This is a genomic window from Streptomyces sp. NBC_00846 (assembly GCF_045207325.1).
Lineage (GTDB): Bacteria > Actinomycetota > Actinomycetes > Streptomycetales > Streptomycetaceae > Streptomyces.
In genome coordinates, this window is the sequence record NZ_CP108846.1 from 6,489,940 (window position 1) to 6,605,282 (window position 115,343).

Annotated in this window: 90 protein-coding genes and 7 pseudogenes (2 of these 97 only partly in view); 53 read left to right on the plus strand and 44 right to left on the minus strand. The window is 69.9% G+C overall.

From position 1 onward, the window contains the following. From OG936_RS29885 to OG936_RS29900, 4 genes are all read right to left on the minus strand, one after another. Positions 1-518, minus strand: partial view of a LuxR C-terminal-related transcriptional regulator gene (locus OG936_RS29885; RefSeq protein ID WP_406498908.1) — the 5' portion only. Its footprint begins 175 nt before the window's first position; only the first 518 of its 693 coding nucleotides appear in the window; it begins with the start codon at positions 516-518; its stop codon lies off the left edge, out of view. Between the two features lie 22 nt (positions 519-540). Continuing rightward, entirely contained in the window at positions 541-3,675 is a 3,135-nt protein-coding gene (locus OG936_RS29890; protein WP_406498910.1) for an amino acid adenylation domain-containing protein, read from the minus strand. 115 nt (positions 3,676-3,790) lie between these two features. Next, positions 3,791-4,054: a hypothetical protein gene (locus OG936_RS29895; RefSeq protein ID WP_406498912.1), complete on the minus strand. Its 264-nt coding sequence runs from the start codon at positions 4,052-4,054 to the stop codon at positions 3,791-3,793. A 38-nt stretch (positions 4,055-4,092) separates the two neighbouring features. Continuing rightward, positions 4,093-4,248, minus strand: coding sequence for a hypothetical protein (locus tag OG936_RS29900; protein ID WP_406498914.1), 156 nt, complete (start codon positions 4,246-4,248; stop codon positions 4,093-4,095). Between the two features lie 928 nt (positions 4,249-5,176). Between OG936_RS29900 and OG936_RS29905 the strand changes: the two genes are divergently transcribed. From OG936_RS29905 to OG936_RS29915, 3 genes and pseudogenes are all read left to right on the plus strand, one after another. Then, entirely contained in the window at positions 5,177-6,151 is a 975-nt protein-coding gene (locus OG936_RS29905; RefSeq protein ID WP_406498915.1) for a LuxR C-terminal-related transcriptional regulator, read from the plus strand. 186 nt (positions 6,152-6,337) lie between these two features. Beyond that, positions 6,338-6,934: a hypothetical protein gene (locus OG936_RS29910; protein ID WP_406498917.1), complete on the plus strand. Its 597-nt coding sequence runs from the start codon at positions 6,338-6,340 to the stop codon at positions 6,932-6,934. A gap of 172 nt (positions 6,935-7,106) precedes the next feature. Beyond that, a pseudogene (locus OG936_RS29915) lies at positions 7,107-7,223 on the plus strand (3-oxoadipate enol-lactone hydrolase); the annotation flags it as partial. Between the two features lie 257 nt (positions 7,224-7,480). Here OG936_RS29915 and OG936_RS29920 read toward each other — a convergent pair. After that, positions 7,481-8,881, minus strand: a complete 1,401-nt coding sequence (locus OG936_RS29920) for a hypothetical protein (RefSeq protein WP_406498919.1) — start codon at positions 8,879-8,881, stop codon at positions 7,481-7,483. A gap of 327 nt (positions 8,882-9,208) precedes the next feature. On the opposite strand from OG936_RS29920, the gene OG936_RS29925 reads away from it, so the two are divergent. The 9 genes and pseudogenes from OG936_RS29925 (at position 9,209) to OG936_RS29965 (ending at position 25,215) form a co-directional block, all read left to right on the plus strand. Continuing rightward, positions 9,209-10,069 carry a DUF4132 domain-containing protein gene (locus tag OG936_RS29925; protein WP_406498921.1) on the plus strand — a complete coding sequence of 287 codons (861 nt, stop codon included), beginning with the start codon at positions 9,209-9,211 and terminating at the stop codon, positions 10,067-10,069. After that, positions 10,066-15,255, plus strand: coding sequence for a hypothetical protein (locus tag OG936_RS29930; protein ID WP_406498922.1), 5,190 nt, complete (start codon positions 10,066-10,068; stop codon positions 15,253-15,255). The genes OG936_RS29925 and OG936_RS29930 overlap by 4 nt, the downstream gene beginning before the upstream one ends. After that, positions 15,252-16,475 carry an AAA family ATPase gene (locus OG936_RS29935; RefSeq protein ID WP_406498924.1) on the plus strand — a complete coding sequence of 408 codons (1,224 nt, stop codon included), beginning with the start codon at positions 15,252-15,254 and terminating at the stop codon, positions 16,473-16,475. Before OG936_RS29930 ends, OG936_RS29935 begins: the two co-directional genes overlap by 4 nt. A 3-nt stretch (positions 16,476-16,478) precedes the next feature. Beyond that, positions 16,479-20,267, plus strand: a complete 3,789-nt coding sequence (locus OG936_RS29940; protein ID WP_406498925.1) for a vWA domain-containing protein — start codon at positions 16,479-16,481, stop codon at positions 20,265-20,267. Beyond that, complete coding sequence (locus OG936_RS29945; RefSeq protein WP_406498927.1) at positions 20,264-22,090, plus strand: hypothetical protein; 1,827 nt, start codon at positions 20,264-20,266, stop codon at positions 22,088-22,090. The genes OG936_RS29940 and OG936_RS29945 overlap by 4 nt, the downstream gene beginning before the upstream one ends. Before the next feature lie 104 nt (positions 22,091-22,194). Further along, a pseudogene (locus OG936_RS29950) lies at positions 22,195-22,398 on the plus strand (IS110 family transposase); the annotation flags it as partial. Between the two features lie 24 nt (positions 22,399-22,422). Continuing rightward, the gene (pcaC, locus tag OG936_RS29955) at positions 22,423-23,718 is read left to right on the plus strand and encodes a 4-carboxymuconolactone decarboxylase (protein WP_406498929.1); all 1,296 of its coding nucleotides are present in this window, start codon (positions 22,423-22,425) and stop codon (positions 23,716-23,718) included. Between the two features lie 12 nt (positions 23,719-23,730). After that, positions 23,731-24,387, plus strand: coding sequence for an MBL fold metallo-hydrolase (locus tag OG936_RS29960; protein WP_406498931.1), 657 nt, complete (start codon positions 23,731-23,733; stop codon positions 24,385-24,387). Positions 24,388-24,435: 48 nt separating this feature from the next. Further along, entirely contained in the window at positions 24,436-25,215 is a 780-nt protein-coding gene (locus tag OG936_RS29965) for an exodeoxyribonuclease III (RefSeq protein WP_406498932.1), read from the plus strand. A gap of 119 nt (positions 25,216-25,334) precedes the next feature. On the opposite strand, the gene OG936_RS29970 is transcribed toward OG936_RS29965, so the two are convergent. Beyond that, on the minus strand, positions 25,335-26,531 hold the full coding sequence (locus OG936_RS29970) for a Cmx/CmrA family chloramphenicol efflux MFS transporter (RefSeq protein ID WP_406498934.1): 1,197 nt from the start codon (positions 26,529-26,531) through the stop codon (positions 25,335-25,337). Positions 26,532-27,006: 475 nt separating this feature from the next. Between OG936_RS29970 and OG936_RS29975 the strand changes: the two genes are divergently transcribed. The 5 genes from OG936_RS29975 to OG936_RS29995 all read left to right on the plus strand — a co-directional run bounded on the left by OG936_RS29975 (position 27,007) and on the right by OG936_RS29995 (position 30,770). Continuing rightward, positions 27,007-27,447 carry a DUF6278 family protein gene (locus tag OG936_RS29975; RefSeq protein ID WP_406498936.1) on the plus strand — a complete coding sequence of 147 codons (441 nt, stop codon included), beginning with the start codon at positions 27,007-27,009 and terminating at the stop codon, positions 27,445-27,447. 123 nt (positions 27,448-27,570) lie between these two features. Further along, complete coding sequence (locus OG936_RS29980) at positions 27,571-28,314, plus strand: amino acid ABC transporter ATP-binding protein (protein WP_383761939.1); 744 nt, start codon at positions 27,571-27,573, stop codon at positions 28,312-28,314. 13 nt (positions 28,315-28,327) lie between these two features. Next, the gene (locus tag OG936_RS29985) at positions 28,328-29,239 is read left to right on the plus strand and encodes a glutamate ABC transporter substrate-binding protein (protein WP_406500662.1); all 912 of its coding nucleotides are present in this window, start codon (positions 28,328-28,330) and stop codon (positions 29,237-29,239) included. 17 nt (positions 29,240-29,256) lie between these two features. After that, positions 29,257-29,901 (plus strand): amino acid ABC transporter permease, encoded by a 645-nt coding sequence (locus tag OG936_RS29990; RefSeq protein WP_383761941.1) that lies wholly within the window; start codon positions 29,257-29,259, stop codon positions 29,899-29,901. Further along, positions 29,898-30,770: an amino acid ABC transporter permease gene (locus OG936_RS29995; RefSeq protein WP_406498938.1), complete on the plus strand. Its 873-nt coding sequence runs from the start codon at positions 29,898-29,900 to the stop codon at positions 30,768-30,770. Before OG936_RS29990 ends, OG936_RS29995 begins: the two co-directional genes overlap by 4 nt. Positions 30,771-30,829: 59 nt before the next feature. Here OG936_RS29995 and OG936_RS30000 read toward each other — a convergent pair. Together OG936_RS30000 and OG936_RS30005 are read right to left on the minus strand one after the other, a co-directional pair. Beyond that, positions 30,830-31,066: pseudogene (locus OG936_RS30000) on the minus strand (acyl esterase); the annotation flags it as partial. Positions 31,067-31,147: 81 nt separating this feature from the next. Continuing rightward, entirely contained in the window at positions 31,148-32,362 is a 1,215-nt protein-coding gene (locus OG936_RS30005; RefSeq protein WP_406498940.1) for an Ig-like domain-containing protein, read from the minus strand. Between the two features lie 224 nt (positions 32,363-32,586). On the opposite strand from OG936_RS30005, the gene OG936_RS30010 reads away from it, so the two are divergent. Both OG936_RS30010 and murJ read left to right on the plus strand, forming a co-directional pair. Beyond that, positions 32,587-33,753 carry a lipid II:glycine glycyltransferase FemX gene (locus OG936_RS30010; RefSeq protein ID WP_406498942.1) on the plus strand — a complete coding sequence of 389 codons (1,167 nt, stop codon included), beginning with the start codon at positions 32,587-32,589 and terminating at the stop codon, positions 33,751-33,753. After that, positions 33,750-35,414, plus strand: a complete 1,665-nt coding sequence (gene murJ, locus OG936_RS30015; RefSeq protein WP_406498943.1) for a murein biosynthesis integral membrane protein MurJ — start codon at positions 33,750-33,752, stop codon at positions 35,412-35,414. Before OG936_RS30010 ends, murJ begins: the two co-directional genes overlap by 4 nt. Positions 35,415-35,436: 22 nt before the next feature. Here the strand turns inward: murJ and OG936_RS30020 are convergent, their stop codons facing one another. The 8 genes from OG936_RS30020 to OG936_RS30055 all read right to left on the minus strand — a co-directional run bounded on the left by OG936_RS30020 (position 35,437) and on the right by OG936_RS30055 (position 45,857). After that, entirely contained in the window at positions 35,437-35,820 is a 384-nt protein-coding gene (locus OG936_RS30020) for a hypothetical protein (protein WP_406498945.1), read from the minus strand. Positions 35,821-36,047: 227 nt separating this feature from the next. After that, positions 36,048-36,914 (minus strand): NAD-dependent epimerase/dehydratase family protein, encoded by an 867-nt coding sequence (locus OG936_RS30025; protein WP_406498947.1) that lies wholly within the window; start codon positions 36,912-36,914, stop codon positions 36,048-36,050. A gap of 26 nt (positions 36,915-36,940) precedes the next feature. Next, positions 36,941-39,163 carry an FAD-dependent oxidoreductase gene (locus OG936_RS30030; protein WP_406498948.1) on the minus strand — a complete coding sequence of 741 codons (2,223 nt, stop codon included), beginning with the start codon at positions 39,161-39,163 and terminating at the stop codon, positions 36,941-36,943. 12 nt (positions 39,164-39,175) lie between these two features. Beyond that, positions 39,176-41,467 (minus strand): hypothetical protein, encoded by a 2,292-nt coding sequence (locus OG936_RS30035; protein ID WP_406498950.1) that lies wholly within the window; start codon positions 41,465-41,467, stop codon positions 39,176-39,178. Positions 41,468-41,562: 95 nt separating this feature from the next. Further along, positions 41,563-42,441: a carbohydrate ABC transporter permease gene (locus OG936_RS30040; RefSeq protein ID WP_406498951.1), complete on the minus strand. Its 879-nt coding sequence runs from the start codon at positions 42,439-42,441 to the stop codon at positions 41,563-41,565. Continuing rightward, the gene (locus tag OG936_RS30045; protein ID WP_406498953.1) at positions 42,438-43,388 is read right to left on the minus strand and encodes a carbohydrate ABC transporter permease; all 951 of its coding nucleotides are present in this window, start codon (positions 43,386-43,388) and stop codon (positions 42,438-42,440) included. The genes OG936_RS30040 and OG936_RS30045 overlap by 4 nt, the downstream gene beginning before the upstream one ends. Positions 43,389-43,395: 7 nt before the next feature. Further along, a complete protein-coding gene (locus OG936_RS30050; protein ID WP_406498955.1) occupies positions 43,396-44,736 on the minus strand; it encodes an ABC transporter substrate-binding protein in 1,341 nt (446 codons plus the stop codon). A 119-nt stretch (positions 44,737-44,855) separates the two neighbouring features. Further along, complete coding sequence (locus OG936_RS30055; protein ID WP_383755265.1) at positions 44,856-45,857, minus strand: LacI family DNA-binding transcriptional regulator; 1,002 nt, start codon at positions 45,855-45,857, stop codon at positions 44,856-44,858. A gap of 235 nt (positions 45,858-46,092) precedes the next feature. Between OG936_RS30055 and OG936_RS30060 the strand changes: the two genes are divergently transcribed. The 6 genes and pseudogenes from OG936_RS30060 to OG936_RS30085 all read left to right on the plus strand — a co-directional run bounded on the left by OG936_RS30060 (position 46,093) and on the right by OG936_RS30085 (position 53,815). Further along, entirely contained in the window at positions 46,093-47,235 is a 1,143-nt protein-coding gene (locus tag OG936_RS30060) for a mandelate racemase/muconate lactonizing enzyme family protein (RefSeq protein ID WP_406498957.1), read from the plus strand. A gap of 242 nt (positions 47,236-47,477) precedes the next feature. Further along, the gene (locus OG936_RS30065) at positions 47,478-49,628 is read left to right on the plus strand and encodes a DUF6351 family protein (RefSeq protein ID WP_406498959.1); all 2,151 of its coding nucleotides are present in this window, start codon (positions 47,478-47,480) and stop codon (positions 49,626-49,628) included. 170 nt (positions 49,629-49,798) lie between these two features. Then, positions 49,799-50,689: a hypothetical protein gene (locus tag OG936_RS30070; RefSeq protein WP_406498961.1), complete on the plus strand. Its 891-nt coding sequence runs from the start codon at positions 49,799-49,801 to the stop codon at positions 50,687-50,689. A gap of 42 nt (positions 50,690-50,731) precedes the next feature. Further along, a pseudogene (locus tag OG936_RS30075) lies at positions 50,732-51,092 on the plus strand (transposase family protein); the annotation flags it as partial. A 66-nt stretch (positions 51,093-51,158) separates the two neighbouring features. Continuing rightward, on the plus strand, positions 51,159-52,967 hold the full coding sequence (ggt, locus tag OG936_RS30080; RefSeq protein ID WP_406500663.1) for a gamma-glutamyltransferase: 1,809 nt from the start codon (positions 51,159-51,161) through the stop codon (positions 52,965-52,967). A gap of 146 nt (positions 52,968-53,113) precedes the next feature. Beyond that, positions 53,114-53,815, plus strand: a complete 702-nt coding sequence (locus tag OG936_RS30085; RefSeq protein ID WP_406498962.1) for a glycoside hydrolase family 75 protein — start codon at positions 53,114-53,116, stop codon at positions 53,813-53,815. Between the two features lie 9 nt (positions 53,816-53,824). Here OG936_RS30085 and map read toward each other — a convergent pair whose 3' ends face one another. After that, the gene (gene map, locus OG936_RS30090; protein WP_406498964.1) at positions 53,825-54,592 is read right to left on the minus strand and encodes a type I methionyl aminopeptidase; all 768 of its coding nucleotides are present in this window, start codon (positions 54,590-54,592) and stop codon (positions 53,825-53,827) included. Positions 54,593-54,633: 41 nt separating this feature from the next. On the opposite strand from map, the gene OG936_RS30095 reads away from it, so the two are divergent. Continuing rightward, positions 54,634-54,903: a helix-turn-helix domain-containing protein gene (locus OG936_RS30095; RefSeq protein WP_266749864.1), complete on the plus strand. Its 270-nt coding sequence runs from the start codon at positions 54,634-54,636 to the stop codon at positions 54,901-54,903. Positions 54,904-54,990: 87 nt separating this feature from the next. Here OG936_RS30095 and OG936_RS30100 read toward each other — a convergent pair whose 3' ends face one another. Continuing rightward, positions 54,991-55,635 (minus strand): NAD(P)-dependent oxidoreductase, encoded by a 645-nt coding sequence (locus tag OG936_RS30100; protein ID WP_406498966.1) that lies wholly within the window; start codon positions 55,633-55,635, stop codon positions 54,991-54,993. Positions 55,636-55,728: 93 nt separating this feature from the next. On the opposite strand from OG936_RS30100, the gene OG936_RS30105 reads away from it, so the two are divergent. Then, positions 55,729-56,124, plus strand: a complete 396-nt coding sequence (locus tag OG936_RS30105) for a winged helix-turn-helix transcriptional regulator (RefSeq protein ID WP_406498967.1) — start codon at positions 55,729-55,731, stop codon at positions 56,122-56,124. Between the two features lie 45 nt (positions 56,125-56,169). On the opposite strand, the pseudogene OG936_RS30110 reads toward OG936_RS30105, so the two are convergent. After that, positions 56,170-56,466: pseudogene (locus tag OG936_RS30110) on the minus strand ((2Fe-2S)-binding protein); the annotation flags it as partial. A gap of 147 nt (positions 56,467-56,613) precedes the next feature. Next, a complete protein-coding gene (locus OG936_RS30115) occupies positions 56,614-57,882 on the minus strand; it encodes an aminotransferase class I/II-fold pyridoxal phosphate-dependent enzyme (protein WP_406498969.1) in 1,269 nt (422 codons plus the stop codon). Between the two features lie 270 nt (positions 57,883-58,152). On the opposite strand from OG936_RS30115, the gene OG936_RS30120 reads away from it, so the two are divergent. The 5 genes from OG936_RS30120 (at position 58,153) to OG936_RS30140 (ending at position 64,656) form a co-directional block, all read left to right on the plus strand. Then, positions 58,153-58,995 carry a nitrilase-related carbon-nitrogen hydrolase gene (locus OG936_RS30120; protein WP_406498971.1) on the plus strand — a complete coding sequence of 281 codons (843 nt, stop codon included), beginning with the start codon at positions 58,153-58,155 and terminating at the stop codon, positions 58,993-58,995. Beyond that, positions 58,992-60,275, plus strand: coding sequence for an aspartate aminotransferase family protein (locus tag OG936_RS30125; protein WP_406498972.1), 1,284 nt, complete (start codon positions 58,992-58,994; stop codon positions 60,273-60,275). The genes OG936_RS30120 and OG936_RS30125 overlap by 4 nt, the downstream gene beginning before the upstream one ends. A gap of 270 nt (positions 60,276-60,545) precedes the next feature. Then, positions 60,546-61,946, plus strand: coding sequence for a dihydropyrimidinase (gene hydA / locus OG936_RS30130; protein ID WP_383761988.1), 1,401 nt, complete (start codon positions 60,546-60,548; stop codon positions 61,944-61,946). A 10-nt stretch (positions 61,947-61,956) separates the two neighbouring features. Next, a complete protein-coding gene (locus tag OG936_RS30135) occupies positions 61,957-62,958 on the plus strand; it encodes a TIGR03842 family LLM class F420-dependent oxidoreductase (protein ID WP_406498974.1) in 1,002 nt (333 codons plus the stop codon). Between the two features lie 123 nt (positions 62,959-63,081). Further along, on the plus strand, positions 63,082-64,656 hold the full coding sequence (locus tag OG936_RS30140; protein ID WP_406498976.1) for an NCS1 family nucleobase:cation symporter-1: 1,575 nt from the start codon (positions 63,082-63,084) through the stop codon (positions 64,654-64,656). Here the strand turns inward: OG936_RS30140 and OG936_RS30145 are convergent. Next, positions 64,619-65,395 carry a hypothetical protein gene (locus OG936_RS30145; protein ID WP_406498978.1) on the minus strand — a complete coding sequence of 259 codons (777 nt, stop codon included), beginning with the start codon at positions 65,393-65,395 and terminating at the stop codon, positions 64,619-64,621. The two genes, OG936_RS30140 and OG936_RS30145, sit on opposite strands and share 38 nt — an antisense overlap. Before the next feature lie 237 nt (positions 65,396-65,632). Between OG936_RS30145 and OG936_RS30150 the strand changes: the two genes are divergently transcribed. From OG936_RS30150 to OG936_RS30165, 4 genes are all read left to right on the plus strand, one after another. Next, positions 65,633-65,986 (plus strand): hypothetical protein, encoded by a 354-nt coding sequence (locus tag OG936_RS30150; protein WP_406498979.1) that lies wholly within the window; start codon positions 65,633-65,635, stop codon positions 65,984-65,986. Between the two features lie 173 nt (positions 65,987-66,159). Further along, positions 66,160-67,635 carry an amidase gene (locus tag OG936_RS30155; RefSeq protein ID WP_406498981.1) on the plus strand — a complete coding sequence of 492 codons (1,476 nt, stop codon included), beginning with the start codon at positions 66,160-66,162 and terminating at the stop codon, positions 67,633-67,635. A gap of 231 nt (positions 67,636-67,866) precedes the next feature. Beyond that, positions 67,867-68,700, plus strand: a complete 834-nt coding sequence (locus tag OG936_RS30160) for a response regulator (RefSeq protein WP_406498982.1) — start codon at positions 67,867-67,869, stop codon at positions 68,698-68,700. Between the two features lie 43 nt (positions 68,701-68,743). After that, a complete protein-coding gene (locus tag OG936_RS30165; RefSeq protein ID WP_406500664.1) occupies positions 68,744-71,254 on the plus strand; it encodes a SpoIIE family protein phosphatase in 2,511 nt (836 codons plus the stop codon). 42 nt (positions 71,255-71,296) lie between these two features. Here the strand turns inward: OG936_RS30165 and OG936_RS30170 are convergent, their stop codons facing one another. After that, positions 71,297-72,361 (minus strand): biotin/lipoate A/B protein ligase family protein, encoded by a 1,065-nt coding sequence (locus OG936_RS30170; protein WP_406500665.1) that lies wholly within the window; start codon positions 72,359-72,361, stop codon positions 71,297-71,299. Between the two features lie 450 nt (positions 72,362-72,811). Here OG936_RS30170 and OG936_RS30175 point away from each other — a divergent pair, with 450 nt between their 5' ends. The 6 genes from OG936_RS30175 (at position 72,812) to OG936_RS30200 (ending at position 78,605) form a co-directional block, all read left to right on the plus strand. After that, the gene (locus OG936_RS30175; RefSeq protein WP_406498983.1) at positions 72,812-73,144 is read left to right on the plus strand and encodes a hypothetical protein; all 333 of its coding nucleotides are present in this window, start codon (positions 72,812-72,814) and stop codon (positions 73,142-73,144) included. 8 nt (positions 73,145-73,152) lie between these two features. Then, complete coding sequence (locus tag OG936_RS30180; protein WP_406498985.1) at positions 73,153-73,338, plus strand: hypothetical protein; 186 nt, start codon at positions 73,153-73,155, stop codon at positions 73,336-73,338. 63 nt (positions 73,339-73,401) lie between these two features. Beyond that, positions 73,402-73,944, plus strand: a complete 543-nt coding sequence (locus OG936_RS30185; RefSeq protein WP_406498987.1) for a hypothetical protein — start codon at positions 73,402-73,404, stop codon at positions 73,942-73,944. A gap of 214 nt (positions 73,945-74,158) precedes the next feature. Then, positions 74,159-74,983, plus strand: a complete 825-nt coding sequence (locus tag OG936_RS30190) for an NACHT domain-containing protein (RefSeq protein ID WP_406498988.1) — start codon at positions 74,159-74,161, stop codon at positions 74,981-74,983. A 489-nt stretch (positions 74,984-75,472) separates the two neighbouring features. Further along, positions 75,473-77,257: a reverse transcriptase domain-containing protein gene (locus OG936_RS30195; RefSeq protein WP_406498867.1), complete on the plus strand. Its 1,785-nt coding sequence runs from the start codon at positions 75,473-75,475 to the stop codon at positions 77,255-77,257. 157 nt (positions 77,258-77,414) lie between these two features. Next, complete coding sequence (locus tag OG936_RS30200; protein WP_406498989.1) at positions 77,415-78,605, plus strand: hypothetical protein; 1,191 nt, start codon at positions 77,415-77,417, stop codon at positions 78,603-78,605. Between the two features lie 771 nt (positions 78,606-79,376). Here the strand turns inward: OG936_RS30200 and OG936_RS30205 are convergent. Both OG936_RS30205 and OG936_RS30210 read right to left on the minus strand, forming a co-directional pair. Further along, positions 79,377-79,607 carry a hypothetical protein gene (locus tag OG936_RS30205; protein ID WP_406498991.1) on the minus strand — a complete coding sequence of 77 codons (231 nt, stop codon included), beginning with the start codon at positions 79,605-79,607 and terminating at the stop codon, positions 79,377-79,379. A 97-nt stretch (positions 79,608-79,704) separates the two neighbouring features. Further along, complete coding sequence (locus tag OG936_RS30210) at positions 79,705-80,352, minus strand: trypsin-like serine peptidase (RefSeq protein ID WP_406498993.1); 648 nt, start codon at positions 80,350-80,352, stop codon at positions 79,705-79,707. Between the two features lie 517 nt (positions 80,353-80,869). Here OG936_RS30210 and OG936_RS30215 point away from each other — a divergent pair. Then, on the plus strand, positions 80,870-81,940 hold the full coding sequence (locus OG936_RS30215) for an IS110 family transposase (protein WP_406491652.1): 1,071 nt from the start codon (positions 80,870-80,872) through the stop codon (positions 81,938-81,940). A 170-nt stretch (positions 81,941-82,110) separates the two neighbouring features. Here the strand turns inward: OG936_RS30215 and OG936_RS30220 are convergent, their stop codons facing one another. From OG936_RS30220 to OG936_RS30230, 3 genes are all read right to left on the minus strand, one after another. Then, positions 82,111-82,776, minus strand: a complete 666-nt coding sequence (locus tag OG936_RS30220) for a ParA family protein (RefSeq protein WP_406498995.1) — start codon at positions 82,774-82,776, stop codon at positions 82,111-82,113. Between the two features lie 80 nt (positions 82,777-82,856). Continuing rightward, positions 82,857-83,819, minus strand: a complete 963-nt coding sequence (locus tag OG936_RS30225) for an electron transfer flavoprotein subunit alpha/FixB family protein (RefSeq protein WP_266744697.1) — start codon at positions 83,817-83,819, stop codon at positions 82,857-82,859. A gap of 175 nt (positions 83,820-83,994) precedes the next feature. After that, complete coding sequence (locus tag OG936_RS30230) at positions 83,995-84,780, minus strand: electron transfer flavoprotein subunit beta/FixA family protein (protein WP_266744698.1); 786 nt, start codon at positions 84,778-84,780, stop codon at positions 83,995-83,997. 145 nt (positions 84,781-84,925) lie between these two features. On the opposite strand from OG936_RS30230, the gene OG936_RS30235 reads away from it, so the two are divergent. Continuing rightward, the gene (locus OG936_RS30235; protein WP_406500666.1) at positions 84,926-85,591 is read left to right on the plus strand and encodes a TetR family transcriptional regulator; all 666 of its coding nucleotides are present in this window, start codon (positions 84,926-84,928) and stop codon (positions 85,589-85,591) included. 121 nt (positions 85,592-85,712) lie between these two features. Beyond that, entirely contained in the window at positions 85,713-86,096 is a 384-nt protein-coding gene (locus OG936_RS30240; protein ID WP_406498997.1) for a Zn-ribbon domain-containing OB-fold protein, read from the plus strand. A 161-nt stretch (positions 86,097-86,257) separates the two neighbouring features. Here the strand turns inward: OG936_RS30240 and OG936_RS30245 are convergent. Together OG936_RS30245 and OG936_RS30250 are read right to left on the minus strand one after the other, a co-directional pair. Then, positions 86,258-87,472, minus strand: a pseudogene (locus OG936_RS30245) (amidohydrolase); the annotation flags it as partial. A 245-nt stretch (positions 87,473-87,717) separates the two neighbouring features. Beyond that, positions 87,718-88,488: pseudogene (locus OG936_RS30250) on the minus strand (BTAD domain-containing putative transcriptional regulator); the annotation flags it as partial. Between the two features lie 539 nt (positions 88,489-89,027). On the opposite strand from OG936_RS30250, the gene OG936_RS30255 reads away from it, so the two are divergent. Further along, entirely contained in the window at positions 89,028-89,855 is an 828-nt protein-coding gene (locus OG936_RS30255; RefSeq protein WP_406498999.1) for an inositol monophosphatase family protein, read from the plus strand. Positions 89,856-89,897: 42 nt separating this feature from the next. Here the strand turns inward: OG936_RS30255 and OG936_RS30260 are convergent, their stop codons facing one another. Next, complete coding sequence (locus OG936_RS30260; RefSeq protein WP_406500667.1) at positions 89,898-90,701, minus strand: nucleotidyltransferase domain-containing protein; 804 nt, start codon at positions 90,699-90,701, stop codon at positions 89,898-89,900. Positions 90,702-90,856: 155 nt separating this feature from the next. Between OG936_RS30260 and OG936_RS30265 the strand changes: the two genes are divergently transcribed. Both OG936_RS30265 and OG936_RS30270 read left to right on the plus strand, forming a co-directional pair. Then, positions 90,857-92,272, plus strand: a complete 1,416-nt coding sequence (locus tag OG936_RS30265) for a phytoene desaturase family protein (RefSeq protein WP_383760043.1) — start codon at positions 90,857-90,859, stop codon at positions 92,270-92,272. Positions 92,273-92,376: 104 nt separating this feature from the next. After that, positions 92,377-92,901, plus strand: coding sequence for an O-acetyl-ADP-ribose deacetylase (locus OG936_RS30270; protein ID WP_406499001.1), 525 nt, complete (start codon positions 92,377-92,379; stop codon positions 92,899-92,901). A gap of 145 nt (positions 92,902-93,046) precedes the next feature. On the opposite strand, the gene OG936_RS30275 is transcribed toward OG936_RS30270, so the two are convergent. The 7 genes from OG936_RS30275 to OG936_RS30305 form a co-directional block, all read right to left on the minus strand. After that, positions 93,047-93,835 (minus strand): GPP34 family phosphoprotein, encoded by a 789-nt coding sequence (locus OG936_RS30275; protein ID WP_406499003.1) that lies wholly within the window; start codon positions 93,833-93,835, stop codon positions 93,047-93,049. A gap of 250 nt (positions 93,836-94,085) precedes the next feature. After that, positions 94,086-94,544 carry a CBS domain-containing protein gene (locus tag OG936_RS30280; RefSeq protein WP_383760139.1) on the minus strand — a complete coding sequence of 153 codons (459 nt, stop codon included), beginning with the start codon at positions 94,542-94,544 and terminating at the stop codon, positions 94,086-94,088. 338 nt (positions 94,545-94,882) lie between these two features. Further along, positions 94,883-95,956 (minus strand): 2,3-diaminopropionate biosynthesis protein SbnA, encoded by a 1,074-nt coding sequence (sbnA, locus tag OG936_RS30285; RefSeq protein WP_406499006.1) that lies wholly within the window; start codon positions 95,954-95,956, stop codon positions 94,883-94,885. Between the two features lie 213 nt (positions 95,957-96,169). Then, positions 96,170-97,240 (minus strand): 2,3-diaminopropionate biosynthesis protein SbnB, encoded by a 1,071-nt coding sequence (gene sbnB, locus OG936_RS30290; protein WP_406499008.1) that lies wholly within the window; start codon positions 97,238-97,240, stop codon positions 96,170-96,172. Further along, complete coding sequence (locus tag OG936_RS30295; protein WP_406499009.1) at positions 97,237-98,241, minus strand: TauD/TfdA family dioxygenase; 1,005 nt, start codon at positions 98,239-98,241, stop codon at positions 97,237-97,239. Before OG936_RS30295 ends, sbnB begins: the two co-directional genes overlap by 4 nt. Positions 98,242-98,264: 23 nt before the next feature. Continuing rightward, positions 98,265-101,519 (minus strand): non-ribosomal peptide synthetase, encoded by a 3,255-nt coding sequence (locus tag OG936_RS30300; RefSeq protein ID WP_406499011.1) that lies wholly within the window; start codon positions 101,517-101,519, stop codon positions 98,265-98,267. 63 nt (positions 101,520-101,582) lie between these two features. Then, a complete protein-coding gene (locus tag OG936_RS30305; protein ID WP_406499012.1) occupies positions 101,583-104,111 on the minus strand; it encodes a Pls/PosA family non-ribosomal peptide synthetase in 2,529 nt (842 codons plus the stop codon). 711 nt (positions 104,112-104,822) lie between these two features. On the opposite strand from OG936_RS30305, the gene OG936_RS30310 reads away from it, so the two are divergent. Both OG936_RS30310 and OG936_RS30315 read left to right on the plus strand, forming a co-directional pair. Continuing rightward, positions 104,823-106,295: an AlkA N-terminal domain-containing protein gene (locus OG936_RS30310; RefSeq protein ID WP_406499014.1), complete on the plus strand. Its 1,473-nt coding sequence runs from the start codon at positions 104,823-104,825 to the stop codon at positions 106,293-106,295. Between the two features lie 21 nt (positions 106,296-106,316). Next, entirely contained in the window at positions 106,317-106,841 is a 525-nt protein-coding gene (locus OG936_RS30315) for a methylated-DNA--[protein]-cysteine S-methyltransferase (RefSeq protein WP_383760070.1), read from the plus strand. A gap of 118 nt (positions 106,842-106,959) precedes the next feature. Here OG936_RS30315 and OG936_RS30320 read toward each other — a convergent pair whose 3' ends face one another. Beyond that, positions 106,960-107,541 carry a TMEM165/GDT1 family protein gene (locus OG936_RS30320; RefSeq protein WP_266749944.1) on the minus strand — a complete coding sequence of 194 codons (582 nt, stop codon included), beginning with the start codon at positions 107,539-107,541 and terminating at the stop codon, positions 106,960-106,962. 338 nt (positions 107,542-107,879) lie between these two features. Here OG936_RS30320 and OG936_RS30325 point away from each other — a divergent pair, with 338 nt between their 5' ends. Then, positions 107,880-108,284 (plus strand): (2Fe-2S) ferredoxin domain-containing protein, encoded by a 405-nt coding sequence (locus tag OG936_RS30325; protein WP_406499016.1) that lies wholly within the window; start codon positions 107,880-107,882, stop codon positions 108,282-108,284. 25 nt (positions 108,285-108,309) lie between these two features. On the opposite strand, the gene OG936_RS30330 is transcribed toward OG936_RS30325, so the two are convergent. Together OG936_RS30330 and OG936_RS30335 are read right to left on the minus strand one after the other, a co-directional pair. Then, entirely contained in the window at positions 108,310-109,047 is a 738-nt protein-coding gene (locus tag OG936_RS30330; RefSeq protein ID WP_406499017.1) for an SIR2 family NAD-dependent protein deacylase, read from the minus strand. A 211-nt stretch (positions 109,048-109,258) separates the two neighbouring features. Next, positions 109,259-109,753, minus strand: a complete 495-nt coding sequence (locus OG936_RS30335) for an NUDIX domain-containing protein (RefSeq protein WP_406499019.1) — start codon at positions 109,751-109,753, stop codon at positions 109,259-109,261. 130 nt (positions 109,754-109,883) lie between these two features. Between OG936_RS30335 and OG936_RS30340 the strand changes: the two genes are divergently transcribed. Continuing rightward, positions 109,884-110,999, plus strand: coding sequence for a glycerate kinase (locus OG936_RS30340; protein WP_406499021.1), 1,116 nt, complete (start codon positions 109,884-109,886; stop codon positions 110,997-110,999). Positions 111,000-111,160: 161 nt separating this feature from the next. Here the strand turns inward: OG936_RS30340 and OG936_RS30345 are convergent, their stop codons facing one another. From OG936_RS30345 to OG936_RS30355, 3 genes are all read right to left on the minus strand, one after another. Further along, a complete protein-coding gene (locus tag OG936_RS30345) occupies positions 111,161-111,655 on the minus strand; it encodes an SRPBCC family protein (protein WP_406499023.1) in 495 nt (164 codons plus the stop codon). Positions 111,656-111,785: 130 nt separating this feature from the next. Next, the gene (locus tag OG936_RS30350; RefSeq protein ID WP_406499025.1) at positions 111,786-112,724 is read right to left on the minus strand and encodes an MASE1 domain-containing protein; all 939 of its coding nucleotides are present in this window, start codon (positions 112,722-112,724) and stop codon (positions 111,786-111,788) included. Positions 112,725-112,826: 102 nt separating this feature from the next. Then, positions 112,827-113,654, minus strand: coding sequence for a PP2C family protein-serine/threonine phosphatase (locus OG936_RS30355; RefSeq protein WP_406499027.1), 828 nt, complete (start codon positions 113,652-113,654; stop codon positions 112,827-112,829). Positions 113,655-113,813: 159 nt separating this feature from the next. Here OG936_RS30355 and OG936_RS30360 point away from each other — a divergent pair, with 159 nt between their 5' ends. Next, positions 113,814-114,845 carry a zinc-binding alcohol dehydrogenase family protein gene (locus tag OG936_RS30360; RefSeq protein WP_406499028.1) on the plus strand — a complete coding sequence of 344 codons (1,032 nt, stop codon included), beginning with the start codon at positions 113,814-113,816 and terminating at the stop codon, positions 114,843-114,845. A gap of 120 nt (positions 114,846-114,965) precedes the next feature. Here OG936_RS30360 and pssA read toward each other — a convergent pair whose 3' ends face one another. Continuing rightward, on the minus strand, positions 114,966-115,343 hold the 3' portion of the coding sequence (gene pssA / locus OG936_RS30365; RefSeq protein WP_406500669.1) for a CDP-diacylglycerol--serine O-phosphatidyltransferase. The gene runs 444 nt beyond the window's last position; the window shows 378 of its 822 coding nt (coding positions 445-822); the start codon falls outside the window, past its right edge; the stop codon is at positions 114,966-114,968.

Consider the following 115,343-nt stretch of genomic DNA (forward strand, 5'->3'; position numbering starts at 1 on the left):
ATCTCCATGTTGGACTTACCGCGGGCGAGAAGGTGGAAGACTTCCCGCTCCCGCGGCGTCAGGAGACGTATGTGCGCCGCCACACCCGCCCTTTCCTCCAGCGCACGGTGGGCGAGTTGTTGCGCCAGGTGCCGCTCCACGGGGAGATAGCCGGCGGCAAGCAGTCTGACCGAGGAGACCAGATCGGCAGAGCTCATGCGTGATCGTTGGAGGACGCATACCCCCAATCTGAGCACTTCCATATCGGACTGGACACCTTCTTCGGCGAGCAGGACCAGGGGACGGTCCGCCATGTCGACGAGCGATCGGATCTGCCGTGCGTGGGCTTCGCTGCCGGCCCGGAGTCCGGAGGCGTCGATGATGAACAGATCCGGATCCACCCGTCGTCGTACCTGCGGTATATCGGCGAAATTCGCCGTTTCACCCACCACCTTGACCGTGCAGTCAGCCGACAGCATGGACCGGATCCCGTCTCGGACGAGCGCTTCGGCGGCAATGATGGCTGCCTTGGTGTGCATCAACCGACGTCCTTTCTTAGCGTCACAGGCCGCCCAGCGGGGACGACTGCCATTCCGCCATGGCTGCGTCTGGCCCGCCGCCATTTACCAGGAACCAAAGGAGGGACTGAAGATCACGGGAGAACCGCTCGACGGAAGCTGCGTCAAAAAGGTCGGTGGCGTAGGTGAGCGAGCAGGAGATCTGCTCCTTGGACTCAATGCAGGTCAGATCAAGGTCGAACTTCGATGAAGACATCGGCCAGTGCCGACGCGTCGCCTTGGCGCGCGGTAGCTTCCAGTGCGGCATGTCGTTCTGCGTCTCGTAGGAGAAGAACACCTGGAAGACAGGGTTACGGTCCAGGTGCCGTTCGGGCTGCAACTCCTCGACGACTTGGCTGTAGGACACCAGGTTGTGCTTCATCGCACCGAGGGTGGCCGCCCGTACGTCCACCAGGACGTCGCGGAAGGTCCGCTCACCGGAAACCGCACAGCGCAGCACCATGGTGTCAGTCAGGAAGCCGACCAGCTGCTCGAGCTCGGGAAGTGAGCGACCGGTCATCGCCGCCCCCACCGCGATGTCGCCTTGCCCACTCCAGCGGGCCAGCACGACCTTGAAGGCTGCCAGCAGGACCATAAACGCGCTCGAGTTCTCCTGACCTCCGAGGCTCCGCACTCCGAGGGCCACCTTCGACGGCAGCGCGAACTCCACAGACGCGCCGTGCCCGGACCAGTAGGGGGGCCTTGGCCGGTCGACTGGTAGCTCCAGGGTGGCCAGATCCTTCAGTTGTTCGCGCCAGTACGCCAGATGAACGCCTGCCTCCTTGGCTGACTGTTGCTGCGCCCACACGGCGAAGTCGAGGAACTGGAGACCGGGCTCTGCGCGCCTGTCCTGAGGCTCGCCGACCGCCTGCCGATACAGGGACTCCAGATCGCGCAGCACCGTGGCGAGCGAGCTGCCGTCGATGGCGATGTGGTGGAAGAGCAGCAGGAACAGCGACTCGTCGGCGTGGCGGTGGTCCGTGAAGAGCCGGGCCCGTACGAGCGGCGCCGTGCTGAGGTCGAACGGCTCCTCGGCGAAGGCACGCACCTCCTTGGGGATACCGTCCGCGGTGAACTCGATGTGCTCCCGCGACAGCCGGAACCGGACGGCATCGGTGGGCTGGACGACCTGACGGGGGCCGTCCTCCCCAGCAACGAACAGCGTACGCAGGATCTCGTGACGCCGGACCAATGCATCGAGCGCCTCTTCGAGCGCCGCGGCGTCCACCTGACCCGAAAGATGCCAGAGAGAGGGCACATTGTATTGGTAACCTGCGGGATCGAGGCTCTGGATGATCCACAGCCTCTCCTGCCCGGCCGAAAGCGGGCCCTCGGTCCGCCCTTCGCATCGCGTCGGCGCCGGGGGGCTGTCCACGACCTCCCGGAGGTCACCGGTCACGGCTGCCATACCGGCGACTGTCGGGTGCTCGAAGACTACTCTGAGCGGTATGTCCTTCCCCGTTGCAGCGCTCGCCCGGGAAGCGAGCTGGAAGGCCAGCAAGGAATGTCCACCGAGATCGAAGAAGTTGTCGTGCACGCCCACGCTGTCGACCTGCAGGACTTCGGCCCAGATTGCTGCCAACAGGGCTTCGGCCGGGCTCGCCGGCTCGGTGGCAGCTTCCGGGGTTGCGCGCACCCGGGCCGGTTCGGGCAGGGCGTTCCGGTCGATCTTGCCGTTCGGCGTCATGGGGAAGGTATCCAGTTCCACGATGGCCGCAGGCACCATGTGAGCCGGCAGCACAACCTGGAGCGCCTTGCGCGGTTCGACGGCCCTCTCGGCCTTGGCGGTCGTCGTCACATACCCGATCAACCGGGCCTCTCCCGTGGCATCAGGGCGAGCCACGACTACCGCACCGGCCACCCCGGGCAGCGAGGCCAGCGCAGACTCGACTTCACCCAGCGCGATCCGGAATCCGCGAATCTTCACCTGGTCGTCGGAGCGGCCGAGGAACTCCAGCGAGCCGCCGGGCAGCCGCCGGGCAAGGTCTCCGGTTCGGTAGACGCGTCCACCGGGCGGGCCGAAGCGGTCCGGCACAAACTGCTTCTCGGTCAGCGTCGGCTGGTTGAGATACCCGCGGGCGACCCTGTCCCCGCCTATGACGATCTCCCCTACCTCGCCCGGTCCGACCTCTGCTCCATCCTCGCCCACCAGATGGACACGGGTGCGGGGCACCGGCCGGCCGATGGGAACGGGATCGCCCTCGGCGACCTCACTCACCTCCTGAACCATGGCAGTGATGGTCGTCTCGGTCGGGCCGTAGACGTTGAGGACACGCTTTCCGGTGAGACTGGTGCGGGCTGCCTGCACGATGCCGGACCGGATCACGTCGCCGCCCGAGATGACCAGCCGGACGGTGTCCAGGCCGGTGCCCTCACGCAACACCGCATCTAGGTAGACCGGCGTCATGTTGAGGATGGTGATGGAATGCTCGTGCACGTACCGGATCACGTCTTTGGGCGCGACGACATCATCGGGCTGGATAACTGCGGTGGCCCCGCAGACGAGCGGTGTGAGCATCTGCTCGATGGACACGTCGAACGCGGCGCTCACAGAGACGAGGGTCCGATCATTCTCGGTGTAGCCGAAGGCTTCCGCGATCGCATCGAGGTGGCTGGTCAGGCTGGCGTGTTCGACCATCACGCCCTTCGGTTTCCCGGTTGAGCCCGACGTGTAGATGATGTACGCGAGATCCTGCGGGCCAGCCGTCGGCGGGGTGTCTGTACGGGCTGCGTCCGGACCCAGCTCATCGAGGAGAACGATCCGGGCCCGGCCGTTCGTCAGCCCATGGGCGAGCTTCCGCGTGGTCAGCACCACTGGTGCTCCCGTGTCCTGCAGGACGAACTTGTTCCGCTTCGCGGGATACTTCGGGTCGAGGGGCACGTAGACGCCCCCAGCCTTCAGCACCCCAAGCAGCGCCACCACCATGTGCGGCGAACGCTCGACGCGGACGACAACGGAAACACCTGGGCCGACGCCGGAGTCCTTCAACAGCCAGGCCACTCCGTTGGCTCGCGCCTCCAGCTCGGCATAGGTCAGCGCCTGCGCACCGGAGATCACCGCAGGGGCATCCGGCCGGGTCTGGGCCTGGGAGGCAAACAGCTCGTGGACGAGGCCCTGGTCAGGTATTGAGGTATTCAACGCTCATTGCTCCAGACGTCATTGAGGTACTGGCAGGGGGTTCCCATGACTCCGGCCCGACCCGCCCCGGCCCAGGTGACGGCGCTCGTTGACGAGCATCCGTGCCAAGGTGGGTTTAGCTGTCCGGCAACTGCCAGCGCGTGAGTTGGGGCGTGCGATCGATTGCCCGCTGGCATGCCGCACGGGCGGCGAGCAGGGCCTCGGCCTCGTTGTCCGCAAGGAGGAAGAACGCCAGGTAGACGCTGCCCATAGCGGAATGGGCCCAGAGGTGTTCGATGCGGTCGTGGGGTGTGAAGTGAGCTCGGAACAGCTCAGCGATTTCGGTCGCGGCGGCTTGCTCTCCGGGGGGGATGACCAGCCGCAATGTGATCATGTGCATGGTGGCCTCCGTTGTGGCTACCACGCCTGTACGAGGGATCAGGCCGGGCTACCGTCTGCGGGCGTGCCCCATCCGAACCCATCGCCGGCGACGATGTGCTGGGTGACCGGCTTTTCCGCAGTAGGGGTGATGCCCGCACCGACGGCGGCAAGCAGGGCAGCGGGAACAAGCAGCAGTACGGCGATCCGAGACATGGCAGACTCCACCCATCGAGGGAATTCTGGGGTTCACGGTTTCTTGCAGCATTTACGCCTTGTATTGCGTTGCGCTCGATGGGTAAAGCTTGCCCAACCATCGCCGTGATGTCACGAGCATGCTGCCGACACCAAGGTGTCTGGCACCTTCGGGACACGTCGGAGTATTGCTGCCGCGACTCCCGATTTTCAGAAGCGGGTTCACCACATTCCCGACGGGCCGGGGCCCCGTGACGGCGGTCTCCGTAAGCTCCCCGTAGGCGGTCACTGACCGCGCAATTTATGGCCACCGGTTTCCCCGGGTGCGGCCATGTTTTCTCCCCGCTCGCCCCGAGTAGTCCCGCTCGGCGATGCTTGAGAGGGTGAAGAACAGCAGGGAGATCATGGAGATCCTTGAGCCCGGATCCACCGGCTTGATGCCTGTGGATGACTCTCGCGGAAACGAGAAAGTGCCTTGTGACCTGCGATGATGGAGTTTCTCTAGGACCACATCAGGCACGATCGACAAGGCATTTCCGAGATGCAGGTGCGACAGGAGGCCGCGTTGTTCGAGTGGACGTCATCGAGAGGGGGTCGGCGATGCCGACGCGATGATCTCGGTCAGCGTCCGACGACCTGTCCCCGCTCTGACGTGCGTCGCTGGTAACGGCCGGGTGCGAAGCTCGGAGAAGAAGCCCAAGAGCACCCGTTCCACTGGGGTGTTACAGGCAAGGGGAAGACCGGACGGGTGAACGCGAGTGAACCCTTGATGACGCCGCGTGATGGAAAGCCCCGCTGGTGGGATGCGGCTGTGGGGTGTAGGGAAGGCCGTGCGTCATTCGGCCAACCGGCGGCAGCATCCAGCCATGGTCAGCAGTCCCTCTTAGAAAGGTTGTTGAACTCGATAAAAATCGTTGTTTGGTCAGTGATGATCACGAGGAGGTTGTTCATGCTGCAGGTTCTGGGGTTGTCTCAGCGATCGGAGACTGTGTACAGGGCCATGCTGCGCCGACCCGATCGCGGCGTGGCCGCCCTGGCCTCGGACACCGGCCTGTCTGAAGACAAGGTGCGAGAGGCCCTGGATGAGCTGGCGTCCCTGGAACTCCTCAAGCCGTCCGCCCAGGAGGCGGGTGTCCTGCGGCCGGTCAGCCCCACGGTCGGCCTGACCGCACTCCTGGCCAACGCCGAGGCTCAGGCAGCCACGCAGCAGGCACGGGTCGAGTCCACCCGAGCTGCGATCGCCTCGATCGCCGCAGAACACGACCACCCCTACGACCATGACCGCGCTCTGAGACTCGAGGGCCTGGACGCAGTGCGGGCCCGGCTGGAAGTACTGCAGCGGGCCACCGAATTCGAATGCCTCTCCCTCAACCCGGGCGGCGCCCACCGTCCCGATGCCCGGCAGGCCGCGACCCCTCTCAACGAGGAGGCGCTCAGGCGCGGTGTCACGATCCGGGCTGTGTGCCGTGAGAGCTTCCGCAACGACGCCGACACCCTCGAGTACGCACGGTGGCTGACGGGACACGGCGGCCATATGCGTACCGTTCCCACGGTGCCGATCCAGATGATTGTCGTCGACCGCAAAGCCGCCATCGTGCCGCTGGATCCTGCTGCCCCCCGAGCTGGCGCGCTAGAGATCCACACGCCCGGCACCGTGAGCGCCCTGTGCGCGCTGTTCGAGCAGGTCTGGGAGCACGGAATCCCCTTCGGTGAAGAATCGCCCACGGACCTCAACGGCTGCACCCCCACCGAGCGATCTCTCCTGCAGATCATCGCTGCGGGAGACACGGACGAGACTGCGGCCCGCCAGCTCGGCGTCTCCCTGCGCACCGTCCGCCGTATGATGTCCAGCCTGATGGAGCGCCTGGAAGCGGGCAGCCGCTTCCAGGCCGGCCTGAACGCCGCGAAGCGCGGCTGGCTGTAGCAGAGAACCGCTCTTCCTGACATGTGGTATTGCCGCAGGCGGTAGCCACACCGGTCAGGGACAGAGCCGTTCGTTTGACAGACCCGTGGGACGTCACGAGGTGGCCGGGCTACCGGACCTGGCCGCGATCCGTGGGCGCTGTGGGAGGGACGGGTTCGAGGTGGCAAGGCGGGCACCGGTCTCGGGGTGGCCTCCGTCGAGATGTCGCTGGCGCGGGTGAGGGAGGCGCTCGACCGGGCGGTGACACGGCGCCTCGTCGAGGTGAACGTCGCCCGGGAGGTGACGATCCCCCGGAACCTTCGGAAAGCGGAGCGGCGGACGAAAGCGATGGTCCCGCCCTGGAACCTCGCGGAGGTGAGCGCCTTCGTGTGCGCGGTCAAGGACGACCGACTGTGCGCTGCTTTCCTTCTGTCCCTGATGGGCGTGCGGCCGGCGGAGATCTGCGGGATGCGCTGGGCCGACGTCGATCTGGGAAGGGCCATCCTGGCTGGCACCCGGACCCGGACGCTTACGAGCAACCGGTTCGTGGTCGAAAAGGATGCGAAGTCGCTTGCTGGTGAGCGGCAGCTTCCCCTGCCCGATCTGGTGGGGGAGGCCCTCGCCGGCTTCAAGGCCACGCAGATGGCCGAGAAGCTCGCGGCGGGGGAGAGGTACGTGCTCGTAGATCGACTCGGCAGGGCACTCAACGGGCGGCAGCTGCGTGAGCGGGCGTACCAGGTCGTGGCCGAGAACGCGCTGCGCCGGGTCCGTTTGTACGACGCCCGCGCGAGCTGTTTCACCTAGCTGGCGAACAACGGGGTACCGGACCATCTGATTGCCCGCTGGGCTGGGCACACCGACGTCCGGACGACGAAGCGTTGGTATGTGAAGCCGGATGTGGAGGATCTACGGCCGGCTGCGGATATGTGGGAGAACTGGCGAGTGCCCCCGCCCCCGCTCACGAAGAGAATGTGAGATGCGGGAGCGTGAGGGGGTGAGTGAGAAGAACGTCGAAACCCTGCAATACCGCTTTGACGGGCCAGAAGAGGCCCCGGTCCTCGTCATGGGGACCTTCCTCGGTGCTACATGGCACAGGTTGTAGATCGTGTCTTGTGCGGTCCAGGGTGGTCCAGGTGACGCGCGTAAGTGCAGGTCAGGCCCCTGTGGTCCAGGAGTGTCTACGGTGTTGGTGAGAGCGATGTGAGAGATGCGTACCCCCGTCGGCAGGTGCCGACGGGGGTTCTGCGTGTCGCGGCGGGTCTCTCTGCGGGGCGATCGATGTGGCCTGTTGGGTCGGGGCGTCTACGTCCCTTCTGCTGGGGGCGGGCGTTGACGACGCTTCGGGTGCGTTCAGTGAGGTTGCCGTCTGCGGATGGGGAGGATGCTCAGGGCCATGACGGTGCCGTCGTCGTGGAAGGAGATCGGCCCGTTCCATCTGCCGGTTCCGTGGGGGTCTTGCGGGGTGGAGCGGCTTTGGAAGGCGGCTTGACGGTATTCCTCCACGCGGCCCTTCTTGATGAGTTCGTACAGGTGCTCGGCCATGCCGGAGAATGCCTCGATGCGTACGGACCCCATACGGAAGACGTGGTCCGTGCCGACGAATTTCGTGCCGCCGACTTGGATGTCTGCGTCGTCAACGCTTGACGTGGCGGCGAAGGTGGGCACGTCGTAGTGCTGTCGTCCCTGACGCGTGGTGAGGTACTGGGCGGTTCGGGGTCCTCCGCCGGCCAGAACGGTCAGGTTGGCAGCTCCGGTACGGGCCAGGAGCTGACCGAACCAACCGCGGTCGGCCTCGGCTATTTGGAAGCCGTCGGCGGTCCGTGCGCGTTTCCCGTCGCGGGCGGGTATGTGAATGGCGTTCGGGTAGGTGATGCCGGCCTTGTCTCGGATCTCTATATCGGCGTTTCCCGGGGCACCCGGTGTACGGAGGGGGAGAAGGGATTCGCCTCGCGTCTGCAGTGCGTTGACCACGATTCCGCCCTGCCCCATGAGTTCTGTGGACAGGATCAGGCACGGCGTCGTATTCCACGGGCCGATGTGCATGCCTTCGGTCAGCTCGGCGCCCTTTGCCAGTTGCTGGACGGTGGTGCTGCGGGTCCGCCCTCCTCGTTTGCTCGGCTTCTGGTGGTTTCCTCGGCAGGCTACAAGCGTGATTTTCGACGGCTCGCCGGGTTTCCATGCTTCGATGAGGTAGTCGGGGCGGGGCCGTGAGGTCTTGTTCCGTTGTGAGACGTTCAGGGGCCAGCCGGCTCGCAGGACGGTACTGGTGTCCACGATCGAGATGACGTGGTTCGGGTATCTTCGTTGCACTATGTGTTCTGCCACGGCGAGTCCGAAGCCGACGGCCAATTCCCGGGCCTGCATGCCCTTGTACCAGCGCTCGGGAGTGCGGCCCTTGTCGGTGAGATCCATGGAACCGGCACGATTGACGCCCAGAGCCTCGCAGAACTTCAGGCTCAGCCAGTGTTCCGCGAGCCCGCGCCCCATTCCCTGGCCGGCCAGTACGTAGCCACGCGCCACGGCGTGCAGCACCTGCCACGGGGTCAGTTCGATCGCCCGATTGCACTCGGCTCGTGGAACGGGGAGCAGCTCAGGTTTCCTGCGTATCGGCTCTTTTCCCTTGTCCCGGCGTTTCTTGTCGAAGGCCGCCGCTGCTGAGTCGACATGGGCAGCGAGTTCTGCCGTTGACTGGACGTGGATGTTCGTCGAGCGGCTGAGTGTGTTCAGGGTCTGTCGCGCGGTTCTTGCCATGCGTCCCCCACGATGTCCGTCTGCCATGGTCGGTCAGGAACGGTATTTCGGGGCGCGTGGGCGCATACAAGTGCGCATGTTCCACCACGGGTTCCGTCGGTTGCGCCGGCGGGCCCCGTGGCGTCGCGGGCCCCGGCGGGACGGTGGGCACGGCCGGGCGGTCCCTTCTGGGGTGCGGGCCCGTACGACGAAGCAAAGGGGGCCCGAACTCATTGTCACTGGGGACGCCTAGAGTCTCTCTCACTCGTCACGGTGGGTTGCCGTTGACGGGTTTCATCAGCGTGCCGTCGGTTCGGCGGCCGTCCGGAACAACGGGGAGAACAGCGCATGGGGTGGGTTCCGGCGGGCGACTACGAAGTCGCCCTGGAGGCGGGCAAGGTGGTCTGCCGCAACGGGAAGGGCCGGCGGCTGAAGTCCGTCCCGGCCAGATTGAAGGACGACCCGGCGGTCGTCGGGCTTCGGCAGTTGACCGAGTGGCTGGAGCGGCACGCACACCAGTGCCTGACCGACGTCGAGCAGTGGATGGTGCGTTCGTTGCCCGTCCCCACGGCCGTGCTCGCCCGGGTCTGGCCCGACCCGGCGTGGCAGGCGGCCCTGCGGGACGTGGTGGTCACCGGCGCGGACGGTGGGGCAGCCGGGTTCCTGCGCGATGTCGACCCCGACCGCGGTCTCGGCCTCGTCGACCTCGACGGCGACACGGTCCGCATCACCCCGGACGTCGTCAGCGTGCCCCACCCCGTCCTCCTCGACGACCTCGACGAGCTGCGGGAGTTCGCGGTCGAACTGGGGGTGCGCCAGAACGTGGAGCAGTTGTTCCGCGAGGTGTGGCGCCGCCCGCCGGGCCTCGCCCCGGACACCACCTCCGTGGACACCTACGCGGGCGGCGTGTTCAAGGAACTGCGCTTCCTGCACGGCCGCGTCACCCAACTCGGGTACCGGTCGCGCGGCGGATACGCGGTCTGCCCGGTCGTCGAGGACGGCGCCACCGCCGAGGCGCGCATCTGGATCGGCGAGCACGACGGATACGACGAGTACGGCACCGAGACGGGCCCCCTGGGCTGGACCGACCCTGCGGGGCGGGCGCTGACGGCCGCCGAGGTCGGCCCCGTCGCGTGGTCCGAGGGCATGCGCATGGCGGCGGCGCTCTACGCCGGCCGCGACGTGGAGGACGAGGAGCGGACGGCATGAGTACCACGACGACGAACACCAACGCGAACACGACGGCAGCGGGCGAGGCGTCCCTCCCCGCCCAGGCCCGGGGCGAGAGCACCTCCACCCTCGCCGCCGAGGCCCGCGCGGCGACCCTGCTGGACGCGGGCGCGATCCTCCCGCTCGGCACCACCGACCGGGACGACGCCGACGCGCTGACCGCCCGCACCTACACGCACACCGCCCTCGGCGACCGCCCCGTGGTCCGGCTCGTGCCCGGCACCCTCGGCGAAGCCGAGGACCTGGCCCTGGAGTTCCTCGGGCTGGCCCGGACCGCCGAGGCCCCCGTCGTGGGCCAGGTGCGCCGCGAGACGCTGGGCTTCCCGGCCTGGGCGCTGGTCAACGACCCGGCCAACGGGCACCACGCCCTGGCCCTGGTCAAAGACATCGAGCGGCTGGGCCGGCAGGCCAGGACCCGCGCCGGAGCGGCCAAGGAGGGCTTCGACGCACTCGGCACCCGGCTCGGCCGGGCCGTGCCCCACTTCCTCCCCACCTACTACGAGCAGGTGGCACGCCTCTTCCTCCAGGCCGAGAACACCACGTACGCCGCCTCCTTCTTCGGCAAGGCCCGCGAGGCCGAGCGGGTGCACGGGCTGGTCGTGGACGAGGACCGGCAGCGGGCCGTCTTCCTGGAGTTCGCCTTCGCCGGCGCGCTGACCGTCAAGGCGCTGCGGCAGTACGTGCGGGACCTGGTGGCCCGGCTCGCACCGGCGGACGCCTGGGCGCAGTTCCGCCGTCTGCTGGTCGAGCGCTGCGCGGCCGGCATGCCGCCGTACGCGGCGCTGCCACAGGACGTGCGCGCGCTGGTCAAGGCCGCCGGGCTGGACCGCGAGGCCGCAGAACGCGACCTGGTGGCCGATCTGATCGGCTCCCCGGGCGTCGTCCGCGCCCCCGCCTCGTTCTGGGAGACCTACCGCTCCGCGCTCATCGCCCTCGCTCGACGGGACGCGGCTGTGCGGGCCCGGCTCCTCGGCTTCTTCCCGGAGACCTTCAGCGAGAGCGGCCGGGACACGGACGGCGAATCCGGCTGGCTCGCGTTGCTGGCCGAGTCCGGCGCCGAGGACCTGCTGACCACCCTCCCGGGCACCTCCGGCAACGCTCCCTCCGGCTCCTCCGACCCGTCCGTCTCTCCGGCGGACTGGCTCGCCCGCTGGGAGGCACACCGCCGGCGCAACCGGGTCACCTCGGGCCGCAGCCCGCAGACCCTCGACCTGGCCGCCCGGATGGCGGACCGGCTGCGGGCCGACGGGCGCCCCGTCGAGCTGTTCCAGGGCCGCTGGCAGCGCACCGCCGACCTGGACCTCCTCGACCTCTGCCTGGCCTCCGGCGTCCCCGTCGCCGAGCCGGACGACCAGGGCACGGGCACCGCGCAGCCCGCCGGTGTCCCGGTCGGCCCGTGGCTCATCGACAAAGCGCCCGGCGCACGTGATCTGATCGCCGTCGCCCAGCGGCCGGTCTTCCGCGCCCTTCTGAGCCGGAACGTCGGCGGCCTCGGCGACGGACACGGCCAGCGGCTGAGCGACGCCGGCATGGCGAAGCTGGCGGCACACCCCGTGCTCTCCGGAATCCTGGGGCAGTGGCTCACCGGCCGCGCCGAGGAATACGCGGCCGCGCGAGGGCTCCCCGGGCTGAACACCGCTCTCAACAGGCTCTCGGCGTTCCGCACCGTGGTCGCGGACGTCGCCCCGGAAGCCGTGCGGCTCATCGAGGCCCACGATGTCGTGCCGTTGCTCGCCTCCACCCTGCGTACCGGCGTCCTCGACGAACTGGGCTGGTCCGCGCTGGACGAGACCTACGCCGAACTGGCCGCCGAGGCCGCCGCCGCCACGCGTCAGCAGCGCCACCGGTCGAAGGACGTCGGTGTCACCAGTGCCTGGCCCGCGCTCATCCTCAACACCCTCGAACGGGCCGTTGTCGTCGGTCCGGAAGGCGTTCTGCTGCGGCACACCCTGCGGCTGCCCGCCACCGTCGACCACTGGCGGCAGCTCGCCTTCCGTTACGTCGACGGCGAGTTGCTGGTCATCTGGTGGGAGGACGGCAAGCTGCACGGCTACTGGTCGCACCGTCCCGCCGAGGTGTTCACCGTCGGCGGCGAGCAGATCCCCCGCTGGGGCGGCTCCGGCCCCTCGGACGAGGTCTCCCTGCCGCTGCCCGGCGGCGGCCGCGCCACGGGTGGCAAGGCCCTGCACGCGGGCGACACCTCCCTCCCGCCCGAGCGCGCCGTCATCTCCGACGGCACCGGTCTCTGGCGCGAGGGCCACCAGGGCACGGAGCGGGTGTGGCTGGAGTACGACCCGGCCGGCGGCACGCACGGCCGCGCATCCCTCCCCGCCTTCCTCCGCTCCGGGGTGCGGGACGGCACCCGGCTGCTCACCGAGCACTGCCAGGTGTTGCCTCTCCAGCCCGGTCTGGAGACCACCCCGTTCGGCACGGACGGCACGGTCCTCGGCCGCTGGATCCGACAAACGGTCACCGAGCCCGGCACGGCCGCCCCCGCCGACGGCCACCGCATCGTCGCCGGAACCCCCGACGGCCACACGGTCACCCTGCCGTACCCGCTGCCCGGCGGGGACCGTCCGGTGCCGCTGGGCGCCCTCACCCTGCCCGGTGGTTCACGGCCGGTCGTGGCCCTGCACCACCGCTCCGTCGAAGCGCACCCGGCGGACACCGACGGCACCGGTGGGGAACTGTGGTCCGTCACCCCCGGCTCCAGCGGCGGGGGTGATGCGGCGGGTACCCCCTATGTGCCTCCCGTCGCCTACTGGCACGCCCTGCGCCCAAGGGACGAGCGGGGCTCCACCGTCCTGCGCAACCTGACGGACTCCCGGGCGGGGGAACTGTTCAAGGAGGTCGCCGCCGCGGTCGAACGGCACCTGGAGGCGTTCCGGGCCGTCAAGGAGTACACCGGGCCCTCTTCGCAGGAGCTGAGCCAGGAGGCCGTCGCCCGGGTACTGCCCGAGGTGTCCGACGTAAGGCTTCTCGCGGGCGTCACCGCGGTCGTACGGAACGCGGTGTACCGGGCCGTCTCAGCCGCCCAGTACCTGGCACTGCCCAAGCCCGTGGAGCCGGCCACGCCCCGGAACACCGCACGCACCAAGGGCATGTTCTTCGATCAGGAGCCCGAGCACGGCGACGACATGACCCTGCAGTCGGCCTCGGCCTGGAACTCCGAGCGGATGCGAGGTGGTTGGTGGGGAGCCGGGCGCCGTTGGACCGTGATCCGGCAGATCCTCGCCGTCAACCATGTCTTCGGCGGCGAGCCGGCGTTCGGCCCACCCATCCTGTCCACGGTCCCGTTCACTCCCGTGGACGGCTGGCAGCGGGACGAGTGCACCGTGCCCGTTGACTCCCTGACCTGGACCGATCTCCTCGGCGATCTGCCCGAACTGGCCTACCGGGCAGCCTCGGCGACCACCTCCCCCGAGCACCGCACCGGGCTCCTCGTGTTCCTGGAGACCCTCGCCGCGGGCCCGCTGGCCGACCCGGCGGGCACCGTCCGGCAGGTGGAACTCGTCGAGCCGATCTCCCGAGGGGCGACCGGATCGGGACGCCCCGAGACCGTGCACCGCCTCGGCCAGGTGCTGCGCAGGGGCGCCCGCACCATCGTGGTCCTCGCCGGCCACGGATGGAACTCCCGTAACGACGCGGTACGCTGGCTCGCCCTGGACCACGACCCGACCGGAGCCTTCGGCCCCGTCCCCGGCTTCACCCTGGACCGCGAGAAGGTTCACCGACAGGGCATCGACCGCGACCGGCTCACCCGGCTCACCGCCCAGGTACGGGAACAGGGCCCGGCACCCTGGCGTCCGGAGGCCGCCGAGGCGTTCCACACGGCCACCGGCATCGGCCCCCTCCAGTCCGCCGCCCTGCTGTCGGCAGCCGTCAAGGAGCCCGGCGCCGAGGCGCTCGCGCTCCTCGGGGTGAAGACACGTGCCTTCGAGGCCGCCCAGTCCAGGCTGGACGCCCTGCCCCGCGACGACCGGCACGCCGTGCTCCAGGCACTGCTGCCCGCCGACCCGGCCGAGCTGTGGTCCACGGGCCCCGACGTCCGGGCAGCCGCCGAGGTGTGGCAGAAGCGCCTGGCCTCCCTCGTCCGTGTCCCCGAGGAACTGGATCTCGACCTGTCGGGCACCACCGCGGAGGCCGTCGACCTGATCCTCAACGCGGGCTCCCGGACCTGGCTCGCCCACGGCACCGATGTCCCGGACGGCACCGGACGCCCGGGACTGCGCCGGGCGGGCGCACGCGGCGAGGTCTCCTCGGCCGTGACGGCCCTGCGCACCCTCGCCTACACGCTGCCGTACGGGCACCCCCTGCGGGCGCACCTGCCCGTCGGGCTCACCGCCTTGCGAGACCGCCTCGCCGACCCGGACCTGGTGCTGGACCTCGGTCTGGAATGGGCCGAGTCGGGGGGCTCGATCGGCCTCGTGGTCCGCGCCGCCTACGGGCTCCCGGAGTCCGGCGGCGCCGATGCCGACGGTCTGGTCCGGGCCGGCACGGCGCTGCTCCTCGCCCCCGGCTACGCCAACAACGAGAAGCTCCTGATCCGCCCGGCCGGTCTGGCGGGCCCCGACGACCCGGCGTTCGGCCTCGTCGAGGGCACCGTCGGCCCGTACGGCACCGGCGATCTGCTCGCCCTGCGCGCGCTGCTGGACGAGGAGACCGACGCGTTGGCCTCGGCGGGCACCCCCGACGGCGCCCCGCACCACCCGGCCCAGGACCCGACGCGTACGGTGCCGGAGCTGGTGACCGAAGCCGCCGACGTCCTCGGCCTGAGCGCGGACGCTGCCGCGCTTTACCTGATACTGCTCGCCCTGCCCGACCCGACGGACCGTAACTGCGTCCGCTGGACCGAGTGGAAGCCGGCACGGATCAAGAAGGCCCGGGCGGAACTCACCGCCACCGGCCTGGTCGTGGAGGCGAAGCGCTCCCGCGCCGGCCGCACCCTGTTCCTCCCCTGCGGCTGGCTCGAACGCGGCGCCCCCGGACTGCCGCTGGAGACCTGGAAGGAACGCCTGTACCCCGTGGCCGGGTCCACCCGGACCCTGCCCCACCTCCCCGTGCCCGCGCTGTTCGCAGCCGCCTGGGCACGGGTCCGCGGAGGCGACGCCCCCGCCTTCGAAGAACTGGACACCCGCGCAACCCGGAAGGGCCGCCGCCGATGACGAACGACATCACGACCACCGTGGACAGCACCACCACGGGCGGCGTCCCGGACCGGGCGACGGTGCCCGGCCGGGAGCTCCGCCAGGTCACGCCGCCCGAGGACCGGTACGCCACCGAGCTGGCCTTCCTCGCCGCCCACGACTCCGGGCCCCGCCCACCCGGCTGGCTGCTCACCCCGCGCGCCGTCGTCACCTTCGTGACGGGCAGCGCGGGCGAGGCACTGAGCCTGCCGAAGGGCGCCCGGCCCGGAGCCGGGGTGCCGCCCCGCCTGGTGATCGAGCAGAAGTTTGTCGGCGAGCGCGCCCTGGTCGAACGGTGCGTGGTCACCCTTGCCGGTGAGCGCGGACTCCTCCTCGTGGGCGAACCCGGCACCGCCAAGTCCATGCTCTCCGAGCTGCTGTCGGCGGCCGTCTGCGGGACCAGCGCGCTCACCGTGCAGGGCACCGCGGGCACCACCGAGGACCAGCTCAAGTACGGCTGGAACTACGCGCTGCTGCTCGCCCAGGGCCCCACCGAGCAGGCCCTGGTTCCCTCCCCGGTACTCGCCGCCATGACCCGGGGGGCCGTCGCCCGCGTCGAGGAGGTCACCCGCTGCCTGCCGGAGGTCCAGGACGCTCTCGTGTCACTGCTCTCCGAGCGGCGGATCGCGGTCCCTGAACTCACGGGCGGCGAGGGCGCCCAGGTGCACGCGGCCCCCGGGTTCACCCTCATCGCCACCGCCAACCTGCGGGACAAGGGCGTCTCGGAGATGTCCGCCGCGCTGAAGAGGCGCTTCAACTTCGAGACCGTTGGCCCCATCGGGGACGTGGACACCGAGACCGCGCTCGTCCGGCGTCAGTCGCGGGCGGCCGTCGAACGCGTGGGCGCCGCCTACCAGGTGGACGACGCGGTCCTCGAAGCCCTTGTCACCGCCTTCCGGGACCTGCGCGAGGGCCGCTCCGTGGAGGGCTGGGAGGTCGAGCGCCCGTCCACGGTGATGAGCACGGCCGAGGCGGTCTCCGTCGCGGGCTCCCTGGGCCTGGCCGCCGCCTACTTCCCTGGCGACCGGGACGTGCTCTCCCTCCTGCCCGGCCATCTGCTCGGCGTCGTCCGAAAGGACGACCCCGCCGACGCGGCAAGGCTGCTGGGGTACTGGGACGGGCCGGTGCGCAGGCGCGCGGAGCAGGGGTCGGCCACCTGGCGTGCCCTGTGGGACCTGCGCGCGGTGCTGGAGAACTGACGGATGAGCGAGTCGACCACCCCCGAGACGCGGTCCACCGCCGAGGTCTCGCCCACCGCCGTTGCGCCGGCCGCCTCCCCGGCGCAGGGCCCGGCGGCAGGGCCCGCCACCCCGGAAGCCGCGGTGGCGGCCCTCGCGGCGACCGGACCCGGGTCGCCGTTCTTGATCGGGGTGCGCCACCACGCGCCCTCGCTGGCGGCAGCCCTCCCGGCGCTGCTGGACGCGGCGGCCCCCGACGTCCTCCTCGTCGAACTGCCCGCCGAGTTCCAGCCCTGGCTGGGCTGGCTCGCCCACGAGGAGACCGAGGCCCCGGTGGCGCTGGCCGCCGTGCCCGCCGACGGGCCCGGTCCCGGTTCGGCAGGCGCACGGGGGCCGGCCTTCTACCCGTTCGCGGACTTCTCGCCCGAACTGGTCGCTCTGCGCTGGGCGGCAAGGAACGGGGTCCCGGCTGTGGCCTGCGACCTGCCGCTGGCCGACCGGGCGTGGGCGGGGGGCGGTCCGGACACCCCCGCCCCCGCCCCCGTCCCGGGCGCCGACTCCGCGCCCGTGCCGGGGGAGGGGCACGGGCTGTCCGCCGCGCTCCGGTCCCGGCTCACCGGCCGGGACGGCGACGACCTGTGGGACAGACTGGTGGAGGCCCTCGCACCCGGATCAACACCCGAGGCGCTCCGCCGTGCCGCCCTGCTCACCGGCTGGGCGCTGCGCCACGAGGCCGAGGCACGGGGCGGGGCGCACCGCACGGACCTGGTGCGCGAGGCATGTATGCGCGGACATGTCGCCGAGGCCCTGGCGAGCGGGCGGCGGCCCGCCGTGGTGGTGGGAGCCTTCCACACCCCGGCGCTGCTGACGCCCGACTCCGGGGCCACCGGGGGCCCCGCGCCGGACGCGTCCGCAGCCGCGCCCGAGCCGGGCGCGGACGGCCACGTGAACGGCGCTGCCGGGACGGCGGCGTGCACGGTCTCCCTGGTCCCCTACACGTACCCGCTGCTCGACTCACGGTCCGGCTACCCGGCCGGCATCCGGGACCCGGAGTGGCAGCACACCGTCCTGGACGCCGCCGGGGACCCGGCCGCGCTGCACGAGGCGCTGATCCGCACCGCGGTCCGGGTCTGCGCCGCCCTGCGCGAACAGGGCCACCCCTACGGCCCGGCGGACGGCCGGGAGGTCGTCCGGGTGGCCGGTGACCTGGCCCGTCTGCGCGACCTGCCCGCCCCCGGCCGCGGTGAACTCCTGGAAGCCGTGCAGACGGTGCTGGGGCGCGGCGAGACCTACGGCACGGGCCGCGCCGTCGCCCGGGCCCTCGAACGCGTACTCGTCGGAGCCCGCACCGGACGGCCCGCGCCCGCCGCACCGCGCAGCGGACTGGGCCCCGCCGTCGAGGCCGAGACCGCGGCGCTCTCCCTCCCCGGCCCCGAGGACGCGCACGAGAAGACACCGCGCGACCTCCGGCTCGACCCGGCGCGCTCCACCCTGGACCGGCGCCGCGAACTGCTGCTGCGCAGGCTGACGGTGTGCGGCATTCCCTACGCGCAGGAGCAGGGGGTGACCGGCGCGGCGGGCACGGAAGGACTCACGACGCGCTGGCAGGTGCGGTGGACCCCGGCGACGGCCGCGATGCTCACCGCGGCCGGGGCCCGCGGCGTCACCCCGGCCCAGGCGGCCATGGGCGTGCTGCGGCAGCGGCACGCGGCCGAGCGCGCGGAGGACGGCCCGACGGCCGCCCAGGTCGTCCGCGGCCTCACGGAGGCCGCCGAGTGCGGGCTCCCCGCCCTTGCCGACGAACGGCTGACTGAACTGGCGGCCGTACTCCCGGCGAGCGGCACCCTTCCCGAACTCCTCGCCGGGCTCGACCTGCTGGATCGCATCGACGCCGGCCACCTGCCGGGCCCGGCCGCGCCCGACGGCCCCTCGGCCCCGGACGCCACCGCCTCCGCCCGTGCCGCCCGCACCGCGCACGCGGCCGAACTCCTGACCTCGGCCGCGGTCCGCCAGGTCGACGGCCTGACCGGCTCCGAGGAGCCCGAGGACGCCCGGGCGTTGCTCGAACTGGCCCAGCGGGCCGACCGGTTGGGCGGCATCCGGCTCACCGCTGCCCTCGCCCGGCTGGCCGCCGACGGCACCCCGTTGATCGCCGCGGCCGCCGGAGCAGTCAGGGTGCTCACTGGCCACGAAGAGGCCGAGACCTTCGGGGGGCGCGTCGCCTCCTGGGTGGACGGGGCCGTGGACAGCACCTCCCGGGCCGCGCTCACCGCCCGCCTCACCGGCGTCCTGACAGTGGCGGGCCCACTCCTGACCGTCGGCGTGGGCGCCCTGGACCCGTTGCTGCACCGGGTCGTCGAGCTGGACGACACCGCGTTCCTGGCCCGGCTGCCGGCCCTGCGCGGTGGCTTCGACACCCTGAGCCCGGCCGCCCGGGACCGGCTGCTGGACACCGTCGAGGAGCGGCTGGGCGAACGGGTGGGCACCCTCGACGCGGACGATCCGGCCGAGCTGGCCCGCCGAACGGCCGCCGACCTCGCGGCCCGCGAGCTCCTGACCGGCCTCGGCCTGCCCGTCCCGCCACCCGCGCACGACGACCGGTTCCCACCGCTGTCCGGCCACCCCGCCGCAACGCGCCCCACCGTCACACCCCACACCGCAGCCTCCACCGAGGCCACCCCCGCGCGGACCCTCGCGCCCGCCGACCGGTGGCGGCTCGTGCTCGGCCGGCGATCCGACCAACTGCCGTCCGGCGCCGCCCGTCTGGCGACCGCTCTGGACGAGCTCTACGGCGCGGGACACGGCGAGGGAGCCCGCAGCGGCCTGCCCGGCCCCGGCCACGGTGGCGGCTCCGGACCGCGCGGCGGCCGGGAACCGTCGTTCCCCGGTGTCCGCGAGTGGTCCGAGGAACTGGCCGCGCTGTTCGGCCCCGGCATCCGCGAGGAGGTCCTCGCCGCCGCAGCCGTGACAGGCCGGCAGGACGTCCTCGCCGAACTCGACCCGGCGGCCGCCACCCCCTCCGTGGAACTGCTCCGGACGATCCTGCGGTACGCCGGCGGCCTCCCCGAAGCCCGCCTGGCGGCGCTCCGGCCCCTGGTCCGCCACCTGGTCGACGAACTGACCCGGCAGCTCGCCACCCGGCTGCGACCCGCCCTCACCGGCACGATGCTGGCCCGGCCCACCCGCCGGCCCGGCGGCCGGCTGGACCTGCCGCACACGCTGCGCGCCAACCTGGCCACCGCCCGCAGGACGGCCGACGGAACGGTCCGGGTGATCCCCGAGAAGCCGGTGTTCCGCAGTCGCGGCCGCCGGTCGGCCGACTGGCGCCTGATCCTGGTCACCGACGTCTCCGGATCCATGGAGGCGTCCACGATCTGGTCCGCGCTGACCGCCTCCGTGCTCGCCGGGGTGCCGACCCTGAGCACCCATTTCCTGGCCTTCTCCACGGAGGTCGTCGACCTCACCGGCCATGTGCACGATCCCCTCTCCCTCCTGCTGGAGGTGAGCGTGGGCGGGGGCACGCACATCGCCGCCGGGCTGCGGCACGCCCGCAGCCTGATCGCGGTGCCCACCCGCACCCTCGTCGTCGTTATCAGCGACTTCGAGGAGGGCGCGCCGCTCGGCGGACTGCTCGCCGAGGTGCGGGCCCTGGTGAACACCGGCTGCCACGTCCTCGGGTGCGCGAGTCTCGACGACGCCGGCCGGCCCCGCTACTCGACGGGCGTCGCCGGGCAGCTCGTGGCCGCCGGAATGCCCGTGGCGGCCCTCAGCCCACTCGAACTGGCCCGCTGGATAGGGGAGAAGACCGCATGACCGCCGCCCAGTTGCCACCCGTCGCGCCGGAGGTCACGGCCACGCTGGTGGAGGACCTTTCGCCCCGGCTGCGCAAGCGGCTGGACGCGACAGTCACCAAGCTCGGCGCCCGCCCGACGCACCGCGACGGGGACACGGTGATGATCGCAGTCGACGACGAGGCCGAGTTGCGCCTGCACGCCCCGGGCGGCGTGGTGGCGACGGCGGACGCCATCACCTGCGGTTGCCTCCTCGCCCCGGCATGCGTCCACCGCGCGGCCGCCGCCTGCGCCGCCCCCACGGCGGACCCGGCGCCGGAGCTCGCCGACCAGCCCACCCGGGCGGTCCCCGAACCCGCCTCCGTAACGGACCCCGCCCCCACCCCCGACTCTGCCTCCTCGCCCGAGGTGGCGAGCCCAGCCCAGCGTGCCGCGGCCGACGCCCTGTGGTCGGCGGGCGCCGCCGTGCTGGAGGCCGGCGTCGACGGGGCCGGCGCCGTCACCCAGTCGGTCCTCCTCCGCGCCGCGCACACCGCCCGGCTCCGGCACCTGCCGCGCGCCGCGGGCGCCGCGCTGTCCGTCGTCACGCTGCTGCGCGCGGCCCGCGCCGGGGACCCGTCCTACCGCACCGCCGACCTCGTCACGGCCCTGGCCGAACTCCTGGGCACCGCACACCGAGTGGGGACGGCGTCCGGGGCGGAGCTGGCCGCCGTCAGAGGCCGCGCGCGCCGCCCGTACAGCCCGGACGGCTCGCTGCGCCTGTACGGCCTGTTCACCGAACCCGTGGTCACCGACTCGGGGCACGGCGGCGTCCGCACCTGGGTCGCCGGATCCGACGGCCGCCTCTGCACGGTTGGCGACGTGGCACCCGGCGGCGTCGGGCGCGCCCTGGGCGTGGCCGACCGGGCCGTGCGCCTGGGGGACAGCGCGCTCACCCACCGGGAGCTGGGCCGGGCCGGCCTGGCGGTCTCGGGGGCGACAGTCTCGCCGGACGGCAGACTGGGCGCCGGCAAGGGCGTCAAGGCCGTTACCGCCTGGGGCGTGGCGTGGACGGAGCTGCCGCTCGCCGCCCTGTGGGAGACGCCGCCGTCCGAACAGGCCGCCCGCGCCCTGCGGTCCACCTCCCGCTACGCGGACCCGGACGACGGCGGCAGTGACCTGCTCTTCCTGGACGTCGAACTCCTCGGCGCCGTACGGGAGTCGGGCGGCACCTGCCTGCTCGCGCTGTGCGAGGGAGGCATTCCCGTCCGGCTCACCGTCGCCGACGACGACCCCGCGCTGGCCCACCGCGACAACCTGATGCTGCTGGCCACGGCTCCGGGGACACGGCTGAGGATCATCGGCCGCCTGGTGCCCGCCCACCACCCCCGGCTCACTCTCCTCGCCTGCTCGCACCCCACCGGCGAAGGCACGATCGACCTCGGCCTCGACCGCCTGCGCCGCGCCGACCTCCCGGACCCGGCTGCCCCCGTGCACCCCGCCCCGCCACAGCCCGGAGGGTCCGGCGCGCACTCGCCCCTGTACCTCCTGGAGCGCCGGGTCGAACAGACGGTCCCGGCGGGCCGCGCTGCCCTCGGCATGCTCGGCGACGTCACCGCCGAGACCCGCCGCATCCGCCGCGCGGGCCTCCCCACGGCCGCCGGACTGCTCACCGCCCTGTGCACCTCGGCGGCCCAACGCGATCGCGACCTCTTCGGCCGCCTCCTCCCTGCCGACACCGACGGCTTCGCCACCTACTGGCTCACCGCCGCCCGTTACACGGCCGCCGTGGCCGAGTCCCTGTGCGCGGCAGCCTGGGAACCGACGCAGGAGGGCCCGGCCGCGGCGCCATCCGTCCCGGACTGACCCGACTTGCGGAACGCCACGCACCGCAGCTACTCGCTGTGGTGGGCATCGGCCCGGACACGGCCGTGACTCTGCTCGAGCGAACCCCGGGCGCGAGGCAGTACCGTCGCCTCAACCGCGGCGGCGACCGGCGGGCCAACGCCGCTCTGCACCGGATCGTGCAGACCCGCCTGCGCTGTGACCCGCGCACCCAGGAATACCGCGAGCGCCGCATCAAGCAGGGCAAGACCCGGCGCGAAATCGTCCGGTGCCTCAAGCGTTACGCTGCCCGCGAGGTGTTCCACCTGGTCAGGGCCATGCGATCGTGACCCCGTCATAGGGGCTGTTGTGAGATGTGGGAGCGTGGGCGGGTGAGTGAGACGACGACTGAAACCCTGCAATACCGCTTTGACGGGCCAGAAGACGCACCGGTCCTCGTCATGGGGACCTTCCTCGGTGCTACATGGCACATGTGGGACCGGCAGATACCGGAGCTCACCCAGCACTGGCGGGTCCTGCGTTTCGACCTTCCCGGCCACGGAGGCGCCCCCGCCCACCCCGCTTCCGCCGTTACCGAACTAGCCGACCGGCTGCTGGCCACCCTCGACGGGCTCGGGGTCCAGCGCTTCGGGTACGCGGGCTGCTCCCTCGGCGGCGCGATCGGCGCCGACCTCGCGCTGCGCCACCCGCACCGGGTCGCTTCGCTCGCCCTGATCGCCGCCTCGCCCCGGTTCGGCAGCGCCGACGAATTCCGCCAGCGCGGCGTGGTCGTCCGCACCAACGGGCTGGAACCGATGGCCCGCAGCGCGCCGGAGCGCTGGTTCACCCCGGGCTTCGCCGCCGCGCAGCCCGCCATCGTCGAGTGGGCCGTCCAGATGGTCCGCACCACCGACCCCGGCTGCTACATCGCCGCCTGCGAAGCCCTCGCCGCCTTCGACATCCGCGGCGACCTCGGCCGCATCACCGTCCCGACCCTCGTCCTGGTCGGCGCCGAGGACCGGGTCACCGGGCCCGGCGACGCCCGCACCCTGGTCGCGGGCATACCGGACGCCCGGCTGGCCCTCGTCCCCGGCGCCTCCCACTTCGCCCCGGTCGAGCAGCCCGGAGCCGTCACCGATCTGCTCCTCACCCACTTCTCCACGGCCTGGCAGGACACCCTCGCCGCCATCCCCGTCCCGCCGTTCACTCCGCAGCTCTCCACCCCCGTGCTGCCCGTCGCCGAGATCACCGCCGCCACCGCGCGGCCGGAGACCGGCACCACCGGACGCGCAGACCGGTACGAGCCCGGCATGAAGGTGCGCCGCGAGGTGCTCGGTGACGCCCATGTGGACCGCGCCCTGGCCGCCTCCGACGACTTCACCGGCGACTTCCAGGAGCTCGTCACGCGCTACACATGGGGCGAGGTGTGGACCCGGGAGGGCCTGGACCGCCGCACCCGCAGCTGCGTCACGCTCACCGCGCTGGTCGCCGCCGGCCGTCTGGAGAGCCTGGCCGCGCACGTCATGGCCGCACTGCGCAACGGCCTCACCCCGGCCGAGATCAAGGAGGTGCTGATGCAGACCGCCGTGTACTGCGGTGTGCCGGCCGCGAGCGCCGCGTTCTCGATCGCCCAGACCGTGATTCAGGAAGAAACGAGGCTCCGTCCGTAGCAGGATGGGCCTATGAACGCTGCGAACCCCATGCACCTGACACTGACCAAGAAGACGCACTCCTGCATCCGTCTGGAGAGGGACGGGCGGACACTCGTCATCGACCCGGGCGCCTTCTCGGAGCAGGACGCCGCCGTCGGCGCCGACGCGATCCTGGTGACGCACGAGCACCCCGACCACTTCGACGAGGGGCGGCTGCGCGCCGGTCTGGAGGCCAATCCGGCCGCCGAGATCTGGACCCTGCGCAGCGTCGCCGACCGGCTGTCCGCGGCCTTCCCCGGCCGCGTCCACACCGTCGGCCACGGGGACACCTTCTCCGCGGCGGGCTTCGACGTACAGGTGCACGGCGAGCTGCACGCGGTGATCCACCCGGACATCCCGCGGATCACCAACATCGGGTTCCTGGTGGACGGTTCGCTCTTCCACCCGGGCGACGCGCTCACCGTCCCCGACCGGCCGGTCGACACCCTGATGCTCCCGGTGATGGCCCCCTGGAACAAGATCTCCGAGGTCATCGACTACGTACGCGAGGTCAAGCCGCGCCGCGCCATCGACATCCACGACGCGCTCCTCACCGACCTGGCCCGCCCGATCTACGACAACCAGATCGGCAGTCTCGGCGGCACCGACCACGGCCGTCTGGCCCCGGGGGACTCGACCGGCCTGTGACCCCGGCCGGTCCGGCGGCTGTCAGTGGCAGCGGCTAGGTTTACGTACATGCGCATCGCCACCTGGAACGTCAATTCGATCACCGCCCGGCTCCCGAGACTGCTGGCCTGGCTGGAGAGCTCCGGCACGGATGTGCTGTGCATCCAGGAGACCAAGTGCGCCGCCGAACAGTTCCCGGCGGACGCGCTCCGCGAGCTCGGCTACGAGTCCGCGGTCCACGCCACGGGCCGGTGGAACGGGGTCGCGCTGGTCTCCCGGGCCGGCCTGTCCGACGTCGTCGAGGGCCTGCCCGGCAGCCCCGAGTACGAGGGCGCGCAGGAGCCCCGGGCGATCTCCGCGACCTGCGGTCCGGTCCGCGTCTGGTCGGTGTACGTGCCCAACGGCCGCGAGATCGAGCACCCGCACTACGCGTACAAGCTGCGCTGGTTCGAGGCCCTGCAGAAGGCCGTCGCGGCGGACGCCGCGGGCACGCGGCCGTTCGCGGTCCTGGGCGACTTCAACGTGGCCCCGACCGATGAGGACGTCTGGGATCCGGCGCTCTTCGAGGGCGCCACCCATGTCACCCCCGCCGAGCGCGCGGCCCTCGCCGCACTGCGCCGGGAGGGGCTGTCCGACGTCATGCCGCGCCCGCTCAAGTACGACCGCCCGTACACCTTCTGGGACTACCGGGAGCTGCGCTTCCCGAAGAACAAGGGCATGCGGATCGACCTCGTCTACGGTAACGCGCCCTTCGTCGCGGCGGTCACGGACAGCTACGTGGACCGCGAGGAGCGCAAGGGCAAGGGCGCGTCGGACCATGCCCCGGTGGTCGTGGATCTCGACGTCTGACGCCTCGGGCGATCCGTCGTTGTCAGTGGTCGCCGATACCGTGGTCGATGTCCTTATCCCGCTTGCTGGCTGCTTGCTGTGACCAGGACAGCCCCGCCCGTTCAGCGCCGGGCGGGGCTTCATCCACTCTGCTCCCGGACCGCGGGAACGCGGTCCGGGCTCCGCCGGCCGGCGGCCCGGCGCATGCCCAGCGACGCCCAGGCGGTGCCCAGCGCCAGAACCATCAGCAGCACGCTCACCCACAGTGGTGAGCGGAAGCCGAATCCCGCACCGATCGCGAGCCCGCCGAACCAGGGGCCGAGCGCGCCGCCCACATTGAACGCGGATGTGGCGAACGAGCCGGACAGGGTCGGCGCGTCGGCCGCCAGCCGGAACACCCACGAGATCAGCGCCGTCCCGGTGCCGAACGCGAGCATCCCCTGGACCGCGACGAGCGCGACCGTCGCGAACGGGTTCTCCGCGCTCAGCGCGAGCCCGGTCCAGCCGACGGTGAGCGCGACCAGACCGGCCGCGGTGAATGCGCGGGGCCGTGCGTCGACGACCCGGCCGGCGACGGTGACCCCGACGAACGAGCCCAGGCCGAACAGCGCGAGCAGAACGGGCACCCAGCCGGCATCGAGTCCGGTGACCCGGGTGGCGAGCGGTTCGACGTAGGAGAACGCACAGAAGGTCGCGCCCTGCACGAGGGCGCTCGTCAGCAGCGTGAGCAGCAGCCGCGGACGGGCCAGGGCCCGCAGCTCGACGCGGGCGCGCGCCGGGGCGGCCTTCGGCCGGGTCCCCGGAATCGTCCTGGCGATCACGACGACGGCCGGTACGGAGACCAGCGCCACGGCCCAGAACGCCGACCGCCACCCCCACTGCTCACCCAGCGCCGCACCGGCGGGCACTCCGGCCACGCAGGCGATGGTGACGCCCCCGACGACCACGGACGTGGCGCGTGCCCGGGCCTCGGGCGCCACCATGGAGACCGCGGTCACCAGGGCCACGGCCCAGAAACCGGCATTCGCCAGCGCCCCGGCGACCCGCGTCGCCAGGAGCACCCCGTAGCCGGGGGTGAGTGCGCCGAGGACATGGACGGCGCTGAAGACACAGAGGAAGAACAACAGGGCGCGGCGGCGCGGCCAGTTACGGCTGAAGAGCGCCATCAGCGGTGCCCCGACGACCATCCCGATTGCGAAGGCCGAGGTCAGCAGCCCGGCGGCCGGAATCGATACGTGGAGGTCGGCGGCGATGTCCGTGACCAGACCGGACAGCATGAACTCGGATGTGCCCTGGGCGAAGACGGCGAGCCCGAGTGCGTACACGGCGAAAGGCATGAAGGAACCCCATGGACGGCGTTGGATGGACCATGCAGGGGGTGTGGGCCGCGCCCGCCCGTCAGGAGGGGCGGCAACACGGCGGAACGTCCGGGGTGTTCATGGACGGGACTCGACAACTCGGCAGGCGCCGGGCCGGAGAATCAGCGCGCCGGCGCATACGGGGAATGCGCAGCCCACACCGAGGTGATCCTGCGGCGGCAGCCGGGCGGAAGCGGTTCCTTCACCGGTACACGACCGGGCGGGATCGACGCGACAGCGGATCAGCCACCGGCGGACCGGTGGCTAGTCTCTGTCGGACTCGGGGTTGGACACGATCGCGAAGCTACCAGCCCGGCCGCCCTCGCCTCCACCCCTTTTCCGCCGGAGCGGCGGCAGCCGGAACATCCGGACCGGGCCGCGTCCGGTTCAGCACTCGAACGATAACCGCGCGCCCTGTGGTGCGTACCACGCCCGGGATGCGACCCTGAGTGGTATGAACATCCCTTTCTTGGACAACTGGCGTAAGCGCCACGACGGTACGCGAGGGGCGGAGCTCGCCGCCGCCGTCGCGGCCGATCCCGAGGGCGTGGCCGAGCTGCTTGCCGAGTGCGAGCTGCTGCGTGTCCGGGCAGGGCAACGGGGGCTCGAACTCGACGACACCCCGGACTCGTTGGCGGCTCTCGACCAGTTGCCGCCGCGCTGGCGCGACGATCCCGAGGAGCTGCCCTGGCTGGGCAACGACGCGGGGCTCTACCTCGGCACGGTTCTGGTGCGCAATGTCCCTGGTGCGGTCTGGAACATCTGGCCGAGCGGGCAGCCCGTGGTGCGGCTCGCCTCGGGGCGGGAGATCGATGTGGTCGAGGCCGGGCTGGACTGGGCGATGGCGGGCAGCCCCGAGCTCTCGCAGGTGTACTCGGAATCGGCCGAGGGGTAGGACTCTCACTAAAACCAAATAAGACGGCTTATGCCCCATTTGTGCGTGTCGTAGGCGAAGTCCCTTTTCGCGCTGGATAGTTTGCGCTGACCTCGACATAGCGACAAGTGGGTGGGGCAGGGTATGGCCGTCGATCCTTTGATCGAGCTGCGGGACGTCAACAAGTTCTACGGGCAGTTGCACGTACTGCGGGACATCAATCTCACCGTCGGTCGCGGGGAGGTGGTCGTGGTCATCGGCCCCTCGGGCTCCGGCAAGTCGACGCTCTGCCGGACCATCAACCGGCTTGAGACGATCGAGTCCGGGCACATCGCGATCGACGGCAGACCTCTCCCCGAGGAGGGCAAGGGGCTGGCCGAGCTCCGGGCCGAAGTGGGCATGGTCTTCCAGTCGTTCAACCTGTTCGCGCACAAGACCGTGCTGGACAACGTCTCGCTCGCCCAGCTCAAGGTCCGCAAGCGGAAGAAGGACGAGGCCGACCGGCGTTCGCGGGAGCTGCTGGAGCGGGTCGGACTCGTCTCGCAGGCCGACAAGTTCCCCGCCCAGCTCTCCGGCGGCCAGCAGCAGCGCGTGGCCATCGCCCGCGCCCTCGCCATGGATCCCAAGGCGCTCCTCTTCGACGAGCCGACTTCGGCACTCGACCCGGAAATGATCAACGAGGTGCTGGAGGTCATGCAGCAACTCGCCCGGGACGGCATGACCATGGTCGTCGTCACGCACGAGATGGGCTTCGCCCGCTCCGCCGCCAACCGCGTGATCTTCATGGCCGACGGGCGCGTCATCGAGGACCGCACTCCCGAGGCGTTCTTCACCGCCCCGGAGAGCGACCGCGCCAAGGACTTCCTGTCCAAGATCCTGAAGCACTGACGGGGGCTCCGTGTTGCGTACGAGAAAAGTTCTGGCCGCCTGCGCCGCTCTTCTGCTCGCCGTCCTCGTCGCCGGATGCGGCAAGGAGGGCAGCCCGTCAGTGAAGGGGCCGAAGCCCGAACAACTGCCCGTGTACAAGGTCGACACCGCCTTCCGTCTGCCCGGATCACCGACCTGGACGAAGGCGAAGAAGCGCGGATACCTGCGGGTCGGGGCCAAGGAGGACCAGCCCTACCTCGGCGAGAAGGACCCGGCCACCGGCGTCTACTCCGGCTTCGACATCGAGATCGCCAAGATGCTGGCGGCCTCGCTCGGCTTCGACCCGAAGACGATCCGCTTCCGGACCATCGCCTCCGCCAACCGCGAGACGGCACTGCAGAACGGCCAGATCGACTACTACGTCGGCACCTACACCATCAACGCCCTGCGCAAGAGGCTCGTCGGCTTCGCCGGGCCCTACTTCATGGCCGGGCAGTCGCTGCTCGTCCGCACGGACGAGCACGACATCAACGGACCGCAGGACCTGGACGGCAGGACGGTCTGCTCGGCGGCGGGTTCGACCCCGTACCAGCGCATCGCCGCCGACTACCCGAAGGCGATCCTGGTCTCGTACGACACGTACTCGATCTGCGTCGACAACCTGCTCACCTACCAGGTCGACGCCGTGACCACCGATGACGCGATCCTGCTGGGCTTCGCCGCGAAGGCGCCCGGGGAGATGAAGGTGGTGGGCAAGCCCTTCTCCGAGGAGCCGTACGGAATCGGTGTCCCGCGCAGCGACAACGTCTTGCGGTTCGCCCTCGATGACGCCCTGGAGGCCAACCAGAAGAACGGCAACTGGAAGAAGGCGTTCGAGGCGACACTCGGTCTGTCCGGAGCGCCCGCGCCGACCCCGCCGCCCATCGACCGCTACCCGGCGACCTGAGAGGGCGGGCATCGACCATGGACGTACTCACAGAGAACTTCTCGCTCTACGGCAAGGGCTTCCTCGGCACGGTCGAGCTGACCGTCTACTCCTCGATCCTGGCCCTGCTCCTCGGCTTCGTCATGGCCTCCTGCCGGGTGGCACCCGTCGGCTCGCTCCGGATGCTCGGCACGGTCTGGGTCATGGTGCTGCGCAACACCCCGCTGACGCTGCTCTTCTTCGCCGTCCTGCTCGGACTGCCGCGCTTCGGACTGGTTCTTCCGTTCAAGGTCTTCGCGGTCCTCGCGCTCGGCTGCTACACCTCCGCGTTCATCTGTGAGGCACTGCGCTCCGGCATCAACACGGTGCCGAGGGGGCAGGGCGAGGCGGCCCGCAGCCTCGGCATGACGTTCGGTCAGACGCTGAACAGCATCGTGCTGCCACAGGCATTCCGTACGGTGATCCCGCCGATCGGGTCGACGCTGATCGCCCTCGCCAAGAACTCGGCGATCGCCGGGGCCTTCAGCGTGACCGAGCTGCTCGGCACCTACAAGACCCTCAACGAGCTGGGTTACAGCATCATCTGGACCTTCGTCTGGATCGCCGTCGGCTACCTGATCATCACCCTGTCCATCAGTGCGCTCTTCAACGTGATGGAGAAGCGCTGGGGAGTCGCCCGATGACCACCCGCACCGCGCCCTCCGCCACCGCGCTCTACGACATCCCGGGCCCCGTCACCCGCAGGCGTCACCGCCTGTACGGGTTCGCGGCGACGGTACTGATCCTCGCCCTGTTGGGCTGGATCGTCTATCTGCTCGTCGACACCGGACAGTTCGCCGGCGCCAAATGGACGCCCTTCGCATACAAGGGCATCCAGGAGCTGCTGCTGCGCGGACTGGGTAACACCCTCAAGGCATTCGCGCTCGCCGCGGTGTTCTCCCTCGTGCTCGGGGCGGTGCTCGCCGTCGGCCGGCTCTCCGACCACCGGGCCGTGCGCCGGCTCTCGACGCTTCTGGTCGAGTTCTTCCGGGCCATGCCCGTACTGGTGATGATCTTCTTCATCTTCGTGGCCCTGAAGGTGCAGCCCCTGCCCGCGCTGGTCACCGGCCTGACGCTCTACAACGGCTCGGTGCTCGCCGAGGTGTTCCGTACCGGGATCAACTCGGTGGAGCGCGGCCAGCGCGAGGCCGCGTACGCCCTCGGGATGCGCAAGACGCAGGTCACCACGTTCGTACTGGCCCCGCAGGCGGTGCGCGCCATGCTGCCCACGATCATCAGCCAGTTGGTGGTCGCGTTGAAGGACACCTCGCTCGGCTACCTGATCACCTACGAGGAATTCCTCCACGCGGGCAAGCTCATCGCGTCCAACCTCGACTACGATCTTCCCTTCATCCCCGTGGTGATGGTGATCTCGCCGATCTACATCGGGATGTGCATGCTGCTCTCCTGGTTCGCGACCTGGGTGGCCAAGCAGGAGCGGCGCAATCCGAAGACGAAGGCCGTGGAGGTCGCGCCGGCCGAACCAGGAACGCTGCTGCCGGGAGTGCAGTAGCCGGGACCCGCTGCGAAGCGGTCTTTGAGGAGCAGTGCCCGTCCGGCAGCAGCCGGTGATCACTTCTCGCGTGATGCGGTGGTCCCGTACGACGGGTCCGCCGGGGGCGAGGAGAAGGTCAGCTGCGAGCCGACCGGGCTGCGCTCGGCGTCCAGCGGGTCGATCACCAGGGCGGGCCGGCGACCGGCCGGGACACCACGGGCAGCGGAGAACAGCTCCGGGTCCGCGGGGGAACGGCCGGGCCCCGGCGTCCGTCCGCGGAAGGTATAGGGGGCGTTACTGACCAGCGTGCCGAGAGCGGCCCTTCGTCGTGGAGATGCACGGCGGAGGGCCGCTCTTCTGCGGCGGTTGCCACCGGCGCGACGGGGGTCAGCGGGTCACTTCAGTGCGCTCTTCGCCTGCCAGTCGGACCAGGCCACGTTCCACGCCCCGTACCCATTGCCCTCCGCGACCGTGCCCTTGGCATCGGCGCCGGTGATCTCGAACGGGTCGCCGACCCGCACCTGCTGGTACAGCGCGCCGGCGTTGGCGTCGCTCATGCCGACACAGCCCGAACTGTGGTTGGCCACCCCGAAGTAGGCGGCGTTCCACGGCGCCGCGTGGGCGTACATCCCCGACCAGGTCAGCCGCATCGACGAGTCGACCATCTTGTCGTAGGCGTCGCCGAGACCGACCGTCTCGGAGCGCATGTTGATCGTGCCCTCCTTGGCCATCAGCACGGCCGTGCCGCGCCAGGACGCCTTCTCGCCGCCCGGGGTGCCGGCGGACATGGGCACGTCCATGACGGTCTTCCCGTCCCGCTTCAGCGCCAGCCGGTGACGGTCGAGGTCGACCTTCACCACCTGGTTGGTGCCGATGGTGAAGGTGGTCCGGTAGTCGCGGACGAACCAGCCGCCGGACGGGCCGGAGTCGATGCCGTTGAGGTCGGCGTCGAGCGTGACCTTCGTACCGGACTTCCAGTACTCCTTGGGGCGCCAGTCGACGCGGTCCCTGCCGGAGTAGTCCTGCAGCCAGCCCCAGGAGCCCTCGGTGTTGTTCGAGGTGGAGACCTTCAGGGCCTTCTCGACCGCGGCCCGGTCCTTCACCGGGTTGTCGAAGACGATCGACAGGGGCTGGGCGATGCCGACCGTGGTGTTCTTGCCGGGCGCCAGTGTCAGCTTGTTGACCTTGTCGGCCCCGGCGGTGGTGAAGCGGGCCTTGTCACTGCCGCCCTCGGTGTCCTTCGCCTCGACGCCGTACGTGGTGCCGGGCGCGGCGGGCCGGTCCGACGTCCAGGTCCTGCCGTCGGCGGATATTCGGCCGGTGAGCGCGTCCCCCTCGGCTGCGCTCACCGTGACCGCCTTCAGCTTTCCGGCACCGAGGGTCACCTCCACCGGCTTCCCGGGGGTGGCACGGGTGCCCTGGAGGTTCACCGAGATCTTGGTGTCGTGCGCCGGTGCGACCCCGGCCGCCCCCTTGTCCGAGTCCGACGCCGAGGCACCGGAACAGGCGGTGAGCGTGGCGCCGAGCACCGCGGTACCGGCGATCAGGGTGAGCCGGACCGGGCGGACGAACGGGGCGGTACGGCGTATGCGCCGAGGTGCGGAGAACAACGGAAATACCTCCAAGGCCTTGCTTCTCACCGGTGGAGAGGCATGCACCCGACGATAGGTTCCACAAATCAACCAAAAGCTGGGAAATCCTCTATGTGACATGGGTCGCAGCGCAACGGTCATCATTCGGTCACATCCGCCGCTCGGCTCCGTCATGGACCGCTGTGAGCATCCTGCGCAGCCCCCGGAACCGACAGCGGGGCGGACCAGGGAGGGCCACGAACATGTCAGCGCTGCGCGCGACCGGAGACCGCGGCCATGACCACGAGCTGCGAATACGCGGCCTGACCGCCGTCGAGCACCGGGCCTTCGTCTCCACCCGTGCGGACGCGAGCTTTCTGCAATATCCGTCCTGGGCCCCGGTGAAGGACCAATGGGCCTCCGAAATGGTCGGCTGGCACGGCGACTCCGGCGAACTGACCGGAGCCGCGCTGGTGCTCTACCGGCAATTCCCCGGCACCCGAAAGTACTTCGCGTATCTGCCACAAGGTCCGGTCGCCGACTGGGCCGATCCCGACGTCGACCGGTGGCTGCGGCCGCTCATGGCGCACCTGCGCAATTCCGGAGCCTTCGCCGTACGGATCGGCCCCTCACCGGCGTACCGCCGCTGGGACACCGCCCGCCTCAAAGCCGCCACCGGCCCCGGCCGCAAGGTCGGCGACGTACTCGCGACCGAGGTGGATCCGCTCGGTACGGCCGTCGCCGATCGGCTCCGGGCCCGCGGCTGGCGCCGTTGCGGCGGCGACGGGGGAGAGGACGCCGACGCGCAGCCGCGCTACGTCTTCCAAGTGCCGCTCGCCGGACGGACCCCCGACGACCTGTGGTCGGGGCTCAATCAGGAGTGGCGCCGCAATGTCCGCAGAGCGCAGAAGGCCGGGGTGCGGATCGTCATCGGCGGCGCGGCCGAACTCCCCGAATTCCACCGGCTGCTGCGGATCACCGAGGAGCGCGACGGCTTCCGGCTCGGCAGCCCCCTCGCCTATTACCAGCAGCAGTACGCCGTACTCAACGCCGAACACCCCGGCCGTATGAAGCTCTATCTGGCCGTCCACCAGGGCGAGATCCTGGCCGCCCACACCATGATCAGCACCGGTCGACGTGTCTGGTACCAGACCGGCGCCTCCGTCGACCACCGGCGCGAGGTACGGCCCAGCAACGCGCTGCAGTGGAAGATGATGCTCGACGCCCATGGGCTCGGTGCCGATATGCACGACATGCGCGGGGTACCCTCCACCCTTGACCCCGACGACCGTCCCTTCGGGCTGCTGCGCTGGAAGCTCGGCACCGGTGGTCAGGTCGTCGAGACTCTCGGAGAGTGGGAGACATCGGTGGGCGGAGCCGCCAACAACACCTTGTACCGGGCGTTCCAGGCCTACCTGGCACGCCGATGACGGCCACCGAGGCGAGCTCGGCGAAGGCCGCAGGGCGCACGTCCGGTTCGGTGCTGCACAGCGGGGCGGTCATGGCGTCCGGCTCCATCGTCTCCCGGGCGACCGGCTTCGTACGCTCGGCCGTCGTCGTCGCCGCGCTCGGCACCGGACTCCAGGCGGACGGGTACACCGTCGCCAACACCGTGCCCAACATCCTCTACACGCTGCTCATCGGCGGTGCGCTCAACGCCGTCTTCGTCCCGGAACTCGTACGGGCCGCCAGGAACCACGCCGACGGTGGAGCCGCGTACACCGACCGGCTGCTCACCCTCTGCACGATCGGGCTCCTCGCCCTCACCGCGATCACGGTCGTCGGCGCACCGTGGATCGTCTCGGTCTACGCCCCCGACTACCACGGCGAACAGGCCGAACTCACCATCGCCCTGGCCCGCTACTGCCTGCCGCAGATCCTCTTCTACGGACTGTTCACGCTGCTCGGTCAAGTGCTCAACGCCCGCGACCGGTTCGGCGCGATGATGTGGACCCCCGTCCTCAACAACGTGGTGATCATCGCGGTGTTCGGCATCTATCTCACCGTCGCGGCAGGCTCCGACGGGACGTTGACCCCGGCGCAGGCCCGGTGGCTCGGCTGGGGGACCACCGCCGGGATCGCCGTGCAGACCCTTGCCCTGGTGCCCGCGCTGCGCGCCGCGCGGTTCCGCTGGCGGCCGCGGTTCGACTGGCGGGGCAGCGGACTCACCCGGCCGCTGCGCGCGGCCGGGTGGCTCGTCATGCTCGTGCTGACCAACCAGATCGCCTACTGGGTGGTCACCCGGCTCTCCACCGCCACCGGTCAGCACGCCGTCGAACAGCATGTGCCGGGCGGTGTGGGCTACACCGCGTACAGCTACGCCTTTCAGCTGTGGGTGGTGCCGCACGGCATCGTGACCGTCTCGCTCGTCACGGCGCTGATGCCCCGGATGAGCCGGGCGGCGGCCGACGACGACCTGGCGGGGGTGCGACGCGATGTCTCGTACGCCCTGCGCACCTCGGCCGCGGTCGTGGTGCCCGCGGTGGCCGTGCTGTTCGCGCTGGCACCGTGGGTGATCGGGGCCGTGTACGGATACGGGCGCACGGGCGGCGCGGACATCACGGTGATGGCGGGGATGATGATGGCGTTCGCGCCCGGACTGATCGCCTACTCCGGGCAGTACGTACTCTCCCGCGCGTTCTACGCGATGAGCGACACCCGCACCCCGTTCCTCCTCAACCTGGTGATTGCCGCGCTCAACGCCGGGCTCTGCGTCGCCGCGTATCTGCTGCTGCCGGTCCGCTGGGCCGTGACGGGGATGGCCGGGGCGTACTCCGTGGCGCTGTTCGTGGGCTTCGGCGTCACCGCGTACGTGCTGCACCGCAGGATCTCCGGCAGCGGCGCCGCCCGGCCTTCGCTGCTGCGGTCGCCGGGGCTGTGGGCACAGGTCCGGCTGGTGGTGGCGAGTGTGCCCGCCGGGCTGCTGGGGTACCTGGCCGCTCGTGCCTGCGCCGGGTTCGGGGACTTTGCCGCGGTGGGGGCGGGAACCGTCGTCCTCCTGCTCGCGGTGGCGTCGTTGGCCCGGCCGCTCCGGCTGCGGGAGGTCGGCGCGGTGCTCGCGGCGGGCCGGGCGCGGCTGCGGCGGTCGTGAGCCCGGCGGCCCCAGGACCCGCTCACCGGTTCGAATCCAGACGTGCGGCCAGTTGGTCGACGGCGCCGATGTCGACGACCTCCCGCCCTTCTTCGGATGCCTCGCGGATCAGGGCGTAGTAGACCCGGCGGGCCCACTCCAGGTCGGTGCCCGCAGACACGAGGCCGGCCTCCTGCGCGCGGCGGAAGAGCTGATCGCACTGGGCCAAGACGTCGGCGTGCACTCGCGCCGCCTCGGGGTCGGACGGAGCGGCCCGGCTCATCGCGAAGCTCCAGCCGATCTTCACCTGAAGGACGTTGGCGGTCACCTGGTGCAGGGAAACCAGCGGCGGGGAGGTGAGCGGGCGACCGGCCTCCACGGCCTGGCGGAACCGCTCGGTCGCCCAGGTCGCCAGCGCCTCGACCAACGCCTCGCGGGTGGCGACGGCCGCTGCCGCCCGCTGTCCCTGATCGTCACAGCAGGCCGGCGTGCGGACCGAACTCGGTTCATTGGCGTGCGGAACAAGATCCGAGTAAGAACGGCGGCCGGGTGCCGTGTTGGTGGAGTCGTCGTGGATGTCACTCGGTACGTCACTCGGACTCGGGAAACGTCCTGTTCTCTCCCATCTGCGAAGGTTCGGCGGCCGTCGTGAGCTCAACTCGGCGGAACCGCCCCGTGACCGAGGAGATTCTGTGCCGTGAACCCCAGCAGTCTGCGCGCGGCCGAGGTGTCGACCGGCGCCGCGCGACCCGGCAGCGGGCGCCGCAGCACGGTGGTGGGGTGATAGCGGCGCAGCAGTTCCTCCGTCGGGTACGGCACGATGATCTCGGGGGCGCAGAGGTGTACCGCGTGCGCCGCACGACCGGGTACGTCCAAGGCCAGCAGCGCGGCCCGCGCCGCGTCATGGACCTCTAGGTACGTCCACAGGTCCCTTGCCCCCGCGGCCGGGTCGGCCGTGAGCCGGTCGGCGTGGGCGTGCAGCCGTTCCTCGAATCCGCCCACGTACGGATAGCGCAGGCACACCACGCTCATCCCGTGCCGCCGCGCCATCATCTGCGCTGTCAGCTCGTCGACCTGTTTGGACAGACCGTAAGGGTCGGCAACCTGGGAGGCCATCGCCTCATCGACCGGTGCGTACGGCGGATGCGGATCCTCGACGTCCGTCCAGGGCAGGCCCGTGACACCCCAGGAACTTGCCACCGCCGCATGCCGGATCCCGGCCCGGCCGGCCTCCTCCAGGACGGTGAAGGTGGAGAGGCTGTTGCCCGCGAAGACCTCACATGCGGTGTTGCGCTCGGGAGTCGGGATCGCCGCCAGGTGGATGACCGCGTCGGCGCCCTCCAGAGCCGCCCGCACGGTCTTCGCGTCGGCCGCGTCACCGGTCACGACCAGGCGCGCCGCGAGATCACCGGGATCATCGAGGACCAAGGCGTTCGCCTCGATCCCGCGCTCGGCGAGCAGCGCGAGGACCGCTCGCCCGATCCGCCCGGCGGCCCCGGTGACCATCGCTCTTTCGACCATTCAGTCACTCTCCTGCGTCGGTGCTTCTACTCGTAGGCGCGCACGGCGACGACGTGCGCCGACGCCGCGCCGTTGGTGGCTTCGACGACGATCCGGATCGCCGATGTGGTGACCGGCTCCGCCGGCGTGTGCGTCTCGCGTCGCCGCCGATTCTGCGCCGCACGGGCGATGACGCGCCAGGCGCCGTCAGTATCCAGTGCCTCGACGCGGTAGTCGCGAAGGAGGGTGGGGAGGGTGTCGAAGGGCGTGCGGTGGTGGTGCAGGTTGATCAGGTCCTCGTTGACGTCGTCGTCGGCGATGACCTCGATCCGGCCGAGGGTGACCGGTTCGGGCCAGGCCAACTCGAGCCAGGGGGAAGGGACGTCCGCCAGTGGTGCGGAGACCCACATGTGCGGTCCCGCGTACGGGCGGGCATAGCCGTCGGTGGCCTTGGCGGGGGAGTAGGCGGCGGTCTCCCCCGTACGGAGGCAGAAGGTGCGGCGCAGCAGACCCATGTCCGTCCACTCGCGCAGCGGCTGCGGCGATTCGTCCGACGGGCGCAGCGGGACGCGCGTGAAGCACAGGACGCCGGGGGTCGGGCGGTCGGAGCGGTGCAGAGCGAGGGCGTCGTTGGCGCGGACTACCAGGAAGGCGTTGCGCGGGGTTTCGGGAGACCAGTCCAGGCCCGTCTTGAGCCACTGCCGGGCACCGGCGGCGACGGGCAGGGTGGTGGAGGTGACGAGGCGGCGCGGGACGTAGTTCTGGCCAAGTTCGGGGTCGTACAGATCGATCACGATCTCGGTGTCGCGGTCGGCGTCGACGAGCAGTTCCACCCCGGAGAGGTCCGGGGCAGCGGGGAGGACGAGTCCGGCGTCCGCCGCGAGCGGCCATAGCTCGTCGGAGTCCTCGACTGCCAGGCTGCTCAAGGTGGACGATGCCGTGGCCGTCGCTCGCAGGGCCAGGTCCTCCGGGTCCGTCGAGGCGAGGCCGATGAGCGAGGCATCCTGGCGCAGCAGCGCCCGGTGCAGCTCGGGTACGGGGAGTTCGCGCGGGGTGACATCTCCGGTGGCGCAGAGCGCCGCCGCCGTGCCGGCCGCCTGTCCGATCGTGGCGCAGGTCGCCATGACGCGGGTCGAGCCGAAGGCGACATGGCTGGCGGAGATGTTGCGCCCGGCGAAGAGCAGGTTCTCGGTGTTCACCGAGTAGAGGCTGCGGTACGGAATGTGGTAAATGCCGTCCGCGTAGAGCTGTCTGGCCCCTGCCTCGGTGGCGAACATGCCCTGCGGCGGATGCAGGTCGATCGACCAGCCGCCGAAAGCGACCCGGTCGGCGAACTCGGTCTGGCCGAGGATGTCGCCCTGGTGCAGGACGTAGTCGCCGAGGAAGCGCCGGTACTCCCGTTTACCGGGGACCGAGCCCACCCACTCCAGGGTCATGTTCGCCGCGTCGAACTCGCCGGAGTTCTTGATGTGGTCCCAGATGCCGTGGATCACCGACCACAGCTCGTCGCGGATGCGTTCGTTGTCGTGGACGGTGTCGAGCTCGCCGCCGAACTCGATCCACCAGTACGCACAGCCGTTGTCGCCCGCCTTGATGATGCGGCGCTGCGGGATGGAGGTCCGGGTGATGTCCTTGGCGAAGTTGGGCGGCACGAATTTGACCGGGTGACCGGCATCCTTCGTATAGAAGAGGAGAGTTGAGCCCAGAGTGATGTCGTCGGCCGTCTCCGGAGCCCATGCCTCGTCGTACTCGGCGCGCGATTCCCGGCCGATGCGGTGGTGGGCGCCCGCCAGGTGGCCGATCAGGCCGTCTCCCGTGCAGTCGAGGAAGAGCGAGCTCTCGAAACGTATCCGCCGCTCCGAGCCCATCATCCAGCCGGTGACCGAGGTGATCCGCCGGGCCTCGTCCGGACCTTCGGCGTCGACCTCGCGCACGTCGGTGTTGAGGTAGAGCGTGATGCCGGGCTCGGCGCGTACGGCGTCCAGGACCACGGCATCCCAGTAATAGGGGTTCCCGTCTGGGTTGCGGAACTGGTTCTCCACGAGCAACTCGCCCATGATGCCGCCCTCACGGGCATGGTGATTCTTGCCGTGGCCGGTCGCTCCGCACACCCAGACCCGGACCTCGCTGCTCGCGTTGCCGCCGAGCACCGGCCTGTTGTTGATCAGCGCGACGCTCCGGCCGAGCCGGGCCGCGGCGATCGCCGCGCAGACCCCGGCCAGGCCGCCGCCGACGACGGTGATGTCGTGCTGTGCGGTTTCATTCCTCATGTCGTACGTCACTTACTTCCAGTCGGGATTGGCGGCGAGACCGTAGTAGATGCGCGGGGCGCCGTCGAGGGTCAGGGTGATCTTGCCTCTGGAGGCTTTCAGCGAGCGCTCCTGGCCGATGCAGTTCAGCTCCCGCACTCTGCCGTTGACAGTCTCCGATTGGGCCACGACCTCGGTCTTGGTCGTCCAGGTGTCGATCCATGGCTCGGGCGATGCGTACCAAGGATCCTCGCCGTGATCGGAGTTGAGGATGTATCCGTCCTTGCGGCTCCAGATGATCGACACCGGTCCGCCGGGAGTGGTGAAGAGGAGCCCCTTGATGTCCTGGTCCGCGAAGGCGAGATGCCGGACGAACTCGGCCTCGTCCAGGACCCGGGCGGCGGTCGCGAAGGCGAGGAGCGAGGGCTTGGCGCTGGTGTCGCGGTTCGTCAGGCCGTAGTGGTACTCGGGGTTGGCCGGGTCGGCCTCCTGGGGGTGGTGGATCACCGAGTCGTGCAACTGGTACCAGTTGACGGCGCGTACCTTCTCGGACTTGGCGAGAGCGAGCGTGAGCAGCGTGTTCTCGGCGGCGTGCCGGTAGGTGTCGCTCCACCACGCGTTGGGCCGGGTCGGTGCGTACGCCTCGGTGAGCCACAACTCCTTGTCGCCGCCGTACTCCTCCAGGACCTGGTTCGCTTTGCGCAGTGCGCCGAGGAAGTTCCAGTACGAGCCGGACGACCCCTGCGTCCACTCCTCGGGCGGCGGCGCGAAGTCGGGCGTGAAGTTGCCGCGACCGGGGTGGAAGGCGAAGGCGTCGATGAGGTCCCAGCCGCCCGCGTCATGGAAGTTCTTGGTCCATACGTAGTCCATGCCGCCGAGGCCGGCGTTCATGACCTTCATCCGCGAGCCCGCCGCGTCGAGGCGCGTGGTGACCTGGCGCAGACCGTCACGGACGTAGGCGTCGGCGCCGCGGCCCGACATCCAGGGCTGGTTGACCTCGTTGCTCACCTCGAAGTACGCGGCCTGGGCGTCCAGAGCCTTGGCGACGTTCGTGTCGGCCCAGGCCGCGATCTGCTCCGGACTACCGCCCACGGGGATGCCGCTCAGCTCCACGTTGTGCCCGATGCCGTTCGCGTCCAGAGTCGCGATGTCGATGCCCGGGGCACCCGCGTAGGCGATGCGGATCCACTTGATGCCGAGCGTCCTGACCAGCCCGAGTACTGCGTCCTTGCCGGGCTTGAGTAGCCAGGGGTAGTTGGCGAGGCCGAACATCGACTCCTTGCCCGCCTTGTACGCGAACTCCGGGAGCACGCTCAGATTCGTGCGGGCCAGCGCCTTGTCCTTGCCGCTGACCGCCTCCACCTCGGTGAACACGATGTTCTGCGAGGGCGAGGTCAGGGGGAAGGAGGCGTTCCAGGCGGTGCCCGCCGCGAGGCTCCTGGAGAGCGTTCCACCGGCGATCTTCCTGCCGCCGAAGTCCCGCGCCCACCAGGTGAGTGTCACCGTCCTGGCCGCGGTGGAGCCGTTGACGACCTGTGCCTTGAGCGTCATCGTCTGCCCGGCCGCCTTGTAGAGGTTGAACGGCTGGTCGGTCCACACCTCCACGCCGAGGGGCCTCTTGGCAGCGAGCGCTCCCGCCCCGCGCGGCCGCAGATCGCCGAGGACCAGATCGGCCTCGGTGACCGCGGTGCTCGCGCCGGTCGAGGTGCCGGGGGAATGGACCCATGTGGCGTTCGTGCTCGCCGGGTTGGTGGACGAAAGGCAGAAGAAGCCCTTCGATCCCGCCCACGTCTCCACGTACGCGCCGCCCGCGTTCACCTCGTACGGAATGCCGCCTCGGGCGTCCCGCTCCCAGACGGTCAGCGCTTCGTACGACTCCGCCGCGCTCGCTTCGTACACCGTGCGGGAGAACATGAAGCCGGCCGGTGTGAGCGTGCTGGAGCCGCTGACCTCCCACTTCATGTGTGCCTTGTGAGGGGTGACGTCGAAGGTGCCGCGCACCGTGACTCCGGACGCGCCGCTCGCCATCGTGTACGTGACCTGAATCGCGGGCCGCCCGTCGGGGAGCGTGATCCGGGCGGGCGTACCGCCGAAGGTGCGCTGCTGGCCGAGCGCGGTGTCCTTGATCATGAAGTGGTTGAGCAGGATGCGGTCGGCGCCCGCACCGTCCTGCACGAGGACGCTGCCGTCGCTACGGCCGACCAGGGTGATGCCGTCGGCCTCGATGGTGACCGGGTCCGCGGCGTACGCGGGAACGGTCGGCAGCAGTGCGGCGCCGGTGGCGACGGCCGTGCCTTGGATGAATCTGCGGCGGGCGACTGACATGGAGGTGCCCTTCTCTTGGTCGGGGTGTTCCGGATGCTCCGAAGCGGAAGGTGTGGTGGGGGAGTTGAGGGCTCGGCCGTTGGCTCCGGTGGAACTCAGCCCTTGACTCCGGTGAAGCCGAGCCCGGCGACGATGTACTTCTGGCAGACGACGAAGACGAGCACCGGCGGGGCGACGGCGAGCACCATCGCGGCGATCAGCTGGTCCTGTGGAGCCTGCGTGGCGAGCTGGGCGAGAGCGACGCTGATCGGCTGCTTCTCGGGGTCGGTGATGGCCACCAGCGGCCAGATGAAGTCCTTCCAGGAGTGCATCACCGCGAGCAGACTGATCACGGCGAGCACCGGCTTGCTCATGGGCAGCACGATCTTGGTGAGCAGTTGCCAGGTGCTTGCCCCGTCGACCCGCGCCGCGTCGAACAGCTCCTTCGGCAGGGCGTCGAAGAACTGCTTGGCGAGTAGCACCGTGAAGGCGTTCGTGCCGGCCGGCAGCCAGATCGCCCAGTAGGTGTCGCCCAGGTTGAGATGGAGGAACGGCACATCGATCACGGTCATGAAGAGGCTGACCATGTTCACCGTGTACGGCACGAACATCGTGGCGAGGATCGCCCCGTAGACGGCCTTGCCGAACCTCGGCCTGAGCACCGATAGGGCGAAGCCCGCCGTGGCCGAGACGAAGAGCTGCACGAACCACGATCCGCCGACCACCAGGAAGGTGTTCATCAGATAGCGGCCGACACTCAGATCGGTGTACGCCGCCGAGAAGTTACCCAGGGCCGGCCGGTCCGGCCAGAGGGCCAGGGGCTGAGTGGTGAGCTCGGTGGGCGTCGAGACCGCGCCCTTGACCATCCAGTACAGCGGTCCGATGCCGATGAGCAGCAGCAGGATCAGGGTGAACACCTGGATGGAGCGCACTGCGGCGCGTACGCCGGGGCGTTGGCGGTCGTTGGTGGAGACGAAGGTGGCGAGCGTGGTCATGACGTGCTCCAGCTGCGGGTGGCCCGCAGATACACCGCGGAGAGCAGGGCGAGGGCGAGCACCATCAGGAACGAGAGTGCGGCGGCCTGGCCGTACTCGCCGTCCTGGAAGGCGTACCGGAAGATCAGCAGCAGGACCGTGAGGGTGGAGTTCTCCGGTCCGCCGCCGGTGAAGACGTACGGCTCGGTGAAGACCTGCACCGTGTTGATCAGCTGGACGAGCAGCAACAGTCCGATGACCGAACGGAGTTGGGGAAGCATCACATGCCAGATCCGCCGCCAGATCCCGGCGCCGTCCACCTCGGCGGCCTCATAGAGTTCGCCGGGGATCCCGACCATCGCCGCGAGGTAGATCAGGACGGCGCCGCCCATGCCCGCCCAGGTGGCCTCCAGGACCAGCGAGAGCATGGCGCTGTCGGAGGACTCCAGCCACGAGTACGGGCCGAGCCCGACCTTGCCGAGGACGTTGTTGAAGAGCCCGCTCCCGGGATCGTAGAACCACTTCCAGAGCAGGATCGCCACCACTGGCGGGATGACCACCGGCAGATACACCAGGAAGCGGTAGACGCCCGCGCCGCCCCGCACCGTCGACATGATCGCGGCCAGGACCAGCGGCGCCGGGAAGCCGATCAGCAGGCCGAGGACCACGAAGAACAGGGTGTTCCCGACGGCGGTGCCGAGCAGCGGATCGTCGAACAGGGTACGGAAGTTGTCCAGGCCGACCCAGACCGCGGGCTCGACGAGGTTGGTCTTCTGGAAGCTGAGCAGCAGACTGCGCACGATCGGCCACCAGGCAAAGAGGCCGAAGACCAGCAGCGCGGGGACGAGGAACAGCCAGGCCGTGAACTGTTTGCGGGAGCCGGTGCCACGCTGCCGCTGCGGCAGGGTTTGCGGCACGGGCTCCTTGGCCACAGCGGCCGGGCGCCGGGACGGAGTGAGCAGGGCCATGGGCCGGCTACTTCTGGTCCGCGGCGAGCTTGGCATTGACGTCCTTCTCGGCCGAGGCCAGCAAGGAGTCGATGTCGGCGTCGCGCTTGGTGAGCACAGCCTGGACCACCGGGTCGAGCACGGTGTACAGCTTCTGCGCCTGGTAGGGCGGCTCCGGCTTCAGGTTCAGCGTGGAGAGACCGTCGATGTACGGCTTGAAGTTCTGCAGCTTCACATTGACGTACGGCTTGATCGCTGCGTCGATCTCGGTCTGCCGTTTTTTGTCGAAGACCGGAAGCGTAGGCACGCCCACCGCGGACTTCGGGTCGGCAGAGAGCGCCTTGGCCTGCTCGGCGGCGATGTCGGTGCTGTACTGCGGCTTGGCGTAGGCGAAGGTCAGCCACTCGACGGCCGCTGCCGCATGCTTCTTGTCGGCGGACTTCGGGACCATGTAGATGTCGCCGCCGGTGAGTGTCGCATCGCCGCCGGACTGCGGCATCGGGGCGACTCCGAAGGCGTCGGTGTTCTCCATGCCGAACTGCATCTTCGCCAGTCGGTACGTCCCCGGGCTGCCCATGAACATGCCGACCTGCCCGGCCGCGAACTGCTTGATCACGTCGTTCTGATTGTTGAGCAGGGTTTTGCCGAGCGAATCGTCCTTCCAGCGCATGTCCTTGAGCAGCCGCAACCCCTTCTTCGTCGGCTCCCCGGTGAGCGTGGCAGTGTACTTGCCACCCTGCTCCTGCTCCAGCTCGCCACCGAAGGCGTACGACAGCATCGTCAGCTGCCAGCCGCCCTGGTTGTCCTTGGACTCGTGGACGAAGCCCGCCTTGCCGGTACTGTCGCTGATCCTCTTGGCGGCTGTGCGGACTTCCGCCCAGGTGGTCGGCGGTCTGTCCGGGTCGAGGCCGGCCTTCTCGAAGAGCTCGCGGTTGTAGACCAGGCCCTGGGCGTACGGATTCTGCGGTACGCCGTACACGTCGCCGGCGCTGTCGGTGAGCGGCTGGAGGACCTGAGGGTTGAACTCCTTGAAGTGCTTCCACTCCTTGAGCTGCCCGGTGATCGGCTGCACCTGCTTCTGCTGGATGAGCCGCTGCGGCTCGGTAAGCGGCACCTTGATGACGTCCTCGACATTGCCGCCGGACAGCTTCGCAGAGAAGGTCAGCGGGTCGAAGACCGTGGTCGAACCCTTGACCTTGATGCCCGGGTTGGCCTTCTCGAAGTCGGCCACCTGCTTCTTGAACAGGGCGACCCCCGGCTTGTCGGTGGCCGGCGGCATGCCCTGCACCCGCAGCACGAGATCGCCGTCCCCGCCGGCACTGCTCGGGGTGAGGGAGGAACAGCCCGCGAGGGTCGCGGTCAGCGCCATGCAGCCAAGTATGGCCGCGCAGCGGGAGTTTCTGGGCATAACGGCTCCAAGAAGGGCAGGAGTGGGCTCGGTGCGGCGTCGTGCGGTGCTTTGCTCGTTGTGGTGGTGTGCGCTGTGGATCAGTGGGCGGGTGCGGGGCCCGTCGAGGCGCGGGGGATCAGGCGGGAGCCGATCTCCACGAAGGGGGAAGTGACTTCACGTCCTTGTCCAGCACGGCCTGTTGTGTTCGCGATCGTCTCGATCAGGAGGTCCCCCGCGCGCGTGGCGATCTCTTCGGGGTCGATCCTGATCGTGGTGAGGCTGGGGGTGGAGACGGAGGCGAGCAGCGTGTCGTCGATGCCGATGACGCTGACGTCGCGCGGCACGCTCACGCCGAGGTTGGCCATCTGGTGCAGCACGCCGAGGGCGACCAGGTCGTTGTGGGCGATCACGGCCGTCGCGTCGTGGGCGGCGACGAGTGTGGCGGCATGCACGCCCGTCTCGAACCGCGGCTCGTACGGGCCGAGCTCGGACAGGGAGAGGTCGAGCGCTTCGAAGGACTCCTGGATGGACTTGCCGCGGCTCAGCTCGGCGCGGGACGCGTTGATGAAGACGCAGCGCCGATGGCCGTACGCCTTCAACTGCTCGGCGGCCTGTGCGATGCCGGCGGACAGTGAGATCCGGACCTCGGGGATGCCCGGCACATGACGGTTCACCACCACCAGCGGCATCTGGCCCGCGAGTTCATGGAGCCGGCCCTCGGTGAGGGTGGAGGCCCACAGGATCAGGCCGTCGACCCGCTTCGATACGGCCGCGATGGCGGCCAGCTCGTCCGCCTCGCGCTCGTCGCTGTCGGCGACCAGGACCGTGTAGCCCAGGTGCCGGGCGCGGGCCTGCATCGCCTTGATGATCGGCGGGAAGAACGGGTTGGCGATGTCCGGGACGATCAGGCCGAGTGTTCCGGTGCCGCCGCCGCGCAGTGAACGGGCCGCCGGATTGGGGGAGTAGCCGAGCTTGGCCGCGGCGTCGAGGATGCGCTGCCGCGTTGTCGGCTGCACCTGGTCGGGTGCGGTGAACGCACGGGACACCGTCGACACCGAGACTCCCGCGGCGCTCGCCACCTCCCGGATCGTGACTGCCACGGACGGCCTCCTCGTCGTCTTGAGCCGGGGGACCCCGGTCGTCTCGCATCTGGATCCTGCGAATGCGGTTGATGTTTGCGAACGTTCCCATGGCATGTCAAGACGTGTGGCAGGACTATTTCATCGAGGAAGACCTTCTGGATGCACGGGTCTTGCGCTTCGACTCGACTGCTGTCGATGATGTGTTCTCAAGAACAGCGCTGAAATTGCGGGAACGTTTTCATAGAGGAGTGGAATGAAGATCACCGGCCTGGAAGTGCTGACTCTCCCCGACCACGGCGACAGCATGATGCTGGTCGTGGTCGACACCGACGAGGGCATCCACGGCCTGGGCGAGGTCGGCATCAGGTCACGCCAGCGGGCGGTCGCGGGCGGTCTCGAGCACCTCGCGGAGCTGATCGTCGGCGAGGACCCGCGACGGATCGAGCACCTCTGGCAGGTGATGTTCCGGCGCGGGTTCTTCCCCGCCGACCGCATACTCGGCGCCGCCATCGCAGCGGTGGACGTGGCGCTTTGGGACATCCGCGGCAAGGCGCTCGGCGTACCGGTGCATGAACTCCTCGGCGGCCGGGTGCGTGATCACATACCCGCCTATGTGCATGTCGGCGACGGCTACCACGACCGCGCGTGGTTCCTGGACCGCTGCCGCGACCTGGTCGCCGAGGGCTGGCGTCATCTGCGGTTCGCCTCGCCGCACGACGCCGACGGCACGCTCGACGCCCGCCGCTGCCTGCGCGACTCGGTCGACCTCTTCCACCAGGTGCGGGACGCGGTCGGCGACGAGGTGGAGCTGATCCTCGACGTCCATACGCGCCTGGATCCGCCGGAGGCGCTGACCCTGTGCAGGGAGATCGAGGCGGCCCGCCCGTACTTCGTCGAGGACCCACTGCGCTGTGAGAACCCGGACAGCTACCGCATGCTGCGGGCCCGCACCGGCGTACCACTGGCCGCAGGTGAGCAGTACGGCTCCAAATGGGAGTTCAGGACACTCATCGAGGACGACCTCATCGATTACGCACGCGTGGACGTCGGGGTGGCCGCGGGCCTGACCGAGGCGAAGAAGATCGCGGCGATGGCGGAGACCCACCACATCAAGCTCGCTACCCACAACCCGCTCGGCCCGGTCACCGCCGCTTCCTCGCTCCAACTCAACCTCGCCTGCCCCAATGTGGCGATCCAGGAGCACCAGACCGATCCCGATCCGGCCATCGCCGCCCTCTTCACCGCGCGGCCGACGATCGGGCCGGGGCGGGTGGAGCTGAGCGAACTGCCCGGCATCGGCGTCGACATCGACCGGGAGGCGGCGCGCCGGTACCAGGCCGCGGCGGCCGAGCGCCCGCACCTGCGCACGGCGGACGGGGCGTTCACCAACTGGTAGCCGGGCAGGGCCGGTCGGCCGCGCGGGCCCGCCCCCTGCGGAATCGAAAGCCGCGTACAACCCGTGTGTCCCATCCGGTACCGAACAGGACGCCGGACAAGGAGCGGGTCCCTTCCGGTTACTGGCTGGGAAGCCGCACACCATGACAACGGGGCATTCGCATCACCGTCCCGGCGGGCCCACAGCCCGTGTCTGCACACTGAGCACGAATTCCGACTCCAGAAAGTGAGGCGAGTTCCGTCGTGTCGTTCACAGGAGCCGCGAGGCCGGTCGAACTGGGCCTTGCCGGCATAGCGTTCATGGGCGTGCTGGTAGGCGCGTCGGCGACGCCGGCCGGCAGCCAGGAACGCCAGAAGCTGCAGGTGACGGCCGTGTCGTCGCGGCCCGGCACGGTATCGGGAGACGACGCCCTGATACGTGTCGAGGTGCCCGTCTCCATAGCGGCCGACAAAGTCCGGGTCGAGGTGGAAGGCCGAGACGTGACCTCGAGCTTCCGGCCGTCCGGCAACAACGCGCTGATGGGCGTGGTGAAGGAGCTGTCCAAGGGTGACAACAGGCTCACGGCCAGGGCTCAGGGCGCGGACGCCGGACAACTGACCCTGAAGAACCACCCCATCACGGGGCCGGTGTTCGCCGGGCCGCACGAGCAGCCGTTCGTCTGTGACACCGCCGAGTTCAAGACGGTCACCGGCGGCACCCTCGGGCAGCCGATCGACAAGGACTGCTCGGTCAAGACCCGCGTCGATTACATGTATCGCACCACAGCCGGCAAGTTCGTTCCGTTGCCCGACGAGAACGTCCTTCCCGCCGACCTGGCGACCGCCACGACGAGCGCGGGCAAGAAGGTGCCGTACATCGTCCGCGTCGAGACCGGCACCATCAACCGCGGCATTTACGAGACGGCCGTGCTGCACGACCCGAAGTCCGCCACCCCCGACCCGCTGCAGCGTGGGCCGGGCTGGAACGGGCGCCTCGTGTACGGCTTCGGCGGGGGCTGTAACGGCGGCTGGTACGTCCAGGGCCGCAACACCGTCGGCATCATGAACGACACGTATCTGAGCAAGGGCTACGGCGTCGCATCGTCCACGCTGAACGTCTTCGGCAACAACTGCAACGACCTGCTGGCCGCTGAGACCATGAGCATGGTCAAGGAACGATTCGTGGAGACGTACGGCGACCCGGTCTTTACCATCGGAAACGGCTGCTCCGGCGGCTCGTACCAGACCCACCAGATCGCCGACAACTACCCGGGTCTGCTGGACGGCATCCTCTCCGGCTGCAGCTTCCCCGACGTCGGCTTCGGGACGATTCAGACGCTCAGCGACGCCCAGCTCCTGAACCACTACTTCAAGGACGTCGCGCCGGACGCTTTCACCAAGGACCAGCAGAAGGCGGTCTCCGGGTTCGGCAAGTGGGAGAGCATCGGCAGCCTGGCCAGGGCCGGCGGCCGTATCGACCCCACGGTGTTCTGCCCGCCCCAGCTGCCCCAGGGGCAGCGCTACGACCCCGACACCAACCCGGACGGTGCCCGCTGTGACGTCTACAGCCACACCGTGAACGTCTACGGCGAGGTACCGGAGACCGGGAAGGCGCGCAGGCCGCTCGACAACACCGGTATCCAGTACGGACTTGAGGCCCTGAACAAGGGGACCATCGACATGGACCAGTTCATCGACCTGAACCGGCGCATCGGCGGCCTCGATGACGACGCCAAGCCCGCCGCGGAGCGCACCGTCGCCGATCTCAAGGCGGTACGGACGGCCTACCGCACGGGCCGCATGCTGAACGGCGGTGGCGGCCTCGCCGACGTTCCGATCATCGACTACCGCGACTACACGGACGACGCGGCGGCCGGCGACATGCACATGCGCTTCCACTCCTTCTCCACCCGGGCGCGCTTGGACAAGGCCAACGGAACCCACGCCAACCAGGTCATGCTCACCCGCTCCAGCGGGCACGGATTCACTCTCGCGGGGATGCTGTCCGACATGGACCAGTGGCTCACCGGTATCAAGGGAGACTCCGGCAACGACGCCCCCATCGAGAAGATCGTCCGCCACCAGCCGCAGGGTCTCACGGACGCCTGCTGGACCCGTGGCATCGGTGCGAAGAAGATCGCGGAGCCCCAGGTCGAGGGCATCGACAACACCGAGTGCAACACCCTCTACCCGGTGTGGACATCGCCGCGGATGGTCGCCGGAGCCGATGTGGCCAACGACATCGTCAAGTGCCGCAAGCGTCCCGTGGTCCGCTCCGACTACCGAGTGCCGGTGACCGACGGCCAGTTCGAGAATCTGAAGGCGATCTTCCGAACCGGTGTCTGCGACTGGTCCCAGCCCGGGGCGGGTCAGCAGGGCCTCGCCGGTACATGGCTCTCCTTCGACCCGAAGTGACGGGATCGCGGCAGGTGAGCCAGGACGGGGGCGGGTGCGACCTCCCGCTTTGGTGTCACTGATGGTGAGTTCCCGCGTTCGTCCAGGTCAGCACCTGTTTCCGGTCCGCTGAAGCAGCGTCACCCCTCCTCTCCTCCCCTCCTTGTCGTCAGTGGGGGAGGAGAGCATCGATGCGCTATGCGGCAACCCTGGCCAGCACCGCCGAACGTGAGTTCCTCGCCCTGGCCAAGATCGGCCGTGACGGACGCGAGATCGGCATGGACCGCCGCGACATGCTCGACCTGGTCCAGTTCGACCGACGAACCCACCGCATCCTGCCCAACGGCTACCGTCTCCTGCCACCCACCCGGTCCTGCGACAAGGGGAACGCCTGCCACGGCTGCGACCACTTCGCCACCGACCGCACCTTCCTCCCAGACGTCCAGCGCCAGCTTGTCGAAAGGCAGGCGCTGGTCGCCACCCGGCAGGCTCGGCATGCCGAGCGCTACGGCGAGCCGATGAGCGAGGCCAACGTCTGGCTGGAGCAGCACATCGCGGAGATCCGCAGCGTGCAACCGGAGATCACCGCCCTGGAAGCCCAGCCTTCCGATAGCCCCGCCGCCGTCCGCGGCGCCCCGATCGAGGCGCTCCGCTCGGCCGCGCGGCCCGTCAGCCGCCCCCACCTGCGCCCCATCGCCGGGGCGGGCCTGCTCGCCCTCAGCATCAGTATGCTGGCCTCCCTCGCCGCCTGCGCGAAGGACGCCTCCGAGGAGAACCTGCGCAGCGCGACGCTCGGCTGCGGCCTCCTCATGATCGCCCTGATCACGCTTGCCCCGTTTCTCGCCCCGTCGGCGATCCGGCTGACCGGACGCTTGACCCGCCGGTTCGGCATCACCGGCCACCTCGCCCAGCGCAACGCGAGCGGGAAGTTCAGGGCCTCCACCAGGGGGCCAGCTTCTTCGAGGCCCTCCAGGCCGAGGTGCTTGGCCAGTCCCGGACGGGCTGTCAGTGAGCGTCTTCAGAGTGGCCACCGATGGGGTGACGGCGGCGAGGACGCAACGCACGAGGCACCCGTGCCGTGAGGGAGGTGTTCGAAGTCTCAACTCATCAGCGCAGGTGCCTCGTTGGTCTCCTGTCCTGCCGCACTCGACCTGCCTCATGCGCTGGTCGAGTGGGGCACCATGCTCATCGTCACCCGCGAGGGTGACCGCCGCTGCAAGCTCCCGCCGCACCAACGCGCGCTCGTCGGTGCGGTGTACCTGCGCAAGCACGACACCCTGGCCCAGATAGCCGCCGGCTTCGGCATCTCGGTCGGCACCGCCCACGCCTACACCACCGCGGTGATCGCCTCCTGGCCGCCCGGGCACCCGGCCTGCTGACGGTCCTGCGCGAGCACGAACCGGAGTACGTACTGCTCGACGGGACGCTCGCCGAGTGGACCGTGTGGGCAACGGCCGGGCAGGGCGACCGGCATCGGGTTCACGGGTGGTCCTGACGGGGCGGGGGGCGCGGCGTTACCCTGCGGCGGACAATCCTTCACTGGAGGTGCGCATGCGACGTCCCGTCGCGCGGTATGTGTCGTTGCCGGTCGTTCTCGCAGCTGTCGTCACGATGGGGGCGGCGGCCCCGTCCTCGTCCGCACCCCCGTCCCAGCCACCGCCCAAGTCGCCGGTGGCGGTGGGGTACGGAGGGGCGGTCTCCAGCGTCGACGCGGATGCGTCGGCCGCCGGCATCGAGGTGCTCCGCAAGGGCGGCAACGCGGTGGACGCGGCGGTGGCGACCGCGGCGGCGCTCGGTGTGACCGAGCCCTACTCCTCGGGTCTCGGGGGTGGCGGCTATTTCGTCCACTACGATGCCAGGACGCACGCCGTGGAAACGATCGACGGCCGCGAGACCGCACCGCGCAGTGCGGACTCCTCGCTGTTCCTGGAGAACGGAAAGCCGCTCGCCTTCGACGACGCCGTCACCAGCGGACTCGGCGTGGGCACCCCCGGTACCCCGGGCACCTGGGCGACCGCGCTCGACGCCTGGGGCAGCAAATCGCTGCGGCAGGTGCTGAAACCGGCCGAGCGGCTCGCCAGGGACGGCTTCGTCGTCGACAGCACGTTCCGCTCGCAGACCGAGGGCAATCAGGCCAGGTTCGCCGACTTCCCGGCGAGCCGGAAGCTCTTCCTGCCGGGCGGCCAACTGCCCGTGGTCGGCTCGGTGTTCAAGAACCCCGATCTGGCGCGTACGTACGAACAGGTCGGCCGCGAGGGCATCGACGTGCTGTACAAGGGCGAGTTGGCCGACGATGTCGTGCGGACCGTACGCAACCCGCCAGTGGACCCGAAGGCCGGCCGGGTTGTACGGCCCGGCGACCTCACGGCCAAGGACCTGCGGTCCTACCGGGTGCTGCGGCAGGCGCCGACGAAGGTCGGCTATCGCGGCCTCTATGTGTACGGCATGGCGCCCTCCTCGTCCGGCGGCACGAGCGTCGGTGAGGCGCTCAACATCCTTGAGTCCACCGACCTTTCGAAGCTGAGCGAGGCGCAGTACCTGCACCGCTACATCGAGGCGAGCCGGATCGCGTTCGCGGACCGCGGGCGGTGGGTCGGCGACCCGGCGTTCGAGGACGTACCGACGCGGGGGCTGCTCAGCCAGCGGTTCGCCGACTCGCGGGAGTGCCTGATCAAGGACGACGCGGTGCTGACGAGCCCGCTGGCGCCGGGAGATCCCAGCCACCCGGCCGACTGCGCGACCGGTGGCATGGCCGTCCCGACGACGTACGAGGGGGAGAACACCACCCATCTGACGACCGCCGACAAGTGGGGCAACGTCGTCGCGTACACCCTCACGATCGAGCAGACGGGCGGCAGTGGCATCACCGTGCCGGGGCGCGGCTATCTGCTCAACAACGAGCTGACGGACTTCTCGTTCGCTCCCGCCAACCCGGCGGTCCACGACCCGAACCTGCCCGGTCCGGGCAAGCGCCCGCGCTCGTCCATCTCGCCGACGATCGTGCTGAAGCACGGTGAGCCGGTGCTGGCCCTCGGGTCGCCGGGCGGTGCCACGATCATCACGACCGTACTGCAGTCGCTCATCGGCACGGTCGACCGCGGGCTGCCCCTGGTCGACGCCATCGCGGCGCCGCGCGCCAGCCAGCGCAACTCGGCGACCACGGAACTCGAACCGGGGCTGTGGAACAGCCCGGTGCGGGCACAACTGGAGTCGTTGGGGCATGCCTTCAAGCTGAACCCGGAGATCGGTGCGGCGACGGGGGTGCAGCGGCTGCCGGACGGACGGTGGCTGGCGGCCGCCGAGAAGGTGCGCCGGGGCGGGGGCTCCGCGATGGTCGTGAAGCCGAACGACCGTACCTGATGCTCTGTCAATAACCGTCTGTGCGGGGCTGGTTCATCGCGATGTCTCGCGAGGGGCCGGCCCCGCGGTCTTGACGAGGGCATGACTCAGGGGTCATCTCGGCTGCGTCGGTAAGGAAAGGTTCCTCATAGAAGGGCACCCCCACTGTGCGTACTCGAACGCTCGCCCTCGCCGCCGCCTCCGGCGCCGCCCTGCTCGTGGCAGCCACGCTGACGCCCGCAGCCGGGGCCGGCATCAAGGAGGGCTCCGTCAGTGCGGCCGAACTGCCGGCCAAGGTCACCTCGTGTTCGCGGATATCCAACGGCAAGTACCGTACGGACGAGGAGACTTCGGCGACCGTGCCGGTCTGCGGCAAGAACGGTGCGGTGTTCTGGAAGGCCGACATGGACATCGACTGCGACGGTCAGGTCACCACCGCCTGCAACGAGAACACCGACCCGTGGTTCCAGGACGACGCGGCGTTCCACACCTCCGGCGACCAGCCGCTGAGTGCCGAGAAGCTGCCGTACGTCGTCATGCCGAGCAGCAGCAGCATCTGGAACTACAGCAATGCGGGGATCAAGGGCGGTGGTGTCGTCGCCGTCATCTACAACAACAAGGTCGAGTACGCCGTCGTCGGCGACACCGGCCCCAGTAAGATCACCGGCGAGGCCTCGTACGCCACCGCCAAGGCGCTCGGCATCGACCCCGACCCGGAGTCGGGCGGCGCCGAATCCGGCGTCACCTACATCCTGTTCAAGAACTCCCAGGTGTCGCCGATCGAGAGCCACGGCGCCGCCGTCACCGCCGGTGAAGCGCTTGCCAAGCAGTTCATACAGAACAACTACGCGTGCGGGAGCCGGGGGTGATTGGGGTGATCACAGTTCGGTCAGGATCCGCGGACCGTCGTCGGTGATCGCCACCGTGTGCTCGGCGTGCGCGGCCCGGCTGCCGTCGGACGTACGCAGTGTCCAGCCGTCCCGGTCCGGATGGAACGCGTCGTTGCCGCTGCCGATCAGCATCGGCTCGATCGCCAGCACCATTCCGTGCCGCAACGGCATGCCGCGACCCGGCCGCCCCTCGTTGGGGACGGCCGGGTCCTCGTGCATCGACCGGCCTACGCCGTGGCCGCCGAACCCCTCCGGAATGCCGTAACCGGCCCGGCGGCACACCGTGCCGATCGCATGAGCGATGTCACCGATCCGATTCCCGACGACCGCCGCCGTGATTCCCGCCTCCAGTGCCGCGAACGCCGTGTCGATCAGCCGGGTGTCCGTCGGCCGGGCGCGCCCGACGGTGAAACTGATCGCCGAATCGCCCGCCCAGCCGCCGAGCGTCGCGCCCGCGTCGATGCTCACCAGATCACCGTCGCGCAGCCGCTGGTCGGTGGGGATGCCGTGCACGATCGCGTCGTTGACCGATGCGCAGATCACGGCGGGGAACGGAGTGGGGGCGAAATGCGGCCGGTAGTTCAGGAACGGCGACCCGGCGCCCGCCTCGCGGAGAACCTCACGGGCCACCTCGTCGAGTTCGCGCAACGAGACGCCGACCGCCGCCGCTTCCCGTACGGCCGTCAGCAGCTGCGCCACGACCCGGCCGGTCTCGCGCATCGCTTCGATGGATGTGTCTGTCTTGAGTTGCACCATGCCAATTACTATACCGGTCGAGGCGGTATTAGAATGACGGCATGGTACGAACGCCCCTCACCCCGGAAGAGCGCCGCCGCGGCGAACGACTCGGAGCGCTGCTCCGCGAGGCGCGCGGCGGGCGCAGCATGGTCGAGATCGCGGCGAGTGCCGGAATCTCCGCCGAGACGCTCCGCAAGATCGAGACGGGCCGGGCCCCGACCCCCGCGTTCTTCACCGTCGCGGCGCTGGCCGGGGCGCTCGGGCTCTCGATGGACGAACTGCTCACGCGCTGCGCCCCGGAGCCGGATGCGGTGCCGCTGGCCGGGTAGGGGCGCGTGTTCCGCGCGTGTTCCGCACTGAACCCGGGGCGACCGCCCCGGGTTCAGTGCGGGCCGGTGCGACCGACCGCCGCGGGCTCAGTCGGCGACCGCAAGCTGGATCCGCCGGTGGCGCGGGTTGTCGATCTCGTCCAGCAGCGCGACCGCCAGATCGGGATGTGAGATGTGCCCGGTGCCGTCGAGCAGGGTGCCCCGTGCGCTCCGATAGGTGCCGGTGCGCGGCCCGGCCGCGTCCAGGTCCATCGGCGGCACCACCATGAGCCAGTCGAGCCCGCCGCCCGCCGAGACGAGCGTGTCGAACTCGGCGGCGTGCCCCTGCGAGAAGACCCGGTACGGCTCCGGGAAGTCCGGCGCGTCCATCACTCGTACACCCGGTGCGGTCTCCAGCGTCGAGGCGATCCCGAGCGTCACCAGGCGCCGCACCCCAGTCGCCTCCAGACCCGCGACGAGGGCCTTCGCCGCAGCGACGAAGAACTCCTCGGACGGGACGTCCAGGCGCGCCGACGCGTTGATCGCGGCGTCGTGCCCGGCCGCGATGGCGGCCACCGACCCGGGATCGGTGGCGTCGCCGCGTACGACGTCGACCCCCGCGCCGGCCAGGCCCCGGTGACGGTCCGGGTCGCGGACGACGGCGGTCACGGTGTGCGTGCGGCGGACGGCCTCGGCCACCGCGGCCCGCCCGACCCGGCCGCCCGCACCGAAGACGACGATCCTGCTGCTCATGGGAACTCCCGGCTCTCGTACGGCATCTGCCGCAACGGACGGTAGGACGGGACCCCCTGGTTACTGCAAAGGTACTGGGCTAATTTCGGAAGGATGAGAGAGCCGTTGCCCGCCGACATGTTCGCCGACCCCGGCTGTCTGAGCCGCATCCAGCCGTTCCGGTTCGCCGGCAAGTGGTCCGCCATGGTGCTGCGCTGTCTGGCCGGCGGGCCACGCCGCTTCGGCGAGCTGCGGGTACCGATGCACTTCGTGACCCCGAAGGTCCTCACGGAGACGCTGCGGGCCCTGGAGCGCGATGGCCTCCTCACCCGTACCGTCCATGACGAACGGCCGCGACGGGTGGAGTACGAACTGACCCCGCTCGGCCGCTCGCTCCTCGGCCCGCTCAACACCGCCTGCGACTGGACCCGGCAGCACCTGCCCGAACTGCTCCGGGCCCGCGAGGAGTACCGGCCCGACCGGCCCGCTACCGCCCGTGAAGAGGCGTAGGGGCCCCGTTCGGTCGGCGGGCTCCGAGGCGCGGCCGTGCACCGCTCAGGGCACTTCCGCACCGTCGCTCCGCTCGCTCCGGCCGGCCCGCGCTCCGTCCTGGTCCCGAGGCGGCGGGTAGAACCGCCGGGCCCAGCGCCGGAACGGGCCGATCGGACCGTCACCGGGCGCGAGCCGGGGCGGCTGCTGGTACTGCTTGTGGTTTCGGACCGGAAAGTCGGCGGCGGTGAATTCGCGACTCGACCGGAAGACGGCGCCATTCAGCAGCCGGGCGGCGGTTCGGCTCAACACCCGTGCGAGCGGGGCCGGCAGCCGGGCCGGTTCCGCGAACGCGACGCGGTTGCGCCGTATCCCGTCCGAACGCACGTGCCGTCGGGGCCGAACGCGAAGCAGTGGAAGGGGCAGACGAGATCGTCTCCGTCGACCTTCGCCGGACTGCCGGGGCGGGCGGCCGGCCCACCGGCCTCGACCCGAACTGCACGTACGTCCCTACCGGGCCTGCTGCTCGTATCCCACGAGACGGACGCAGACGGCGAGTCCCTCGATCGCCTGCTCCAGCTCCGCGAGTCCCGGGTAGCTGGGCGCGATCCGGATGACCGCGTCGCGCGGGTCGTCGCCGTACGGGTGGGTCGCTCCGGCCGGGGTCAGCACGATGCCCGCCTCGCCGGCACGGCGGACGACCTCCGCGGCGCAGCCGTCCGGCACTTCGAGGGTCACGAAGTAGCCGCCCCGGGGGGAGGTCCAGGTCGCCAGCCCGGTCCCGCCGAGCTCGGCCTCCAGGATCCGGGCCACCGCCTCGAACTTGGGCTGCAGCAGGGCGCGCTGGCGCTCCATATGGGCCCGCACCCCGTCGGCGTCCCGCAGGAACAGCACGTGCCGGAGCTGGTTGACCTTGTCGGGGCCTATCGACCGCTTGGCGTTGTTGCCGAGCAGCCACTGCACGTTCGCGGGCGACGAGCCGAAGAACGCGACACCGGCCCCCGCCGCGGTGATCTTCGAGGTGGAGCCGAACACGAAGGCCCGGTCCGGATTCCCGGCCCCGGCGCAGGCGGCGAGCAGGTCGGCGATCTCGACGGGCTCGTCGGTGAGGTGGTGAGCGGCGTAGGCGTTGTCCCAGAAGATCCGGAAGTCGGGTGCTGCGGTGCTCATCGTGGCGAGCCGCGCCACGGTCGCGTCGCTGTAGCAGATGCCGTCCGGGTTGCTGTACTTCGGTACGCACCAGATGCCCTTGATCGCCGGGTCCTCGGCGACGAGCCGCTCCACGGTCTCCATGTCCGGGCCCTCGGGAGTCATCGGCACCGGGATCATGTCGATCCCGAACCGCTCGCAGAGCGCGAAGTGCCGGTCGTAACCGGGCACCGGACACAGGAACGCGATCCGCTCCTGCTCCACCCAGCGCGACTTGGCGCCCGGCACCACGCTCAGCAGTGCGTGCACCAGGCAGTCGTGCATCAGCTCAAGGCTGGAGTTCCCGGCCGCGAGCAGCTGCCCGACCGGCACCTGGAGCACCCCGGCGAATATCTCCCGGAGCTCCGGCAGCCCCTGCAGCCCGCCGTAGTTGCGTACGTCCGTTCCGTCGGCGGCGGTGTGCCGTCCGCCGGGCAGGCTCAGCAGCTCCTCGGAGAGGTCGAGCTGCTGCGGTGCCGGCTTGCCCCTGGTGAGGTCGAGCGAGAGCCCGAGTCCCGCGAGGTCCCGGTAGTCCTGACGGGCCCGCTCGAGGCGCCCGGTCAGGGTGTCGGGGCTCAGCTCGGTGGTCATGGTGGTTCCTCTCACAGGTGCCGTGCAGACGGGGTGGTGCCTGCCGAGAATACAAACCGGCGCGCGGGACCGGTCCGGGAGCAGGTCGCCGTACGGCCTCGGGCGGCGCGCGCATGTGGACCGCACGGGTGTGAAACATGATCGACTCCGCCGGTTCACGGCGATGGTCTTGCCCCGCTGTGTGACGGGGCTTACGTTCTCCTCTACGCACGTGTCTACGGGCGTAGAAACGCGTAGAGGCTCTCTGACGCCGCGTCGAAGGAGCAGCTCATGTCCCAAGTCGTACGCGCCGCACTCGTCCAGGCGACCTGGACCGGCGACACCGAATCCATGATCGCCAAGCATGAGGAGCATGCGCGCGAGGCCGCCCGCCGGGGCGCGAAGATCATCGGCTTCCAGGAGGTGTTCAACGCCCCCTACTTCTGCCAGGTGCAGGAACCCGAGCACTACCGCTGGGCCGAGGCCGTCCCGGACGGGCCCACCGTCCGGCGGATGCGGGAACTCGCCCGCGAGACCGGCATGGTGATCGTCGTGCCGGTCTTCGAGATCGAGCAGTCCGGCTTCTACTACAACACCGCCGCCGTCATCGATGCCGACGGCTCCTATCTCGGCAAGTACCGCAAGCACCACATTCCCCAGGTCAAGGGCTTCTGGGAGAAGTACTACTTCAAGCCCGGGAACGTCGGCTGGCCGGTCTTCGACACCGCCGTCGGCAAAGTCGGCGTCTACATCTGCTATGACCGGCACTTCCCGGAGGGATGGCGTCAACTCGGGCTCAATGGAGCACAGTTGGTGTACAACCCGTCGGCCACCTCGCGCGGCCTGTCCAGCTATCTCTGGCAGCTGGAACAGCCCGCTTCCGCCGTCGCCAACGAGTACTTCGTCGCCGCGATCAACCGCGTCGGCCAGGAGGAGTACGGCGACAACGACTTCTACGGAACCAGCTACTTCGTCGACCCGCGCGGCCAGTTCGTCGGCGAGGTCGCCAGCGACAAGGAAGAGGAACTCGTCGTCCGCGACCTCGACTTCGGCCTCATCGACGAGGTCCGTCAGCAGTGGGCGTTCTACCGGGACCGCCGACCCGACGCATACGAAGGACTGGTGGAGCCGTGAGCAGCCTGCACGAACGCCATCTGGCCGTCAGCCCCGACTGGCTGGCGCTCTACTACAAACACCCGCTGGAGATCACCCACGGCGAGGGCCGCCACGTCTGGGACGCCGACGGCAGGCGCTACCTGGACTTCTTCGGCGGCATCCTCACCACCATGACCGCGCACGCACTGCCCGAGGTGACCAAGGCGGTCAGCGAGCAGGCCGGGCGGATCATCCACTCCTCCACGCTCTACCTCAACCGGCCGATGGTCGAGCTGGCCGAACGCATCGCCACGCTCTCCGGCATCCCGGACGCCCGGGTCTTCTTCACCACCTCCGGCACCGAGGCCAACGACACGGCCCTGCTCCTCGCCACCGCGTACCGCAGGTCCAACCAAGTCCTCGCGATGCGCAACAGCTACCACGGCAGGTCCTTCTCCGCGGTCTCCATCACCGGCAACAACGCGTGGTCGCCCACGAGTCTGTCGCCGTTGCAGACGCTGTACGTGCACGGCGGCGTCCGCACCCGGGGACCGTACGCGCACCTCGGCGACGCCGACTTCATCGCGGCCTGCGTCGCCGACCTGGAGGACCTGCTCGGCCACATCCGCGAGCCCGCCGCCCTGATCGCGGAACCCATCCAGGGCGTCGGCGGGTTCACCTCACCGCCCGACGGTCTGTACGCGGCCTTCCGCCGGGTCCTCGACCGCCATGGCGTCCTGTGGATCTCCGACGAGGTGCAGACCGGCTGGGGCCGCTCCGGGGAACACTTCTGGGGCTGGCAGGCACACGGCGAGAACGGGCCGCCGGACATCCTCACCTTCGCCAAGGGCATCGGCAACGGCATGTCGATCGGCGGTGTCGTGGCCCGCGCCGACGTCATGAACTGCCTCGACGCCAACTCCATTTCGACCTTCGGCGGCTCCCCGGTCACCATGGCGGCCGGCCTCGCCAACCTCTCGTACCTCCTCGAACACGATCTGCAGGGCAACGCCCGGCGCGTCGGCGGGCTGCTGATCGAGCGGCTGCGTGCGGTCGGCGCGGCTTCCGCGTGTGTGCGGGAGGTGCGCGGCCGGGGTCTGATGATCGGCATCGAGCTGGTGAAGCCCGGCACCGACGAGGCGGACCCGCAGGCGGCCGCCACCGTGCTCGAAGCGGCCCGGGAGGGCGGGCTGCTCATCGGGAAGGGCGGCGGTCACAACACCAGCGTGCTGCGGATCGCACCACCGCTCTCGCTGACCATCCCGGAGGCGGAGGAGGGCGCGGCGATCCTGGCCGAGGCCCTGCGGTCGGTGGGATGAGAAGCGGCGGCTGAGCGACGCAGGTGCGGGCGACGCCAGAGGGGTGGGCGGCGGCCGGTGTATACGACGCGCTGCGGCGCCGTTCCCCACCCGGGAACGGCGCCGCGCCGCGTCGTGCTGTGGGCCGGTGGAGTGCCGGACGGGGGAAACCGAAACGTCTTCAGCGGTTAGCCGCAGCGGTATTGCCACAGTGGGTAGCCCACTTCTACGTTCTTCACACGCACCTCGTCTACGTGCGTAGACCCATTCCGCCACAGTGAGGAGGGGTACATGACCCGCACCGTCATCCACGGTGGTCTCGTCATCACCGCGTCCGACGAAATGCATGCCGACGTACTCATCGAGGGCGGTCGCATCGCCGCCCTCGCAGCACCCGACACCGACGCGGCCGAGAGCTGGAGCGCCGACCGGCGGATCGACGCCACCGGCAAATACGTCATCCCGGGCGGTGTCGACGCGCATACGCACATGGAGATGCCGTTCGGCGGCACCTACGCCTCCGACACCTTCGAGACCGGTACGCGGGCCGCCGCCTGGGGCGGCACCACCACGATCGTCGACTTCGCCATCCAGTCCGTGGGCCACGCGGTCCGCGAAGGGCTCGACGCCTGGTACGCGAAGGCCGACGGCAACTGCGCCATCGACTACGCCTTCCACATGATCCTTTCCGATGTGAACGAGTCCTCGCTCAAGGAGATGGACCTTCTCGTATCGGAGGGAGTCACCTCCTTCAAGCTGTTCATGGCGTACCCCGGTGTCTTCTACAGCGACGACGGCCAGATCCTGCGCGCCATGCAACGGGCCTCCCACAACGGCGGCCTGATCATGATGCATGCGGAGAACGGCATCGCCATCGATGTCCTCGTCGAACAGGCGCTGGCCGGGGGCCACACCGACCCGCGCTACCACGGCGACGTCCGCAAGGTGGCGCTGGAGGCCGAGGCCACCCACCGCGCCATCCAGCTCGCCCGCGTCGCCGGATCCCCGCTCTATGTCGTGCACGTCTCCGCCGACGAGGCAGTCGCCGAGGTCGCCGCCGCCCGCCACAAGGGCCTTCCCGTCTTCGGCGAGACGTGCCCGCAGTATCTCTTCCTCTCCACCGACAACCTCGCCGAGCCGGACTTCGAGGGCGCGAAATACGTCTGCTCCACCCCCCTGCGTCCCGCGGAACACCAGAAGGCACTCTGGCGGGGCCTGAGGAACAACGAACTCCAGGTCGTCTCCACCGACCACTGCCCCTTCTGCTTCTCCGGCCAGAAGGAGATGGGACGCGGCGACTTCTCGAAGATCCCCAACGGCATGCCCGGCGTGGAGAACCGGATGGATCTTCTCCATCAGGCGGTCGTGGACGGTCACATCTCGCGCCGCCGCTGGATCGAGATCGCCTGCGCCTCCCCGGCCCGGATGTTCGGCCTCTACCCGAAGAAGGGCACCATCGCCCCGGGCGCCGACGCCGACGTCGTCATCTACGACCCGGCGGCCGAACAGACCATTTCCGCCGAGACCCATCACATGAACGTCGACTACTCGGCGTACGAAGGCAAGCGGGTCACCGGCCAGGTCGACACCGTGCTCTCGCGTGGTGAAGTCGTCGTCGACGGACGGAAGTTCACCGGTCGGGCCGGTCACGGCATGTACACCCCGCGCGCCACCTGCCAGTACCTGGACTAGGAGCACCGTCATGGAATTCGGACTCGTCCTCCAGACCGACCCGCCCGCCTCGGCCGTCGTCGGCCTGATGCGCCGCGCCGAACGCAACGGCTTCCGCCACGGCTGGACCTTCGACTCGGCGGTGCTCTGGCAGGAGCCGTTCGTCATCTACAGCCAGATCCTCGAACACACCGAACACCTCGTCGTCGGCCCCATGGTCACCAACCCGTCCACCCGCACCTGGGAGGTCACCGCCTCCACCTTCGCCACCCTCAACGACATGTTCGGCAACCGCACCGTCTGCGGCATCGGCCGGGGCGACTCGGCGATGCGCGTCGCCGGACGCAAACCCAACACCCTGGCCCGCCTCGGCGAGGCCATCGACGTCATCCGCGACCTCGCCGAGGGGCGGGAGGCCACCGTCGACGGGCAGCCGGTCCAGATCCCCTGGGTGAAGAACGGCAGACTGCCGGTCTGGATGGCCGCGTACGGCCCGAAGGCGCTCGCCCTCGCCGGGCAGAAGGCCGACGGCTTCATCCTCCAGCTCGCCGACCCGTTCCTCACCGAGTGGATGATCAAGGCCGTACGGGACGCGGCGGTACAGGCGGGCCGCGACCCGGACTCCGTGACCATCTGCGTCGCCGCCCCCGCCTATGTGAGCGACGACCTCGACCACGCCCGCGAGCAGTGCCGCTGGTTCGGCGGCATGGTCGGCAACCATGTCGCGGACCTGGTCTCCCGGTACGGCGAGCACTCCGGACTCGTCCCCGAGGCCCTGACCGCGTACATCGCCGGACGGTCCGGCTACGACTACAGTCACCACGGCCGGGCCGGAAACCCCGACACGGCCTTCGTGCCGGACGAGATCGTCGACCGGTTCTGCCTGCTGGGCCCCGCCGAGGCACACATCGAGAAGCTCCGGGCGCTGCGAGACCTGGGCGTCGACCAGTTCGCCGTCTACAACATGCACGACGCGCGCGAGGCGACGATCGATGCCTACGGCTCGCAGATCATCCCCGCGCTGACGACGTGACAGCCTGACCGCCGGGCCCATCCGTCCCACGGTTGTCCGCACCCCACACACCCCCACGCATCCCCACGCACCCCCGCGCACCGCCCCGCACGGCACCGCTCCCATGCGAAGGGTCCAGCCGCCATGACATCGACCGTCCCACCCACACCACCCCTTCCACCCGTCCCACCGCAGGACGGGATATCCGACGCGTCGGGCCGCATCGAACTCGCCCCCGGCGCCGTCCCCACCGACAACCGTTTCGTCAACGAGGACCTGCTGCCCGTCCCGCTGGAACGGCGCCGCTGGACGACGTACAACTTCGCCGCGCTCTGGGTCGGCATGGCCCACAACATCCCGTCCTGGCTGCTCGCCTCCGGGCTGGTGGCGCTCGGCATGGACTGGAAACAGGCCGTCCTCACCATCGCGCTCGCCAACCTGATCGTGCTCGGCCCGATGCTCCTCACCGGGCACGCCGGACCCAAGTACGGCATCCCCTTCCCCGTTCTGGCCCGCGCCTCCTTCGGGCTGCGCGGCGCCAACCTGCCCGCGCTGATCCGGGCCGCGGTGGCCTGCGCATGGTTCGGCATCCAGACCTGGATCGGCGGCGTCGGCATCTTCACCCTGCTCGGGAAGATCTTCGGCGGCTGGGCGAAGGCGGCCGAGATCGGCGGGCAGCCGTGGACGCTCTGGCTCTGCTTCATTCTCTTCTGGGCGCTCGAACTCGCCATCATCTACCGGGGGATGGACGCCCTGCGCCGGTTCGAGAACTGGGCGGCCCCGTTCGTCATCGTCGGCGCCGTGGTGCTGCTGGTCTGGGTCGCAGTCAAAGCCGGCGGCTTCGGCCCGCTGCTCGACCAGCCCTCGAAGCTCGGCTGGGGCAAAGAGTTCTGGCCGGTCTTCTTCCCCTCCCTGATGGGCATGATCGCCTTCTGGGCCACGCTCTCCCTCAACATCCCCGACTTCACCCGCTTCGGGGCCGGCCAACGCGCCCAGATCCGGGGCCAGTCGCTCGGCCTGCCGACCACGATGACGCTCTTCGCCCTGCTCTCCGTCCTGGTCACCTCCGGCTCGCAGGCCGTGTACGGGGAGGCGATCTGGGACCCAGTCCAACTCGTCGCCCGGACCGACAACGTCTTCGGGCTGCTCTACGCCCTGGTCACGGTGCTGGTCGCGACGGTCTCCGTGAACATCGCGGCGAACGTCGTGTCACCCGCGTACGACCTGGCGAACCTCGCCCCCAAGCTCATCAATTTCCGTACGGGCGCCCTGATCACGGGTGTCGTCGGCGTGCTCATCATGCCGTGGAAGCTCACCGAGACCCCCGAGCTGTACATCTTCACCTGGCTCGGCCTGGTCGGCGGACTGCTCGGTACGGTCGCGGGCATCCTGATCGCCGACTACTGGATCGTCCGCCGCACCGTGCTCGACCTGGCGGACCTCTACCGCCCCGGCGGCCGCTACTGGTACGCCAACGGCTGGAACTGGCGGGCGGTCGCCGCGTTCGCCGTCGGCGGAGTCCTGGCGATCGGCGGCTCCCACTCGGCCCCCGGCGCCGGCCCGTTCCCGGCCGACGGCCTGATCCCGTTCCTGAAGCCGCTCGCGGACTACGGCTGGGCGGTCGGACTGGCCTCGTCACTGGTGTTGTACGCGGTGCTGAGCGGGCGCCCCGGCTCCGGCGTCACAGCGGCGCGGGGCGACGGGTCAGCAGCGCGTTGATGTCGTACGTCTGATCCGGTGGCGGCGTGGCCGTGGGCACCGGCTTGTCGAAGGCCGAGAGGCCCACGACCGCGTTCGCCCCGCCGCCCCGGACCGTGATCCTCAGCGGGTACGGCTTGCCCGTGGCCGCGACGTACATCGTCTGCGTCATGCCGTCCCTGAGCCTGGTCACCGGCACCACGGGAGCCCCGTCGAGCGTGGTCCTGCGGCCCTTGTTCAGCGTGCCCCGGTCGTTGTCCGCGTGATCGCCGACCAGCTTCCGGAAGGTGTTCGGATCGCATGCGTGCGTCACGCCGAGCAGCCTCGGGTCGGTGGCCGAGCCCTTCATGTAGCGCCCGTTGAGGATCGCGGCGAAGGCCGCGCCGCCGTCCGGCACCTGGCTCTTCCAGAAGGCCGCGTCCGGCTTGACCCAGACGTCGTTGCCGCGCTTCACGACCCGGACCGATCCCTGGCCGCTGCCGAGGTCCACCGAACCGGTGCAGTCGCCCTTCCGGTCGAGGGTGAGATCCAGGGCCGTCGAGGGGCTGCCCCTGCCGAGTGTGCCGCGCGTACTGACGTGCAAGGAGCGGGCGCTCAGGAGCGCGTCGCGCGAGCGGTTGACGATCTGCTGGGCGGAGAGCTTGTCGATGCCGTTGTCCGCCCGGGCCACACCGCCGCCGATGACACTGCCGCTCGTGAGTCCCAGCACGAGGACCGCTGCCCAGGCGGCCTGGCGTGTGCCGATGAGTTGGCCGGTCACGGCGCCTCCCTCGAAGGGCCCGTCGGGCCTGTTCAGGTATGCGATCCGGTCCTTTTGAGCGTACGCCGGGCAGGTGCGGGTCGCGCGACGGCGAATCACCCGCCGAGCGTATACACACGGTGACGTTTTGCCCCGTTTTATGTCATGAGTGGTGGGGGACGGTTGCCGACGCACCGAGTTCGTCACCGACGAGGCCGACGCACCGAGTTCGTCACCGACGAGGAGGAACAGGAAGACATGAAGCTGTCGATGGAGAGCGTGTCCAGGACCGTGCTCCGGAGCGTGGTCGTTGCAGGGGCGGCCGCGGCGCTCGCGGTACCCGCGACCGTCGCCACCGCCGTGACACCCGGGGCGACGCCGCCCGGTCTGTCCTGCGAGACCGGAAAGCACGAGATCGACGACTACACGGGCTACGCGCTGTGCCGCAACGACGGAAGCGCGGCCCAGACCTTCTGGGTGCATCTGGTCTGCGGCTGGTCCCCGGACGTGGACGGTGAACACGTCACCCTCAATCCGGGGCAGTCCGGTCAGTCCACCGCGCACTGTGCGGGTCTCGGGACCGGCATCGGCGAGATCAGCGTCCAGCCGTAGGCGGTGGGCGGTGGAAGGGCGAGTGGTGTCCTCCTTCGCTCGACCCTCTCTGCGCTCCACCTTCCTCCGAACGGTTGAGCGGAGCGCCCATGACTCGTTACCCTCCGGTAAGTTCGTTCGGGCGTACAGGTGCGGGCGTGCGCATCTGCCGAGGCGAGGAAGGCGGGCAGCCCATGTCCTCAACGGAAGCCGTCGACACCACCGAACCGGCCGACCCGACCGGACTGGCCGACAGCGCACGGGAGCTGGCCGAAGGCCGTACCACCTCGACCGAGCAGGTGGCCGAGGCCCTGCGCCGCATCGAGGCGAGCCAGGGCACCCTGAACGCCTTCCGGCACCTGCGCACCGAGGCCGCACTCGCCGAGGCCGCCGAGGCCGACCGCAGGATCGCCGCGGGGGAGCGGCTGCCCCTGCTCGGCGTGCCGGTCGCCGTCAAGGACGACACCGATGTCCTCGGCATGCCGACCTACTTCGGCTGCGACGGCGATCTGCCCGCCGCCACCGCCGACAGCGAGGCCGTACGCAGGCTGCGGGCCGCCGGGGCCGTGATCGTCGGGAAGACCAACTCCTGCGAGCTGGGCCAGTGGCCGTTCACCGAGGGCCCCGCCTTCGGCGCCACCCGCAACCCCTGGAACACCGGACACACCCCCGGCGGCTCGTCCGGCGGGTCCGCGGCCGCCGTCGCCGCCGGGCTCGTACCCGCCGCGCTCGGTTCGGACGGCGCCGGGTCCGTCCGGATCCCGGCGGCCTGGACCCACCTCGTCGGCATCAAACCGCAGCGCGGCCGGATCTCCGTCCATCCGCAGAGCGACGCCTTCCAGGGCCTGACCGTCAACGGACCGCTGGCCAGGACCGTCGCCGACGCCGCCCTGCTGCTCGACGCCGTCGCCGGACCCCACCCCGACGACCCGCACCGCCCGCCCCCCGTCGCGGCCTCGGCCGCCGCCCGCCGCGATCCGGGCAGACTGCGCATCGCCCTCGCCTGGCGCCCCCCGCTCACCCTCACCGGCTCCGCACCCCACCCCGAAGTGCGGCGGGCCGTCACCGCACTGGCCGAGGCCCTCGCCCGCCTGGGCCACGACGTCGAGGAGGCCAGGCCCCGCTACGGGCTGATCGGCCTCGGCTTCGTCCCCCGCGCCACCGCGGGGATCGCCGAACTCGCCGCCCGCCACCCCGACCCCGCCCTCCTCGACCCGCGCACCCGCAGCGCCCTGCGCACCGGCACGCGGCTCGGCGGCCGGGTGGTGCGCGCGGCCAGGGAGCGGGAGGTCCGCCAGCACCGCAGGATCGGCGCGTTCTTCCGTACCTCCCGGGCCGGCGCCGGCTACGACGTGCTGCTCACCCCCACGACCGCCCTGCCACCGCCCCCGATCGGCCGGTTCGACGGGCTGAGCGCCTGGCGCACCGATGTGGCGATGACCGAGGCCTGCCCGTACGCCTGGCCCTGGAACGTACTGGGCTGGCCCGGCATCAACGTACCGGCCGGGTTCACCGCCGACGGGCTGCCCGTCGGCGCCCAGCTGCTCGGCCCCTCCCGCAGCGAGGAACGGCTGATCTCCCTCGCCGCCCAGCTGGAGGCCGATCGTCGCTGGTACGAGCACCGGCCGCCCGTCCAGGGCCTCTCGGTCAGCTCGGGCGGCGGGCGCTGACCACCCACACCCCCGCCCGCAGCAGCACACCGTCCGGGGTCTCGTGCACCGATCGACGGACTCGCCTGCTGGACACGGCACTTGCCGTCGTCGTCGCCGTGGCGGTCACCGCCGCGGCCGTCGTCGCCTCGGCGCCCGACGTCCTCGGCCTGCTGCTCGTCGCGGCCGGCACACTCGTACTCGCCGGGCACCGCGTTGCCGCGCGCGGTCCTCGCCGTCACCACGCTTTGCATGCTCGGCTACGTGGTTCACGCGCACCCGGGAAGCTGGGCGGCGTTCCCCGTACTGGCCGCCGTGCACGCCGCCGCCCGCGGCGGACACCGCGCCTGGGGCGTCGCCGGGGGCGCCCTCGTCGACGACCAGGCGCTGATGCGGGCTGGATTCCGGGCGCTCCTCGACGCGGAGGACGGCATCGAGGTGATCGGCGAGGCCGCCGACGGCCGCCACGGCCTGGAGCTCGCCCGGCTGCACACCCCGGACGTCGCCCTCGTCGACGTACAGATGCCGGTGATGGGTGGCATCGAGACCACCCGCGAGATCGCCGCCGACCCCCGGCTGGCCGCCGTCCACGTCGTGATCCTCACCAATTACGGCCTCGACGAGTACGTCTTCGACGCGCTGCGCGCCGGAGCCGCCGGGTTCCTCCTGAAGGACACCGAACCGGCCGAACTCCTCCGTGCGATCCGCGTAGCGGCCGGCGGTGACGCGCTGCTCTCGCCCGCCATCACCCGCCGGCTGATCGGCGAATTCGTCGCGAGACCACCCGACCGGACCACCACCCCCGGTTTCGAGAACCTCACCCGCCGGGAACGCGAAGTCAGCGCACTGGCGGCCCGCGGTCTCACCAACGAGGAGATCGCCGCACACATGGTGATCAGCCCGTTCACCGCGAAGACCCACATCAGCCGCGCCATGACGAAGCTGGGCGCCCGCGACCGGGCGCAGCTCGTCGTCTTCGCGTACGAATCGGGCCTCGTCACACCCCGCGAACCCGCCCCTGACCCCGCATCGCGGCAGCCCGGCCCCCGAACCACGACCGCGGACGTTCGCACCCGGGCGCCGTAGGCAGGACCATGGAACCGAACGGAGTGGATGGGTGGTGACCAGTATGGCGTCCGCAGGCCCGCAGCCGGCACCCGGAGCCGAACCGTCGCAGCCCAGCAACCCTCAGCACTCCTTCGACGCGGCGAACGACGCGACCGCGGTGGTCGCCGGGACCGGAACGGTCATCGGCTGGACGCAGAGCGCACAGGAACTGCTCGGCTACGGCGCCGCGGAGGTGGTCGGGCGCCCCGCCGGCCTCCTCCTCGCCATGCCGGGGGACCCGGCACGGGTGGCGGGCATCGCCGAACGCTGCCGCACGGGCGGGGGATGGAGCGGTGTCGCCACCGTGCGGCGGCGCGACGGGCAGCGGATCGAAGTGGATCTGCGGGTCTCGGCCGCGTTCCACCTGGACGGCCAGGAGTGCTTCCTGGTCTCCGGGCGTGAACGGAAGCCGGAGTGGGCCGTCGGGCAGTCCGTGGTCGACGCCTTCCTGACCAGCTCACCGATCGGGATGGCGGTGCTGGACCCGCAGCTGCGCTACGTCTGGCTGAACGACACCCTGGAACGCATCGGCGGCGTCCCGCGGGCACAGAGGGTGGGCCGCGGACTGGCCGAAGTGCTCCCGGGAATGGCGGCCGACGCCCTGGAGACCCAGATGCGGCGGGTGCTGGACACCGGAGTCCCCGTCATCGACTACGAGTACCAGGGCTGGAGCTGGGCCGATCCGCACCGGGAGCGCGCCTACTCCACCTCGTTCTTCCCCCTGTCCGAAGGCGATGGCACCGTCACCGGCCTCTGCTACATGGTCCTGGACGTCACCGACCGGTGGAAGGCCCAGGAGCGCCTGGCCCTGGTCAATGACGCCGGAGCGAGCATCGGCTCCACCCTGGACGTGCTGCGTACCGCTCAGGAGCTGGCCGACTTCTCGGTGCCGCGGTTCGCCGACTTCGTCGTCGTCGACCTTTTGGAACCGGTCGCCAGCCCGGAGGAGCCCGGCCCGTGGCCCCTCGGTACGGGGCCTGCCGGTACGGGGCCTTCCGGCGCGCCGGCCCGGCCGATGCTGCGCCGCGCGGGAATGAGTTCGGTCCGGGAGGGCTGCCCGGAGGCGATCCACCGGATCGGGGACCTGGCGGACTCCGTTCCCCCGTCCCACGACGTCCGGTTCCTCAGAGAGGGCGAACCCCTCCTGGTCCCGGTCCTCGACTCCGTCAGGCGGCTGTGGGACGTCGAGCAGCCCGCCAGGGCGGCGACCATCCGCGAGTTCGGTTTCCACTCACTCATCGCCGTACCCATGCGGGCCCGGGACACGGTGCTCGGCCTGACCACCTTCATACGATCGGTGAACCTGGTCCCTTTCGAACCCGACGACGTCCTGCCGGCCCGCGAAGTGGTGGCACGGGCGGCGGTCTGCGTGGACAACGCCCGCCGCTACACCCGCGAGCACGCCGCGGCGCTGACCCTCCAGCGCAGTCTGCTCCCGCACACACTGCCCGGAGGGATGGCACTGGACGTGGCATCCTCGTACCTCCCGGCGGACGCCAAGGACGGAGTCGGGGGCGACTGGTTCGATGTGATCCCGCTGTCCGGCGCCCGGGTCGCCCTGGTCGTCGGCGATGTCGTCGGCCACGGCATCAGCGCCGCCGCGACCATGGGCAGGCTCCGCACCGCCGTGCACACGCTCGCCGACATGGACCTTCCCCCCGACGAACTGCTGGCCCACCTCGACGACCTCGTCCTCCGGCTGGGCGACGAGGAACCCGACGGCGAGGCGAGCGGCGCGACCGTGCTCGGCGCCACCTGCCTGTACGCGGTCTACGACCCGGTCACCCAGCTCTGCACGATGGCCCGCGCCGGCCACCCGCCCCCCGTCGTCGTCTTCCCGGACGGGCGTGTCAGCTTCCCCGAACTGCCCGCAGGGCCCCCGCTCGGCCTGGGCGGGATGCCCTTCGAGATGGCGGAGGTCACGCTGCCGGAAGGCAGCCTGATCGGCCTCTACACCAACGGCCTCATCGAAGGCAGGGACCGGGACGCCGATCTCGGCATGTACCGCCTCGGCGCCGCCCTGTCGCAGTGCGGACTCTCCCTCGACGCACTGTGCGCGACGGTCGTCGACCAGCTGCTCCCTGTACCGCAGCCCGACGACGTCGCCCTGCTGCTCGCCCGTACGCACGAGCTGAGCGCCGACCACGTCGTCTCCTGGGAGGTGCCCTCCGACCCGGCCGCCGTCGCGGGCGTCCGGGCCCGCACGGCACGCGTGCTGAGGACCTGGGGCCTGGAGGAGCTGGAGATGACGACCGAGCTGATCGTCAGCGAACTGGTCACCAACGCGGTGCGCTACGCCGTCGGCCCGATCAGGCTGCGGCTGCTGCGCCAGTCCGTCCTGATCTGCGAGGTCTCCGATGCCAGCAGCACCTCTCCCCGGCTGCGGCACGCCAGGACGACCGACGAGGGCGGCCGCGGCCTCTTCCTCGTCGCCCAGCTGACCCGCCGCTGGGGCACCCGCTACACACCCGAAGGCAAGGTCATCTGGACCGAGCAGGAACTTCCGGGGACGATGACGCGACGATCCCGATGACCCTCCCGATGGGCCGTCCGCAGCCAGGAATCCGGCGCTCGGTCACGGCACCCGAGCCGTCCACTCCGCGGTGCCGAACTTCGTACGTACGAGCTCCTCGGCCCGGGCCATCTCCTCGTCCGTCACCTTGCCCTGCGTGAGGCCGTGCCGGGCGCGGAAGAATTCGATCATCCGCTCGATGACGGCCTCGCGCGCCAGCCCGGTCTGACGGCGCAACGGATCGACGCGCTTCTTCGCGCTCTTGGTGCCCTTGTCGGACATCTTCTCCTTGCCGATGCGCAGGACCTCGAGCATTTTGTCGGCGTCGATGTCGTACGACATGGTCACATGATGCAGGACGGCTCCAGGGCCACCGTCAGGGCCGACCATTCGCTTCTGGGCGGCGCCTGCGATCTTTCCGGCGTCGGTGGCGATGTCGTTGAGGGGCTGGTACCAGGCTTTGATGCCCATGTCGCCGAGCGCGCCGAGTACCCAGTCGTCGAGGTAGGCATAGCTGTCGGCGAAGGAGAGGCCGGAGACCAGCGACTCCGGCACAGACAGGGAGTACGTGATGGTACTCATGGGCTCTACGAACATGGCTCCACCACCAGAAATGCGGCGTACCACGGTCATTCCGTGCTTTGTTGCCCCCGCGGGGTCCACCTCATTGCGCAGCGACTGGAAGCTGCCGATAACCACAGCAGGCGAGGCCCATTCCCAGACCCGCAGCGTGGGAGCCCGCCGCCCGGCGGCCACTTCGGCGGTGAGGACCTCGTCCAGTGCCATGTGTAGGGCCGGGGCCTGTGGTTCCGTGTGCACCAACTGCCAGTCGTAGTCGCCCCACTCGGTCGCATGGGCCAGTGCTCGCCGAACGGCGATGCCGACGCCCTCCGCAGTCAGTCCAAGCATGACGGTCGACTCCGGCAGTCCCGCTGTGATCCGGGCCCCCAGGCCTGCGGCATCCGTTGAGGACGGGGCACCCTCCAGGGCCCTGTTGATCGAGAGGATTGCCTCGTCGGGCTCCAGGAAGAAGTCCCCGGCGACGCGCACGTTGCGAAGCACGCCTTCCTCGACGTTCAGATCTACGACGACAAGCTTGCCACTGGGCACCTTGTACTCGCCATGCACGGTTTCGTTCCCTTCCAGCACGCGGCGTGGATCCTGAGCCTGTTGCTCCGACATCCGGATAGACGCGCACATACTTCGTATCGCACTTTAATGCTCGCTCGTGACGAGCGGCATCGGAGGTGCGACCGTCGGGCCTTCCATACGCCTGCGGGTCGGACAGAACCCGGCGTACAGCCCGACTCGTCTGCCGCCACCAGCGATTTTACCTTGGAAAGGGCCTCTGACCTGCGTCGGAGGCCCTTTCCAGTCCTGCGACGGTGAAGCGAAGGCCTCGAGCTACCGCAGTAATTTGACGGACGATCGTGTGAGTGAGCCGCCACTGGGACGGTCGCGCCCCGGCTTCGTGGCAGGACATACGCAGTAGTCGTCGCCAACGCAGCCCAGTTGTACGCCGAGGTACGGATGGCTCGCGTGTCGAGCGAAGGCGCGCTCATGAGAATGAGGCGGGGTATGGGCATCGGCGTTGTCGCCGGTGGTGGGGCGGTGACGACCATGCTGGTGGGACTCGTCACGAATGCCGTGTCCGACCAGTCTCGCTGGCCCTCTTGGTTCGGCTGGATGCAGCGGCATCCTAGGTTGTCGTTCGTCATGCTGGGAGCGGTGCTGGTCGGTCTGACTGTGCTGCTTGCCGCGCTGTCGGACGTCGGGGCACCCGAGAACGGGCCGGGGCCGCTCGTCCGGCCGGACGATTCATCGAGGCCGCCTGGTGTGGTGTTGGTGCTGCGGTCGTTGCCGCGGGACGCCGCGACCTCGTCGACCGGACCGCGGAGCTTGAGCGGCTGACGCTGCTGGTGGGCGCTTCGCAGGAACGTGGTGAGGAGTTGCCGGTCCATGTGATCGACGGGATGCCCGGCGTGGGGAAGACGACGTTCGCCGTGCACGCCGGGCATCTGCTGTCGGAGAGGTTTCCGGACGGGCAGCTCTTCGTGAATCTGAACGGGCACACCACGGGTCGCAGTCCTGTGCAGGCGACCTAGGCGCTGGCCTCCCTGCTGGCGGCTACCGGGGTGCCGACGCAGCAGATCCCTGTTGGGGATGACGTGGGGGCGGTCACGGAGGCGCGGGCTGCCATGTGGCGGAGCCGGCTCGCGGACAAGCGTGCGCTGCTCATCCTCGACAACGCGGCCAGCTATCGGCAGCGTGTGTGCGGTTACTGCCTGGCCGCTCTCGCCGTGGTGAACAGGTACATCGTCCGCAGCGGCGCGGTCGCGCCGCCAGTGCCGGACGACGTCCTGCAGGTGGAGTCCCCGCCCATGGAATCGCGTACGGCGGCCCTGGGGTGGCTGGAGAACGAGCGGCCCAACGTCCTTACCTGCATCCGGCGGGCAAACAGCCTCGTCCTGTACGACGTCGTGATCCGTCTGGCCGCGGCCATGGCGCCCTTCCTACGGCAGGCCTGGCCATGGGACCAAGCCCTCGGGCTTCACCGCACGGCCGTCGAGGCCGCTCGGCATACCGGAGACGGGCGCGCGCTCGCCGGCGCCGGCGACCACGAGTTGGCGCAGCGTGGAGAGGTGCTTGGCCCCTGGACACCGTCTTCCAGCACGCCCTCGCACACTGACGCGCCCGCGATCAGCCCATAACTTCACGGCCTTGGTCAAAAACCGCTGGGGCTCGTGCGCACGGTGGTACTTCTTTGTCATGGAACGTAGCTGGGGGCAGAGGGCCGGTTGGCTGTGGATCGTTCTCTGCGGGGGGTGTATCGCTGCCCTGGGCATATGGTTGATAGAACAGAAGCAGCCAGGGGGTGAAACCCTAGACAGTACGGGTCTGCTGATCGCATTACCCGGGCTCTTCGTGGCGCTGTGGTCGGCCTATATGGCCCTGGCCACGCTGCGGGTCCAGGCCCCGGACACGAGCGCGCTTGCCGCGAAGCTCGCTGGTCATGTCACCCTCGCCGAAACCAGGGAGCGTACCCGCCTCCTTGGAAACGTCGGCACCCCGATCGACGTGCGGTTCAATCTGCGGCCCGCGCCCGCCCATAACGCCGCCGGTGCCGATCCCCACGGGAGCCTCAGCGGGGTGATCGACTACTATCGGCGGCTGCGTCCCGGACGACTGGTGATCACCGGGGCCGCAGGCTCGGGCAAGACGGTCCTGGCCATCGAACTGCTTCTCGCGCTCGTCGAGAACCGCGGGCCGCGAGACCCCGTACCGGTACGTATGTCACTCGCCTCCTGGACCCGCATGCCCACCGCCACCACCACACGCGACACCGGTGACGCGGTAAGGATGTGGATGCGGCGGCACTTGATGGAGGCCTTCGGGCTTTCACGCGCCGCGGCCACTGCTCTGGTCGAGGACGGGCTGATCCTGCCGGTCCTGGATGGTCTCGACGAGATGGACGGCGGAGGCGGAAGCGGCCCCCGGGCCCGCCGGGCGATGCAGGAACTGGACGCCTACCGATACGGACGCCCCCGCGCGGGCATGATCCTTACTTCTCGCAGCGCTGCGTACGACGCGCTGGGCGCCCACACCCACGCACGCGACACCGCCCGAGTAGAGATCACCCCTGTCAGCGCGGCGTCCGCCCGCGTCTTCATCTGCGCCCATGTCCAGGACCCCGACCGGTGGCAGTGCGCCATGAGGCGTCTTGTCTTATCCCCGATTCAGTCGGGATGAATTTGGAGGGAGATTCTTGGGTCCGATGGCTTACCTAATCCGGAAACGGTGATGGGACCGTAGCATGCCAGGAAATCGACGGCTGGGCTCAGGCATTAGGGACGGGGCGTCGAGGGACCCGCGTGGCAAGGTGAAAGCTGGATTGCCTGAACCCTAATCCCCAGAAGATTGAAGGTCGAATCCGTCGGAAAGATGCCTGACACCGACGCCGCACCCTGCGACGGCTTTATGCCATGGTCGACGCAACCTCCGGAGTGCGGAGCGATGCCCAGCGAGGGCATTCAAGGGGATGAGTGGGGCACCTAAACCACGCTAGAACGTACGACAAGGACGAACATGGGATCGCCTAATGGAAGAGATCTTCCTATGGCGACGGAGGCCCCGTAGTAGTCGCCGGAGTCACGACCGGCCAAGGAGGACGGGAAAGCCGTCCGCATCGGGCGAAGGGGGCCAGGTGATCGGGCACTCAAGACTCGGGAGGTATGCGTAATGCAGAGCGCCGAAACGGTGCTGAGTGTCCTCCGCGAACGCGGCAGGCGTGGCCTGCTGTGCGACGAACTATATCGACAGCTCTTCAATCCGCAGTTGTATCTGCTGGCCTACGGGCGTCTGTATTCCAACAAGGGATCAATGACACCTGGGGTCAACGGGGAGACCGTGGACGGCATGTCGCTGGGTAAGATCGAGCACGTCATCGACGCGCTGCGCCACGAGCGTTATCGATGGAGCCCAGCTCGCAGGGTCTACATCCCGAAGGGTCGGGGCAGCACGAAGCTGCGTCCGCTCGGCCTGCCTCCCTGGAGTGACAAGCTCGTCGGCGAGGTGATCCGTCTGTTGCTTGAGGCGTATTACGAGCCGACGTTCTCTAACTCCTCTCACGGTTTCCGTCCCCGCAGGGGCTGCCACACCGCATTACGTGATGTGGCCAACACCTGGACGGGGACAGTCTGGTTGATCGAGGGAGACGTCGCCCAGTGTTTCGACCGGCTTGACCATTCGGTCATGCTCCGGATTCTGGGCGAGAGAATCCACGACAACCGATTCATGCACCTGGTGCACAACATGCTCAAGGCCGGATACATGGAGGACTGGATCTGGAACGCGACGCACAGCGGAAGCCCGCAAGGCGGAGTTGTTTCACCGATCTTGTCAAATATCTACCTGCACAAGTTGGACGAGTTTGTCGAGAAGGTTCTGATCCCGAAATACACCCGGGGCAGGATCAGGAAGCCGAGCCGCGCCTTCTTCGAGGTGTGGAACGCTATGCGGCGCGCCCGCAAGCGCGGTGACCGCACCGAAGTGCGGGATCTACGCAAGCAACTCCGCAGTATTCCCAGCCAGGATACTCAGGATCCCGGCTACCGGAGGCTGCGATATGTGCGCTACGCCGACGATACCCTGCTCGGGTTCGCCGGACCGAAGGTAGAAGCCGAGGAAATCAAGGAGCGTCTGGCGCAATTCCTGCGTGACGAACTCAAGTTGGAATTGTCGCCGGAGAAGACGCTCATCACGCATGCCCGCACCGAGGCAGCGAGGTTCCTCGGCTACGACATCACCGTGCACCACAACGACCGCAAGATCACCGGCGGACGGCGCTCCGTCAATGGGGTCATCAGATTGCGCGTCCCTCGTTCGGTGGTATCTGCCAAGCAGGCCCAGTACATGGAGCGCGGTAAACCCGCGCGTCGGCCCGAACTGCTGAACCAAGACGACCACGTCATCCTCAGCACCTACGGGTCGGAGTACCGCGGCATCGTCCAGTACTACCTGATGGCCGGCGACGTCTTTCGACTCGCCCGGCTGCAATGGGTCATGGAGACCTCGATGCTGATGACGCTCGCCAACAAGCACCGCTCGTCGGTGTCGAAAATGGCCCGCAAGTACGCGGCGACCATCGAGACACCGCACGGGCTACGCAAGTGCTTCGAGGCACGCGTCGAACGCGTCGGCAGGAAGCCACTGGTTGGACGGTTCGGCGGGATCCCGCTGCGGCGGGAGAAGAAGACGGTCATCACCGACCGTCGGCTGGCCCCGGTCAACATCAAACGCAAGGAGCTGGTCACCCGGCTTCTCGCCGGGCGGTGCGAGTCATGCGGGCGCGTCGACGCGGTGGAAGTTCACCACGTCGCCAGGCTCGCGGACCTCGGAAGATCGGGAACCCGGCCGCCGTGGGCAGATCTCATGGCCGCGAGGCACCGCAAAGCCCTTGTGGTCTGCGGAAGTTGTCACGCGGGCATCCACGGCAAGAAGCCTGTCTCAGCACTCACGGAGTAATCACTGGAGAGCGACGTGCGGTGACAAGTCGCATGCGTCGTTCGGGCTGGGGGCCGTTGGAGAAGGGCCTGCACAGCAGGTACCTCGCCGACGGCCCACCAGTACCGACGTGCTCCGAGAACTCGATGCCGCCCCCGCCGGGCCCCTCGCTCAAGGCTTGTCAACCCCGTGGCGCCTGACGATGGCCGTCGACCTCTACGAACAGCATGACCCCGCCACCGGAGACCATCCCCACGCGCCCGCTGACCTGCTGGTCCCCGCCCTCGTCGGAGCGGAAGCGGTGCGCGACCACCTAGTCGATCTGTTCCTCCACCACGCCGCCACCAGCCATCTCCCGCCCCCCAGCCAGATGACCCAGGCTCAGATTCATGCGCGGCTGCACGTCCTGGCTCGGCACCTCGAAGACAACATGGGCGGCAGTCGCGTGACCCGGGGCCGGGCACTGTCCGGAATCGACCTCATCCCTCACGAACTGTGGCCACTCGTAGGGAACCGACGCGTACGCGTCGCCCAGGTCCTGCTCTACCTCGCGATTGCCTTCCTTGTGATCGCCATCGGTATGCGGTTCCTGATCATCGACATCGATCAGTTCCTGGGATTCAGAGACCTCACCGGCCGCGAACTGTTCGTCTATCTGCTGGCTATCGTGGCACCGATCGTGCTCTTCGGGGTCGTCCAGGCATGGGTCCGTGTGTGGCCGACCCCCCACCGTCTCGACCCACCCATCCTGCGCACCCCCCGGGACTGGGGCCGTGCGGTGACCGGGCTCCTCAGCGGTTCCATCGCCGGGTTTCTGATCGCGGTGGCAGTCGGCTCGATGATCCTGCTGGTAATCAATGTGTCAGATGGAGATGTCTACGCATCCTGGGACTTGGTCTGGGAGCGCGACCTCGTGCCGATGTTCCTGCTGGTGGGGATGCTCCTCGGGCTCCCGGCCGGATTCATGTTCGGGCTCGTAGGCGGGCTGTTCCGCAGGGAAGTCTCGGAGGTCGGGGACCCGCGCCGCCTCATCCGCGATGACCTTCTGGTCGCCCTCACTATCACTGTGGTCATCATCCTGACCCTCACCTTCTCGATCGGGCTCTCCCCAACCGGCGGGTACCTGATCTTCGTGCCACTCGCCAGCGCATTGGCGGCGGTCACGTTCGGGCTGGCGAGCGTGCCCGCCAGCGTGCGTTACATCGTGTTCCTGCTGTTCACCCGCTTCGGGCAGCACCGGCTGCCCTGGCGCCTGGGCCGGTTTCTGCACTGGGCCACCCAGGTCGGCATCATGCGCACCGCCGGAACCGCTTACCAATTCCGCCACCGAGAACTCCAGGACTGGCTCGCCCACCACCCCACCCCCTGAGCCGTTGCTTTCCCGCTCGCCGACCGTGCCGAGCTGTTGGTTGACGTCGAGGAGGTAGCGCACCGCCTCGAAGGAGCGCTGTACCAGGGCCCGGGCCCGAGGTCGTCGTCGCTCGAGAGGCGGCTCGCGGGCTGGCGCTCCTAGCCGCGCTGCACGCCGACGATGACCTCACTGGGCGCTCAGTGGTGCGCGTCGCAGGGTCTCGGCTGAGGAGTGTGAACCGAGCCCCGAGCACGGCAAGGCCGCCCCTGCCTGTTCGGCGCGGGGCGGTCTTCTGCGGTTCCGGTCAGACCTGGGCGAGGTGATTCGAGAGGTCGAGGGCGGCGGTCGCGACCGTGAGGGCGGCGCACAGGCCGAGCGCTTCGTGGATGGTCGGGTGGACAGGCGCGGCCAGTCGTCCGGGGCGGCGGGCTAGGAGGCGAGGTGTACCTCGGTGGTGGACAGGCCCAGGCGGGCGGTGACATTCCAGCCGGCGGGCGAAGCCGGCTCCCAGCGCACCCCACCGACAGCACCCAGCCTGGACCGGCTCCCTCAGATCCTGCCCACCTGCAAGATCCGAAAGAGACGGCCTAGAAGACTGCTGAACGGTGCGTCTGGGAACGCAGACAGGGCGTCCAAGATCGATCTGTGACGAATGACCTGGACGCCCTGCTCACTGCACTGTACGTGAAGATCGACGACGAGATCGGAGATCAACACCGTTGCGTTTGAGTCTTGAGTGGCGGGTCAAGCCCCGGTGAACTAGGCAACGGGAGGCCCTGATAGAAGTCGTTACTCCTCGTGCGGCATGGGTGCCGGTTCGGCCTCCTCCATGCGGCGGTCGGTCCAGTACTTCTCTACGTCGCGCTGGTCGTGCTGAACCTCGGAGGTCGATGTGTCGCCCCCGGGCTCAGGCGGAGAGGTGGGGGACTCGGACGTGTCCTGACGGAGTGCGACAACGGTGGCCACAGCCGCAGCGACGCCTGCGGTGACGACGAGGGCGCGGATGCCGGAGCGCTTCATGGGCGACCTCCTTGGCGAGTGCGGAGCCGTACGGGAACGGCGCTCACCCCGCCACGCTACTGGCTGTGCGGCGGGGTGAACACCGATCCGCTGGATGTCAGGTGACGGAGCCCTGGTCGTCGAACATCTGCTTGACACTGTCGCCGAAGTAGGAACTCTTGTTCACACCGGCGGAGTTGACGGTGCTCATGACCCCGTTGGTCTGGCCCAGCCCCGAGGACTGGTCGAACACGCGCATCCACGGGCCGCCGCTGGAGCCGCCGCCGAAGTCGCAGCCAAGCGCCAGCTTGCCGCCGGAGTCCGAGGTCCGGCCCTCGCAGTACCACTGGACCTCGCCGTTGTCCTTGTTGCCCGGGTAGCCGTTGATCGTGATGTCCTGCTCCCGCGAGTAGTTCCAGCTCAGCCCGTTGCCGCCGGTGCGGTTGACAAGCTTGTCGCTGCCCTGTGGCCAGGTCGTCACCATGGCGACGTCCCAGTTGAGGTCGCCGTCGTTGATCCAGCCGTTGAAGGTACGCATCTGCTTGGCGACGAAGGTGCCATAGGGTCTGTCGCCGTTGCGGTACTGGGGGACATACATCCAGTTCTTCATCCAGTTACCGCCGTTGCCTTCGTGCACGCAATGGCCCGCGGTGATCGCCATCTGCTTCGAGTTGCTGTTGAGGGCGCTCGCCGAGCAGACGTAGTTCTTGCCGTCACTCGGCTTGGTGAAGAAGACTTTGCCGGCGACGGAGGTCTCGACGATCACCGTGCGTATCTCGCCTGAGGGGGCCGCGGCCGGGGTGGACCCGGGCGGGCCACTGGGCTGCGCCAGTGTCCTTGCGGGGTGACGAACCGGCGGCGGATGTCCTTCCACGTCCAGTGGTGCCGGGCCTTGAGCATCCTGATCAGCCGCCACCACACGAAGTGGGCGAGCGCGCTGAACTGGTTCTTGGCGACGGCGTGCTGAGAAAATCCGCCAGTTGGAATGCCGCCAGAGCATGGGGCGGACTGGAATCTGCTACGACTGTCAGTCTGTTCGTACCGGATCCCGCAAGGATCGGGTAGTCCCGGCCGTGACGGTCTGACTCTTGCTTACGACCGACCCCACGGGTGTCCTGGCGTTGATCTGTCGACCGTCCGGCCGGGCACGCAACAAGCGCTGCCGCCGGACGGACGTGACCTCATAGGAGCCTGGAGCCAACTCGTCAAAGCGTCCCCGTGACAGTCCTGTCCCTCCGGCCGGCGACAGCGTGCATCCCACGCTACCGACCGAAGGGAACGCGGTGGATAACAACGAGCAGCACAGGTCCGGGCACGTCGTGATCGGCGTCGACACACACAAGCATGTGCACGTCGCTGCAGTGATGGACACGATCGGCGGGATCCTGGCGACCTTGACGATCCCCACCGACACCGGCGGATTCCAGCAACTCCTGGACTGGGCAGGCTCATACGGCAGGATTCTGGCCTTCGGAATCGAGGGCACCGGCTCCTACGGCGCCACCCTGGCCTCGTTCCTTCGACGGGCCGGGCACAAGGTGGTCGAGGCCGGCCGCCCGGACCGGCGGCTGCGACGGATGAACGGCAAGTCCGACACCCTGGACGCCGAGAACGCCGCCCGAGCCGTCCTGGCCGGGTTCGCGACGGCCACGCCCAAGAGCGCCGACGGTGAAGCCGAGATGATCCGGCAGCTCAAGATCGCCCATGACCAGGCCGTCGAACAGCGCTCGGCGGCGATGGTCACCATGAAAGCGATGCTTGTCCACGCTCCTGATCCCTTGCGCAACGAGACCGCGGGCAAAACGCAAATCGCTCTGGCCCGGCACCTGGCGGGCCTGCGTCCTCGACAGCTGGAGGGCCCCGAGGACGCACTGCGTCACGCCCTTCGAACACTGGCCAAACGGTGGCAGTACCTCGACGCCGAGGCCAAGGAACTGACGAAAACGATCGCTGAGCTGGTCCACCGTGCCGCCCCGCAACTACTCGAACCATTCGGCATCGGTGTGGACACCGCCGCGGAGATCCTCGTCGTGGTCGGCGACAACCCTGAACGCATCAAGTCCGAAGCCGCCCTCGCCAAGCTTGCGGGCATCGCTCCTGTGCCCACCGGCTCCGGCATGACCAGCGGCAGGCACCGCATCAACCACGGCGGCCACCGCCAGCTCAACGCCGCGATCTACCGGACCGTCATCGTCCGCATGCGATTCCACCAACCGACGATCGACTACGTCACCCGCCGCACCGCCGAGGGCAAGACGAAACGCGAGATAATCCGTTGCCCCAAACGCTACGTCATCCGCGAGGTCTACCACCTGATCCGACCCGCACCACGGACCGTCCCCACAGCGAGTTGACAACTATAGGAGCGTCAATGCCGCCGCCGAGAGCTTCTGGGCCGTCCTCAAGGAAGAGATCGGCACTCGCTTCTGGCCGGACCGGGCCACCGCCCGCGCCGAGATCTTCGCGTTCATCGAGACCTTCTACAACCGCCGCAGGCTCCGCAAGCACATCGTGTAGGGATACCTCACACCCCACGAAACGCGCCTGCGTCACCAGCGGGAACAAGCCCTCGCGGCATAACAGGATCGTGTCCAGGATCACGGGGAAACTTCACCTTCGTAGCGAGCTGCCGGGCAAAGTCCGACTTGTTCCACGCGGTGAGAAAGACGGCGCCGACCTTGAGCTTCGGGTTGGTCTTGCGCTGGACGCTGCGGATCGTGCGGTCCAGCGACGCCATCGCCTTCATATCCAGGACGCCGACCTTCACGGGGACGAGAGCCTCGTCCCCGGCGGTGAGCGCGGCGACGGTCACCAGGCCGAGGGACGGCGCCGCGTCGATCAGCGTCACGTCGTACGGCGAGCGCCCGCCGGCATCCGCGACTTCCTCCGCGATGGCGGCCGCGATGGCGTTCTCCGCACCGATCGGCCGTTCGTACTCCACCCGCGACAGGTCCAGCCCGGACGGCACGATGTCGACGCCCTCGAACAGGGTCGGATAGGTCGCCTCGCTCAGCGAGCACTCGTCGAAGAACACCGACCGCAGCGAGTGGCGCGGCGCCAGGCGGACTTGTACGCGCCACTCACGGGAACCTGGAGTGTGCGCGTCGTGGTGTTCGGGAAACTGGACGGCCCGCGCCGCCGACGGCGGTTGACGCCCACGCGCCGGGGGCGAGTTGGACGTGCCCCTCATCGACAGACGGTCCGGGGCCGTGCGGTGGGTGGACACCACGCGGCCCCGGACCGTCGGGACGCTGTTTCGAGGGGGGTGGGTCAGCCCTTGCGGGTCTTGACCTCTTCGGTGAGCTGGGGCACGACCTGGAAGAGGTCGCCGACGACTCCGTAGTCGACGAGGTCGAAGATCGGGGCCTCGGCGTCCTTGTTGATCGCGACGATCGTCTTGGACGTCTGCATGCCCGCCCGGTGCTGGATCGCCCCGGAAATACCGGACGCGATGTACAGCTGCGGCGAGACGGACTTGCCGGTCTGGCCGACCTGATTGGAGTGCGGGTACCAGCCCGCGTCCACCGCAGCCCGCGACGCACCGACCGCCGCACCGAGCGAGTCCGCCAGCGCCTCGATGACCGCGAAGTTCTCGGCGCCGTTGACACCCCGCCCACCCGAGACGACGATCGCGGCCTCGGTCAGCTCCGGACGCCCCGTCGACTCACGCGCGGCACGGGAAACGACCCGGGTGCCGGTGGCCTGCCCGGAGAACGACACCACCAGCTCCTGGACCGCACCCGCGGCCGGAGCCGCCTCCACGGCGGCGGAGTTCGGCTTGACCGTGATCACCGGAACACCCTTCGACACCCGGGACCTGGTCGTGAACGACGCGGCGAACGCGGACTGCGTGGCGACCGGACCCTGCTCACCGGCCTCCAGATCCACCGCGTCCGTGATGATCCCCGAACCGATCCGGACCGCGAGACGCGCCGCGATCTCCTTGCCCTCCGCGGACGAGGGAACCAGCACCGCGACCGGCGAGACCGCCTCGACCGCCGCCTGCAGCGCATCGACCTTCGGCACCACCAGATACTCACCGAACTCCGGCGCGTCAGCCGTCAGGACCCGCACCGCACCATGCTCGGCCAGCACCCCGGCCGTGCCCGCGGCACCCGCACCCAACGCGAGCGCGACCGGCTCACCGACACGACGCGCCAGCGTCAGCAGCTCCAGCGTGGGCTTGCGGACAGCACCATCCACGTGATCGACAAAAACGAGAACTTCAGCCATGAGACTTCAATCTCCTGCGAGTTGCGAAGAAAAACGAGAACAGGAACACAGGGACGACACCAGCACCAGCACCGGCACCGGCACCGGGCCGCAGTCGGCACCGGGCCGCAGTCGGGACCGGGCCGCAGTCAGGACCGGGCCGCAGCCGAGACCGCAGTCGGGACCGGGCCCGGGGTCAGATGAACTTCTGGCCCGCCAGGAACTCGGCCAGCTGCTTGCCGCCCTCGCCCTCGTCCTTGACGATCGTGCCCGCCGTACGGGCCGGACGCGCCGCCGCCGCATCGACCACGGTCCACGCACCCGCCAGACCGACCTCGTCCGCCTCGATCCCCAGATCCTCCAGATCCCAGGACTCCACCGGCTTCTTCTTCGCCGCCATGATCCCCTTGAACGACGGATACCGCGCCTCACCCGACTGGTCCGTCACCGACACCACCGCCGGAAGCGAAGCCTCCAACCGCTCCGACGCCGTGTCACCGTCACGCCGGCCCCGCACGACCCCGTCCGCCACCGACACCTCCGACAGCAACGTCACCTGCGGAACACCCAGACGCTCCGCCAGCAGCGCCGGAACCACACCCATCGTCCCGTCCGTCGACGCCATACCAGCGATCACCAGGTCGAAACCGGCCTTCTCGACCGCCTTCGCCAGCACCAGCGACGTACCCATGACATCCGTGCCGTGCAGACCGTCGTCCTCGACATGAACAGCCTTGTCCGCACCCATCGACAACGCCTTGCGCAACGCGTCCTTGGCATCCTCCGGACCCACCGTCAACACAGTGATCTCCGCACCGTCCGCCGCATCCGCGATCTGCAGCGCCTGCTCCACCGCGTACTCGTCGAGCTCCGACAGCAGACCGTCGACATCCTCACGATCCAGCGTCAGGTCATCGGCGAAATGCCGGTCCCCCGTGGCGTCGGGCACGTACTTCACACAGACAACGATCCTCAAGCTCACGCCGGCTCTCCTACCTGGGTATGGTCCGTAGGGACGACGATATGGCACTCAGTACCCTCTGTAAAGGAACCTAGTGCCAGAAGGGGCTTTCCGGTGCTACGTTCCCCGCATGACTGACGCAAGCAAACCGGCGAAGAAGGCCCCCATGCGGGAGGTGCTCGCCCAGGCTGCCTTCCAGCTCTTCCTGGAGCGGGGCTTCGAGCAGACCACGGTGGACGACATCGTGGCCCGGGCCGGGGTCGGGCGCCGGTCGTTCTTCCGGTACTTCCCGTCCAAGGAGGACGCGGTCTTCCCGGATCACGAACGCTGCCTCGCCGACATGACCGCCTTCCTGGCGACGGTCGGTGACGCGGAGCCGGTCGACGCGGTGTGCGACGCGGCCCGGCTCGTCCTGCGGATGTACTCCGCCAACCCCGAATTCTCCGTCCAGCGCTACCGGCTCACCCGGGAGGTGCCCGGGCTGCGCACCTACGAACTGTCCGTCGTGCGCCGCTACGAGCAGACGCTGGCCGGCTATCTCCGGGACCGGTACGGCGCGTCGGGGGACGGTGCGTTGCGGGCCGAGGTGATTGCCGCGTCCGTCGTCGCCGCGCACAACAACGGGCTGCGGACCTGGCTGCGTTCGGGCGGTGACGGGGATGCGGAGGCCGCGGTGGATCACACCCTCGGGCTGGTGCGCCAGGTGTGGGGGAGCGCGGCGGCCGGGGGCGCGCCCTCGCCCGATGGCGACGTGGTCGTCATGGTCGCGGCGAAGGGCGCTCCGATGTGGCGCGTCGTGCAGCAGATCGAGTCGGCCCTGGGCCAGGGCTGACACCTGACCGTACGGTCATCTGGCACTCAGTGCCTTTACGTTTCGGCACTCAGTGTCCTATGGTGCGGACGCGCCGACGTACAGGTGCGGTGTGTCCGAGGCGAGCGCAGGGGGGTCGAACATGTCCCAGTCATCAAGTGGCACCGTGCAGACGGTGCATGAGGAAGCCGGGCTGCACTACCACCGGTGCCGCTGGTGCGGCACCGCCTCCTTCCGGAGGCTGCTGTGTCCGGTGTGCGCATCGAGTGATCTGAAGCCCGAACACAGCGCCGGGCTGGGCGTCGTGGTGAGGTCCGGGGTCGTGCACCGCTACACGGAAATGGCACGCAACGAGTCCCTCGTCCGGCTCCCCGAGGGCTTCGTGTTCCGCTGCCGCGTCGTCGGCGCCGCGCCGCACCTGGTGTCGCCCGGTGCCCGGGTTCGCCCGGTCGCCGGTGGTGATGCGGATGCGGGCGAGGTGGTCTTCGAGCTCTGCGAACCACCCGCGCGCGACGAGTGGTTCTGATCGTTCTCGTGGTTCTTTCCGGCCCCGGCCGTGATGGGTCCGCCCTTCGCGCAGATGAAGTAAACGGCACGGCCCGGGAGCCGACATCGTCCTTCCACGTCCACTCGTTTGGTCAGCGATGCCGTGGGCAATTGCCCGGCGTATGCGGGGGGAACAGCCCCGAGCCGGTCGAGGGCCGCTGCTGTCAGTGCGGTGATCGCCGGGGGCAGGGCCGTGCGGATGTCCGGGGCGAAATGGGGGGAATGGTTGGGCGGGAGGAGTGCGGGGGAGACGGCCCACTGCTTGGGGCTCGCGGTCCCGAACATCCAGTAGACCAGGGGGATTCCGGCCTCACCGTGCATGGCGAGGCCCGCATCGCCGTAGAGGGGGAAGTCCTCGGCCGCCATCGACGGCGGCCAGGTGCCGACCCGTTGCGGGCCGTAGAGGGCGGTGTGAACGTTGCGGATCGCCCGGGTCGTGGCGGGGTCGCCCCACAGCGCTGGTGAGCGGGACACCGTCGTGAGGTCCGGTTCGCGCGGGCAGGCCGAGGCGCCGCACTCGGCCCGTACGATCCGCTCCACCGCCGCCAGGGCACGGTTCAGGGACTCGTCGGTGAGCGCCCGCAAACCGATGCCGAGTTCGGCCGTGTCCGGGACCACGTTCACCGCCGTGCCCGCCCGCACGGTGCCCACGGTCAGGGTGACCTGTTCGGCGGGGGCGCTCTCGCGGGAGACGACGGTCTGGAGACGGCTGATCACGGCCGCCGCCGTCACCACGGGGTGGGGGGTGGCGGCGTGGCCGCCCCGGCCGTGCAGTACGACGCTCAGGGCCGCGCTCGCCGCGGCGACCGGGCCGTGGCCGCTGCCGCGCGCGACCATTCCCGCGGGCAGCGGTGCCGTGTGCTGGGCCAGGACGACGTCCGGTCTGCCGAAGCGCGCGTACAGGCCGTCGTCCAGCATCGCGCGGGCTCCCGTCAGGGTCTCCTCGGCCGGCTGGCCGAGGACGACGAGGGTGCCGCGCCAGTGCGCGGTGGTGCGGGCCAGCAGGTCCGCCGTGCCGGCCGCGGCGGCCAGGTGCAGGTCGTGGCCGCAGGCGTGCATGGCGCCGTTGTCGCTCGCGTACGGGAGGCCGGTGAGCTCCTCCAGGGGCAGGGCGTCCAACTCGGCGCGCACGTACACGCGCGGGCCCTCGCCATTGCGGAGTTCACCGACCACGCCATGGCCTCCGATGCCGCGGGTCACCTCGCAGCCGAGGGCGGCGAGCCGGTCGGCGAACAGCGCCGCCGTACGGCGCTCCTCGCCGGAGAGCTCCGGGGTGCGGTGGACGTCCAGGTAGAGGGTGAGAGCCGGGCGGACCACCTCGTCGGCGCGGGCGAGGGTGGGGTGGGTCTGGGGCATATCGGGGCTCCTCGGCGGATGTGTGCGGCCGTCGCTGTCGGGCGCTGGCGCGGCGTGCCAGCGATGTGTGTGCGGGAGACATGCCGAACGGTGAGCGGTGGCCGGTGGAATGAGTGGCACACACCGGTAGCCGGCGAGCCCGGCCCGGGCCCCGATCAGGAGGAGACACCATGAACAAGGACCTGAGCACCCTCGCCGACGAGGTGGTCCGGCTCCGGCTCCCCGTCGTCCAAGGAGGTCCGCTGCGCGGTCGGCGCGAGCGAGACGGGGGCGCGGTCCGTGTCCAGGGGCCCGATGTCGTCGCCACGCAGGATGGTCAGTTCCAGGCGCTGGAGTTCGGCCCGGGGATCGACGCCGAGCTCCTCCCGCAGATGCTCCTTGATCCTGCGGTACTCCGCGAGCGCCTCGCTCTGCCGTCCCGTCCGGTAGAGGGCCAGCATCAGTTGCGCCGCGAACCGTTCATGTGCCGGGTATACGCGCGTAACTTCCCATAGATCAACGAGTGTTTCGCGGCAACGGCCGTACTTCAGCTCGATGTCGCAGACCCGCTCCAGCACTCTCAGGCGCTCCTCCGCCAGGCGCGGTACCTCGTCGCGGTGCAGCAGGTCGGAGGGGACGTTGGCGAGCAGCGGCCCCTGCCAGAGGGCTAGCGCGGCCCGCAGGGTGTAGAGCTCGGACTCCTCCCCGGACGCGGCGGCCCGGTCGACGAGCTGACGGAAGTGCAGCAGGTCGAGGGTTTCGGCGTCGGCCTGGATGCGGTAGCCGCTGGCGACCGCCGTGACGGCCTGGTCCTCGATGCCGTACTTGGCGAAGATCCGGCGCAGTCGCAGGACACAGCTCTGGAGCGCCGCCTTGGCCGTCGTCGGCTGCTCCTCGCCCCAGACGACGTTGCGCAGGTGGTCGGTGGAGACCACGGATCCCGGGCGGATGAGCAGCGCGGCAAGCAGCGCAGTCGGCTTGGAGGGCGGGAGAACCACGACGTCCCGGCCGTCCGTGATGCTCAGCGGGCCGAGCAGTTGAAAACGCGCGGTCGTCTGCCTCCCCCGCGTGCCCGCCGCGGCCCGTCGAGCCGTCGGTGACGCCGTAACACGCCTCCCGTGCCGCTTGCTGCCGTTGCTGCCGGCCGAATCCGGTTCCCGCCGGACGCGGGCCGGAAGCGGGCCGGAAGCGGCGCAGGGCGATCGATGGTCTGCTCCATGGCCGGGGCGGCGGAGGAATGGTTCCGAACTGCCTGGATTCCGTCGAGGCCGGTCCGTGAGCGCCATCTGCGCATCCGCAAGGGACCCGGAGGTCGTCGAGGAGCTGCGCCACCGCGGCCATGACATCACCGTGGGCGCCCCGTGGTCCGAGGGGCGGCTGTGCGCCGTGGCCCGCGCCCCGGAGACCGGAGTGTTCTCCGCGGCGGCGAACCCGCGCGGCACATGCAGGGGTACGCGGTCGGACGCTGACCGGCCGCTTCCCGGTCATGCAGGGGTACGCGGTCGGACGCCGACCGGCCACCTCCCCGTCATGACCAGGTCGTCGGCTCCCCGGCGGGCCGTGATTGGCTGGGGGCATGATCGATGAATTCCTTGCCGGGGACCTGACCGACGTCGAGACGGCGGTCCGCGCAGCAGCCGCCGCCGAGATCATGCCCCGCTACCGCCGGCTCGCCGCGCACGAGATAGTCGAGAAGAACGGCCCGCACGACCTTGTCACCACCGCCGACCGCCTTGCCGAGGAACACCTCACCGCCGCCCTGTCCCGGCTCCTGCCCGGCTCGGTGGTCGTGGGCGAGGAGGCGGTCCACGCCGATCCGAAGGTGTACGACGCCCTGGGCGGCGACGCGCCGGTGTGGATCGTCGACCCGGTCGACGGCACCCGCCAGTTCGCCCGCGGCGAACCGGGCTTCTGCACCCTGGTCGCCCTCGCCCACCACGGCGAACTCCTCGCCTCGTGGACGTACGCCGCCGCCCTGGACGAGATGGCGATCGCGGTCCGCGGCCGCGGCGCCACGCTCGACGGCAAGCCGATACGGTCCGGCTCGCCCGCGCCCGGCGCCGTTCTGAGGGTGGCGATGTCGCACCCCGACTACACCACCGATGAGCAGAAGCGCGCCCTGCTCGGCCTGCGCACCGACGGCATCGACGCCCGCCCCTGTGGTTCGGCGGGCCTCGAGTACCTCGCCGTCGCTCGCGGCGACCAGGACGCGATCGCCTTCAACTGGGAGTACGCCTGGGACCACGCGGCAGGGCTGCTCCTGGTCACCGAGGCGGGCGGCGCGCAGGCCACGCTCTCCGGCGCCCCGTTCCGCATCACCGGCGGCAACGCCCTGCCGTTCACGGCGGCCCGCGACGAGGCGACCGCCGAACGCGTCCTTCAGGCACTGCGCGACGGCGCCTGACCGCCCCGCTGCCACGCCCGAACACGCACTGCAGTCGGGCGATCACAGTCGACCCCCGCTCTCCGCGACGCCCGCAGCGAGCGCCGACCGTACGTCCCGTACCAGCTCAGCGGCCCGCTCCACCGCCGCTGCGTCCAGCCCTCGCAGCGTCGAGTCGATCCGTCCGGCGAAGCCCACCGGTGTGTCCGGCAGGGTGGCCGCCGCGGCCGACGCACCCTTCTCGTTGAGGCACCAGGTGCGGTGGTGGGCGTGGAGGGACTGCGCGAGGATGCCGAACGCCCGCGACAGGCACAGGGCGACATGGAGCGTGTCACCGGTGGGGGCCGACTTGCGGGCGGCGTCCACCGAGAAGCCGGCTTCCCACGCAGCTTCGGCGAGCGCGGTGCGCAGCGGCTCCGGATAGGTACGAGTTTCCCGCTGAAGCGCCGTCAACTCGCCCCGGGGGTCAGCGAGTACGCGGCCGAGCGCGACCTCTCCGGGATACGCGGGCGACCAGAACCCGAGCGGATGTCCCGGCTGCACGCCCACTTCGTAGCGTCCCTCGCGGCAGTCCGCCCAGACCGCCTCGACCCGGTCCAGATCGCGCAGGATCCAGTCCACCGGGACGCCGTCCACCCGCAGCCACGCCCCGCCGTCGACCCACGGACCCCAGCTGCCGGGACCCGCGACCTCGGCCGGAGAGCCCTGTACTTCGGACGCCAGCGCGGTCAGCGCGGCCAGGTCGGGGGTACCCCGGTAGTACAGGCCCAGATCCCAGTCGGAGTCCGGGCGATGGGTGCCACGGGCCCGGCTGCCGCCCAGGACGACGGCCCGGATGCCGGGCAGCGCGCCGAGGCGGGTGGCCATGTCCGCGATACGGGCGGGAACGCGCGCGTCGGGGCTTGTGGGCGCGGGCCGGGAGTTCGGTGTATTCATCGGGGGCGAACCTACCCGCGACCGCACTGTCCGTGCCTCGGAATATCCTGGGTGTCCTGGCCGTCGGCTGACGAAGGAGTCCGAAGGTGCCGTCGATGCTTGATGCTGTCATCGTGGGGGCGGGGCCCAACGGACTGACCGCCGCGGCCGAGCTGGCCCGCCGCGGCTTCGCCGTGGAGGTCTTCGAGGCGGGCGACACCGTAGGAGGCGGTGCCCGTACCGAAGAGCTCACCCTCCCCGGCTTCCGCCACGACCCCTGTTCCGCCGTCCACCCGCTGGGCATCGGCTCGCCCGCGTTCGCCAGGATGCCGCTCGAACGGCACGGCCTGGAGTGGCTCCAGCCCGAGCTGGCGCTCGCCCACCCGTTCCCGGACGGATCGGCCGCCGTGCTCACCGGCTCGGTGGGGGAGAGCGCCATGTCGCTCGGTGCCGGGGACGCCGGGGCGTACCGCAGGCTCGTCGCCCCGTTCATCGGCCACTGGGACACCCTCGCGGAGGACTTTCTCCGCACCCCGTGGGACGGGCTGCCCCGCGACCCATACCGCTGGGTGCGCTTCGGACTCGACGCGCTCCAGCCCGCGACGCTGCTCTCCCGCCGCTTCCGCGGTGCGAAGGCGCGCGGTCTGTTCGCCGGGCTCGGCGCCCATGCCATAGCGCCCGTCAGCGGCGTGGGCACCGGCGGCATCGCCCTGCTCTTCGCCCTCGCCGCGCACGAGAAGGGCTGGCCGGTGCCGCGCGGCGGATCGCAGGCCATCTCCGACGCCCTCGCCTCGTACATACGCGAACAGGGCGGCACGATCCGTACCGGTACGGAGGTCAAACGCCTCGACGAACTCCCGCCCGCCCGCGCCTACGTCTTCGACACCTCGCCGACCGCCCTCGCGCGCATCGCGGGGCTGGGCCACGCGTACCGCGGCTATCGGTACGGGGCGTCCTGCTTCAAGATCGATTACGCGCTCTCGGGCCCCGTCCCCTGGACCGCGAAGGAGGCCCGCAGGGCCGGAACGGTCCACGTCGGCCCCACGGCCCGCGAGATCGACGCCGCGCTGAGCGCCGCGGTGGCGGGCCGCGACCCGAGCGTGCCGTTCCTGATCACCGCCCAGCCCAGCCTGATCGATCCGTCGCGCGCACCCGAGGGCCGGCACGTCTTCTGGGCGTACGGACACGTCCCGGCGGGCTGGGAGGGCGACGCCACCGACGTCATCGAACGGCAGCTGGAGCGCTTCGCTCCCGGCTTCCGTGATCTGGTGCTCGCCCGAGCGGTCGCCGGGCCGCCCCAACTCGCGGCGCGCAACGCCAATTACGTCGGCGGCGACATCGCGTGCGGCGCGTTCTCCGGCCTCCAGACGGTGATCCGGCCCAAGCTCGCACGCGTCCCGTACGCGACGGCGCATCCGGCGGTGTTCCTGTGCTCCTCGGCCACCCCGCCCGGACCGGGCGTGCACGGCATGTCCGGCCACCACGCGGCGAAGGCGGTCTGGAGGCGGCTGCGGGCGGCCTGAGCGGCGCGGCTCGTCGGGAGCGCGCAGGGCACGGCCAAAGCCCCACGGCGCCTCCGGGGTGCCACGGGCAGTCCCGCCGACGGTGACACGGCATCATGGGCCGCATGCGCACACCCGAGTCCGTCACCGTCACCCTGGTACGCGGAGACATCACCCAGCAGTCCGCCGATGTCATCGTCAACGCGGCGAACTCCTCGCTGCTCGGCGGCGGCGGGGTCGACGGAGCGATCCACCGGCGCGGTGGCCCGGAGATCCTCGCCGCCTGCCGGGAGCTGCGCGCCTCGCAGTACGGAAAGGGCCTGCGCACCGGCCAGGCCGTCGCCACGACCGCCGGAAAGCTCGACGCCCGATGGGTGGTCCACACCGTGGGCCCGGTGTACGGGATTTCCGGCAGTGATCCGTCCCTGCTGGCGTCCTGCTACATCGAGTCCCTGCGCGTCGCCGACGAGCTCGGTGCGAAGACCGTCGCCTTCCCGGCTATTTCGGCCGGCGCGTACGGGTGGCCGCTGGAGGATGCCGCGCGTATCGCCGTGGCGGCGGTGCGGGCGGCTCACACAGCCGTCGAGGAAGTCAGGTTCGTCCTCTTCGACGACCAGACCTACGAGGCGTTCGTCGCGCAGGTCGGCTGACGTATATACGCAGCTGAAGCAAGTGCTCGGCCCGAGTCCCCGAACCCGAGGCAGCCGGCGCACCGGCGCCCGGGCGTATCCGACCGCCGCGGTGCGATGGGCCTGCGGGCTCGGCCAACGGCCGTGCGACTCCCGGCTGTCGGTGTCACCAGCCGCCGTGGTGGCCGGTGCCGCCTGCGCCGCCCTCGGACCAGCTGCCCGCGTCCAGGTCGTGGCCGAGGCCGTGGCCGCCAGTGGTGAGGTCGGCGTAGAGGTCACTGAGCTCGCCGAGGAGTTGGCGGGTGAGGATGTCGGCGCCGGTGGTCAGTGCCGCAGCGAGTTCCTCGTCGGCGACCGGGGCCGCTTCGCCGGTTGCGGGGGCGAGACGGCCGGTTGCGGCGAGGGCGGCCATACGGCGGCGGTCGGTGATGCCACGCAGTCCTGGATAGGCCGCAGGGGCGAGGCGCGCGGCCTGGACGAGCGCGGCGAGAGAGAGGTCGCGGTCGGCGGTGGACGTTGCGGAGCCGGAGCGGACCACGCTGTCGAGGCGGGTCAGCAGCGCCCGGCGGCGCGGCAGGTCCACGGAGAGGATGTCGTGGCGGGTACGGCCGCTGGAGTCGCGCCACCGACGTACACGGACCGCCTTCTGGTCCTGCAGCCGGGAGAGGTACTCGATGGTCAGGGAGCGCGGTGTCCGGCGCAGCCAGTCCTCGATGCCGGGCGGGGGAGCAGCCGCGCCGAGCGTGTGCAGGACATTGCTCAGGCGGCGGTCCTCGACGGGCCGGGAGTCCACCACCTCGATCCGCCGACGGCCGACGGCGATCCGTCCGGCCAGGCCCAGATCCGCCAACTCCGAGGCCCGCAGGGCGAACCGGAGCCGGTCCCCGCCCCGTATCCGTATGCGCCGCCAGCCCGGGACTATCGCGAGCAGGAGCAGCTCATCCCCCGTCGTCATACGTGCCAGGGTACGCGCGGCCGTCCGCGGAGGGGAGTACTTCGCGGACCCACCGCGCCGGCGCGCATGAGCCGGTGGCCCACGCCGCCGATGGCCGGCAGTACCGCTCCAGTACCCCCGAAGTCCCGGCAACGCGTGCGCCATGCCTGGCCGCGCCGCTATCGTCACACCGACACGATGGGGCTCTCTCGCCCCGCCGGACAGCACAGATCACAACCTGTCCGGGCTCCTTCGGGTTCGGCGAGACGCCTCAGTCCGCCGAACGGCCGGACACCCCGGCACTCGCGTATACGCGGCTCGCGAACTCGGCGATCTGTTCGTCGCTCAGATTCTTCGCAAGATTCGCCTCCGTGATCATGCCGACCAGACGGTGGCCGCCCTGGACGTCGATCACCGGCAGCCGCTTGATCTGGTGTTCCTCCATGGTCGTCAGGACATCGCCGGCGTCCGCTTCGGCATCGATCCAGTGCACCTTGGCCTTGAGCGATCCGGCCTGCACGGTTGCCGGGTCGACGCCCTCGGCACAGCACTTGACGACGATGTCACGGTCGGTGATCAAGCCTGTGAGCTTGTTGTTGTCGCCGCAGATGGGCAGGCAACCGACGTTCAGATCGCGCATCATCTTCGCCACGTCGAACAGCGACTGGTGTGCACCGACGCACTGCACGCCGGCGGACATGATGTCTCGCGCTCGCAGCTTCTCAGCCATGATTTCCTCCCGTTCCGACAGCGTTGCTCCTGCGTCATCGATCACAACACGAATGGCTCAACACCGCTCCTCGGAAGCGTCAGCGATACAGGGATCCCGAGCGTCGCGCCCGACCGGATCGGCCCCGAGCGGCCGAGGCGGACAGGCCTCACCCGCGATGGAGAGCGGGCTCCCGGCGTCATGCGACTCCGCCTCCGGCGTTGTCGTCGGTCAACGACTCTCCCACGCTCGAACCTGGTCGCGCGGGAGGGCCCCCTCGCGTCGCTTCCCTCCTCCGCCTTGGATTCGAAGCCGCATGATGCCGCTCGCTGATCCGCTCCCTATCGCGGGTGAGGTCGTTACGAACCCGGAGCCGGTGCGGATTGGCATTGCGGCTGCCGGTCCGCAAGGTCCGGCAGCCTGCCGCACGGTGTCGCCGGCGAGGGGGCGGTTGCCCAGGAATCGGCGGCCTCCTTGACGGAGTCGAGCACGTCCTCGCCGTAGAGATCCTGCAGCCAGTTGGTCTGGTAGATCGTGTCGAGGTAGCGCTCGCCGGGGTCCGGGCTGATGGCCACTGCGGTGAGTTCGCGCGCGTCATGCCGGGCCAACCAGTCCGTTGCGCCGCTGATCACCGTGCCGGTGGAGCCGCCGAACAGGAATCCGCGCCTGGCCAGGCGATGGCAGGCGCGTATGGTGTCCGCCTCCTCGACCCGAATCACCTCGTCGACATAGGACTCGTCGAGCAGCGGCGGGCGCATGCTCATGCCCAGACCGGGAATCATCCGGCGGCCCGGAGAACCGCCGAAGGACACCGAGCCGACGCTGTCCACCGCGATGATCCGCACCGGCCGGTGCCATCCCCGGAAGTAGCGCGCACAGCCCATCAGGGTCCCGGTGGTGCCGGCTCCGACGAACAGCACGTCCAGCCGCGGGAACTGACGGGCGATCTCCGGCGCGGTCGTGCGGTAGTGGGCCTTCCAGTTGTTCGGATTGGTGTACTGGCTGAGCCACACATACCGCTCGTCGGAGGCGCACAGCGCGCGGACGTACTCGAGCCGCGCGCCGAGAAAGCCGCCGTCGGCCCCCTGTTCGGCGATCACGTGCACCTGGCTGCCCAATGCCTCCATCATCATTCTGTTCGACAGATTGCCGCGGGAGTCCGTCACACACAGGAACCGGTAGCCCTTACTCGCCGCGACCACGCTCAGCGCCACGCCGAGGTTTCCGGACGAGGACTCGACCAGGATCGATTCCGGAGTCAGAATTCCATCCCGCTCAGCGGCCTCCACCATCTCGGTCGCGGCCTTCAACTTGATCGAGCCGGCGAAGTTGAAGCCCTCGCACTTCAGGAAGAGCGAGTGCCCGAGGAACGACCGGAGGTCGACATAGAGATCCTCTACGTTGAAGGCGTAGGGAGCGGAAATGACAGGCACGATGTTCTCCTCTGTCTGGAGCAGAGCACTTCCGGAACTTCCATCCGGCTGTGTGCGGGCTCCTCGCTTGTGCGGGCGAGACCCCGTGTCCCACCAGTCGGGTCGGGGCCCTGCGTCACCGGCCGCTGTCTCGTGCGTCAGGACATGCTGCGACGTGACCGGTGGTCTCTCCTGGGATCAGTCCTGAAGGAGCCTTCTCGGCTCTCGGCCGGCTCATCCGTACCGGCTCAGTTCGTGGAAGAAGTCGTCGACGACGTGCAACTCTCCGCAGCGGGCCACTTCGGTGTACACGTACTTGCCCACCGCGAGGTCGAGCACCCCGAGGCCGAAGGGCGAGAACACCACAGGCCGGTCCGTCGGCACCGTCACCCGCCCGGCCATCACGTCGTCCAACGTGCCGTGCAGGAAGTCCCGGTTGCCCGTGAGCTGCTCGGCCAGGTGCGGCGACGTGTCGGCCTTGAGGCAGTGCTCGACGTCATCGACGATGTTGGTCGAGGCGAGCAGGATCTCCGGCGCGAGGTCGCGCAGCGACACATGCAGCACCAGCGGATTGTGTGCGAACCATGACAGGTCACTGACGTGCGGTTGACCGGCGACCGTGGCGAAGACGACCAGGTCGCTGTTTCGGATCAGCTGCTCGGCGCTGTCGTGCACGGTGATTCGTCCGGTGGTGTCCGACTGCTCCAGGTAGCACCGGAAGCCTGCCGCGCTGTCGGCGGACAGGTCGTGCACGCCGATCTCGTCGAACGACCAGCCGGTGCCGATCAGGAAGTTGTGGATGTAGCGGGCGATCAAGCCCACCCCGAAGAACCCGACGCGCGCCGGTCGCGGCCGGTCGCGGCTGAGCCAGTCGGCCGCCGACGCCGCCGACGCGGCCGTCCGGGTGGCGCTGATGATCGAACTCTCCAGACAGGCGAACGGGTAGCCGGTGTCATGGTCGTTGAGGATCAGCACGGCCGATGCCCTTGGGATGCCGGCCGTCACGTTCTTCGGGAAGCTGGAGATCCACTTCAGGCCGTCCACCCGTGTCTCCCCGCCGATCGATGCGGGCAGCGCGATGATCCGGGAGGACGGGCGGTCGGGGAAACGCAGGAAGTACGACGGCGGGTTCACCGAATCACCGGCGCCGTGCGCCCGGTAGGTGGCCTCGACCAACTCCGTGATCCGCTTCTCGCATCCGTGCAGCGTGCGCCGGACCTGGGCACCGGAGATCACCGCGAACGGTGGCACGGTGACCGGTGCGACGCTTGCGGACTCTCTCGCGGTGGAATCGACGACGGTCATTGCGCGGTCACCTCTACGGTCGGCGAGCAGTCGGCCAGACGCACCGGTTCGGCCATGGCGACGAGCACCTCGCGCGGTCCCTCGAAGGGCTCCCTGCTGTGCGCGGTGCGGACGTTGTCGACGAGCATCAGGTCGCCGGCCTGCCACGGTTCGCGTACGGTGTTCGCCTCGTAGACGCTGTTGAGCAGCTGTACGACGTCCTCGCCGATCGGGTCGCCGTTACCGAAGCGGGTGTTGAACGGCAGCCCGTCGGCGCCGTAGACGTCCACCAGGTACTCGTGCACCTCGGGGGCCATCGTCCACTCGTTGAGGAAGGCGATCTGGTTGAACCAACAGCGCCGGCCGGTGACCGGGTGGCGCACCACGGCGCTGCGGCGCTGTCTGGTGCGCAGTCCACCGTCGGGCTGCCACTCGAACGTGATCGCGTTGGCGCGGCAGTAGCGCTCGACGGCGGTCCGGTCCTCGGTGCCGAAGGCCTCGGCGACGGACGCGCCGATCTCGTCGTTGTAGCTGCGGGTGAGCAGCCAGCCCTCGCGCTCGAACCGCTCGGTCAACTCGGTGGGCAGCGCGTCGAGCACGGTCGGTGAGTCGGCCACCGCGGTCGCCCCGCCGTCGGTGGGCGCGCTGAGACAGGCGAACATCATCAGGCCGGGGAACTCAAGCGTGTAGCTCAGTTCGTGGTGCATGCACATCGGCTGGTTCGACGGCCACTTCGACGAGGAGTACACCCCGTCCGAGTAGGTCTGCCGGGGCGCGAAGGCCTCCTGCTCGGTCATCAGGCCGGTGGCCAGTTCTGAGAAGACGGCTCCGGTCTCGGCCGCGTCACGCAGACCGAGGCCGCGGACCAGGACCGAACCGTGCTCGGCGACGACCGCGCGCAGCGTGTCCCGGTGCTCGGCCGCCCAGGTCGGCGCGGAGCCGGTGGCCTCGGCCCGCAGCCGTGGGGGTCTGCCGGATTCCAGTTTCACGTCGACCAGCGACGCCGTGGATGTGAACGACATCTCGATCTCCTTTCGGTTGACACTCAGGAAGAAGCGAACAATTCGGCGGCGTGCAGCACGGCCTTTGCCGCCTCGGCCGGACGGGTACGCAGGAAGTAGTGGCCGCCGTCGGCGAGCTCGTGCAGGTCGACCTGCCCGGCCAGAAGCTGCCAGTCGCGGTACCGGCGCGGGTACTCCGCCGTGCTCGGGTCGTCCGCGGCAACGACCACGGTGACCGGCGCGGAGAGCCTCTGCGCAGGCGGGCGCTCCAGGGCGTCGGCGAAGTAGTCGTGTGCGGACACGCAGTCGTGCCGGTAGGCGGCGCCGACGTGCTCGGCGTGCTGCGCACCCAGCTCACCGAGCGCGGTGTAGCCGCCGTCCGTGCTCAGGTTCGCGGCGATCTCGGCGTTGCTCCGCCCGGTCAGCTCGGTGATGGTGGCGCGCCGGACGTCGGCGTCACCGAGCAGTTGCGCGCCGAGGAACACCCGTTGGACGTCCACCCCGCGCTCCTGCAGCTTTCTGGCCGTCTCCACTGCCAACGCGGTGCCCGAGGAGTGGCCCCACAGCAGGACCCTGGTCAGGCCACGCCCGGTGATCTCGTCGACGACCTGCTCGACCACCTGTGTCATCGGCGCGAGTGGCTCGCTCTCGGCGGCCACGTCGTGACCGGGCAGCTCGACGGCGTAGACCGCCGGTCCACCGTCCGGCAGCGCCCTGGCCATCGGCTGGAAGTTCACCGCGTTGCCGCCGGCGTAGGGGAAGCACACCAGGGCTGCGGTCTGCGTACCGTCCGATTCCGACAGCGGCTGAAGCAGCCCGGCACGCCGTTCGGATCTGCCGTCGACCAGCCCGGCCAGATCGGCGAGGACCGGGTGACGGGTGACGTCCTTGAGGGACACCGCACGGTCCAGGACGATGGCCAGCTTCACTGCCGACAGCGACGTGCCGCCCCGGTCGAAGAAGTGGTCCCGCCGTCCGATCCGGTTCTGCGGGATGCCGAGCACCTTCGCCCATGCGGCCGCCAGCTGCTGTTCCGTCGGCGTGTCCGGCGCGCGGAAGTCGTCCCGGACGACGTCGAGTTCTCCGGCGAGTGCCTGCAGAGTCCTTCTGTCGATCTTGCTGTTGGCCGTCAGTGGCAGAGCCTCCCGCCAGTGGAAGGCCGACGGGACCATGTACGGGGGCAGCGACTCACCGAGCCGGTCCAGCAGGACGTCGGTCTCGAGCGGTCGCCGACCGGAGTAGAAGGCCACCAGGTGCTTGCTGAGGTCGGCTCGCTCGGCGACCACGACCGCACCGTCACGAACACCGGGCACCTGCAACAGGGTGTTCTCGATCTCGCCGATCTCGATCCGGAAGCCACGGATCTTCACCTGGGTATCGCGGCGGCCGAGGAACTCCAGCTTGCCCTCGGGCGTCCAGCGGCCGTAGTCGCCGCCCCGGTAGAGCCGGGCGCCCTCACGGTGCGGATCGGCCAGGTAGGCCTGCCGGGTGCGCTCGGGGTCGTTGACGTATCCGCGGCCGACGCATACGCCGGAGAAGACGATCAGACCGGGGGCGCCGAGCGGCACCGGGGTCAGGTGCTCGTCGACGACGTAGACGTGCACGTTGTTGACCGCGGGACCCAGCAGGACCCGGTCTCCGTCGGGCACATGGTCCATGACCTCGTGGTTGGTGTCGTCCGAGGTCTCGGTCAGCCCGTAGGCGTTGACCAGCTTGATACCGGGCTGGGCGGCGAACCAGCGCTGCACGAGCTCCTTCTTCAGCGCCTCGCCGGTGACCGACACGCACCGCAGATCCGGCAGTTCGCGGGGGTGCTGCTTCAGCCAGGACACGACCACGTCCAAGTAGGAGGGTACGACCTGGAGGACGCCGACCCGGCCGCCGACGATCTTGTCGACGAACCGCTGGACGTTCAGGATCACCTCCTGCTCCACCAGCAGAGTCCGCCCCCCGACCAGGAGCCCGGACACCAGTTGCCACAGCGAGATGTCGAAGCACTGGGGTGCGGTCTGGGCGACCACCTGTCCCTCGCCGATCTGCAGGTCGTCGATCTTGGCGTAGAGGTGGTTCAGCATGCCCGCGTGCTCGCACATCGCGCCCTTGGGCTCACCTGTGGAGCCGGAGGTGAAGTAGATGTAGGCGAGTTGGTCCGGTGCGACGTGGAGACCCAGATCGTCGTCGGCGTGGTCTTCCTCGTAGGCTGCGCCGACGAAGAGCTTCCGGACCCCGGACAGCGAGTCGAGGGCCTGGTCGAGCGTGGCGGTGCTGCCGGGTTCGGTCAGCACGAGCCCGCACGCGGCACGGGAGAGCATGGTCGCGAGGCGCTCGGCCGGGAAATGCGGCTCGATGGGCAGGTATACGCCGCCGGCCTTGAAGACCGCGAGGACGGCGGCCATCCAGTCCAGGTTGCGTTCGGTCACCACCGCGACGACACCCTCGGGGCGCAGCCCCCGCGCCAGCAGGGCTCGTCCCACCCGGTTGGCGCGCGCGTTGAGTTCTCGATACGTCAGTTGCTGCTCCCCGTGCACCGCGGCGACGGCGTCCGGGTGTGCCGCCACCCGCTGCTCGAACAGTTCGTGGAACCGGTGGTCCGGCAGTTCCCGGCGTGGACCGGCGAGCTCTTCGAGCTGGAAGTGGAGTTCCTCGGCGGCGAGCAGGCTCTGGCGCCCGTGTCCGGCGTCCGGATCGGCGACGATCAGCGCGAGCGCGGTGAGGTGGTATCCGGCGATCCTGACTGCGCAGTCCTCGTCGAGCGCGTCGGTCCGATACCGCAGCCGCAGCACGAGGTGGCCGTCGCGTTGCGAAAATCCCACCCACAGCATGGTGTTACCGGCGACTTCGCCGCCCACGCCGTGCGGATCGAACACGGCCTCGATCGACGGTTCGGCCAGGCCCAGTTCGGACCTGAGCTCATCCACCGGGAAGTCCTTGCGCGACAGCAGATCCGACGCGACCCGATGGGTGTCCAGCAGCAGCGTCCGCCACGATTCGGGCTCGGTCGTCAGCCGGCAGGGCAGCGGCCGGCCGCCCTCCACGGTGACGTAACCGGTCGCGATCTCGCGCTCGCCGGACAGCGCGGCGAGTACCTTGGCGTGCGCCGCCAGCAGCACCGAGTCGCGCGGCACTGCCAGGTCCTTGGCCAGCCGGTCCAACGCCGCCACGACGTCGTCCGGGATCGGCGTCTCGTGCTGACCGACGCCCTTCACCGGATTGAGCGTCCACCGCGGAATTTCGGTGAATCCACCGGCGACGAGCACAGCGCGCCAGAACTCCCGGTCGGCCTGCGCTTGCATTCCCATCTGGTCGTCCCTCTCCATTCGCCTTCGCCATCGTGCTGTTCAGCGCCGACAAGGGCGGCGCTGCTATCCCTTCCGCGTCAGCGCCTCGGGCTGATGAGGGGCGACTCGCATCTCCGTGGCGGGATTTCCTCCCCAGCGTGCGTGCTCGGGGACCTCCTCGCCTTTCATGAGGAAGGAGTCGGGTGCGAGCACCGCGCCGGTGCCCATCGTCACGCCGTAATGGACATGGGCTCCCACACCGAGGGTGCAGCCTGCGTCGAGGGTGCTGCGATCGGATTTGAAGGTGCCGTCCTCCTGCGAGTGGCACTGGATCTTGCTTCCCGCATTGAGCGTGCAGTCGTTCCCGATGGTGGTGAGCGACCGCTCCGTCAAATAGCAGCCGTCATCGAAGACCCTGCTGCCGATCCGAACCCCCAGCATCCGCCAGATCACGTTCTTGAAAGGGGTGCCGTTGAAGATGTCGAGGTAGTGGTCGGGCACCTTCCAGAGGCGCTCGTGCCACCAGAAGTACGGCTCGTAGATGGAACACAACTGCGGTTGCAGCGCGCGGAATGCCGCGATGCCGCGTTCCACCACTACGAAGTAGAGGGCGGTGAACCCGAGGCTGAGCACCAGGAACGCGGCGATCATCACATGCCCGTAGGAGTCGTACAGCTCGGCGTTCGCCAGGCCGAGCATCGTGAGCACGAAGAAGTGCAGCCACCGCACGAGCAGGAAGAAGACCATCGAGCGGGTGTTGTAGCGGTTCTTCGCGGCGAGGTTGCGGCGCAACTCGTCGCCGGTGCGCAGATGGTCGAACCGGGAATCGCGCTCGACCGACCGGGGAATCTCGAAGCACGGCGAGCCGAGCAGGCCCACCCCCTCGCGCACCTCGCCTTCGAGCGGAACCATTACCTTCGTAGCGAGGAGACAGTTCTTGCCCGTCCTGGCCCCCGAGGGATAGGCGATGTTGTTCCCGAGGAAGTTGTTTGACCCGATCGAGGCCCGGGACACCCGGAAGGACGTGCTCGAATAGTCGGCGTTGATGATGGAGAGCCCGTCGGCGACCATCGTCCCGCTTCCGACCGAGCACAGAAACGGGGTCTCGTGTTGTACTTCCGTGCCGAAGTTCGACCCGGTCTGCTCGACCCGGGACAAGTCGTATCCGATGCCGCGCAAGTAGTGGACGATGTAGGAGCTGTCACCGAACAGCCATGTGAAGAACTTGATGTTGGTCATGCGCCCGATCGCCCGGTGCGCCGAGTAATGAAACCCGTACAGCGGATAGACCTTGTCCGGCTTGACGACCAGGTTCAGCAGGCGGGGAACGGTGAACATCACGGCCAGGCCCACGACGACGAAGCCGAAGAACAGCAGCAGGGAAAGGATCAGCGCGTCGATGTAGAGAGCCGACGATGTGAGGTCCACCGTGCTCCGGCTCAGCCGGTTGTGCAGCGCCGGAACCTGGGTCACCAGCATGTACGCGCCCCCGACAGTCAGTGGCACGTAGAGGAAGAACAACTGAAGCACGGTGATGAGACCGAATCCGGCCCGGCGCAGCGTGCCGCATGGGGCCGGCCCGATCCTCAGGTAGTCGTGCTGCGTGAGCTGTGCCGGGGACCCGTGCCAGCGCTGACCGTCCGGGACCGCCTGACCGCTGTACAGCGTGGACGTGTGGCCGAGTTGAGCCCCGTCGCCCATCGACGTGTCGATGTCGAGCACGGTCTTCTCGCCGATGAACACGTCCCGGCCGAGGGTGACCCGGCCGGTCTGGATACGGCCGGCGTGCGCCCGGTAACAGAGGAAGAACGAGTCTTTGCGGATCACCGTGCCGGCCCCGACCGTGAACAGATCGGGGCAGGCCGGAACGCTGCGGGAGAGGATCGTGACCCCTTTGCCGATCCGCGCGCCCAGCGCTCGCAGGTACAGCACGTACAAGGGATTGCCGACGAAGAAGATCATCGGGTTGGCGTGGATCAGCACCTTGACGGTCCAGAAGCGCAGATAGGTCAGACCCCAGACCGGAAACTCGCGCGATTTCCACCGGCCGATGAGGAGCCATTTGGCCGCGATGGGGAAGGTGCACAGAGCGATGAAGGCGACGCTTCCGAAGACGAACGACCGCAGGTAGATGTCGATCACACCCGACGCGGCGGAGACCCATGCGTAGCCTCGGTCGGCAACAAATCCGGCGCAGAAGGAGTATCCCAGGAAGAGCACGAACTGCAGGGTTCCGCAGAAGGCGTACCGCGCGGTGGCGACCGGGGTCACCACCTCGGCCGGCGCCGGGACCGACGACTCGACGGGCGCGGCGTTCGCGAGCCCCGTCGCCAGGCTGCGAATCGTGGGGTGCCGGTAGATGTCCTTCATCGACGCCGAGGGAAGGTCCGCCCGCTTCCTGACACGTGCGCAGAAGTGAGCCATCACCAATGAATTGGCGCCGAGGTCATCGAAGAAATGGCTGTCGATCGACACCCGTTCGACGCGCATGACGTCAGCCAGCACCTCGGCGAGGTCTTTCTCGATGTCGTTCTCCGGGTTGGGGTACTCGCGTAAATCGATCGCGGGTTCATCCGGCCCTGGCGTCAGGACGTCGAGAGATTTCTCCTCCATGGGAGCTCCTTGAGGAACGTTCGGGCGCCGCAGCCATTACGGTCGCCGCCCTGTGCTCGCGCTTTCGATGGCCGGAGCGAGTGGTCCGGAAATCACGAGGTCGGGATCTGTTGTCCGGATCCGAAACCGCTGCCTCAGTCTTAGCTCTCCACCGTCGGGCTGCCACCCGGTACGTCCGTCCGGAGGCAATGACCTCGCGGTCTCGGACATGCCTCGACAGGAAGTCAGGTGCCGGCGGCGCCGAGGCGGTCCTCGCTGCCGGACGCCTGGCGCCTGGAACGCGGAGCGCTCGCCGCCCGGTTCACGCCTCGTCCACGATCCTGCCCGGCGGGACGGCGATGAGCTGCGCATTCGTCTCGCCGTGCTGTATGCGAGTGGTCCGTGCCTGATCCGGGAGGAGCTGCGCAGGGGCGCGGGGCGGTGACGAAATCCGGGGCATCGCAGCTGTGAGGAGGCGGAGCGGCATCCGCGCGCTTCTCAGTGGTGGCGCGGTGACACGGGTGGCCGCAACCATCTGATGTGACTCGACCAAGTGAGGTACGTCCGTCCGGAGGCGATGTCCTCGCGGTCTCGGGGCAACCTATTGATCATTCTGCTCAGGATCGGTTGCCGAGTCGTCGGTTCGCTGGGAATTCGAAGAGACTCTGGCAGCGCGAGGTTGATGTCGGATTTTCGCGAGCCCCCAGGTGCCCGGTGGTCGATGCTTGAACCATGCACACCGACACCGAGCGCTGCGTGCGAGCCGTCCGGTCCAAGGACGCCCGCTTCGACGGATGGTTCTTCACAGCGGTCCTGACCACCCGGATCTACTGCCGTCCCAGCTGCCCCGTCGTGCCGCCCAAGGCCGAGAACATGACCTTCTACCCCAGCGCCGCCGCCTGCCAGCAGGCCGGGTTCCGGGCCTGCAAGCGGTGCCGGCCCGACACCAGCCCCGGCTCCCCGGAGTGGAACGCCCGCGCCGACTCCGTCGCCCGTGCGATGCGACTCATCCGGGACGGTGTCGTCGACCGCGAGGGCGTGCCCGGTCTCGCGGCCCGGCTCGGTTACTCCTCCCGGCAGATCGAGCGTCAGTTGCTTGCCGAGCTGGGTGCCGGTCCGCTCGCCCTGGCCCGGGCGCAGCGCGCGCAGACCGCGCGGCTGCTGATCGAGACGACCGGGCTGCCCATGGCCGAGGTCGCGTTCGCCGCCGGGTTCTCCTCGATCCGCACCTTCAACGACACCGTCCGTGAGGTCTTCGCGCTCGCCCCGGGCGAGCTGCGCAGCCGCGCCACCCGGTCCGCGGCGCCATCGCCCACGCCCGGAGTGATAGTGCTGCGGCTGCCGTACCGGGCCCCGCTCAACCCGACGAACCTCTTCGGCCACCTCGCCGCGACCGCGGTCCCCGCCGTCGAGGAGTGGCGCGACGGCGCCTACCGCCGCACACTCACCCTCCGGTACGGGCACGGCATCGTCGCCCTCGCCCCGCACCCCGATTACATCGCCTGCCGGCTCCTCCTCACCGATCCGCGCGACCTCACCCTCGCGATCAGCCGCTGCCGCTGGCTGCTCGACCTGGACGCCGACCCGGTGGCCGTCGACGACCGGTTGCGCGCCGATCCGCTGCTCGCCCCCCTGGTCGACAAGGCGCCCGGCCGACGGGTGCCACGCACCGTCGACGGTGCGGAATTCGCCGTACGGGCCGTGCTCGGACAGCAGGTCTCGACCGCTGCCGCCCGCACCCACGCGGCCCGGCTGGTCACCGCGCACGGTGTCCCCGTCGACGACCCGGAGGGCGGCCTCACCCATCTCTTCCCGGCCCCCGAGGCCCTCGCCGGGCTCGACCCCGAACAGCTCGCCCTGCCCGGCAGCCGCCGCACCACCCTCACCACCCTCGTCGGCGCACTCGCCGACGGCACGCTGCGACTCGGCACCGACACGGACTGGGAGAAGGCCCGGTCCGAACTGGCCGCTCTGCCCGGCTTCGGCCCCTGGACCGTCGAGGTGATCGCGATGCGGGCGCTCGGCGACCCGGACGCCTTCCTCCCCACCGACCTCGGTATCCGGCGCGCGGCCGAGGAGCTCGGCCTCCCGTCGACCCCCGCAAGGCTCACCGCCCGCGCGGCGGCCTGGCGTCCTTGGCGGGCCTACGCGGTTCAGTACCTCTGGACCGTGGACGATCACCCCATCAACCACCTGCCCGTATAAGTACGTTGGGAAAGATCACCCATGACCGCGACGCATACCCGTACGGCGACCCGGCAGCACACGGTCGTCGACAGTCCGTACGGTCCGCTCACCCTCGTCGCCACCGACGGCGTCCTCGCGGGCCTCTACATGACCGGCCAACGGCACCGCCCACCCGAGGAGACCTTCGGGGAGCCCGACCCGCGCCCCTTCACGGAGACGATCCGCCAGCTCGACGCGTATTTCGCCGGTGAACTGCGCGAGTTCGACCTGCCGTTGCACCTCGACGGCACCCCGTTCCAGCGCAGCGTCTGGGAGCAGCTCCGGCTGATTCCGTACGGCGAGACCCGCTCGTACGGCGAACTGGCCGAGCTCCTCGGCACATCGGGCGCCTCGCGTGCGGTGGGCCTCGCCAACGGCAAGAACCCGGTGGGCATCATCGTTCCGTGCCACCGCGTCATCGGTGCCTCGGGCAGCCTCACCGGTTACGGCGGCGGGCTCGACCGCAAGCAGCGGCTACTGGCCTTCGAGAGCGGCACGCAGGACGACACACCGGTGCTCTTCTGACACCGCCGAACGAACACGTCGAGAAAACGCGAAGGACGGGCCTGGGAGATGCGAGCCCGTCCTTCACGGCCGTGCCGCGGCAGCAGGAACAACGCCGCGACCCGCAGCGGCACAGACGTCAGACGAAGATCTCCACAACGGTCCAGATCGCCAGCCCCAGCATGCAGATCCCACCGATCCGCTGAACCGTCTTCAGCGGCACCCGCTTCGCGATGAACTGCCCTGCCAGCAGCGCCAGCGCCGAGACGGACATCAGGGCGGCGGCAGACCCGATCGCCGTGGACCAGGTGCCGTTGCTCGCGGCCAGATTGGCCGTCGTGATCTGGGTGAGGTCGCCCCACTCGCTGATGAAGACCGCCATGAACGCGGTCGAGTAGACCGGCCAGAAGCCGGTCACCGTCCTCGTGGTGCCCTCCTCCTCGTCATCGCCGCCGCCGTTGCGCAGCAGCATGAACGCCCCGAACGCGAAGAGGGACGCCGAGACGAGCTTGACGATCCAGTCGGGCAGCAGCCCGATCAGGCTGCCCGCCCCGACGGCGATGGCGACGTGCACGATGAACGCGGACGACGTACCGAACCAGACATACAGCGGTCGCATACGGGTGCCCATGGCAAGCGACGCGAACATCGTCTTGTCCGGGAGCTCCGCGAGGAAGATCAGCCCGAAGGCGGTGAGAATCGCCAGAGGGTCGAGGTGCATTCCGGGTGGCTTTCTGTGAGAGCCGGGCCCCGGGACCTTCGCGAAGCGCCACTCGGGCTTTTCGGAGGACCACTCGGCCCGGCATGACGTCAGCGCCCACGGGGCGCGGGCGTGTCATACCTGACCGAAGGTCTCGCCCGCCCGTAAGGATCTACAGGCCCGGCCACCGGGAACCCGAGGGCTCCAGTGTGTCGACGACCGGTTTGCGGGGCTACTCCCCTTCGCAGCCCTCAACATTACCCCACCGGCCGACGGGGGAGGGCAGGTGTTCGACCGGGTGGCAGGTATCGGTACAGTCCCACGGTGATCATCCGCGCCGACACCGGAGGCGTTCCCGTATGAGCCGCCGCACCCGCAAGGCCGCCCCGGCCCGGGGTATGCCCCGGCCCACCGTCAGTGTCTGCCGAGGCTGCTGCTGCGGGACGGCGAAGGTCCCGGACGTCGACCACGCCGGCCTGCTCGCCGAACTGCGCCGCTCGCTCGGCGAGACCGCCACGGTCCGCGCCGTGGAGTGCCTGGACGCCTGCGAGCAGGCCGACGTCGTCGTCGTACAGCCCTCCGCTGAGGGGCGCGGGGCGGGCGGCCGCCCGGTCTGGCTCGGGCTGGTCAACGACCCGGACGCCGTGAAGGACATCGCAGCCTGGGTCGGCGCGGGCGGCCCGGGCCTGGCGGACGCGCCCGAGATCCTCGACCTGTACACCTTCCGCCCCTCGCGCCGCGTACGGCGGGAACTCGGCCACTAGGATCTTTCGTTTGGATCAGGCCGGATCAGGGAGCGGGGTCGGGGGCCGCGCCCAGCCGCTCCAGCAACGCGGGGAGCGCCGTGCCGATGGGCTCGCGGATGATCTCCTCGGCCAGTTCGTCGTACGGCGTGGGCTGCGCGTTCACCACGATCAGCCGCGCCCCGTTGTCCACCGCGGTTCCGGCCAGCGACGCGGCGGGCTGCACCTGCAGCGTCGTACCGACCGCGATGAACACCTCGCAGGCCTTGGCGATCGACATCGCCTCGCCCAGCACCACCGGATCGAGCCGCTCACCGAACATGACCGTCGCCGACTTCAGGATGCCGCCGCAGACCGTGCACGGCGGGTCGGCCTCGCCCGCCTCGACGCGGGCCAGGGCCTCGGCCATCGGCGCGCGGGCGTGGCAGCGGGTGCAGACCGTCTCGCGCGCGGTCCCGTGCAGTTCGAGGACCTTGCGGGCGGGGAGGCCGGCAAGCTGATGCAGACCGTCGACGTTCTGCGTGAGCACCCGCACCGGGGCGCCGGACCGCTCCAGCTCCGCCACCGCGCGGTGGGCCGCATTCGGCTCGGCGCCCCAGGTCGCACTCGTGCGGCGCATTTGCCAGGAGCGGCGGCGGATCTCCGGATCGGCCATGTAGAAGTCGTACGTGACGAGCTTCTCGGCCTCCGGATCCTTGCGCCAGAGCCCGCCCGGGCCGCGGTAGTCGGGGATGCCGGAGTCCGTGGAGATGCCGGCGCCGCTGAGGATCGCGACGAGAGTCATGGCACGAGCCTACGCAGCGCCGACCGGCAACCGCGAGGCGCGATCCGGCCTCTGCTGCCCGCGGACGGAGCCGCGTACCGGCTCCTTCGCGCCGTCCAGCGCGAAAATCGAATAGTTGGGGAAGCCCGGCTTGGTGCCCTTGTCGGCCGATGGGTCAGCCCTCCACCGGGCGGGTCTACAGGTCAGCCGTCCCCGGGCGGGCCGAAACTGGTCAGCCGTTCACCGGTCGGCCGTCCTCCAGCTCCACCGCGCCGCCACCGGAATCGAGCGCGTCCAGCGCCGCCTTCAGCCGCAGCGCGAGACCGCCGAGCAGATAGTGGTCGAGGTCGTCGGGTTCGACCAGTTCCCAGGACAGGAGCTCCTCCTCCCGCAGCCGGATCGTCTTCAACTCCGCCTCGTCCAGGACTCCGCCGTCGTACAGATACGCGGCGATCGGCGGCCGTGCCGGGCCGCGTGCCCAGTCGACCGCGAGCAGTCGTCCCGGCTTCCGGTCGAGCCCGATCTCCTCGGCCGTCTCGCGTCGCGCGGCCTGACGAGGGCTCTCGCCCTCGTCGGATTCGACGGTCCCGCCGGGCAGCGCCCAGCCGTCCCGGTAGTTCGGCTCGACGAGCAGCACTCGCCCGTGGACGTCCCGGAACACGGTGGCCGCGGCGGCCAGGACCCGGGGGAGCCCCGCGATGTAGGTGGCGTAATCAGTGGTGGTCACGCGGGCAGCGTAGTGCGGGCGGTGCCGGCGTGAGACGGCTCTGGGCAGGGGTATGCGCTGTCGATAGGGTCGGGGGCGGCGCGACTGCCTGTTCGAAAGCAAGGGATGCAAGGTGGCGGACGGAGCAGTGATGGAGACCGCACGCGTGCTCGTCGCAGCGGACAAGTTCAAGGGCTCGCTCACGGCCGTACAGGTCGCGGAGCGGGTGACGGCCGGGCTGCGGCGCGTCGTGCCCGGGGTGCGGGTCGAGACGCTGCCCGTGGCGGACGGCGGCGACGGCACGGTGGCGGCAGCGGTGGCCGCCGGGTTCGAGCGCCACGAGGCGCGGGTGACCGGGCCGCTCGGGGATCCGGTGACCGCGGCGTACGCGCTGCGCGACACCACCGCCGTGGTGGAGATGGCCGAGGCCTCGGGCCTCCAGCACCTTCCCGCCGGGGTGTTCGCCCCGCTCACGGCCACGACGTACGGCTCCGGCGAACTGCTGGCCGTGGCGCTCGACGCGGGCGCCCGCACGATCGTGTTCGGCGTCGGCGGGAGCGCGACCACGGACGGCGGTGCCGGGATGCTGGCCGCGCTGGGCGCCCGTTTCCTGGACGCGGACGGCAAGCCGGTCGGTCCGGGGGGTGGTGGCCTCGCCGACCTGGCCGAGGCGGACCTGTCCGGCCTCGACCCGCGCATGGCCGACGTCGACCTGATCCTCGCCAGCGACGTGGACAACCCGCTGACGGGCCCGAAGGGCGCCCCCGAGGTCTACGGCCGGCAGAAGGGCGCGACCGAGGACGACATCGCGGTGCTCGACGCCGCGCTCGCCCACTACGCGTCCGTCCTGGGCCCGGACCAGGCCCGGCTGCCCGGAGCAGGGGCGGCGGGCGGCATCGGCTACGGGGCGCTGGTCGCCCTCGGCGCCCGGTTCCGCCCCGGCATCGAGGTCATGCTCGACGTCCTCGGCTTCGCCCCCGCGCTGGCACGAGCCACGTTGGTGATCACCGGCGAGGGCTCGCTGGACGAGCAGACCCTCCACGGCAAGGCCCCGGCGGGCGTGGCCGCGGCCGCCCGCGCCGCGGGCATCGAGGTCGTGGCGGTCTGCGGCCGCCTCGCCCTGCCTCCGGAGGCCCTGACGGGCGCGGGCATCAGCCGCGCGTACGCCCTCGCGGACCTGGAACCGGATCCCGCGGTCTCCATGGCCCAGGCGGGACCGCTGCTGGAGCGGGCGTCCGAGGCGATCGCGCGCGACTTCCTGCTGTAGTACGCCCCCGGTTACGACCGTGGATCGCCGGACGGGACGGCAGACCAGGCCCGTCCGGCGATCCAGGACTCGCGCTCGTCCGACGATCGACCACTCGCGTCCGTCCGGCGATCCAGGACTCGCGTCTGGTGAGGACGGACCACGCATGGTCCCCCACCGCGTCACCCCACGGGCGGCTCGGCCCCCTGACCATCACTCGTGTCCGCTTCAGGACACTCCCCGTCGGTGAGCAACTCCGCCAGGATCCGCAGCTCGGCCGGCAGGTCACGACGCCACGCCATCGTCACGAACGGGGCAAGGATGATCATGCCGCCGTCCAGATGCGGCTTGACCGATACGGTGACCATCGTTCCCCGTCGGCCGGGACTCAGCCGGAACTCCAGTTCCGGCGAGTGGCGCCCCAACGGTGTCCACATGCACGCACCGCGGAACGCCAGGTACTCGACCGGTGCGCTCGCGGTGCACGTGAGGCGGTGCGCCCGCCGCCTGCCCGGGAACTTGCAGGTGTACTCGTCGCCGAGTTCCGCGGTGATGGGTCCCTCGATCACGTGATCTATGCTCGATGACCACACGGCCAGATTCCGCGGATCCCGTAGGAACGAGAAGATCTCGTCGGCGGGGCGGGACACATGGACATTCGCTGACACACGGGGCATGGCTCCACCTCTTACGGCGACCGGTCGCCCGAAAGTCTCGGCGTCCGGTAACCCTCGTCGCGGTGCCGTCGCCCCTCAGCCTGCTGCCGAACGGGGGTCCGCGCACGCGTCGCACGACCGATGGAGTGAATCAGGTGTCGAGTCGGGTCACCTTCTCGGAGAGTTGCTCGCAGAGCCGCTTGATTTCCTGATATGTGCGCTTCCGCTCGGTGATCACCGCCGCGAGGAGTAGAGCGGTGAGTGAGACCGCTCCGTTGAACGCCTGGAGCGTGATCATGTTGGTGAGGAGGCCGTGGTGGGCGAAGGGGCCGGTGCTCCGTCCGGCGGCGAGGATCACGAACACGGACACACCCAGTGCGCAGCACGCGGCGCCCGTCCGTTCGAAGCGGAACGCGGCCCAGATCAGGAAAGGGAACACGAGGAAGAGGAGCGAGGCGTGGGAGGTGTCGGTCACCAGCAGGGTGACGGTCGTCGTACACACCACCAGCGCGACCGCCTCGGCGCAGCGGGGCAGGCCGGCACCGTGCGGCAGCCGGGCCCTGCGCAGGACGAGAAGGAACGGCGTGACGACCATGACGCCCATGGCGTCGCCCGTCCACCAGACCGACCAGGTCGGCCAGAAGCCCCCGGCCGGGAGGGCCCCCGACAGGAGCAGGATGCCGCTGCCGACGGTCGCGCTGATCAGCATGCCGCCCAGCGCACCGAGGAAGACCAGGGCCAGCGCATCCCGTAAGCGGTCGAGGTCGTCGCGGAAGCCGGCCCGGCGCAGCATCAGGCAGGAGCAGATCGGTGCCAGGGTGTTTCCCACCGCGATGATCAGTACGGGCAGGGCGGAAGGCCCGATGAACACGTTGGCCGCGAGGGCGCCGAGCGCGATCCCGGGCCAGACGCGCAGACCGAACACGAGCAGGGCCGCGACCGCGATCCCGGTCGGTGGCCACAGCGGTGTGACCTGGCCGCGCACCAGCTGCTGGAGCAGCCCCAGGCGGGCCGTCGTGTAGTAGCAGACGGCCACCGCCAGGAGCGTGAGGACCGTGGCCGTGTGCCGCCGGAGCTCTGCGCTGTCCACCACAGCAGCATCAGACACCACACCCGGGTGCCCCGGCCGCTCTGGCACGCCGGAGCCACGCCGACGCCACACCCGCGCATCGGACGGACGAGGCGCATCCGGCTAACCGGTGCCCGGCGCACCGTCGTAGCGGATGACGAGGACAGCGGCGTCGTCATCATGACCGGTCAGGTCCGCCACCCGGATCACCCGTGCGGCGAGCTCGGCGGGATCTGCCGCGGCCGCCGTGCCGACCAGCGCGGACACCGCGGCCAGTCCCTCGTCGATCGGGTAGGCCGGTCCTTCCACGACCCCGTCGGTCACCAGGACCAGAAATCCGGACCGTTTCATCCTCCGGCGGGTCACGGGATACTGCTGGCGGGGCAGTATCCCCAGGGGAACGCCTCCGACGTCCAGGGAGATGCCCGAATCGCCGTCGTCGGTGCCCCAGATGATCGGGACGTGTCCGGCCCGGGCGACGGAAAGCGCACCGCTCTGCGGGGCGATGCTCAGCAGGCAACAGGTCGTGAACAGGTCGCCGCCCAACGAGATCAGCAAATCGTTGGCGCAGGCGAGTACCTGTCCGGGGTCGTCCGTGACGCTGGCGAGGGCCCGGAGACTGGCCCGGGCCTCACCCATGAACGCGGCGGCCTCCACCCCGTGCCCCTGCACGTCACCGATGGCGATGCCGGCGACCCCGTCCCGCATCGGGAACGCGTCGTAGAAGTCACCGCCGACAGCCAGACCGTCCTGCGAGGGCGAGTAGCGGGCCGCGATCCGGATGCCCGGGAAGTCGGGCAGTCCGGCCGGGAGCATGTGCCGCTGCAACTCCATGCCCAGCTCCGCCCGGGACCGCTCGATCCTGATCTTCTCCAGCGCCTGATCGACCAGGCGCCCGAGGGTGACCAGGAGCTCCTGGGTGCTGTCCGGTGCCCTGCGGTGTCGGTGCATGACGTTCCCGCGCTGGTGGGTGCGCCCCTGGTGAAACCTTAGCCCTCCCGACGGCGGGCGCAGCACGGCCGGGGTGCGGCACGGCGGCGGTGTGGCACGTCCCGGTGCACGCGGTCGAAGCCGGTTGCCTCCGCGCTCGCGTCGCCGCACGCTGGATATGTGACCGTCCCCGAGCCGGCCCCGGCCGGGCACACAGGCTGGGCCGTTCAGACACCCGGTCCGATCGGCACCGGGCCGTTGGCGCGCGTACGGCGCGGCGTGCCGGCTCCCGGCCCCGGGGAGCTGCTGCTGAGCGTGGAAGCGTGCGGCGTCTGTCGTACGGATCTCCACCTGGCCGAGGGCGATCTCCCGCCACACCGTCCGTTCACCGTCCCCGGCCACGAGATCGTCGGCCGGGTGGCGGCCCTGGGCGACGGGTCCGGTCTCTTCCGCGTCGGCGACCGGGTCGGTGGGGCCTGGCTGCGCGGTACGTGCGGGAGCTGCCGGTACTGCCGGGGCGGCCGGGAGAACCTCTGCCCGCGGTCCGTCTACACGGGGTGGGACGCGGACGGCGGCTTCGCCGACACCGCGCTGGTTCCGGGGGCGTACGCCTACCGGCTCCCGGACGACCAGGACGCCGCCCGGCTCGCCCCGCTCCTCTGCGCGGGCATCATCGGATACCGGGCACTCAGGCGCAGCGCGCTGCCCGAGGGCGGGCGGCTGGGCATCTACGGCTTCGGCGCGTCCGCCCACCTCGCCGCCCAGGTCGCCCTCGCCGAGGGTGCCACCGTTCACGTGCTGACCCGCTCGGCGCGGGCGCGCGAGCTCGCGCTCGACCTGGGGGCCGCGTCGGCGGGCGGCGCCTACGACCGCCCGCCGGAACCCCTGGACTCGGCGATCCTGTTCGCACCCGTCGGCGACCTGGTGCCGGTGGCGTTGGAGGCACTGGACCGGTCCGGCACGCTGGCCATCGCCGGAATCCATCTGTCGGACGTTCCGGTGCTGAACTATCAGCGTCACCTGTTCCAGGAGCGCAATCTGCGCAGCGTCACCTCGAACACTCGCGAGGACGGCCGCGAATTCCTTGCACTGGCGGGGCGCGTGGGCATCCGGGTCACGGTGAGCCCCTACCCGCTCAGCAGGGCCGACCAGGCGCTGGCCGACCTGGCGGCGGACCGGGTGAACGGGGCAGCCGTACTCGTACCCGGCTGAGAGCCACCGGCCCCGACCGACCGGCGGATACGCGAGAGGGCCGGATACGCGAGAGGGCCCCGGGTGCTGGGGAGCACCCGGGGCCCTCTCGCGTGTTCTGCGTGTTCCGTTGTTCCGGCCCTACGGCAGCTGGGCCGCCCGGGCCTCGCGCCGGTTGCCGCGGAAGGTGTTCACCCGCCGGGCCGTCGCGAAGAGCGGGATGACCGCTCCCAGGACCACCTGCAGCGCGCAGCCGGTCTGCAGGAGCAGCTGACCGCCGGGGGCTTCGAACGCCCACGCGGCGAGCAGTCCCATCGCCGCCACGATCCAGCAGAGCATCGCCACCGCGAGAACTCCCCGCGGCTTCGGGTACTCGACCCGGCTGACCATCAGCCACGCCACTCCGATGATCGCGAGCAGCGTCGGTACGAAGGGCAGCTCCAGGAGCACGATCGAGACGACCGTGAGCGCTCCGAAGGGGCTCGGCATGCCCTGGAACATGCCGTCCTTCATGGTCAC

Coding starts and splice junctions, on each gene's coding strand:
- OG936_RS30270 (WP_406499001.1), top strand. CDS start 92,377: ATGCGCACACCCGAGTCCGTCACCGTCACCCTGGTACGCGGAGACATC.
- map (WP_406498964.1), bottom strand. CDS start 54,592: ATGGTGCAACTCAAGACAGACACATCCATCGAAGCGATGCGCGAGACC.
- OG936_RS30310 (WP_406499014.1), top strand. CDS start 104,823: ATGCACACCGACACCGAGCGCTGCGTGCGAGCCGTCCGGTCCAAGGAC.
- OG936_RS30195 (WP_406498867.1), top strand. CDS start 75,473: ATGCAGAGCGCCGAAACGGTGCTGAGTGTCCTCCGCGAACGCGGCAGG.
- pcaC (WP_406498929.1), top strand. CDS start 22,423: ATGTGGGAGCGTGGGCGGGTGAGTGAGACGACGACTGAAACCCTGCAA.
- ggt (WP_406500663.1), top strand. CDS start 51,159: ATGCGACGTCCCGTCGCGCGGTATGTGTCGTTGCCGGTCGTTCTCGCA.
- OG936_RS30205 (WP_406498991.1), bottom strand. CDS start 79,607: ATGAAGCGCTCCGGCATCCGCGCCCTCGTCGTCACCGCAGGCGTCGCT.
- OG936_RS30330 (WP_406499017.1), bottom strand. CDS start 109,047: ATGACTCTCGTCGCGATCCTCAGCGGCGCCGGCATCTCCACGGACTCC.
- OG936_RS29900 (WP_406498914.1), bottom strand. CDS start 4,248: ATGTCTCGGATCGCCGTACTGCTGCTTGTTCCCGCTGCCCTGCTTGCC.
- OG936_RS30050 (WP_406498955.1), bottom strand. CDS start 44,736: ATGGCGCTGACCGCGACCCTCGCGGGCTGTTCCTCCCTCACCCCGAGC.
- hydA (WP_383761988.1), top strand. CDS start 60,546: ATGACCCGCACCGTCATCCACGGTGGTCTCGTCATCACCGCGTCCGAC.
- OG936_RS30255 (WP_406498999.1), top strand. CDS start 89,028: ATGATCGATGAATTCCTTGCCGGGGACCTGACCGACGTCGAGACGGCG.
- OG936_RS30140 (WP_406498976.1), top strand. CDS start 63,082: ATGACATCGACCGTCCCACCCACACCACCCCTTCCACCCGTCCCACCG.
- OG936_RS29980 (WP_383761939.1), top strand. CDS start 27,571: ATGGCCGTCGATCCTTTGATCGAGCTGCGGGACGTCAACAAGTTCTAC.
- OG936_RS30300 (WP_406499011.1), bottom strand. CDS start 101,519: ATGGGAATGCAAGCGCAGGCCGACCGGGAGTTCTGGCGCGCTGTGCTC.
- OG936_RS30260 (WP_406500667.1), bottom strand. CDS start 90,701: ATGGCCACCCGCCTCGGCGCGCTGCCCGGCATCCGGGCCGTCGTCCTG.
- OG936_RS30220 (WP_406498995.1), bottom strand. CDS start 82,776: ATGAGGGGCACGTCCAACTCGCCCCCGGCGCGTGGGCGTCAACCGCCG.
- OG936_RS30275 (WP_406499003.1), bottom strand. CDS start 93,835: ATGACGACGGGGGATGAGCTGCTCCTGCTCGCGATAGTCCCGGGCTGG.
- OG936_RS29895 (WP_406498912.1), bottom strand. CDS start 4,054: ATGCACATGATCACATTGCGGCTGGTCATCCCCCCCGGAGAGCAAGCC.
- OG936_RS29990 (WP_383761941.1), top strand. CDS start 29,257: ATGGACGTACTCACAGAGAACTTCTCGCTCTACGGCAAGGGCTTCCTC.
- OG936_RS30165 (WP_406500664.1), top strand. CDS start 68,744: ATGGCGTCCGCAGGCCCGCAGCCGGCACCCGGAGCCGAACCGTCGCAG.
- murJ (WP_406498943.1), top strand. CDS start 33,750: ATGACGGCCACCGAGGCGAGCTCGGCGAAGGCCGCAGGGCGCACGTCC.
- OG936_RS30035 (WP_406498950.1), bottom strand. CDS start 41,467: ATGTCAGTCGCCCGCCGCAGATTCATCCAAGGCACGGCCGTCGCCACC.
- OG936_RS30295 (WP_406499009.1), bottom strand. CDS start 98,241: ATGTCGTTCACATCCACGGCGTCGCTGGTCGACGTGAAACTGGAATCC.
- OG936_RS30235 (WP_406500666.1), top strand. CDS start 84,926: ATGCGGGAGGTGCTCGCCCAGGCTGCCTTCCAGCTCTTCCTGGAGCGG.
- OG936_RS29965 (WP_406498932.1), top strand. CDS start 24,436: ATGCGCATCGCCACCTGGAACGTCAATTCGATCACCGCCCGGCTCCCG.
- sbnB (WP_406499008.1), bottom strand. CDS start 97,240: ATGACCGTCGTCGATTCCACCGCGAGAGAGTCCGCAAGCGTCGCACCG.
- OG936_RS30320 (WP_266749944.1), bottom strand. CDS start 107,541: ATGCACCTCGACCCTCTGGCGATTCTCACCGCCTTCGGGCTGATCTTC.
- OG936_RS30280 (WP_383760139.1), bottom strand. CDS start 94,544: ATGGCTGAGAAGCTGCGAGCGCGAGACATCATGTCCGCCGGCGTGCAG.
- OG936_RS30105 (WP_406498967.1), top strand. CDS start 55,729: ATGAGAGAGCCGTTGCCCGCCGACATGTTCGCCGACCCCGGCTGTCTG.
- OG936_RS29995 (WP_406498938.1), top strand. CDS start 29,898: ATGACCACCCGCACCGCGCCCTCCGCCACCGCGCTCTACGACATCCCG.
- OG936_RS30345 (WP_406499023.1), bottom strand. CDS start 111,655: ATGCCCCGTGTGTCAGCGAATGTCCATGTGTCCCGCCCCGCCGACGAG.
- OG936_RS29905 (WP_406498915.1), top strand. CDS start 5,177: ATGCTGCAGGTTCTGGGGTTGTCTCAGCGATCGGAGACTGTGTACAGG.
- OG936_RS30240 (WP_406498997.1), top strand. CDS start 85,713: ATGTCCCAGTCATCAAGTGGCACCGTGCAGACGGTGCATGAGGAAGCC.
- OG936_RS30160 (WP_406498982.1), top strand. CDS start 67,867: ATGCTCGGCTACGTGGTTCACGCGCACCCGGGAAGCTGGGCGGCGTTC.
- OG936_RS30100 (WP_406498966.1), bottom strand. CDS start 55,635: ATGAGCAGCAGGATCGTCGTCTTCGGTGCGGGCGGCCGGGTCGGGCGG.
- OG936_RS30120 (WP_406498971.1), top strand. CDS start 58,153: ATGTCCCAAGTCGTACGCGCCGCACTCGTCCAGGCGACCTGGACCGGC.
- OG936_RS30315 (WP_383760070.1), top strand. CDS start 106,317: ATGACCGCGACGCATACCCGTACGGCGACCCGGCAGCACACGGTCGTC.
- OG936_RS30225 (WP_266744697.1), bottom strand. CDS start 83,819: ATGGCTGAAGTTCTCGTTTTTGTCGATCACGTGGATGGTGCTGTCCGC.
- OG936_RS30115 (WP_406498969.1), bottom strand. CDS start 57,882: ATGACCACCGAGCTGAGCCCCGACACCCTGACCGGGCGCCTCGAGCGG.
- OG936_RS29935 (WP_406498924.1), top strand. CDS start 15,252: ATGACGAACGACATCACGACCACCGTGGACAGCACCACCACGGGCGGC.
- OG936_RS30340 (WP_406499021.1), top strand. CDS start 109,884: ATGGAGACCGCACGCGTGCTCGTCGCAGCGGACAAGTTCAAGGGCTCG.
- OG936_RS30150 (WP_406498979.1), top strand. CDS start 65,633: ATGAAGCTGTCGATGGAGAGCGTGTCCAGGACCGTGCTCCGGAGCGTG.
- OG936_RS30025 (WP_406498947.1), bottom strand. CDS start 36,914: ATGGTCGAAAGAGCGATGGTCACCGGGGCCGCCGGGCGGATCGGGCGA.
- OG936_RS30155 (WP_406498981.1), top strand. CDS start 66,160: ATGTCCTCAACGGAAGCCGTCGACACCACCGAACCGGCCGACCCGACC.
- OG936_RS30040 (WP_406498951.1), bottom strand. CDS start 42,441: ATGACCACGCTCGCCACCTTCGTCTCCACCAACGACCGCCAACGCCCC.
- OG936_RS30305 (WP_406499012.1), bottom strand. CDS start 104,111: ATGGAGGAGAAATCTCTCGACGTCCTGACGCCAGGGCCGGATGAACCC.
- OG936_RS30070 (WP_406498961.1), top strand. CDS start 49,799: ATGCGCTATGCGGCAACCCTGGCCAGCACCGCCGAACGTGAGTTCCTC.
- OG936_RS30060 (WP_406498957.1), top strand. CDS start 46,093: ATGAAGATCACCGGCCTGGAAGTGCTGACTCTCCCCGACCACGGCGAC.
- OG936_RS29930 (WP_406498922.1), top strand. CDS start 10,066: ATGAGTACCACGACGACGAACACCAACGCGAACACGACGGCAGCGGGC.
- OG936_RS29960 (WP_406498931.1), top strand. CDS start 23,731: ATGAACGCTGCGAACCCCATGCACCTGACACTGACCAAGAAGACGCAC.
- OG936_RS29945 (WP_406498927.1), top strand. CDS start 20,264: ATGACCGCCGCCCAGTTGCCACCCGTCGCGCCGGAGGTCACGGCCACG.
- OG936_RS30030 (WP_406498948.1), bottom strand. CDS start 39,163: ATGAGGAATGAAACCGCACAGCACGACATCACCGTCGTCGGCGGCGGC.
- OG936_RS29970 (WP_406498934.1), bottom strand. CDS start 26,531: ATGCCTTTCGCCGTGTACGCACTCGGGCTCGCCGTCTTCGCCCAGGGC.
- OG936_RS30355 (WP_406499027.1), bottom strand. CDS start 113,654: ATGCACCGACACCGCAGGGCACCGGACAGCACCCAGGAGCTCCTGGTC.
- OG936_RS29975 (WP_406498936.1), top strand. CDS start 27,007: ATGAACATCCCTTTCTTGGACAACTGGCGTAAGCGCCACGACGGTACG.
- OG936_RS30175 (WP_406498983.1), top strand. CDS start 72,812: ATGGGCATCGGCGTTGTCGCCGGTGGTGGGGCGGTGACGACCATGCTG.
- OG936_RS30135 (WP_406498974.1), top strand. CDS start 61,957: ATGGAATTCGGACTCGTCCTCCAGACCGACCCGCCCGCCTCGGCCGTC.
- OG936_RS30095 (WP_266749864.1), top strand. CDS start 54,634: ATGGTACGAACGCCCCTCACCCCGGAAGAGCGCCGCCGCGGCGAACGA.
- OG936_RS29920 (WP_406498919.1), bottom strand. CDS start 8,881: ATGGCAAGAACCGCGCGACAGACCCTGAACACACTCAGCCGCTCGACG.
- OG936_RS29925 (WP_406498921.1), top strand. CDS start 9,209: ATGGGGTGGGTTCCGGCGGGCGACTACGAAGTCGCCCTGGAGGCGGGC.
- OG936_RS30010 (WP_406498942.1), top strand. CDS start 32,587: ATGTCAGCGCTGCGCGCGACCGGAGACCGCGGCCATGACCACGAGCTG.
- OG936_RS30045 (WP_406498953.1), bottom strand. CDS start 43,388: ATGGCCCTGCTCACTCCGTCCCGGCGCCCGGCCGCTGTGGCCAAGGAG.
- OG936_RS29940 (WP_406498925.1), top strand. CDS start 16,479: ATGAGCGAGTCGACCACCCCCGAGACGCGGTCCACCGCCGAGGTCTCG.
- OG936_RS30325 (WP_406499016.1), top strand. CDS start 107,880: ATGAGCCGCCGCACCCGCAAGGCCGCCCCGGCCCGGGGTATGCCCCGG.